104 protein-coding genes and 1 pseudogene (1 of these 105 cut by a window edge) are annotated in these 113887 nt (G+C 66.8%); 57 read left to right on the forward strand and 48 right to left on the reverse strand.

Going from position 1 to position 113887, the window contains the following annotated elements; genetic code table 11:
• From ABZ552_RS12960 to ABZ552_RS12975, 4 genes and pseudogenes are all read left to right on the forward strand, one after another.
• Positions 1 to 679: the end of an MMPL family transporter gene (locus ABZ552_RS12960; RefSeq protein WP_357437136.1), read on the forward strand. 1475 nt of this gene lie to the left of the window's left edge; the window shows 679 of its 2154 coding nt (coding positions 1476-2154); the start codon falls outside the window, past its left edge; its stop codon occupies positions 677 to 679.
• 87 nt (positions 680 to 766) lie between these two features.
• A complete protein-coding gene (locus ABZ552_RS12965) occupies positions 767 to 1036 on the forward strand; it encodes a metal-sensitive transcriptional regulator (RefSeq protein WP_280260556.1) in 270 nt (89 codons plus the stop codon).
• Between the two features lie 32 nt (positions 1037 to 1068).
• Positions 1069 to 1362 (forward strand): DUF2892 domain-containing protein, encoded by a 294-nt coding sequence (locus tag ABZ552_RS12970; protein WP_281919594.1) that lies wholly within the window; start codon positions 1069 to 1071, stop codon positions 1360 to 1362.
• Positions 1359 to 1504: pseudogene (locus ABZ552_RS12975) on the forward strand (ABC transporter); the annotation flags it as partial. The gene ABZ552_RS12970 and the pseudogene ABZ552_RS12975, both read left to right, overlap by 4 nt.
• Positions 1505 to 1577: 73 nt before the next feature.
• On the opposite strand, the gene ABZ552_RS12980 reads toward ABZ552_RS12975, so the two are convergent.
• From ABZ552_RS12980 to ABZ552_RS13000, 5 genes are all read right to left on the reverse strand, one after another.
• Entirely contained in the window at positions 1578 to 2666 is a 1089-nt protein-coding gene (locus tag ABZ552_RS12980) for an ABC transporter ATP-binding protein (RefSeq protein ID WP_281918557.1), read from the reverse strand.
• Between the two features lie 13 nt (positions 2667 to 2679).
• Entirely contained in the window at positions 2680 to 3549 is an 870-nt protein-coding gene (locus ABZ552_RS12985; protein ID WP_281918556.1) for a carbohydrate ABC transporter permease, read from the reverse strand.
• A gap of 67 nt (positions 3550 to 3616) precedes the next feature.
• Entirely contained in the window at positions 3617 to 4462 is an 846-nt protein-coding gene (locus ABZ552_RS12990; RefSeq protein ID WP_281918555.1) for a sugar ABC transporter permease, read from the reverse strand.
• A 2-nt stretch (positions 4463 to 4464) separates the two neighbouring features.
• The gene (locus tag ABZ552_RS12995; protein ID WP_281918554.1) at positions 4465 to 5775 is read right to left on the reverse strand and encodes an ABC transporter substrate-binding protein; all 1311 of its coding nucleotides are present in this window, start codon (positions 5773 to 5775) and stop codon (positions 4465 to 4467) included.
• Positions 5776 to 6272: 497 nt separating this feature from the next.
• Positions 6273 to 6935 (reverse strand): fasciclin domain-containing protein, encoded by a 663-nt coding sequence (locus ABZ552_RS13000; RefSeq protein WP_281918553.1) that lies wholly within the window; start codon positions 6933 to 6935, stop codon positions 6273 to 6275.
• 533 nt (positions 6936 to 7468) lie between these two features.
• Here ABZ552_RS13000 and ABZ552_RS13005 point away from each other — a divergent pair.
• Complete coding sequence (locus ABZ552_RS13005) at positions 7469 to 7600, forward strand: hypothetical protein (RefSeq protein ID WP_281918552.1); 132 nt, start codon at positions 7469 to 7471, stop codon at positions 7598 to 7600.
• Between the two features lie 280 nt (positions 7601 to 7880).
• Here the strand turns inward: ABZ552_RS13005 and ABZ552_RS13010 are convergent, their stop codons facing one another.
• The gene (locus ABZ552_RS13010) at positions 7881 to 10247 is read right to left on the reverse strand and encodes a heavy metal translocating P-type ATPase (protein WP_281919593.1); all 2367 of its coding nucleotides are present in this window, start codon (positions 10245 to 10247) and stop codon (positions 7881 to 7883) included.
• Between the two features lie 440 nt (positions 10248 to 10687).
• Between ABZ552_RS13010 and ABZ552_RS13015 the strand changes: the two genes are divergently transcribed.
• From ABZ552_RS13015 to ABZ552_RS13025, 3 genes are all read left to right on the forward strand, one after another.
• Entirely contained in the window at positions 10688 to 11017 is a 330-nt protein-coding gene (locus ABZ552_RS13015) for a metalloregulator ArsR/SmtB family transcription factor (protein WP_063051353.1), read from the forward strand.
• Positions 11018 to 11104: 87 nt separating this feature from the next.
• The gene (locus ABZ552_RS13020) at positions 11105 to 12937 is read left to right on the forward strand and encodes a phosphoenolpyruvate carboxykinase (GTP) (protein WP_281918551.1); all 1833 of its coding nucleotides are present in this window, start codon (positions 11105 to 11107) and stop codon (positions 12935 to 12937) included.
• Entirely contained in the window at positions 12934 to 14592 is a 1659-nt protein-coding gene (locus tag ABZ552_RS13025; RefSeq protein WP_357437144.1) for a SulP family inorganic anion transporter, read from the forward strand. The genes ABZ552_RS13020 and ABZ552_RS13025 overlap by 4 nt, the downstream gene beginning before the upstream one ends.
• Positions 14593 to 15086: 494 nt before the next feature.
• Here ABZ552_RS13025 and ABZ552_RS13030 read toward each other — a convergent pair whose 3' ends face one another.
• Positions 15087 to 16052: an acyl-ACP desaturase gene (locus ABZ552_RS13030; RefSeq protein WP_281918549.1), complete on the reverse strand. Its 966-nt coding sequence runs from the start codon at positions 16050 to 16052 to the stop codon at positions 15087 to 15089.
• Positions 16053 to 16522: 470 nt separating this feature from the next.
• On the opposite strand from ABZ552_RS13030, the gene ABZ552_RS13035 reads away from it, so the two are divergent.
• The 6 genes from ABZ552_RS13035 (at position 16523) to ABZ552_RS13060 (ending at position 24121) form a co-directional block, all read left to right on the forward strand.
• A complete protein-coding gene (locus ABZ552_RS13035; protein WP_281918548.1) occupies positions 16523 to 17443 on the forward strand; it encodes a universal stress protein in 921 nt (306 codons plus the stop codon).
• Between the two features lie 714 nt (positions 17444 to 18157).
• Positions 18158 to 18961, forward strand: a complete 804-nt coding sequence (locus ABZ552_RS13040; protein WP_281918547.1) for a hypothetical protein — start codon at positions 18158 to 18160, stop codon at positions 18959 to 18961.
• A gap of 611 nt (positions 18962 to 19572) precedes the next feature.
• A complete protein-coding gene (locus ABZ552_RS13045) occupies positions 19573 to 20220 on the forward strand; it encodes a response regulator transcription factor (RefSeq protein WP_281918546.1) in 648 nt (215 codons plus the stop codon).
• 69 nt (positions 20221 to 20289) lie between these two features.
• Positions 20290 to 22038, forward strand: a complete 1749-nt coding sequence (locus tag ABZ552_RS13050; protein ID WP_281919592.1) for a GAF domain-containing protein — start codon at positions 20290 to 20292, stop codon at positions 22036 to 22038.
• Between the two features lie 433 nt (positions 22039 to 22471).
• On the forward strand, positions 22472 to 23386 hold the full coding sequence (locus tag ABZ552_RS13055) for a universal stress protein (RefSeq protein ID WP_281918545.1): 915 nt from the start codon (positions 22472 to 22474) through the stop codon (positions 23384 to 23386).
• A 288-nt stretch (positions 23387 to 23674) separates the two neighbouring features.
• On the forward strand, positions 23675 to 24121 hold the full coding sequence (locus ABZ552_RS13060) for a CBS domain-containing protein (RefSeq protein WP_281918544.1): 447 nt from the start codon (positions 23675 to 23677) through the stop codon (positions 24119 to 24121).
• A gap of 328 nt (positions 24122 to 24449) precedes the next feature.
• Here ABZ552_RS13060 and ABZ552_RS13065 read toward each other — a convergent pair whose 3' ends face one another.
• The gene (locus ABZ552_RS13065; RefSeq protein ID WP_281918543.1) at positions 24450 to 25370 is read right to left on the reverse strand and encodes a universal stress protein; all 921 of its coding nucleotides are present in this window, start codon (positions 25368 to 25370) and stop codon (positions 24450 to 24452) included.
• A gap of 275 nt (positions 25371 to 25645) precedes the next feature.
• On the opposite strand from ABZ552_RS13065, the gene ABZ552_RS13070 reads away from it, so the two are divergent.
• The 6 genes from ABZ552_RS13070 to ABZ552_RS13095 are packed head-to-tail and all read left to right on the forward strand — an operon-like array spanning position 25646 to position 30645.
• Positions 25646 to 26773, forward strand: coding sequence for a 4Fe-4S dicluster domain-containing protein (locus tag ABZ552_RS13070; RefSeq protein ID WP_281918542.1), 1128 nt, complete (start codon positions 25646 to 25648; stop codon positions 26771 to 26773).
• Positions 26760 to 27269: a cyclic nucleotide-binding domain-containing protein gene (locus tag ABZ552_RS13075; protein ID WP_281918541.1), complete on the forward strand. Its 510-nt coding sequence runs from the start codon at positions 26760 to 26762 to the stop codon at positions 27267 to 27269. The genes ABZ552_RS13070 and ABZ552_RS13075 overlap by 14 nt, the downstream gene beginning before the upstream one ends.
• A complete protein-coding gene (locus ABZ552_RS13080) occupies positions 27266 to 28120 on the forward strand; it encodes an FAD/NAD(P)-binding protein (protein ID WP_281918540.1) in 855 nt (284 codons plus the stop codon). The genes ABZ552_RS13075 and ABZ552_RS13080 overlap by 4 nt, the downstream gene beginning before the upstream one ends.
• A complete protein-coding gene (locus tag ABZ552_RS13085) occupies positions 28117 to 28890 on the forward strand; it encodes an oxidoreductase (RefSeq protein ID WP_281918539.1) in 774 nt (257 codons plus the stop codon). The genes ABZ552_RS13080 and ABZ552_RS13085 overlap by 4 nt, the downstream gene beginning before the upstream one ends.
• Positions 28877 to 30166 carry a nickel-dependent hydrogenase large subunit gene (locus tag ABZ552_RS13090; protein WP_281918538.1) on the forward strand — a complete coding sequence of 430 codons (1290 nt, stop codon included), beginning with the start codon at positions 28877 to 28879 and terminating at the stop codon, positions 30164 to 30166. Before ABZ552_RS13085 ends, ABZ552_RS13090 begins: the two co-directional genes overlap by 14 nt.
• On the forward strand, positions 30163 to 30645 hold the full coding sequence (locus tag ABZ552_RS13095) for a hydrogenase maturation protease (RefSeq protein ID WP_281918537.1): 483 nt from the start codon (positions 30163 to 30165) through the stop codon (positions 30643 to 30645). The genes ABZ552_RS13090 and ABZ552_RS13095 overlap by 4 nt, the downstream gene beginning before the upstream one ends.
• A 62-nt stretch (positions 30646 to 30707) precedes the next feature.
• On the opposite strand, the gene ABZ552_RS13100 is transcribed toward ABZ552_RS13095, so the two are convergent.
• The 4 genes from ABZ552_RS13100 to sulP form a co-directional block, all read right to left on the reverse strand.
• The gene (locus tag ABZ552_RS13100) at positions 30708 to 31610 is read right to left on the reverse strand and encodes a universal stress protein (protein WP_281918536.1); all 903 of its coding nucleotides are present in this window, start codon (positions 31608 to 31610) and stop codon (positions 30708 to 30710) included.
• Positions 31611 to 31637: 27 nt separating this feature from the next.
• A complete protein-coding gene (locus ABZ552_RS13105; RefSeq protein ID WP_357437155.1) occupies positions 31638 to 31889 on the reverse strand; it encodes a hypothetical protein in 252 nt (83 codons plus the stop codon).
• 32 nt (positions 31890 to 31921) lie between these two features.
• Positions 31922 to 32524, reverse strand: a complete 603-nt coding sequence (locus ABZ552_RS13110; RefSeq protein ID WP_281918534.1) for a hypothetical protein — start codon at positions 32522 to 32524, stop codon at positions 31922 to 31924.
• A gap of 80 nt (positions 32525 to 32604) precedes the next feature.
• Positions 32605 to 34317, reverse strand: a complete 1713-nt coding sequence (gene sulP, locus ABZ552_RS13115; protein ID WP_281918533.1) for a sulfate permease — start codon at positions 34315 to 34317, stop codon at positions 32605 to 32607.
• 180 nt (positions 34318 to 34497) lie between these two features.
• On the opposite strand from sulP, the gene ABZ552_RS13120 reads away from it, so the two are divergent.
• The 3 genes from ABZ552_RS13120 to ABZ552_RS13130 all read left to right on the forward strand — a co-directional run bounded on the left by ABZ552_RS13120 (position 34498) and on the right by ABZ552_RS13130 (position 37099).
• A complete protein-coding gene (locus tag ABZ552_RS13120) occupies positions 34498 to 35025 on the forward strand; it encodes a flavodoxin domain-containing protein (protein ID WP_357437159.1) in 528 nt (175 codons plus the stop codon).
• A gap of 278 nt (positions 35026 to 35303) precedes the next feature.
• A complete protein-coding gene (locus ABZ552_RS13125) occupies positions 35304 to 36218 on the forward strand; it encodes a universal stress protein (protein WP_281918531.1) in 915 nt (304 codons plus the stop codon).
• A 17-nt stretch (positions 36219 to 36235) separates the two neighbouring features.
• Entirely contained in the window at positions 36236 to 37099 is an 864-nt protein-coding gene (locus ABZ552_RS13130; RefSeq protein ID WP_281918530.1) for a universal stress protein, read from the forward strand.
• Positions 37100 to 37195: 96 nt separating this feature from the next.
• On the opposite strand, the gene ABZ552_RS13135 is transcribed toward ABZ552_RS13130, so the two are convergent.
• Positions 37196 to 37708, reverse strand: coding sequence for a nitroreductase/quinone reductase family protein (locus tag ABZ552_RS13135; protein ID WP_281918529.1), 513 nt, complete (start codon positions 37706 to 37708; stop codon positions 37196 to 37198).
• 144 nt (positions 37709 to 37852) lie between these two features.
• Complete coding sequence (gene otsB, locus ABZ552_RS13140) at positions 37853 to 41827, reverse strand: trehalose-phosphatase (RefSeq protein WP_357437163.1); 3975 nt, start codon at positions 41825 to 41827, stop codon at positions 37853 to 37855.
• A 130-nt stretch (positions 41828 to 41957) separates the two neighbouring features.
• Between otsB and ABZ552_RS13145 the strand changes: the two genes are divergently transcribed.
• From ABZ552_RS13145 to ABZ552_RS13155, 3 genes are all read left to right on the forward strand, one after another.
• Positions 41958 to 42953: an NAD(P)H nitroreductase gene (locus ABZ552_RS13145; RefSeq protein WP_281918528.1), complete on the forward strand. Its 996-nt coding sequence runs from the start codon at positions 41958 to 41960 to the stop codon at positions 42951 to 42953.
• Between the two features lie 102 nt (positions 42954 to 43055).
• Entirely contained in the window at positions 43056 to 43760 is a 705-nt protein-coding gene (locus ABZ552_RS13150; protein WP_281918527.1) for an SRPBCC family protein, read from the forward strand.
• Positions 43757 to 44758 (forward strand): hypothetical protein, encoded by a 1002-nt coding sequence (locus tag ABZ552_RS13155; RefSeq protein ID WP_281918526.1) that lies wholly within the window; start codon positions 43757 to 43759, stop codon positions 44756 to 44758. The genes ABZ552_RS13150 and ABZ552_RS13155 overlap by 4 nt, the downstream gene beginning before the upstream one ends.
• Before the next feature lie 31 nt (positions 44759 to 44789).
• On the opposite strand, the gene ABZ552_RS13160 is transcribed toward ABZ552_RS13155, so the two are convergent.
• Together ABZ552_RS13160 and ABZ552_RS13165 are read right to left on the reverse strand one after the other, a co-directional pair.
• The gene (locus tag ABZ552_RS13160) at positions 44790 to 45203 is read right to left on the reverse strand and encodes a DUF302 domain-containing protein (protein ID WP_281918525.1); all 414 of its coding nucleotides are present in this window, start codon (positions 45201 to 45203) and stop codon (positions 44790 to 44792) included.
• 32 nt (positions 45204 to 45235) lie between these two features.
• Entirely contained in the window at positions 45236 to 45505 is a 270-nt protein-coding gene (locus ABZ552_RS13165) for a metal-sensitive transcriptional regulator (RefSeq protein WP_067806486.1), read from the reverse strand.
• 152 nt (positions 45506 to 45657) lie between these two features.
• Here ABZ552_RS13165 and ABZ552_RS13170 point away from each other — a divergent pair, with 152 nt between their 5' ends.
• On the forward strand, positions 45658 to 46269 hold the full coding sequence (locus ABZ552_RS13170; protein WP_281918524.1) for a disulfide bond formation protein DsbA: 612 nt from the start codon (positions 45658 to 45660) through the stop codon (positions 46267 to 46269).
• Positions 46270 to 46631: 362 nt separating this feature from the next.
• Here ABZ552_RS13170 and ABZ552_RS13175 read toward each other — a convergent pair whose 3' ends face one another.
• The 4 genes from ABZ552_RS13175 to ABZ552_RS13190 all read right to left on the reverse strand — a co-directional run bounded on the left by ABZ552_RS13175 (position 46632) and on the right by ABZ552_RS13190 (position 51798).
• Positions 46632 to 48251, reverse strand: coding sequence for an ABC transporter permease (locus tag ABZ552_RS13175; protein WP_357437169.1), 1620 nt, complete (start codon positions 48249 to 48251; stop codon positions 46632 to 46634).
• Positions 48248 to 49162, reverse strand: a complete 915-nt coding sequence (locus ABZ552_RS13180; protein ID WP_281918522.1) for an ABC transporter ATP-binding protein — start codon at positions 49160 to 49162, stop codon at positions 48248 to 48250. The genes ABZ552_RS13175 and ABZ552_RS13180 overlap by 4 nt, the downstream gene beginning before the upstream one ends.
• Positions 49159 to 50616 (reverse strand): serine hydrolase domain-containing protein, encoded by a 1458-nt coding sequence (locus ABZ552_RS13185; protein WP_357437172.1) that lies wholly within the window; start codon positions 50614 to 50616, stop codon positions 49159 to 49161. Before ABZ552_RS13185 ends, ABZ552_RS13180 begins: the two co-directional genes overlap by 4 nt.
• Positions 50617 to 50811: 195 nt before the next feature.
• A complete protein-coding gene (locus tag ABZ552_RS13190; protein ID WP_281918520.1) occupies positions 50812 to 51798 on the reverse strand; it encodes a 1-phosphofructokinase family hexose kinase in 987 nt (328 codons plus the stop codon).
• Positions 51799 to 52614: 816 nt separating this feature from the next.
• Between ABZ552_RS13190 and ABZ552_RS13195 the strand changes: the two genes are divergently transcribed.
• Together ABZ552_RS13195 and ABZ552_RS13200 are read left to right on the forward strand one after the other, a co-directional pair.
• The gene (locus ABZ552_RS13195) at positions 52615 to 54132 is read left to right on the forward strand and encodes an AAA family ATPase (protein ID WP_281918519.1); all 1518 of its coding nucleotides are present in this window, start codon (positions 52615 to 52617) and stop codon (positions 54130 to 54132) included.
• A 478-nt stretch (positions 54133 to 54610) separates the two neighbouring features.
• Positions 54611 to 56026 (forward strand): wax ester/triacylglycerol synthase domain-containing protein, encoded by a 1416-nt coding sequence (locus ABZ552_RS13200; protein WP_281919590.1) that lies wholly within the window; start codon positions 54611 to 54613, stop codon positions 56024 to 56026.
• A 61-nt stretch (positions 56027 to 56087) separates the two neighbouring features.
• Here the strand turns inward: ABZ552_RS13200 and ABZ552_RS13205 are convergent, their stop codons facing one another.
• From ABZ552_RS13205 to ABZ552_RS13225, 5 genes are all read right to left on the reverse strand, one after another.
• The gene (locus ABZ552_RS13205) at positions 56088 to 56492 is read right to left on the reverse strand and encodes a pyridoxamine 5'-phosphate oxidase family protein (protein ID WP_281919589.1); all 405 of its coding nucleotides are present in this window, start codon (positions 56490 to 56492) and stop codon (positions 56088 to 56090) included.
• Positions 56493 to 56536: 44 nt separating this feature from the next.
• Positions 56537 to 57319, reverse strand: coding sequence for a hypothetical protein (locus tag ABZ552_RS13210; protein ID WP_357437177.1), 783 nt, complete (start codon positions 57317 to 57319; stop codon positions 56537 to 56539).
• Between the two features lie 495 nt (positions 57320 to 57814).
• A complete protein-coding gene (locus ABZ552_RS13215) occupies positions 57815 to 58027 on the reverse strand; it encodes a phosphopantetheine-binding protein (RefSeq protein ID WP_281918517.1) in 213 nt (70 codons plus the stop codon).
• Positions 58027 to 58254, reverse strand: coding sequence for a hypothetical protein (locus tag ABZ552_RS13220; protein ID WP_281918516.1), 228 nt, complete (start codon positions 58252 to 58254; stop codon positions 58027 to 58029). The genes ABZ552_RS13215 and ABZ552_RS13220 overlap by 1 nt, the downstream gene beginning before the upstream one ends.
• Positions 58251 to 58424, reverse strand: coding sequence for a hypothetical protein (locus tag ABZ552_RS13225; protein WP_281918515.1), 174 nt, complete (start codon positions 58422 to 58424; stop codon positions 58251 to 58253). The genes ABZ552_RS13220 and ABZ552_RS13225 overlap by 4 nt, the downstream gene beginning before the upstream one ends.
• 169 nt (positions 58425 to 58593) lie before the next feature.
• On the opposite strand from ABZ552_RS13225, the gene ABZ552_RS13230 reads away from it, so the two are divergent.
• The 4 genes from ABZ552_RS13230 to ppsA all read left to right on the forward strand — a co-directional run bounded on the left by ABZ552_RS13230 (position 58594) and on the right by ppsA (position 65543).
• Entirely contained in the window at positions 58594 to 59502 is a 909-nt protein-coding gene (locus ABZ552_RS13230; RefSeq protein ID WP_281918514.1) for a DUF302 domain-containing protein, read from the forward strand.
• Entirely contained in the window at positions 59499 to 62237 is a 2739-nt protein-coding gene (locus ABZ552_RS13235) for a cation-transporting P-type ATPase (RefSeq protein WP_281918513.1), read from the forward strand. Before ABZ552_RS13230 ends, ABZ552_RS13235 begins: the two co-directional genes overlap by 4 nt.
• Positions 62238 to 62376: 139 nt before the next feature.
• Positions 62377 to 62931, forward strand: coding sequence for a flavodoxin domain-containing protein (locus ABZ552_RS13240; RefSeq protein ID WP_281918512.1), 555 nt, complete (start codon positions 62377 to 62379; stop codon positions 62929 to 62931).
• A gap of 305 nt (positions 62932 to 63236) precedes the next feature.
• Positions 63237 to 65543 carry a phosphoenolpyruvate synthase gene (gene ppsA, locus ABZ552_RS13245; protein ID WP_281918511.1) on the forward strand — a complete coding sequence of 769 codons (2307 nt, stop codon included), beginning with the start codon at positions 63237 to 63239 and terminating at the stop codon, positions 65541 to 65543.
• Between the two features lie 59 nt (positions 65544 to 65602).
• On the opposite strand, the gene ABZ552_RS13250 is transcribed toward ppsA, so the two are convergent.
• The 3 genes from ABZ552_RS13250 to ABZ552_RS13260 all read right to left on the reverse strand — a co-directional run bounded on the left by ABZ552_RS13250 (position 65603) and on the right by ABZ552_RS13260 (position 68491).
• Entirely contained in the window at positions 65603 to 66499 is an 897-nt protein-coding gene (locus ABZ552_RS13250) for a universal stress protein (protein ID WP_281918510.1), read from the reverse strand.
• 239 nt (positions 66500 to 66738) lie between these two features.
• The gene (locus tag ABZ552_RS13255) at positions 66739 to 67728 is read right to left on the reverse strand and encodes a nitroreductase family protein (RefSeq protein ID WP_281918509.1); all 990 of its coding nucleotides are present in this window, start codon (positions 67726 to 67728) and stop codon (positions 66739 to 66741) included.
• 10 nt (positions 67729 to 67738) lie between these two features.
• Entirely contained in the window at positions 67739 to 68491 is a 753-nt protein-coding gene (locus ABZ552_RS13260; protein WP_281918508.1) for an SDR family oxidoreductase, read from the reverse strand.
• Positions 68492 to 68833: 342 nt separating this feature from the next.
• Between ABZ552_RS13260 and ABZ552_RS13265 the strand changes: the two genes are divergently transcribed.
• Together ABZ552_RS13265 and ABZ552_RS13270 are read left to right on the forward strand one after the other, a co-directional pair.
• Positions 68834 to 69487 (forward strand): response regulator transcription factor, encoded by a 654-nt coding sequence (locus tag ABZ552_RS13265; RefSeq protein ID WP_281918507.1) that lies wholly within the window; start codon positions 68834 to 68836, stop codon positions 69485 to 69487.
• A gap of 200 nt (positions 69488 to 69687) precedes the next feature.
• Positions 69688 to 71415: a GAF domain-containing protein gene (locus tag ABZ552_RS13270; RefSeq protein WP_281918506.1), complete on the forward strand. Its 1728-nt coding sequence runs from the start codon at positions 69688 to 69690 to the stop codon at positions 71413 to 71415.
• 277 nt (positions 71416 to 71692) lie between these two features.
• On the opposite strand, the gene ABZ552_RS13275 is transcribed toward ABZ552_RS13270, so the two are convergent.
• Positions 71693 to 73036: a phosphoribosyltransferase family protein gene (locus tag ABZ552_RS13275; RefSeq protein WP_281918505.1), complete on the reverse strand. Its 1344-nt coding sequence runs from the start codon at positions 73034 to 73036 to the stop codon at positions 71693 to 71695.
• A 323-nt stretch (positions 73037 to 73359) separates the two neighbouring features.
• Between ABZ552_RS13275 and ABZ552_RS13280 the strand changes: the two genes are divergently transcribed.
• Positions 73360 to 75153: a long-chain fatty acid--CoA ligase gene (locus tag ABZ552_RS13280; protein WP_281918504.1), complete on the forward strand. Its 1794-nt coding sequence runs from the start codon at positions 73360 to 73362 to the stop codon at positions 75151 to 75153.
• 94 nt (positions 75154 to 75247) lie between these two features.
• Here the strand turns inward: ABZ552_RS13280 and ABZ552_RS13285 are convergent, their stop codons facing one another.
• From ABZ552_RS13285 to ABZ552_RS13295, 3 genes are all read right to left on the reverse strand, one after another.
• Positions 75248 to 76138, reverse strand: a complete 891-nt coding sequence (locus tag ABZ552_RS13285; RefSeq protein ID WP_281918503.1) for a universal stress protein — start codon at positions 76136 to 76138, stop codon at positions 75248 to 75250.
• A 174-nt stretch (positions 76139 to 76312) separates the two neighbouring features.
• Positions 76313 to 76594: a DUF1918 domain-containing protein gene (locus tag ABZ552_RS13290; RefSeq protein ID WP_357437185.1), complete on the reverse strand. Its 282-nt coding sequence runs from the start codon at positions 76592 to 76594 to the stop codon at positions 76313 to 76315.
• Between the two features lie 305 nt (positions 76595 to 76899).
• Positions 76900 to 77142 carry a hypothetical protein gene (locus tag ABZ552_RS13295; protein WP_281918502.1) on the reverse strand — a complete coding sequence of 81 codons (243 nt, stop codon included), beginning with the start codon at positions 77140 to 77142 and terminating at the stop codon, positions 76900 to 76902.
• 140 nt (positions 77143 to 77282) lie between these two features.
• On the opposite strand from ABZ552_RS13295, the gene ABZ552_RS13300 reads away from it, so the two are divergent.
• Positions 77283 to 77630 carry a hypothetical protein gene (locus ABZ552_RS13300; RefSeq protein ID WP_281918501.1) on the forward strand — a complete coding sequence of 116 codons (348 nt, stop codon included), beginning with the start codon at positions 77283 to 77285 and terminating at the stop codon, positions 77628 to 77630.
• A gap of 153 nt (positions 77631 to 77783) precedes the next feature.
• Positions 77784 to 78647 carry a universal stress protein gene (locus ABZ552_RS13305; protein ID WP_281918500.1) on the forward strand — a complete coding sequence of 288 codons (864 nt, stop codon included), beginning with the start codon at positions 77784 to 77786 and terminating at the stop codon, positions 78645 to 78647.
• Here the strand turns inward: ABZ552_RS13305 and ABZ552_RS13310 are convergent.
• The gene (locus tag ABZ552_RS13310) at positions 78590 to 78829 is read right to left on the reverse strand and encodes a hypothetical protein (protein ID WP_281918499.1); all 240 of its coding nucleotides are present in this window, start codon (positions 78827 to 78829) and stop codon (positions 78590 to 78592) included. The two genes, ABZ552_RS13305 and ABZ552_RS13310, sit on opposite strands and share 58 nt — an antisense overlap.
• Before the next feature lie 146 nt (positions 78830 to 78975).
• Here ABZ552_RS13310 and ABZ552_RS13315 point away from each other — a divergent pair, with 146 nt between their 5' ends.
• Positions 78976 to 80376, forward strand: a complete 1401-nt coding sequence (locus tag ABZ552_RS13315; protein WP_281918498.1) for a wax ester/triacylglycerol synthase family O-acyltransferase — start codon at positions 78976 to 78978, stop codon at positions 80374 to 80376.
• A gap of 158 nt (positions 80377 to 80534) precedes the next feature.
• On the opposite strand, the gene ABZ552_RS13320 is transcribed toward ABZ552_RS13315, so the two are convergent.
• Entirely contained in the window at positions 80535 to 80987 is a 453-nt protein-coding gene (locus ABZ552_RS13320) for an Hsp20/alpha crystallin family protein (RefSeq protein ID WP_281918497.1), read from the reverse strand.
• A 169-nt stretch (positions 80988 to 81156) separates the two neighbouring features.
• Between ABZ552_RS13320 and ABZ552_RS13325 the strand changes: the two genes are divergently transcribed.
• Together ABZ552_RS13325 and ABZ552_RS13330 are read left to right on the forward strand one after the other, a co-directional pair.
• Entirely contained in the window at positions 81157 to 81489 is a 333-nt protein-coding gene (locus ABZ552_RS13325; RefSeq protein WP_281918496.1) for a spore germination protein GerW family protein, read from the forward strand.
• 143 nt (positions 81490 to 81632) lie between these two features.
• Positions 81633 to 82313, forward strand: coding sequence for a hypothetical protein (locus ABZ552_RS13330; protein ID WP_281918495.1), 681 nt, complete (start codon positions 81633 to 81635; stop codon positions 82311 to 82313).
• A 252-nt stretch (positions 82314 to 82565) separates the two neighbouring features.
• Here the strand turns inward: ABZ552_RS13330 and ABZ552_RS13335 are convergent, their stop codons facing one another.
• On the reverse strand, positions 82566 to 85301 hold the full coding sequence (locus tag ABZ552_RS13335) for a cation-transporting P-type ATPase (RefSeq protein WP_281918494.1): 2736 nt from the start codon (positions 85299 to 85301) through the stop codon (positions 82566 to 82568).
• A gap of 385 nt (positions 85302 to 85686) precedes the next feature.
• On the opposite strand from ABZ552_RS13335, the gene ABZ552_RS13340 reads away from it, so the two are divergent.
• Positions 85687 to 86550, forward strand: coding sequence for a universal stress protein (locus tag ABZ552_RS13340; protein WP_357437191.1), 864 nt, complete (start codon positions 85687 to 85689; stop codon positions 86548 to 86550).
• 248 nt (positions 86551 to 86798) lie between these two features.
• Entirely contained in the window at positions 86799 to 87932 is a 1134-nt protein-coding gene (locus ABZ552_RS13345; RefSeq protein ID WP_281918493.1) for an IS701 family transposase, read from the forward strand.
• 348 nt (positions 87933 to 88280) lie between these two features.
• Here the strand turns inward: ABZ552_RS13345 and ABZ552_RS13350 are convergent, their stop codons facing one another.
• The 5 genes from ABZ552_RS13350 to ABZ552_RS13370 form a co-directional block, all read right to left on the reverse strand.
• Positions 88281 to 90314, reverse strand: a complete 2034-nt coding sequence (locus ABZ552_RS13350) for a recombinase family protein (protein ID WP_281918492.1) — start codon at positions 90312 to 90314, stop codon at positions 88281 to 88283.
• Positions 90315 to 91233: 919 nt separating this feature from the next.
• Positions 91234 to 91653 carry an arsenate reductase ArsC gene (locus tag ABZ552_RS13355; protein WP_281918491.1) on the reverse strand — a complete coding sequence of 140 codons (420 nt, stop codon included), beginning with the start codon at positions 91651 to 91653 and terminating at the stop codon, positions 91234 to 91236.
• A 16-nt stretch (positions 91654 to 91669) separates the two neighbouring features.
• Positions 91670 to 92416, reverse strand: coding sequence for an MIP/aquaporin family protein (locus ABZ552_RS13360; protein ID WP_281918490.1), 747 nt, complete (start codon positions 92414 to 92416; stop codon positions 91670 to 91672).
• Complete coding sequence (locus tag ABZ552_RS13365; protein ID WP_281918489.1) at positions 92413 to 92790, reverse strand: metalloregulator ArsR/SmtB family transcription factor; 378 nt, start codon at positions 92788 to 92790, stop codon at positions 92413 to 92415. Before ABZ552_RS13365 ends, ABZ552_RS13360 begins: the two co-directional genes overlap by 4 nt.
• Positions 92791 to 92866: 76 nt before the next feature.
• The gene (locus tag ABZ552_RS13370) at positions 92867 to 93379 is read right to left on the reverse strand and encodes an ArsI/CadI family heavy metal resistance metalloenzyme (RefSeq protein ID WP_281918488.1); all 513 of its coding nucleotides are present in this window, start codon (positions 93377 to 93379) and stop codon (positions 92867 to 92869) included.
• Between the two features lie 98 nt (positions 93380 to 93477).
• On the opposite strand from ABZ552_RS13370, the gene ABZ552_RS13375 reads away from it, so the two are divergent.
• A complete protein-coding gene (locus ABZ552_RS13375) occupies positions 93478 to 93837 on the forward strand; it encodes an Rv2640c family ArsR-like transcriptional regulator (RefSeq protein WP_281918487.1) in 360 nt (119 codons plus the stop codon).
• Between the two features lie 61 nt (positions 93838 to 93898).
• On the opposite strand, the gene ABZ552_RS13380 is transcribed toward ABZ552_RS13375, so the two are convergent.
• Genes ABZ552_RS13380 through ABZ552_RS13395 form a run of 4 tightly spaced genes read right to left on the reverse strand, consistent with a single transcriptional unit; the run spans position 93899 to position 97391 of the window.
• Positions 93899 to 94378 (reverse strand): SRPBCC family protein, encoded by a 480-nt coding sequence (locus tag ABZ552_RS13380; RefSeq protein ID WP_281918486.1) that lies wholly within the window; start codon positions 94376 to 94378, stop codon positions 93899 to 93901.
• Positions 94375 to 94704 carry a metalloregulator ArsR/SmtB family transcription factor gene (locus tag ABZ552_RS13385; RefSeq protein WP_281918485.1) on the reverse strand — a complete coding sequence of 110 codons (330 nt, stop codon included), beginning with the start codon at positions 94702 to 94704 and terminating at the stop codon, positions 94375 to 94377. Before ABZ552_RS13385 ends, ABZ552_RS13380 begins: the two co-directional genes overlap by 4 nt.
• Before the next feature lie 54 nt (positions 94705 to 94758).
• Positions 94759 to 96015 carry an MFS transporter gene (locus ABZ552_RS13390; RefSeq protein WP_281918484.1) on the reverse strand — a complete coding sequence of 419 codons (1257 nt, stop codon included), beginning with the start codon at positions 96013 to 96015 and terminating at the stop codon, positions 94759 to 94761.
• Positions 96012 to 97391, reverse strand: coding sequence for an MBL fold metallo-hydrolase (locus ABZ552_RS13395; protein WP_281918483.1), 1380 nt, complete (start codon positions 97389 to 97391; stop codon positions 96012 to 96014). Before ABZ552_RS13395 ends, ABZ552_RS13390 begins: the two co-directional genes overlap by 4 nt.
• A gap of 81 nt (positions 97392 to 97472) precedes the next feature.
• Here ABZ552_RS13395 and ABZ552_RS13400 point away from each other — a divergent pair, with 81 nt between their 5' ends.
• The 8 genes from ABZ552_RS13400 to ABZ552_RS13435 all read left to right on the forward strand — a co-directional run bounded on the left by ABZ552_RS13400 (position 97473) and on the right by ABZ552_RS13435 (position 101465).
• Positions 97473 to 98150, forward strand: a complete 678-nt coding sequence (locus ABZ552_RS13400; protein WP_281918482.1) for a metalloregulator ArsR/SmtB family transcription factor — start codon at positions 97473 to 97475, stop codon at positions 98148 to 98150.
• A 136-nt stretch (positions 98151 to 98286) separates the two neighbouring features.
• Positions 98287 to 98637 (forward strand): hypothetical protein, encoded by a 351-nt coding sequence (locus ABZ552_RS13405; protein WP_281918481.1) that lies wholly within the window; start codon positions 98287 to 98289, stop codon positions 98635 to 98637.
• Positions 98634 to 99086, forward strand: coding sequence for a MerR family transcriptional regulator (locus tag ABZ552_RS13410; protein WP_281918480.1), 453 nt, complete (start codon positions 98634 to 98636; stop codon positions 99084 to 99086). The genes ABZ552_RS13405 and ABZ552_RS13410 overlap by 4 nt, the downstream gene beginning before the upstream one ends.
• 121 nt (positions 99087 to 99207) lie before the next feature.
• Entirely contained in the window at positions 99208 to 99369 is a 162-nt protein-coding gene (locus ABZ552_RS13415) for a hypothetical protein (RefSeq protein WP_281918479.1), read from the forward strand.
• A gap of 25 nt (positions 99370 to 99394) precedes the next feature.
• Positions 99395 to 99730, forward strand: coding sequence for a YnfA family protein (locus ABZ552_RS13420; RefSeq protein WP_281918478.1), 336 nt, complete (start codon positions 99395 to 99397; stop codon positions 99728 to 99730).
• A gap of 309 nt (positions 99731 to 100039) precedes the next feature.
• On the forward strand, positions 100040 to 100375 hold the full coding sequence (locus ABZ552_RS13425; protein WP_281918477.1) for a metalloregulator ArsR/SmtB family transcription factor: 336 nt from the start codon (positions 100040 to 100042) through the stop codon (positions 100373 to 100375).
• A complete protein-coding gene (locus tag ABZ552_RS13430; RefSeq protein ID WP_281918476.1) occupies positions 100375 to 101085 on the forward strand; it encodes a cation transporter in 711 nt (236 codons plus the stop codon). The genes ABZ552_RS13425 and ABZ552_RS13430 overlap by 1 nt, the downstream gene beginning before the upstream one ends.
• 29 nt (positions 101086 to 101114) lie before the next feature.
• A complete protein-coding gene (locus tag ABZ552_RS13435) occupies positions 101115 to 101465 on the forward strand; it encodes a DUF3703 domain-containing protein (protein ID WP_281918475.1) in 351 nt (116 codons plus the stop codon).
• Positions 101466 to 101571: 106 nt separating this feature from the next.
• Here the strand turns inward: ABZ552_RS13435 and ABZ552_RS13440 are convergent, their stop codons facing one another.
• Both ABZ552_RS13440 and ABZ552_RS13445 read right to left on the reverse strand, forming a co-directional pair.
• Entirely contained in the window at positions 101572 to 101724 is a 153-nt protein-coding gene (locus ABZ552_RS13440) for a transposase (protein WP_357437203.1), read from the reverse strand.
• Positions 101725 to 102243: 519 nt separating this feature from the next.
• On the reverse strand, positions 102244 to 102618 hold the full coding sequence (locus ABZ552_RS13445; RefSeq protein WP_357437206.1) for a methyltransferase domain-containing protein: 375 nt from the start codon (positions 102616 to 102618) through the stop codon (positions 102244 to 102246).
• Between the two features lie 289 nt (positions 102619 to 102907).
• On the opposite strand from ABZ552_RS13445, the gene mobF reads away from it, so the two are divergent.
• Positions 102908 to 107641 carry a MobF family relaxase gene (gene mobF, locus ABZ552_RS13450; protein ID WP_281918474.1) on the forward strand — a complete coding sequence of 1578 codons (4734 nt, stop codon included), beginning with the start codon at positions 102908 to 102910 and terminating at the stop codon, positions 107639 to 107641.
• Positions 107642 to 107973: 332 nt separating this feature from the next.
• Here mobF and ABZ552_RS13455 read toward each other — a convergent pair whose 3' ends face one another.
• Both ABZ552_RS13455 and ABZ552_RS13460 read right to left on the reverse strand, forming a co-directional pair.
• Entirely contained in the window at positions 107974 to 108870 is an 897-nt protein-coding gene (locus tag ABZ552_RS13455) for an aminoglycoside phosphotransferase family protein (RefSeq protein ID WP_357437209.1), read from the reverse strand.
• Positions 108867 to 110327: a helix-turn-helix domain-containing protein gene (locus tag ABZ552_RS13460; RefSeq protein WP_281918472.1), complete on the reverse strand. Its 1461-nt coding sequence runs from the start codon at positions 110325 to 110327 to the stop codon at positions 108867 to 108869. Before ABZ552_RS13460 ends, ABZ552_RS13455 begins: the two co-directional genes overlap by 4 nt.
• A gap of 640 nt (positions 110328 to 110967) precedes the next feature.
• On the opposite strand from ABZ552_RS13460, the gene ABZ552_RS13465 reads away from it, so the two are divergent.
• The 4 genes from ABZ552_RS13465 to ABZ552_RS13480 all read left to right on the forward strand — a co-directional run.
• Positions 110968 to 111366 carry a hypothetical protein gene (locus ABZ552_RS13465; protein ID WP_281918471.1) on the forward strand — a complete coding sequence of 133 codons (399 nt, stop codon included), beginning with the start codon at positions 110968 to 110970 and terminating at the stop codon, positions 111364 to 111366.
• Between the two features lie 17 nt (positions 111367 to 111383).
• Positions 111384 to 112712 (forward strand): phosphomethylpyrimidine synthase ThiC, encoded by a 1329-nt coding sequence (locus tag ABZ552_RS13470; protein ID WP_281918470.1) that lies wholly within the window; start codon positions 111384 to 111386, stop codon positions 112710 to 112712.
• Position 112713: 1 nt separating this feature from the next.
• On the forward strand, positions 112714 to 113739 hold the full coding sequence (locus ABZ552_RS13475; RefSeq protein WP_281918469.1) for a hypothetical protein: 1026 nt from the start codon (positions 112714 to 112716) through the stop codon (positions 113737 to 113739).
• A partial coding sequence (locus ABZ552_RS13480) for an NAD-dependent epimerase/dehydratase family protein (RefSeq protein ID WP_357437214.1) occupies positions 113736 to 113887 on the forward strand: 152 nt, incomplete at its 3' end. The genes ABZ552_RS13475 and ABZ552_RS13480, both read left to right, overlap by 4 nt.

Here is a 113887-nt window from a genome sequence, read left to right on the forward strand (position 1 = left end):
TGAGATCCTTGATCATCTGCGCGACGACTTGCCCTCAGACGCCGTGGTCGGCGGGGCGCCCGCGGAAAACCTCGACCTGCAGCAAGCCCTCGACGACTACTTCCCGATTATCGTGGCGATCATCCTGGTTCTCGGATTCGCACTGCTGCTGATCGCACTGCAAGCGCCGCTGATCGCCGCGCTCGGCACCGTAGTCAGCCTGCTGTCGACCGCCGCCGCCTTCGGCGTCGCAAAACTGATCTTCCAGGACGGACACGGCGCCGGTCTGCTCGGCTTCACCCCCCAAGGCTTCCTGGACGGGTGGGGACCAGTGTTCTTCTTCGCGATGATCTTCGCGATCGCGATGGACTACACGGTGTTCCTGCTGGCCACCGCCAAGGAACACTACGAACGCTCCGGCGACCCGGAAACCGCCCAAATCGATGGACTCGCCCACTCCGGACGGGTGATCTTCGCCGCCGCCGCGGTCATGGTGGCTGTGTTCTTCACTTTCGCCCTCGCCGAACCGCTGCCCCCGAAAGAGATGGGAATCATCCTCGGCGTCGCGGTTCTGCTCGACGCGGCCGCTGTTCGGCTGGTGCTGTTGCCGGTCCTGCTGCGCCTTACCGGGCACAACGCCTGGTGGTCACCCCGCTGGCTTCGCAAGCTACTGCCCGCGATCAGCTTCGCCCATCACTGACCGGTATCCCCGGGCACTGACCGATCGGAGCCCGGGGATACCCCCACGGGTATATTGGCTGAGGAACCAGATGAAAGGGAACACGCCATGGTCGGCAACGAGGAAACGATCGCCCTGGTACTCAACCGACTGCGCCGTGCACACGGCCAACTCGCCGGAGTGATCTCCATGATCGAGCAAGGCCGCGACTGCAAAGACGTCGTCACCCAACTCGCGGCCGTCTCACGCGCCCTCGACAGGGCCGGATTCAAGATCGTCGCCACCGGACTGCGCGAATGCCTCAGCGGAGACGCCCCGGATGGTTCCGACCCGATGACCGAAGCCGAACTGGAGAAGCTGTTCCTCGCTCTCGCCTGAACAGCACCCCGACGGATTTGAAGGATATGCACATGCGGCAACTATCTCGACATCACGGCTGGTCCGTCGCACGCGTCGTGCCGCTGCTGGCAGGTACGTTCGTGCTGATCAGTGCGCTACTGGCCGCAATGGTTTCGTCATGGTGGCTGATCTTCACCGGGTTGGTCGGCGCGAACCTTCTCCTCTACAGCGCCGTCGGATGGTGTCCGGCGACATTGCTGCTGCGACGGCTGGGTGTTCCCGCCGAGCCGGCCGACTGCCTGACACTCCGAACGTGGCCTCTCGTGACCGCGCCCGAACAGAGGAGAACGCGGACCACGCCATGAACCTCGCCCTCGCCACGACCTTCCACGCGACCAGTTTCGAGAGGCCGTCGATCTGGCCCGAAACGCCTTGTCCGACCGAGGATTCGGCGTGCTCATCGACATCGACATGAAAGCGGAACTCGACGAGGACATGGAGGACTACCCCCATCCACGGTTCACGTCGAGGTAGGCCAGCCCGATCGAGATGAACATATCGCGGTCACCCGCGGTGGTAATCATGCGACCTGCAAGAGCATTCCGGTCTCCGGGTCGTACCAGCGGCATGCCTCGGGCGGCATGTACAGATTCGAGGGGCCGCCCTCGTCGGCGCGGAAGCCGGGCGGCGCTTGGACCTTCACCGTCTGCCCGCTGACGCGGGTGGTGAGCAGAGTCGAGGAGCCGAGGGGCTCGAGCACTTCGAGTTCGCCCCGCACCGTCGCGGTTGCCGGTCCGTCGGTGACCACGATGGCCTCGGGGCGGATACCGAGCCGCAGCGTCTCGCCTTCGAACGAGGACAGCGCGGCGGGAACGGCGAGCGATTGCCCACCCAGGTCGATGCGCAGCCCCGCCTCCGCCGCGCGGACCGTGCCGGTGAGGAAGTTCATCGGCGGGCTGCCGAGGAAGCCGCCGACGAATTCCGTCGCCGGGTCGTCGTAGACCTCGGTGGGCGGGCCGCACTGGACGATTACCCCGGCACGCATCACTGCGACACGATTGCCCAGCGACAACGCCTCGACCTGATCGTGGGTGACGTAGATCGTGGTGGTGCCGAGTTCGGCGACGAGTCTTTTCAGCTCGGCCCGGAACGACAGTCGCAGCAGCGCGTCCAGGTTGGACAGCGGCTCGTCCATGAGCAGCACGTCGGCATCCATCACGATCGCCCGCGCCACCGCGACGCGCTGGCGCTGCCCACCCGACAGCCGCGCCGGGTACCGGTCCAGGTACGGGGTCAGCTGCAACAGCTCCGCGGCCCAGGCGACTTTGCGACGGATCTCGTCATGTGGCACGCCGTGCACGCGAAGGCCGAAGCCGATGTTTTCGGCGACTTTCTTGTTCGGAAACACGGCGTAGGACTGGAACACCATCGAAAGATTGCGCCGCCGCGGCTCGAGATAGGTGACGTCCTTGCCGCCGATCACGATCTGTCCCGAGTCCGGCAGTTCCAAACCGGCGATCATGCGCAGCAAGGTGGTCTTGCCGCAGCCGGACGGCCCGAGCAGCACCATGAACTCACCGTCGGAAATCTCCAGCGAGACCTCGTCGGTGGCACGCGCCGTGCCGCCGGGGTAGGTCTTCACCAGATCACGGACAACCACTTCAGCCATCAGCGAACCCCTGTCATCGCAGCGTCGTCCCCCACATGTTCACCAGGTAGCGCCGCATGACGAAGATGAACACCAGCGCCGGGATGATCAACGCGAAACCACCCGCGAAGCGGTACGCGATCGACGCCTCGTCCAATGCCGTGAGCACCTGAGCGGGCAGCGTGCGGTGCCCGAGTGTCACGATCGTCGCGCCGAGGATCTCGTTCCACGACAGGACGAACGTGAAGATCGACGACGCGGCCAGCCCGGGCAATGCGAGCGGCACCACGATCCGGCGTGCGGCCTGCCAGCGGTTGCATCCGAAGACCTGGGCCGCCTCCTCCAGATCGGGAGGCACCGCGACGAAGATGCTCGCCGTGATGAGCACGGTGGTCGGCAACGCGAGCGTGGTGTGCACCAGCGTCACGGCCAGCACCGTGTCGTACACCTCGATGCGCAGGAACACGGTGGCCAGCGGCACCGAGAGCACCACGATCGGCAACGCGCGCACGAAGAGGATGAAGACCTGGTATGTGTCTTTGCCGCGAAACGCGTGGCGCGCGAGCGCATATCCCGCAGGTGCGCCGATCACCAAGGACCAGAACACCGTGTAGAGGCCGACCAGCACCGAATTGCCCAGTGCCTCGACCGTTCCTGTGGCACGGAAGAACGACATCAGAGTCTCGGTGGAGAAATCTCTCGGGATCAGCGGCTTCGGGAACTCGTTGAGCGCCTCACGGGAGGACACCGCGGCCAGGCCGATCAGAACGATCGGCAACACCATGAACAGGCTGACGGCCGAGCAGGCTACCTGCACCCACACCGCGCGTCTGCGGCGCCTGCGCACGGGTGCGCGATCGATGGGTGGCAGCGCGCGCCGCGGCGGCGCCTCGGTCCGGTTCATCGCGTTCCTCGGCTTCCGCGGGCGTACCCGCACCCCGTCGCCTCGATCAACGGCCGGCCACGGTGTCTCATGGCGCCTGCTCGGGCTGCCGGACCGCCCGCAGATAGAACACCGCGGTGGCGAGCGAGATCGCCAGCACGATCAGCGAAACCGCGCTGGCCACCGCGGGATTCTGCAGAGTCGCGTACCACTCGTAGGTCTCACCCACCAGTAGGGGAAAGTCCCGCCCGGTCAGCGCCTGCGCCACAGCGAAAGCCTGCAGCGCGAGGATGGTCCGCAGGATCAGCGCCACCTGAAGGCTCGGCCCGAGCAGCGGCAACGTCACGTGCCGCGTCCGCTGCCAGAGATTCGCGCCGAACACCTGCGCGGCCTCGTCGTAGTCCCGCGGGATCATCTGCACGCCCGCCACCACGATCACGAACACCAGTGACGTCGCGCGCCAGATCTCGGCGACCACCACGGCGAGCAGCATGGTGCCCGCGTTCTGGTAGCTGAGCCACTGCACTCCGTCGTCCGAGACCCCGATGCCGACCAGCAGCGAATTCAAGTAGCCGCGATTGTCGAAAACCGACAGCCATACCAGGCCCGCGGCCAGCTCGGAGACCGCGAGCGGCAGGCACCACAGGTAGAAGTGGCCGCCGGCGAAGCGCGGCCGCGCCTGCATGAGCAGCGCCATCCCGACGGCGAGCGCGAGCTGGACCGGCACCACGATGACGATCAGCAGGAGGGTGTTGCGCAGTGCGGTGCGGACATAGAGATCATCGATCAGTCGCCCCCAATTGGCGAGGGTGAAGCCGTGGTCGCCGCGGAACGCCTCCAGCACGCCCTGCACGAGCGGCCAGCCGAACAGCGCCGTCATCAGGGCGATCGAGGGCATCAGCAGCATCCACGGCGAGCGCAGTCGTGACATCATGGCTAGCCCACCCGGCACAGGTCGGCGGCGGGGTCGGGAGCCCAGCACGGCGCTTTCACATCGTCGAGGATGTTTTGCAGGACCCGTGCCTGCTGGTCCAGCGTGGAGCGAATATCGGCCCCGTCGAGCACGATCGAGCGGAAGCTGTCCTTGAAAACCTTGCTCACCTCGCCTTCACGCTGGCCCAGCCCGGCCGGAGGTAACGACAGAATGGCACCCGGCGCCTGCTGCTGCCTGCGCACCGCGTCGGCCTCGAGCTGGATGGCCGGTGGCAGGTCGCTCGGGATCGCCGTGTCGACCGCCGGAAAGAAGCCGTTGGAACGGAGCAACCGCAGCTGTGTTTCGGGGCGGGTGAGCGTGTCGATCGTCCGCTGCGCCAGTTCGGGGTCCGAGCTGCCCGCGGGAATCGCGAGTCCGGCGATCACCGCCATGTAGCCGAGTCCGTGCGCAGCCCGGGGCGCGGGAAGCATCCGCCAATTGCGCGGATCGCGCTCCGGGGCGCGCGCGAGGCGCACGACGTGGTCCCACGCCAGACGAACCTCGCCGCTGTCGAGCGGCTCCTGCATGAAGTCGAAGTTCGTGCTCGCCGGGACGCAATTCGCCCACAGCTCACGCAGATACCGCCACGCCGTCACCGCCTCGTTCGAGCGGAAGGTGGTGATCTGGCCGCCGGTGAAGGAAGGCAGCAGGAAACCTTGGACGAATCGGTGCAGCAGACCCTTGGGGCCCGCCGGCAGGCCCAGCACAGGGCGATTGCCATTGCCGCGGCGCGCGGCGATGGCCCAGTCGAGAAACTGGTCATAGGACAGCGACACGGCATCCGCGCCGGACGGCAGGTGCTCGAGCGCATCCGCGTGTGCGGCAAGGACATAACTCGCTGTCGCCCAAGGGATGTACCACGTACGATCGGTGCCCACCCTGGCCAGTTCCAGGTAGTCGGCGGGCCAGCCTCGGTCGCCGAGATCGGCGAGCAGATCGGTGAGGTCTTCCAGATAGCCGTCGGCGAGCGGTGCGATGTCGCCGTGCAGGCCGCCCAGCAGGCCGATCTGCGTCGCGCCCGCACGGGCCTGACTACGCACCTGGCTCGCGAACGGGCTCTCTTCGATGGTCACGTAGCCGACACCGGGTGCGGCATCGGCGAGCAGACCACGGAAGCGCTCCGCCTCGTCGGCGGGCCGGAACTGTGTGGAAAGGAAGATCATTCCGCCGTCGCCGCTGGTGGCGAATCCGGTGCAGGCCGTGGCGGATAGGGCCACCGCGCCGGAACCCGCCGCGCGCAAAAAGGATCTGCGCGTCAAACGGGGTACCGGCATGCATGGCTCCTCTTCGCGCACACCCTGTTTCAGGCAAATGTCAGGTTGGTCAACGTAAGTGCGCTGAGGGATATTGTCAATGTGCCTGCGCCACTTCGCCGCAGTCGAGCCGCACCTCACCCGGCCATGTGCCCGGCCTGCTGCGTACGACAGGCCCGCTGACGCGCCTTGAGTTGCGGGAACGCACGGGGCTGTCGAGGGTGACGCTGGTAGAACGACTGGAAGCGCTGCGCATCTCGGACTCGTTCGCCAAGCGGGGCACAAGGAATCAAGCGGTGGACGGCGTGCCGAAGTGCTCGAGGTGAATGACGCCGGCCGCTCCGCGCTCGTCGCCGATCTCGGGCAAAGCCACGCCACGTCGGCCGTGGTCATCTCCGAGGGCGGTGTTCGCCCGAGAGGACATGCCAACAGGTCGTTCGCCGGGCCCGTGACGAGGCTGCGGACCCGGGCGGAGTGAGCGGCTGATCACCGCCCCGATCCGCCCGAGGTGGGCCGCGTCATGCCGCAGGGGGCGTCAACACCGTGTCGATCAAGTACACGGTGGCGTTCGAGGTTTGGAGTCCGCCGCAGATCACTCCGGCATCAGCCACTTTGAGATTGTCACCGCTGCCGGTCACAGTGACCGTGGAACCTTCGACGGTCTTGTGGTCCCCCGCGATCTCGCCCGGCCCCACCCGTCCTGGCACCACGTGATACGAGAGGAGCTTGGTGAGCGCGGCCGAATCGGTCTTCAGCGTTTCGATCGTCGCGGGATCGACCTTGGCGAAGGCCGCGTCGACCGGTGCGAACACGGTGGATTGTCCGCCGTCGAGGGTACCGACCAGGTTCACTTGCGGATTGAGCTGACCGGACACCGCGGCGACGAGCGTGGTGAGCAGCGGGTTGTTCGACGCGGCGACCGACACTGGTTCGGTCGCCATGCCGGTCACCGAACCCGGCCCGGTCGGCACCTGCTCGGCGTACGCGGCGCAGCCTGGGCCGACGGGAGCCGACGCGGGTGTTCCCGTCGACGGGGATGTCGTCGCCGTCGTCGTCGTGACGGCCGGGCTGGTTGTCGAGGTCGCGGAGGATGTGTCGTTGTCATCCGTGCAGGCCGACGCCCCCAGGACGGTGGCGGTGAGGGCCGTAGCCAGCAGAAGTGATCGTTTCGCGTTTCGCATCTTGGGTTGCTTCCTTCAGGTTGACCGCAGCGGTCGTGGTTGTCATTACGCGCGAGTACCTAACCGCTGCGGCAGGCCGGAGCAGCCACCGCCGGGTTCACGCGCCCCGTGCAGGAGAGCCGCACGAGCGGATGTTCACTCCAGGAAGTCTTGCACCGATCGCGCTCGGATGCATCGTTTCTGCGTCGATTGATGCTGAATATTCGCTGTGAGTTTGCCTGACCGGACTCCGGCGACCTTCGAGCCCTGCTGCTCGGGCGGTTCGTCGCGGACTCCATCCCACGACCTGATCCAGCAGCGTGTTTGGCGTGGCGGTCGCCGGGCAGGAAGGCGGTGCAGTTCTCGAAATCGGTGAGCACCAAAAAGTGTCCTGGTGGGTTGCTCGAGCGCACAGTGGACGGCCGACCCGGCCTGGTGGCGCGCCCACCGCCCTCGCTACGGCGATCACACGCGGTCGCCGTGCCCGATGCGTGGAAGCTTGCATCGCGTGACCCTGCTGCTCGCGAAGGGCTTCGAGCGACGACGGCGAAGTTGTGGACATCGCCTGGGCCGCCCGCGTAGGCGTGCTGTTCGATGGCGGCGAGGCCGCCACCAATGCGCTGACTGATCAAGGCTGGACGGTCTGCCCGCCGGAGGCGGCAACGCTGATGCGCGAATCGTCCTGACTACCTTTACCAAGGCCCTCGCGAGAGGAACCTCGCAACCGATCTCGAGGCCCTTGAGCCCGGCATCTACGTGGAAGGGATCGACAAGCTCGTCAACGATGTCGTGCGCCAAGCCGACAACATCGGGCCCGCGACCGAGGCCGTTCTGGGTGCGCGAGCGGGTGCAGGTCGGAACTTCTCGAGATAACGGTTGACATCGCCGGCTGATCTCGCGCCTACCGCCACCGAGTCGCTGCCCATCGGGTGCGAGGCCGTCTCTGTGGCCCAGCGGGCAGCGGCGTCATCGCCGCAGGGGTTCGTGTGGGTGAGGCTGCTGAGAGGCCGGAATGTTCTCGGGTTGGTCGTCGTCGGTGAGGGTGAAGTAGTTCTCCTCCTCCTGCAGGAAGTGCAGCTGCAGCAAGGTGTGCAGGCCGTACAGGCAGGCGAGCAGGTCGTCGATCTGGTCGCCGGTGATGGCGCCCGCGGCGTGGGCGCGTTCGAGGTGGGCGCCGATGCGGGTGGTGAGCCGCTGGATCTCGGCGTGGGCGCGGCTCATCGTCGCGGTGGCCTCGGTGCTGCCCAGCGGACCGGCCAGCGCCGGGTACAGCAGGGTTTCCTCGGCGCGTTCGTGGGGCAGCAGATCGGTCACCAGGAAGTGGTTGGCGTCCTCGACAGCGGCCAGGGCCGCAGGATCATTGGCGGTGGCGAGCCGGTCAGCGGCAGTACGCAACAGCGTGAGCATCTCGCGCAAAGTCTCGTGTTCACCCGCGAAGCGGTGCAGCAGTTCCTCTGTCGCCGCGGCCACTTCGGTGCGAGCGGCTGGACTGCCCCGTAGCGCTCGCAGCGCGTTGAGGATCACCGCCACATCGATGACCTCTTGCAGCAGTGCACCAGCGGCGGGCGGGAGTAGCCCGGCGGCGGCCCCGATCATCGCCAGCAGCGACAGGCTCATCCCGACCACGGCGCTTTGCACGGCGATACGGCGCGACCAGCGGGCGGTGTCCATGGCGTCGGCGAGCCGGTCGAGCCGGTCGGTGGTGAGCACGATGTCGGCGGCCTCCGAAGAAGCGGTGGACCCGCGTGCGCCCATCGCCACACCGACGGTGGCGGCCGCCAAGGCGGGAGCATCGTTGACACCGTCACCGACCATGACCGTCACCGCGTGCTCGCGTTCGCCGCGCACCGCGGCGACCTTGTCGGCGGGACTCTGCCCCGCGTACACCTCGTCGAGGCCGAGTACGGCGGCGACCTCGCGGGCCGGTTCGAGACGATCACCGGTGAGCATCACCAGTCGGTTCAACCCCGCCTCGCGCAGTCTGCGGATCGTTCGCGGCGCGTGCCGCCGCAACGGATCGCGCAGCAGAACCGCCCCGAGAAGCTCCTCGTCGACGACGATCCACGCGATCGCCGCGGAGTCCAAGCGCGCTCGGCTGTCGACCGCACGCGCCCACTCGGATCCCGTCGCCGAATCAGGCAGTTTGCCCACCTCGATGCGGTGGCCGTCGACGGTGCCGGAGATGCCGCGGCCAGGCTGTTCGACGACAGCGGTGGGCAGCGACAGCGCCGCGTCGCGGGCGAGCGCCTCGGTAACGATCGCCTCGGCCAGCACATGAGGCGACAGTTGGTCCACCGACGCGGCCAGCCGCAATGCCTCGGCCGCGTCCCGGCCAGGGGCGGCGATCACCTCGACTACCGCGGGCCGGCCCGCGGTGAGCGTTCCGGTCTTGTCCATGACAAGAGTGGTCGCGTGGCCGAGGTTCTCCAGCGCACCGCCGCTGCGGATCACGACCCCCTGGCGGGAGGCCCGCGACAGCCCCGATACGATAGCCACCGGCGCGGCCAACAGCAGCGGACACGGGGTGGCCACGACGAGGACCGCGACCGCGCGCACCGCCGACCCGCTCAACAGCCACGCCGCCCCGGCCACGAGCAGCGTCAAGGGCAGAAACCAGGCCGCGTACCTGTCGGCCAACCGGACCACGGGTGCGTTCTCGGCGCCGGCTTCTCGGGCCAGCCGCACGATTCCGGCGTAGGTGCTGTCCGCCGCGGTCGCGGTCGCTCGGATCTCGAAGGAGGCGCCGGCATTGACGACACCGCTGCGTGCGGGTTCCCCGATCCTGCGCTCGACCTGCAACGGCTCGCCGGTGAGCACCGATTCGTCCAGTACGGCCACTGTGTCGAGCACCCGCCCGTCGACCGGCACCACCTCGCCGGGCGCCACCACCAGCACATCATCGACGGCGACCTCGTCCAACGCGATCGCGCTCACCTCGGCGCCGATACGGCGGCGAGCCGAACGCGGTGCATGCTCGAGCAGAGACCTCAGGTCGTGCGACGCGCGTCGCTCGGCCGCCGCGTCCAGTGCGCGACCGGTCGCCAACATCACCGCGATCAGCGCACCAGCGAGATACTCGTGCACCAGCAAGGTGCCCACCAGCGACAACACCGCGATCAAATCCACCCCGACCCGACCCCGCAGCAGCGTGGTGACCATCCACCACACCGCAGGCACGACCGCGACCACCGTCGCCGTGATCCAGCAGCCCTCAGCGACCTCGCGCAGCCCGAATAGCCAGAACACCAGTCCTGACATCAGGGCGGCCACAGTCGCCGACACCAGCACCGGCCCCACCCACACAGCGGCCCGTCCGGACCACTGCTCGATCATCGAATTCGGTCCGGACACGCCCGCTCCTTCCTGAACAGCGCCCAACGTCGAGCGGATTCGTCTCAGGAAACCCGACCCGGGCACCTCCTGAACAGGGCCGCAATTCCCGAACGCGGAGGCCATTCGCCCCGGCGAAACGCGCCGCCGCGAATCCCCGCAGCCATGACTCGGCCTGCATGGCCGGGGGCCCGCGACGACTGGCTCATCGCGGAAGCCACGACGCACCGCTCGTAGTCACCGGATCACATGGTGGGCGAATTCTCTCGACTGAGGTGCGGCCCGCTCGATCGTGGTGCTGACCGCGACGAGACCGCGTGCAGCGAGGAGGCCCTGGTGCGAGGACGGTCCAGGCGACTTGCCAAAAGCATTGTTTGCTAAACTCTGCAAATAAGGCGGTGGATACCGATACCGCCTAGCCGGAACCGAAGGGAGTGGTGGCGATGCCAGGACTGCAGCGGCCGCTCTATCAGATGAAGGCCGACTTCTTCAAAACACTCGGGCATCCGGTGCGGGTGCGCGTGCTCGAACTGCTCAGTCAGCGTGAGCACGCAGTTTCGGAGATGTTGACCGAGATCGGGATAGAGGCGGCCAACTTGTCTCAGCAGTTGTCGATCCTCCGGCGCGCCGGCTTGGTGACCGCTCGCCGCGAAGGGCTGTCGGTGACCTATGAATTGACCACTCCCGAGGTCGCCGAGCTGCTGGCGGTCGCACGGGCCATTCTCACCGGCGTAGTCGCCGGTCAGGTTGAAGCCCTCGAAGAACCCGCCTGACCTCGTCACCCATAAGAATGCCGCTCGCTCACTGATTGCAGTTTTTCTAAACTAAAGACCTAGCAGCTTTCGAAGGAGAGATTCATCGTGACCAACCAACTGGACGTTGCCGCGAGCGTGCAGGCGCCGACCGAGCATGAGGGCATCCTGGCGTGGGTCGCCGAAGTCGCGGAGTTGACCGCACCCTCTCGCATCGTTTTCTGCGACGGTTCTCGGGCAGAGTGGGACCGACTCACGGGGCTGCTGGTCGAGAAGGGCACCTTCGTGCCGCTTGCGGCGAAGCCGAACTCCTTCTGGTGTGTGTCTGATCCCGACGATGTGGCGCGGGTGGAAGACCGCACCTTCATCTGCTCGGAAGATCGCGAGGCCGCCGGCCCGACCAATAACTGGGTCGATCCGCTGGACATGCGCACGGTGATGACCGAGCACTATCGCGGGGCCATGGCGGGACGGACGATGTATGTGATCGCGTTCTGCATGGGGCCGTTGGATGCCGAAGATCCGAAATACGGTGTGCAGGTCACCGATTCGGAGTACGTGGCGGTTGCGATGCAGATCATGACCCGCTCCGGCGCGCCCGTGTGGGACAAACTCACCGACGGGACGGGCTTCGTGAAGTGCCTGCACTCGGTGGGCGCTCCACTGGGAGAAGGCCAGCTGGATGTGCCGTGGCCGTGTGATTCGACCAAGTACATCTCACATTTCCCGGAGCGCCGGGAGATCTGGAGTTACGGCTCCGGCTACGGCGGTAACGCGCTGCTGGGCAAGAAGTGCTTCGCGCTGCGGATCGCCTCGGTGCTCGGCCGTGACGAGGGGTGGCTGGCCGAGCACATGCTGATCCTCAAACTCACCACGCCGCAGGGAAAGATCCACTACATCGCGGCCGCGTTCCCGTCCTCGTGCGGCAAGACCAACCTGGCCATGCTCGAACCCGCCCTGCCCGGCTGGACCGCGGAGACGATCGGCGACGACATCGCCTGGATGCGTTTCGGCGCCGACGGCCGGTTGTACGCGGTGAACCCGGAGGCCGGGTTCTTCGGCGTCGCCCCGGGAACCGGCGCGCAGACCAACCCGAACGCGATCGCCACGATCGATGCCGGAAATTCGATCTTCACCAACACCGCACGCACGGACGCCGGTGACGTGTGGTGGGAAGGCTTGACCGACACTCCGCCCGGGCACCTCATCGACTGGCACGGCCAGGACTGGACCCCTGAGTCGGGAACCCCTGCCGCGCATCCGAACTCCCGCTACTGCACCCCGATCGAGCAGTGCCCGTCGGTGGCGGCGGAGTGGAACGACCCGGCCGGGGTGCCGATCTCGGCCATCTTCTTCGGCGGACGCCGCAAGACGACAGTGCCGCTGGTGACCGAGACCTTCGACTGGGAACACGGGGTGTTCACCGCGTCGGTGCTGTCGTCGGAGACCACCGCGGCGGCGGCTGGAGCGGTGGGTGTGGTGCGACGGGACCCGATGGCGATGCTGCCGTTCCTCGGCTACCACGTCGGCGACTACTTCGCGCACTGGCTGAAACTCGGCGCCGCCGCCGATCCCGCGAAGCTGCCGAGGATATTCCAGGTCAACTGGTTCCGCCGCAGCGCCGACGGCAGCTTCCTGTGGCCCGGCTTCGGCGACAACGTGCGTGTACTCCAGTGGGCCCTCGAGCGCTTGGACGGTGCAGCCGATGCCGTGGAGACACCGATCGGGTTCGTGCCCACTGCCGACGCCCTGGACCTGACCGGCCTGTCGGAGCGAGCCCGGAGACTGGCCACCGCGGCGCTGGCCGTCGACATCGACGAGTGGGTGGCCGAGACCACGTCGATCGACGAGTGGTACGCCACCATCGGCGGCAATCGGCTGCCCGACCGGCTGCGTGCGCAGTTGGCCGCGCTGAAGATGCGTCTGGCCAGGGCCCTGTGAACGCGCTCGCACTACTGCCGCGCTGGTCGGACTGGCAACCCGCACTGCGCGCGCCCGGCGCGGACCTGCTGTCGGGTCTGATCGTGGCACTGGTGGCGTTACCGCTCGCGCTCGGCTTCGGAATCTCCTCCGGGTTGGGCGCGGCCGCTGGACTGGCGACCGCCGTTGTCGCGGGCGCGACCGCGGCGGTGTTCGGCGGCTCCCGCTTCCAAGTGTCAGGGCCCACGGGCGCGATGACGGTGGTCTTGGTGCCGATCGTCGGCCAGCACGGCGCCGGCGGAGTGCTCGCCGTGGGGCTGCTCGCCGGTCTCGTACTCGTGGTGCTCGCAATTGCCGGGGTCGGGCGGGCCGTGCGCTACATGCCGGCCCCGGTGATCGAAGGCTTCACCGCCGGCATCGCGGTGGTCATCGCGTTGCAGCAGGTCCCGTCCGCGCTGCGGATCGAGCACGCCGAAGGCGAGAAGGTGTGGCAGTCGGCATTCGACGCGGCATGCCAATACATTTCGCACCCGCACCACCTGACACTGGCGACCGCACTGGTGGTGGCCGCGGTAGTCCTGGCCGGTGGCCGGTACCTGCCGAAGCTGCCGTTCGCGCTGATCACTGTGGCCGCAGCCACCGTCGCGGTGCGGGTGTTCGATCTCGACTTGACCCCCATCGGGCAGATCCCAACCGGATTGCCGGCTCCCTCCATAGGATTCGTGCACCTCGACCAGCTCGGGTCATTGATCGCGCCTGCACTGGCAGTGGCGGCGCTCGCCGCACTGGAATCACTGCTGTCGGCGACCGCCGCCGACGCGATGGCCGTGGGCACCCGCCACGACCCCGATCGCGAACTGTTCGGCCAAGGTGTGGCCAACATCGCCGCCCCGATGTTCGGCGGTGTGCCCGCCACCGGCGCGATCGCCCGCACCGCGGTCAACGTCCGCTCCGGCGCGCGCACCCGGCTCGCGGCGCTGACCCACGCCGCCGTGCTGGCCGCGATCATCTACCTGGCCGCACCCATGGTGGCGGAGATCCCACTGGCAGCCCTGGCGGGAGTCCTGCTGGCGACGACCGTCCGGATGGTGGAGACCGCGTCGCTGACCGCGATCGCCCGTGCCTCGCGCGGCGACGCGATCATCATGGCGATCACCTTCGGCGTCACCGTCGCCCTCGACCTGGTGACCGCGGTCGCCGTCGGCGTCGGCATCGCCATCGTGCTCGCCCTTCGGTCGGTCGCGAAAGAAGCCCGGCTACAGCAGGTCCCACTCGAGATGCCGGCCGACGGCACCGACCACCTGGCCGAGGAACACGACCTGCTGCACGACCATATCGTCGCCTACCGCATCGACGGACCCTTGTTCTTCGCCGCCGCTCACCGGTTCCTGCTGGAACTGGCCGAAGTGTCCGATGTGCACGCGGTCATCCTGCGCATGTCCGGAATCACCGCCTTGGACACCACCGGCGCCCTCGTGCTGAAAGACGCGATCGGCAAACTCGAACACCGCGACATCACCGTCCTGATGTCCGGTCTGCGCGAGGATCATCGTCGCCGCCTCGCCACGATCGGCGCCCTGCCCACCGGCGGCGACGCGCAAATCTTCGACCACACCCCCGAAGCCATCGCCCACGCCCGCAGATGCGCGCCGAACCCTGCCGGACAAACCACATGAGCTCCCCGAGCCGCTCCAGCACACCGGCACCGTTCGTCTTCCCGGAGCCGGAGGATCCAAGGACGCGTTACCCGTCGGGAAGCGGACGTGGGGACAGCGAATTGGATCGTGGAGTGCTTTTCGTGCCTCGCGGCAGCCGGACGCACCTGCTCATCGACAACGGGTAATCGCTCGATCGCGCGGTCGGCGGACGCGAGGTCCAACAGGTCGGCGACAGCGGCTCCCACTGGCGGATTCGGCGTGGTCGAAGACCTCTTTCGCGCCCCACTGTGTGCTTCGCCATGCGGCATCGTGTCGTGGACGAAATGGTTTCGTCGAACGTAGTACCGCTCAGGTGCAGAGACCGGCGGCAACCGATCCGGCGCACCGGATCGGCAGCGGGTGCTGCGTGGGACACCTCCGCCGCAGCACCGTCCGCTCAGTGCCGATCATCAGCCCCGTCGTCACTGACGAGCACCACTTCGACCGCATGCTGGTGATGATCTCCTCGGGGGTTACCGCGCTGCGCGGGCGCGTTCGCGTTCCAAGGCGCGGGCGCGCTGTTGTTCGAAGCGTGGGATCCGCACCTGTTGCAGGTCATCGAGGAATGCGGCGAGTCGCTCGCGCGCTTGCTCGCCACGCGCTTCGAAGTCGTTGCGGTCCATGATGTTCCATTGTCTGACTACCGGAAGCAGTACTTCCTCCAAGTGTTGGCGCAGGTCGTAGACGCCGTGCTTGGCCATCAGCACGCCGTTGCGGCGGAAGTCGGGCATGCCAGCGCCCGGCATCCGGAAGTTCTCCACGATGGTGTCTATTGCCTCCATCGCCTGATCGGGGACCAAGTCCAGGGCGGCGCCGCAGATGGTGCGGTAGAAGATCATGTGCAGGTTCTCGTCGGCGGCGATGCGCTGCAACATTCGGTCGGCGATCGGGTCGTCGCACACTCGGCCGGTGTTGCGGTGGGTAACCCGCGTGGCCAGTTCCTGGAAGCTGACGTAGGCGACCGAGTGCAGGAATCCGGCGCCACTCGCGACATCGGTTTCGTTTGCACCGGAGGAGAATCCGTTGGTCATGTGGGCCATCCGGGCCGCTTCGAGAGCAACCGGGTCCACGCCGCGGGTGACCACCAGATAGTCGCGGATCACGGTGCTGTGCCGCATCTCCTCGGCTGTCCAGCGGCCGACCCAGGTACCCCATGCGCCATCGCGGGAGAAGTTCTCGGAGATCTCGCGATGGTAGGAAGGCAGATTGTCCTCGGTGAGCAGATTGGTGATCATCGCGGCTTTCGCCACCTCGGTGAGCGTGGACTGATCGGGAGACCAGTCCGCACCACCGAGCATGGCGAAGTTTCGCCCCTCCTCCCAGGGCACGTAGTCGTGGGGGTGCCAGTCCTTGGCCATCGACAGGTGCCGGTGCACGCAGTCCTCGGCGATCGGCTCCAGTTCGGCCAGAATCTCTCGCTGCGTCAGATCACGCGCCAATGCTGTTGCCTGCCTCTCTTTTTCGCAATGCTTCGAATCGGTCGGCATACACACCATCACCGCCCTCGGTTGGCGCACAGGGTCGAAGGCCCCGGGGAGGCGGGACCGAATACCCATTCATTCGATGACCGCGGCAGCGACAACACTTTGCGACCGTCGTCGCGGCGATGCATCGACCCGCATGCTCTTGGCCGGATCGGTTTGCGAAGAGGACGATAAGCCGTAGATTCAACGGTCTCTACCTCTCAGCTACCCAGGATTCGGCCGTCCCACGTCACTCCTCCCGGTTCCACTGGCGGACAGGTGCGAAGGTCCGGATGGCAGATACCTGGTGTCGTCCGGGCGATCCGGCGCGGCGACATTGCGGCCCTTCGGCCTGCGGGACCAGGACCAAGGGCAGCAGCCGATCGACCTGCGAATTCTTACGCTACGAAGGACAGCTGATTTCCGAGGTCCGGAGGGCGATATACATGGACCGGCAGTACCGCGAGAACCCGCATCTGCTGGCGTCCGCGCCGGTGGTGGTCGGCGCCGACGGTTCCGAGGGCAGCGAGCTGGCCGTCCGCTGGGCCGCCGAGACAGCGGCGCGGCGTGGCCGCACTTTGCTCATCGCGCATGGGCTCGACATTGCCGGGCTGGGCTCCATGACGGGCAGCCACCCGGCCACTCCCCCATCGATCATCGAAGCCTTACGAACGCGCGGCATGGGAATCGCCGCCGGCGCACACAGCCTCGCCGGCGAGGTGGCGCCGAACCTGGAGATCAGCACCGAAATCTCCGAGGCGAGCCCGTCCAGGCTGCTGATCCACCTCTCGAAATCCGCGCACCTCATCGCGCTCGGCGCCACCGGCAACGTCGGCGTCTTCGCCCATCTCGGCTCCACGCTGCTCGCGGTCACCAGCCACGGCCGCGGCTCCATCGTCGTGGTACGCGACAGCGGCGCGGAACCGCATATCAAAAGGCAGGGTCCGGTGGTGGTCGGCGTCGACGGTAGCCCGGTCAGCGAGGTCGCCATTGCCGCCGCCTTCGCCGAAGCTTCAGAGCGCGGCGCCGAGCTGGTGGCTGTCCATTCGTGGAGCGACTTGCGCTTCGAGGAGTTCGCGGGCGCGGCGGACACCGGTTTCATGGGCTCCGGGTTGGAGACGGCGGAGGACGCCATTCTTGCCGAACGTCTAGCCGGGTGGCAGGAGAAATATCCCGATGTCCGCGTGACCCGCAAGGTGTACTTGACCGGGGCGACTCAACGCCTCGAATATTGGTCGAAGACCGCGCAGTTGATCGTGGTCGGCAGCCGCGGCCGCGGCGGCTTCACCGGCCTGCTGCTCGGCTCGACCAGCAATTTTCTCGTCCAGCACGCGCATTGCCCGGTCCTGGTCGCACATGCGGCGTGAACCCGACCCCAGCCCGTGCGCGTAGGACACCGACAACTCCCAATTTCCAGGGCACGCACCGCACGCGCCCAAGAATGGCAGCGCCGCGCTCAGCCGGACGCGACGACGCCGAGGCCATGGCTTGGCTATGCCGCGGGTTCAATCATGCAAGCGCGGCAGTTCGCCGACCTGCGCCGCCGCATCCGCGCCGACGAACTCGCTGGTTATTGGGTCGTCTTCGACTTCACCATCACAAGTCCGCCCGCTGCCGATAGGCCACCTGCCCCCTCGAGCAGGAACCAGGGCCGAACGGCACGCGATGACATGGCCGTCGCAGCCGTCGAGGCCCTCTCCTCGAGTCGCCGGGCGATGCGTCGGCCGCTGGCGAATCGGCTACCTGGCGTCAGTGCCGATAGACGCCGCTTTCGGAGCAAACGTCGAGTTCTGCTGACGATGCTGATTAACGAAAGCGCGGACGTGGGCTGCAGGCGCCCGATGACGGATCGACCCCGGCGGGCATCGGCAGCTGGCGGGGGTGACACCGTAGTAGTGCGGCGGCCGTCGCATGTGCGGCGAGGGACTTTCGTCCCGACCGCAGGCGAACATCCGGTAGAGATGCTCGAGGGCGAATGCCAGCCGGGTAGCGGAGAGGTTGTGATGGAAGCTGGTATCTCGGCAGTCCCGCCCGCCGCGGTGAACGGCGGCCGCGGTCGTGCGGCGCGTGTGGCGCACAGGATGTCGCTGCTGATCTTCGCGTTGATGGCGGTGTCGTCGCTCGGCGGTTTGTCGATCGATGGGCTGTACCGCGATCCCCCTGAGGTAGTAGCCGTGTTGCGGGGATATGACTTGGTCGCCCTGGTGCTCGTAGCTCCCATGCTGGCGGCCGTGCTGATCCGGGGGCGGCCGCGGTCCGCTTGGGTTCAGCTGGTCTGGTGCGGTGTACTCGCCTATGCCGTGTACACCTACGCGGTGTACGTATTCGGCACCGGTTTCAACCGGATGTTCCTCATCCATACGGCGCTGTTCTCCTTGGCCATTTTCGCCTTCGTGCTCGCGTTGGCAAGCCTGGACGTCGATGCGGTGGCCGCGCGATTTCCCATGACGACGCCGGTGCGCTCGGTGGCAGTGATCCTAGGGCTCCTGTCCGGTTCACTGGCGGTGATGTGGGTCTACTACTCCATCCGGTTCGCTGTCACCGAGGTGGTGACCGAACCATCTCGGCTGATCCTCCCTGCGGCCCTGACGCACCTCGGCTTCGTCCTCGACCTGGCACTGCTCGTTCCGGGCTATATGACGGCCGCAGTTCTGCTATGGCGTCGGCGGGCCTGGGGGTATGTCCTGGCTACGGCCCTGCTGCTCGCCGGATCGCTGCACCAATTCGCTTATATCTCGGCCCTGCTGTTCCAGATGCACGCCGCCATACCAGGCGCGGGATTCGACTCTGCGGAGCCCTTCATCGCAGCGGCTTTCGTTGTTGCGACCGGACTGCTCCTCTACCACTGCGCGCGGGGCCGGGCGCGCCATTCCGCCGAGAGATGATAGGAGCGGCCTCCGAAGTCGGCTTTCGTGAGTCCCAGCGTCCGGCCCTTTTCGGAAGTGGACTGCTGTATGGCGTGGGGTCTTTCACCAATGGCGGCAAGTCTTCCACGGTGGTCGCATATGCGACGCCGCCGCCTGAGCCCCTTCCGCCTCGCGGCGGTAAATCACGTACTTGCGTACAGCAGCGACGACTCCGGCAGCCGAGGCCGACATCACCAGAACGCAGACGGCACCGACGGATAGCTCGATCACTACGAAGACCGCCGGGCCACAGAAGGCGGTGTAGACACCGGAGGGATCTCGTCACGAGGTCACCGCCGGTCGCCGCGGCTTCGATACGCTCGCGAAGTTTCTGGCCATCTCCTTGCGGATCGATCGAGGCAGGGGAAGAGCGCCGCGTAGAGAAATCGCTCGATGAGTTCTTGCCGGTGATTTCACTGGACACCTCACGGAATGCAGTCGGTCGTGCGACACCTTCCTTACGTCGGCAGTCGGACGCCGGTACGGACACGACCTGTCAAGGGACTTCGGTCACCGATCCGAGGTCGAACTCCGAGGCGAGCCGACCTGGCACTCCGTAGTCTGGGATAACTGCGCGAAAGGGGTTATCCATGGTCAAGGTGTTCCTGGTCGACGACCACGAGATCGTCCGCCGCGGCGTCGCCGACCTCGTCGACCTGGAGCCGGACCTGGTCGTCGTCGGCGAAGCGGGCAGCTACTCCCAAGCTCTGGCCCGCATTCCAGCGCTCCGCCCAGATGTTGCCGTGCTCGACATGAGACTACCCGACGGCAACGGCATCGAGCTGTGCCGCGAACTCCTCTCGGCCGATCCGAACCTGCGCTGCCTGATCCTCACCTCCTTCACCGACGAGCAGGCCATGCTCGACGCCATCCTCGCCGGGGCCAGCGGTTACGTGGTCAAAGATGTCAAGAGTCTCGCCCTCGTCGACGCCATCCGCGCCGTCGGATCCGGTAGCTCGCTGCTGGACAACCGAGCAGCCGCCGCGCTCATGGCCAAACTCCGATCGGAAGCGGAGGCCAAGACCGGCCCGCTCGCCAGTCTCACCGACCAGGAACGCACCCTGCTCGCCCTACTCGGCGAAGGCTTGACCAACCGGCAGATCGCCGGCCGGATGTTCCTCGCGGAGAAGACCGTCAAGAACTACGTGTCGCGTCTGCTCACCAAGCTGGGCGTCGAACGTCGCACCCAGGCCGCAGTAATCGCCACCAAGCTGACACAGCCGGAGAAGCAGTCCTGATGTGACCGCCCGGTCTCGGCGATCGTCCGCAATGAGAACCAGCGGCTCGATCGTGGGAGAATGCGGTCCATGGAGGGCCAGCCGTACATGCCCGGTTCGAACGGCCGGACCTCGGTGACGGAGACTTTGTCGCAGCTGCGGCTACGTGAGCTGCTCATCGAGGTCCAGGACCGGATCGCCCAGATCGTCGATGTCCGCGACCGCATGGACCGGCTCATCGAAGCCATGCTCGTGATCACCGCCGGACTCGACCTCGACAACACACTGCGGACCATCGTGCACACCGCTATCGAACTCGTCGACGCCGGATACGGCGCACTCGGTGTCCGCGAAACCGACGCAACCAGCAATCAACTCGCCGAATTCGTCTACGAAGGCATCGATGACCGCACCCACGTCATGATCGGCCACCTTCCACGCGGGCACGGCGTACTCGGACTACTCATCGAAGAACCCAAACCGCTGCGACTGACCAGAATCGCCGACCACCCCGCCTCGGTCGGTTTCCCCGCCCACCACCCGCCCATGGACACCTTCCTCGGCGTCCCGGTCAAAGTGCGTGACGAAGTATTCGGCAACCTTTACCTGACCGAAAAGGCAGGCGGACAAGAGTTCACCGAAGACGACGAGGTCGTGGTCCAGGCATTGGCCGCCGCGGCGGGTATCGCCATCGAGAACGCCCGGCTCTACGAGCAGTCCAGAGTCCGGCAACAGTGGCTCGAAGCCATTCGCGACGTTGCAACCGAACTACTGGCCGGTGGTGAACCCGAGGCAGTCCTGCAATTCGTCGCCGAACGCGCACTGACACTCACCGACTCCGCGATCACATTCCTCGCTCTGCCCGAGGACCCCGACATCCCCCACGACGAAGTGACCGAACTTCTGGTCGTCGCCGCCGCCGGACCGAATTCGGAGGCGATGAACGGTCTGCCTGTGCCCGTTGCCGGTTCGCATGTGGGCGAGGCATTCCAGACAGGACGATCATCCGCCACTGTCGATGAACGGCTAGCCGATACGTTCGCCGAGACAGCGCCCGAGACGGGCCCCGCTTTGATTCTCCCGCTGCGGGCGCGGGGCTCGGTGATCGGCGTGCTCGCTTCCCTTCGGGCGGTCGGAGCGACACCTCTGGACACCGCCACCCAGGGCATGATGGCGGCCTTCGCCGACCAGGCGGCCCTTGCCCTGCAATTGGCCGACAATCAGCGCCGGATGCGTGAACTCGACGTCCTCTCCGACCGCGACCGCATCGCCCGCGGTCTGCACGACCACGTGATCCAGCGGCTGTTCGCGGTGGGTCTCTCCCTGCAGGGCACAGTGCAGCGGGCCCGGGTACCGGAGATCAAATCCCGCCTGACGGACACCATCGATGACGTGCAAGGCATCGTTCAGGACATCCGCCACTCGATTTTCGACCTGCAGAGCAACACGACGGCGGATTCGTCCAAGTATCGAAAACACCTGCACGGCATCGTTGTCGACATGACCGCCGACACCGGCCTGCGGACCACCGTCCGGCTGGCCGGACCGGTCACCGTACTGGCCCCACCTCTGTCCGACGACGTCGAGGCAGTTCTACGGGAAGCGGTGAGCAACGTGGTGCGACATGCGGCCGCGAGCACCGTGGCGGTCGAGTTGCAGGTCAAGGACGACGTCACCATCGAGGTGACCGACGATGGCGCGGGCGTTCCGGCGGACATCTCGCGCCACAGCGGACTGGCGAACCTGGCCGCGCGGGCCGAGAACGCCGGTGGCAGTTTCAGCGTCACCAACCGACCCGAAGGCGGCACCGTGCTGCGCTGGGCAGCTCCGCTGCCGTAATAGAGTTCGACGGCTGGACAACGTCCATCACGGCGCGACAGGTACCCGGAACGGATTCGTTCTCGCACTGTCGAAGCCGGTATGCGAACGCCACAGCACCACGACGTTTCAGCGCTCCGCCGTCGAGCGTCCTCTGCGCGCAGTAACTTTGGGTCGATCGAGCGGCACCGAGTCACGTTCGCCGGCTCGTCTGCGCCGGAGTTGCGTGCGATGCGGTAGCTGTAAGCTCGCCGCCTTCGCGGCGAAACGAACTCGCTCACGGTGACGTGCGAGCACCTGACGTAGCCACGGATGCGCACTGGCACCGAACAGACGAATAGGCGCGGCCCTCAACTGCCTATCGACCCTCCGGTCGAGGACCAACGCCAGCAGTCGCCGTAGGTGCCGATCCCTACCGTACACATGACGGATCCGCACACCGAAGGGCAGCGACATGGTTGATCAGCACGAGGACAATCCGCACGAACTCGCGTCCGCTGCGGTAGTGGTCGGCACCGACGGCACCGAGCACGCCTCGGCGGCTGTCCGCTGGGCGGCCCGGACGGCAGCGGATCGCGGGCGCCGCCTGCTGATCGTGCACGGAATGAACCTTCCCGCGGCTCGCGCCACGCTCGGCGTTTACGACGTGATGGTGCCACCGGTCAGCGAGACGATGCGCGCACGCGGTTCGAAAATCCTTACCGAAGCCCGCGCGCTGGCGCATGGTGTCGCCCCCGATCTCGCTGTGGCCACGAAGCTCGGCGAAGAGAACGCCGCAGCGCTGCTCACCGCACTGTCGGCGCACGCGCATCTCGTGGTTCTCGGTGCCACACCGGGCATGGGCACGATCGCTCATCTCGGATCCACCTTGCTCGCGGTGACCGCCCACGCGGACGGCGCCGTCGTGGTGGTGCGAGGCGACCGGCAGTTGACCGGCGACCGCGCACCGGTTGTGGTAGGCGCCGACGGCAGCGAGGTCGGAGAAGCGGCGATAGCCGCCGCTTTCGCCGAAGCGGCAGCACGCGGTGTCGACCTCGTGACCATCCACGCGTGGAGCGACCTCTCCGCCGGTGAATTCGCGGGAGCGCAGTACCTCGAGATCCCGCTGGAGAACCTGGAGATCGGTGAGCGAGCGCTGCTGGCCGAGCGACTCGCGGGCTGGCAGGAGAAGTACCCGGATGTCACCGTGATCCGCAAGGTCTATCTGTCCGGGCCTCGTGAACATCTGGGCGATTGGTCGCAGAACGCGCAACTCGTCGTCGTCGGCAGTCGCGGCCGGGGCGGATTCCGGGGCCTCCTACTCGGTTCCACCAGTAATTGGCTCGTACAGCACGCCGAGTGCCCCGTCATGGTCGTCCATCCGAAGTGAGCGTGTCCGCTGTCGGAGGCAGTCGCGGCGACGACCGACCCACGAGCCGAGTGGACCACGCGGGTGCGCTCGATGGCGTCGACCGGCGCATATTTCGGCTCCGCATCAGCGACCCGACGCGTACCAGCGGCTGTGGACACGTCACCTCCTCGGTGTCCTCGGCACACCGGTGACCGCCGCCGCGGTGGCACCGGCGCCAGATGACCTTCTGCCCTGTCGATACTTCCGTCGCCGTCGAATGATGATCGAAGTAGCGAGCACGCCGCCCGGAGTAGAAGGAGATGCCTGATGACAACCGTGCAGACCATCATGCGGCCCGACGTTCAACACATCAGTGTTCGAGAGACCATGGAAGCAGCCGCCCAGCGGATGCGCCAACTCGATATCGGCGCGCTGCCGATCTGCGACGGCGAAGGTCATCCCGGCGGCATTGTCACCGATCGCGATATCGTCGTGAAGGTCGTCGGTGTCGGCGCGAATCCGAAGACCACCACCGCCGGCGAATTGGCACAGGGCGCCGAACGGCTGCACACCGTCGAGATCGACACCGAGGTGGACGACGCGCTGACGCTCATGCGGCAGCACCGGATCCGGCGGCTTCCGGTCACCGACAACGGCGTGCTGGTCGGCATCATCACCGAAGCCGATCTGGCCCGCCATTTGACCGAGAACACCGTCGGTGAATTCGTAGAAGCGGTCTGCGCCGCCAATCTGCCCACCACCGAGGATGCGTGAGAATCTGTCACCTCGGTGCGCCACAGATCGGCATCCGGCGATGGAAGCTCGAGAGCGGAATCACAGGGATAACGGGACGACGTGGCCGATCGTCCGGATCGCCGCGGCCAGCCGCCGATCGAAGCCGGATCGGTAACCTCGGCGCGGGCGCCAGCGAACGGCGGCGTGACCGTTCACGGGTCGCCCCCGATCACGCCACCGAACGGTCGCTACCGAAACTCGTGCCGGGCCGGCGTTGCCACCGCGGTGTTCGATTTCGTCGACGCGGGCGGTGGTGACCACCCGCCACCGCGCGTATCAGTGACGCTGTCCGCCGGCTCGGTCTGGGTCATCGTGCGGGGTGGACCACCATGACCGGGCAGGAAGCGTGCTGCACCAGTGTGTTGGCGGTGGAGCCGAGCAGCATGCCCGCGAATCCGCCGCGCCCGCGACTGCCTACGACCAACAACTGCGCGATCTTCGACCAGTCCAGCAGGTGGGGAGCCGGCGCGGACACCTCGACCTTGCGGGCGACGCGAACATCCGGGAATTTCTCCTGCCAGCCCGCGATGCGCTCGGCGAGCATCGCCCGCTCGACATTGTCTAGTTCGGCCTCGACCAAGTTGCTGCGACCGGCGAACCGGCCGGAGTTCCAATCGCTCCAGACATGAACGGCGACGAGTTCGACACCGCGTTCGGCCGCTTCGGTGAAGGCGGCCGCGATCGCCGCGTCACCGACCGGGCTGCCGTCCACGCCGACCACCACCGGGCCCGACGTGCGAACCGCGCCGCCTGTGTCGGGATCGGTGCGCACGATGACCACCGTGCCCTGCGCGTGGGCGGTCACGGCCAGCAGCGTCGAGCCGAGGTGCGCGAACGTCCCGGCGTCACCGGTCGCGCCGATCACGACCGCGTACGCCTCGGCGCTGTGCTCGATCAACAGTTGCTTGCCGGTGTCGGTGGTCACGCGAACCGAGATAGGCAACTCGGGCGCGACTGAACGGGCCACACGTTCGGCCCGGGCGACTACGTCTTGTCCTTGTTCGCGGATGGCATCGACGACCGATGGAACCACGACCTCGTAGTCGCCCAGCACCCAGCCGGCCCCCACCAGATCCATGCCGTGCAGGATCTCGAGTTCACGTCCGCGTTCGGCCGCGAACCGCGCTGCCCACCGTAGGGCGGTCCACGACCCGTCCGAACCGTCCACGCCGACGATCACCTTCGCAGCCGCGAGGTGATGAGGGTCGCCGAATCGCTGCTCTGTCATGAGGGGCCTCCCGAGCCTGTGATCGCTTGGCGCTCAGCCGAGCGCCGACTCAACGGTATGAGCCGTGCCGCGGCTTGAATGCGGCTGATCGTCCCCGAGGGCAGGGCCGAAAGACCGCATCGGCCGAGCATCGGCCGTGCCTGGATACCGAGGTCCCTGCCAGGCACGATGCCGTCGGCCATCGCGATTCGGGACCTTGGTCCCTCGCGGCCGATCTCGTCGTTCACCAGACTCGGAAGTGGACGGCTGGATCCGACCGAACAGAGGCCTCGACAATGCCTGACGACACCGTGGTAATCGATCGCGCTGGGCTGGATCGTCTAGTGGATGTGCTGCGTGAGCGCGGATACCGCGTCATCGGTCCGCAGGTGCGCGATGGCGCGATCGTCCTGGACGAACTGGACGGTGGTAGGCGGCTGCCTGCCGGATGGGGCGTGGAGACCGCGCCCGGCCGGTATCGGCTGCATCGCCGCGACGACGAGGCGGTATTCGCGCATTCGGCCGGTCCAGGATCCTGGAAGCAGTTCCTGCATCCACCACGTCGCAAGATAGCCCAGCTCGGACCGGATCTCGAGATGGAAGCCGTGGAGGACACGCCGGTCCGCTCCGCGTTTCTCGGCGTCCGCGGTTGCGACCTCACCTCGATCGCGATCCTAGGGCAAGTGCTCGGCGGTGGCGCCCACCCTGACGCTTCGTTCACCGCCCGGCGGAAAGATCTCTTCGTCGTCGCCGCGAACTGCACAGAACCGGGCGGCGTGTGTTTCTGCGCGTCGATGGGCACCGGCCCCGGCGTCTCGGCCGGATACGACCTCGCGCTCACCGAGCGCATCGATGCCCAAGGACACCGATTCCTGGTTGACGTGGGCAGCGAAGACGGCGCGGAGATCCTGGCCGAACTCACCGCACGTCCGGCGGACGCGGAGGAGGTCACGAACGCCCGGGCGGCGGTGTCGGCGGCAGCCGATCGGATGGGCCGAGAGATGCCCGAGGTGGACATCCGCGCACTGCTGCACGACTCCCGGGAGTCCCCGCACTGGCAGGACGTCGCCGGCCGCTGCTTCACCTGCGGAAATTGCACCATGGTGTGCCCCACTTGTTTCTGCACCAGCACCGAGGACGTCACCGACCTCACCGGCGACCATGCCGAGCGCTGGGAGCACTGGTCGTCGTGCTTCGAACTGGACTTCTCCTACCTGCACGGCGGCAGCGTGCGGCAATCCGGCGAAAGCCGCTACCGGCAATGGATCAGCCACAAACTCAGCACCTGGTACGACCAATTCGGCAGCTCGGGATGCGTCGGCTGCGGACGGTGCATCGCCTGGTGCCCCGCCGAGATCGACCTGACCGCCGAGGTCGCCCGGCTGGCCGAACTGGCCGAGGAAAACGACCGTGCCCACGGGTGACGAATTGTCCGCGTTCGGGCGGCTGGCGGCACTGAGCCGAGAAGAGTTGCACACGCTGGCCGGCGCCGGGCGTGACGTGGCCTTCCCCGCCGGGCATCAGGTGATCGCGGAAGGCGGGCAGGCCGACCGATGCTGGCTGATCCGCCGCGGCCGGATAGTGCTGGACGCGCAGGTGCCGGGGCGCGGTGCCGTCGTCCTTCAGACCCTCAGTGGCGGCGATCTGCTCGGCTGGTCATGGCTGGTACCGCCCTTCCGGTGGCATTTCGGCGCGGTGACAGCCGAACCGGTCGAGGCCATCGAGTTCGATGCCCGAACCCTGGCCGAACTCGCCGACCAGGACCCGCGATTCGGCCGCGCCCTGGCTTTGATGCTGTTCGAAGCGCTATTGGAACGACTCCAGGCCACCCGGGCCCGGCTGCTCGACCTCTACCGCAACCCCGCCGAATCGTGCACCGCCGGTCTACCCCGCATCACGGCCGGGCAAGGTGACCGATGAGCGTAGACACACAGCCCCGCACGGCTCCGCCCGGTGACACGATGCTGCCCTACCGAGTCGTCGGCCGTACTCCGCAGACCCCCGACACCGTGACACTGCGCCTGGAACCGGTACGGGATGCGGCGCAGCGGTTTCGGGCCGGGCAGTTCATGATGCTCTACAGCTTCGGGGTGGGCGAGGCCGCGATCTCGATCAGCGGTGATCCCGCCGCCGGTGACAGCATTCTCGAACACACCATCCGTGTGGTCGGCGCGGTCAGCGCAGCGCTGCACGACACCGATATCGGCGGCCTGATCGGTGTCCGTGGACCGTTCGGCACCGGATGGGATCTCACCTCCGCGGTCGGAGGAGATCTCGTCATCGTAGGCGGAGGTGTCGGACTGGCGCCGCTACGATCGGCTGTGCTCGCCGCGCTGGCGGCCCGCGACCACTACCGGCGTGTCGTGCTGATCAGCGGAGCCCGCACCCCTGCGGACATTCTATTCCGCCACGACCAACAGCTGTGGGCAATGGCCGGTTCGGTCGAGCTCCATCAGACCGTCGACCACCCCGCACCGGACTGGAGCGGACGAGTCGGCTTCGTCACCGAGCCACTGGCCCACCTGACGGTGGAACCCGGTAAGACCACTGCCTTGCTGTGTGGCCCGGAGCCGATGATGCAATTTTGCGCACAGGGCTTGCTGCGCAAGAAAATTCCGGCCACCGATATCCAAGTGTCGTTGGAGCGCAACATGGAGTGCGGTGTTGCACGCTGTGGTCACTGCCAGCTCGGCCCGCTGCTGCTGTGCCGAGACGGACCCGTCGTCGACTACGCGGCGGCCGAACCACTACTGGCGGTGCGAGAACTATGACGAAGACACCGACGCTCGCGGTATGGAAGTTCACGTCTTGCGACGGTTGCCAGCTGACCTTGCTCGACTGCGAGGACGAACTGCTCGCACTCGCGGGCAGGGTCCGCATCACCCACTTCGCGGAAGCTTCCAGCGCCATGGAGCCCGGCCCCTACGATGTTTCCCTGGTCGAGGGCTCGATCACCACGGAAGAAGAGCTGCGCCGGATCGTCGAGATCCGCGAGCAATCCAGGATTCTGGTGGCGATCGGGGCATGCGCCACGCACGGCGGCATCCAGGCGCTGCGCAATTTCGCCGACGTCACCGAATTCACCTCGGTGGTATACGCCAGCCCGGAATATATCGCCACCTTGGGCACCTCCACCCCGATCTCGGCGCACGTACCGGTGGACTTCGAGCTGCGTGGCTGCCCGATCGACCGGCGCCAACTGCTCGACACCCTGTGCGCGTTCCTGGCCGGCCGCGCGCCCGACATCCCGAACACCAGCGTGTGCACCGAGTGCAAACGCCGCGGCACCACCTGCGTGATGGTCGCCGAGGGGATTCCCTGCCTGGGACCGGTCACGCAGGCGGGATGTGGCGCCCTGTGCCCGGCATATCACCGTGGGTGTTTCGGTTGTTTCGGCCCGATGGCGAATCCGAACATCCACGCGCTGCTTCCCATCCTGCGTGTCAACGGCATGGACACCGACGACATCGACCGCGTTTTCGCCACCTACGCCGCAGCCTCGCCGGACTTCGCGGACAGGAGCCGCGATGAGTCACCGTAGGCAGCTGAAAGTCGGCTCGCTGGCTCGCGTCGAAGGCGAGGGCGCGCTGCGCGTGGTCGTCGCGGACGGGCGCGTCGAAAGCGCGGAGTTGAACATCTACGAACCACCGCGATTCTTCGAGGCATTCCTGCGTGGCCGCGCCTACACCGAACCGCCCGATATCACCTCTCGAATCTGCGGGATCTGCCCGGTGGCCTACCAGACCAGCGCATGCAACGCCCTCGAACAACTCTGCGGTGTGGAGTTGGACCGGCCACTGGCCGAACTGCGCAGGCTGTTGTATTGCGGAGAATGGATTTCCAGTCATTCCCTGCATATTCACATGCTGCACATTCCGGACTTCCTCGGCTACCCGGACGCCATCGCGCTCGCCGCCGACCACCGCGAGCTGGTCGAACAAGGGTTGGCGATGAAGAAGGCGGGCAACGCGCTACTCGAACTCCTCGGCGGCCGGGCCATCCATCCGGTCAATATCCGTCTCGGCGGATTCTACTCCGTTCCCGAACCCACCGATTTCGCTCCTGTGATCGAATTGCTCTGCCGCGCAAGGGATTGCGCGGTGAACACCGCACGCTTTGCGGCTGGATTCGAATTTCCCGAGCTGGAACTCGAGTACGAACTTCTCGCCGCGACCGAACCGTACCGATACGCCGTCGACACCGGTGCTGTGCACACCAGCACCGGGTTGCGGTTCTCTGCAGCCGAATTTCCCGATCACGTGCGCGAATACCAGGTACCGCACTCCACGGCCTTGCACGCGATGCTCTACGGCGAACGCTACCTGACCGGGCCGCTGGCCCGGTACACGCTGAACTATCATCAGCTGTCACCGAGCGCCCGACAGGTCGCGGCCGAGATCGGGCTCGGCACCGAATGCCGCAACCCGTTCCGCAGCATCCTGGTCCGCGTGGTCGAAGTCCTCTATGCCATCGAGGAGGCGCTGAGTCTCATCGCCTGCTACGAACGGCCCTTGCGTGCCGCGGTACCCGTAACGCCCCGCGCCGGGACCGGCCACGGTGTGAGCGAAGCGCCCCGTGGACTGCTCTACCACCGCTACGAGGTCGACGATCACGGCATAGTCCGCTCGGCCACGATCATCCCGCCGACTTCCCAGAACCAAGCCGTTATGGAGGACGACCTGCGGCGCGTGGTCTCGGAGAATCTCGAGCTCGACGATGCCGCGCTCGCCGCGCTGTGCGAGCGCGCGATCCGAAACTACGATCCGTGTATCTCCTGCTCGGCGCACTTCTTGGACATCGACGTGGTGCGCCGATGACCGAGCCCTGGGCCGTGGTCATCGGCGTCGGAAACGACTACCGCAGTGACGACGGAGTCGGTTCGGCCGTCGCCCTCCAGATCGAAAAGCTCGGCATTCCGGGAGTTCTGGTATCCCTGTCGGACGGTGAACCCACGAGCGTTGTCGATATCTGGGCCGGTATGGACCTTGCCGTGGTGATCGATGCGGTGCGCTGCGAGCCGTCGGTTCCCGGCCGGGTCCGCCGCAGCGACATCGATCTGCTTCAGCACGCCGGCACCGCGTCGTCCTCGCACACACTGGGGATCCAGGACGCGCTGCCACTGGGCCGCGCACTCGGCCGTGTTCCCGGCCGGCTCGTCGTCATCGCCGTGGACGCGGCAAGCCTGGATCTCGGTGTCGGCTTGTCGGAGCCGGTCGCCGCCGCCGTTCCACACGCGGTCGAAACCGTCATCACGGAATTGCGCCGGGCCGAGCCGACGAATCGGCTCCGGAGGTAAATCAGTCAGTGCTTCTCGAGGCGCCGGATGTGACCTGGGTTCGGCGATGGCCGGTCCCGCCGTCACCGGGAACGGACGACGATCATCGGCACGTCTATCGAGTGCAGCAGCGCATTGCTGGTCGACCCCAGCACCGTGCTCGCGAATCCGCCTCGACCGTGCGTGCCCACTACCACCAGTTGCGTATTCGCCGACTCTTCCAGCAGGGACCGTGCCGGTCGATCCGCGGTGACGATGCGCAGCACGGCGACGTCCGGGTAGAGTTCGCTCCAGCCCGCGAGATTCTCGGCCAGCATCGCCTCCGCCGATTCGCGGGCGCCGTCCCATCCTCGGACCGGCACGTCCAGACCGCTCGTGTCGCTCCATGCGTGCAGCGCCACCAGGTCCACTTTCCGCCGCGACGCCTCCTCGAACGCGAGCTCGACGGCGGGCACGCTGTTGGCGGTGCCGTCGACGCCGACGAGCACCGGTTGACGGGCTGACACGGCGTCGATTGCCGAGATTCCGTGGATCACCGCGACCGGGCAGTGCGCGTGGTGGGTGGTCGCGGTACTCACCGAACCGAGCAGGCCTCGCTGGAACGCGCCGAGCCCGCGGCTACCGACCACAAGCATCCGCGCCTGCGCGGAACGCTCGATGAGTAGCGGGATGACCAGTTCGAAGCTCACTTCGGTGGTGATCGCGGGCTCGTCGCCCGGCGAAGCCGTGCGCGCCACCCGCGCGGCCTCGGTGAGGATGCGTTCGCCGTCCCTGCGCATCCACTCCAGGTCGGCCTCCCCCATCGAGATGCCCGGCCCGAAACCAGTGGGTATAGCCATGGAGGTGATGATGTGCAGTGCGCGACGATGCAGGGCTGCTTCGGCGGCCGCCCAGGCTACCGCTTGATACGAACTTGCCGACCCGTCCACCGCTGCCAGGATCGACGAGTTCGGTGGTGCGAGGCGCGAAGACCTTTCGGTGGACATGTCAACATCCTTTCGAGGCTGCGTTCACTACCGCGTACGCCGGTCGGTGTCTTCGGCCGGAGTCGCGGGGGCGGGATGCAGCACCGCGAGGCGCCGCAGGTATTCGGACTCGTCGAGATCGCCGCTGGCGAACCGTTCGGCGAGCAACGCGTCTGGTGACAAGCGCGCCGGGCCGCTGAATCGGGGCGCCTCCGTGCGCTCGGGCCTGCGCACTGCTACGAGCGCGATCGCCACCGCGATCCACAACGGGACGACGAACAGGATCATCAGAACGAACATCCACCACTGTGGCCCGCTCCCGTACCAGTACATCATTGCCTGTCCTCTCTTGCCGTATGACACATCTGTCGCCACTCGCGGTCCCATCGCGCGCTACGCTGCCGCGTCAGCATCAAGGCGGTCCCGTTCACCAGGCACCATCCACACAGCCAGACGCCCACCAGGACAAAAACACCCACGCCGATCCCGGCCACGACCGCGGTGTCCGGGTGGCGTGGTCGCGCGGTGGGAGTGCCCTCGGCGTCGAGCCACAGCTCGACACGATCGCCGAGCTGAATCTTCTCCCGGACCGGCACGACGGCATCGCCGGTATGGCCGGACTCGTCCCATCGCGCTCGGGCGTCGTAACGATGCGCCGCGGTTCGGACGGGCTGGTCGGTGATCATGGCGTGAACCAGGGATTTCGTCGCGCCTTCGCTGCGGATTTCGGCGGAGGTGTCGGCATACGCGTCCGTAGCGAGGGCGCCCGCGACAGGCACCGCGATCAGCACCGTGATCGTGGCGATCACGCGGACCGCTGCTTCGATGCGGTCGGACGGGCGCATCAGTTGGTTCGCACTGCACGGTTGCAGCGACCAGAGGCGGGTCAGTCGAGTCCACCATCCGTCCAGCGGAATGATCACGCTTTCGGACATCGCCGTTTCACCTCTTCCGACGGCTGGTGCCGTCAGCTTCGAGGATCGCGCCTCGAACGAGGCATCGGCAGAGACAAAGGTCATCCACCTGAGGGGACGTCGGACCCCGTATTCCGGTCCTTGCAGAAGGCTGCCACCGCGGTCGGTAGTGTCGGATACAGGTGCCGCTCGCCGATTCTCGATGTCAGGCCGGAAGCGTCCAGTGCGTCGCGTAGGTCATGTTTGACCCGAGCCATGGCGAAGACGATCCCCTTGCCCGATAGTTCGGCCCTGAGTTGTTCCACGGCGTCCAATGCGGTCAGGTCGACCTCCACGTTGGCCTCGGCGTTGAGCACGAACCAGCGCACCGGCGTTTCCCCGCGTTCGGCGCTCGAGCCCACTGCCGCGAGCGCTCTGCGACGGAAATCCTCCGCGTTGGCGAAACACAATGGCGCGTCGTATCGGTAGATCACCAGCCCTGGAACGGGTTTCGCGGTGGGATAGTCATCGATGTCGTGCATTCCCGCCACCCCGGAGACGAAGCCCAAGATCGCGTCGTGGGCGCGGGCGATCCTGCGCAGCAGATCGAAGATCGACAGCGCGATCGCGACGAGCACGCCGTAGAGCACGCCGAGGCCGAGCACCGCGACGAGGGTCGCCAGCGCGAGCAACAACTCGCTGCGCCGGAATCGTGCGATACGACGGAATTCCGCCAGGTTGATCAGCCGAAGCGCCGCGTAGATGACCAGTGCTCCCAACGCTGCGGACGGAAAGGCTGCGAGGATGCCGCGTGCCCCGAGCAGCACCGCCAGCACACTGCCGAGGGTGATGAGTGAGTACAGCTGGGTGCGAGCGCCCATGGCGTCGGCGATGGTAGTCCTGCTTCCCGAACAGCTCACCGGGAATCCGTGCAGCAGCCCGGCCGTGAGGTTGGTCGCGCCGAGGGCAGCGAGTTCGGTGTTCGCCTCCACCCGGTCGCCGTGGCGGGCCGCGAAAGCCCGGGCAGTCAGAACACAGTCGGAGAATCCGACCACCGCGATGCCGATCGCGGGCAGGATCAGACCAGCCACGTCGTTCATGGCGACCGAACTCAGACCGGGCGCGGGGATACCAGCGGGGATCGCACCGACCAACCGGATACCGAAACGGTCCAACGAGAACACCGTGACCACCGCAGTCGCCAGCGAGACCGCGATCAGGGGCCCCGGGACGCGAGGAGCGCGCCAGGCCAGCACCAGGAGCACAGTCAGAACCGTTGCCGCCAGCCAAAAGGTGGGCCAGTGCCAGTATTCCAGGTTGTCGGTGAACGAACGCAGTTCCGCGAGAATGGATTCCCCTTCCACTGGCACTCCGGTCACCGCTGCGAGCTGACCGATGATCATGATCCCGGCGGTCCCCGCGAGGTACCCGACCAGGACCGGTTTCGACAACAGATCCGCCAGGACCCCCAGCCGAACGGCCGCAGCGGCCAGAGCCAGCACACCGACCAGCAGTGCGAGCACTGCCGCCAGCGCGGCGTACCGATCGGGGTCGCCCATCGCCAGTGGAGCCAGCGCGACGGCGGTCAGCAGCGCAGTGGTCGACTCAGGTCCCACCGACAGCTGCCGCGAAGTCGCCAGCAGGGTGTAGACCGCCAGTGGTCCGATCGCCGCCCACAGGCCGGCCACAGGCGGCAGCCCAGCGATGGTCGCGTAGGCCATGACCTGCGGAACGAGGTAGGCGGCCACGGTGATACCCGCGAGCAGGTCCGATCGCAACCACGCCCGCTGGTATCCCTTGAACTGCCTCAATCCCGGAAGCAAACGTGCCAGCACCGTTCCAGCATCGTCTAACGACCGCCAGGAAGTCGGCCGGAATCGAACTCTCGGACGAGGGGCACCACCAGCACAGGGCGAAGGTCCCATGGCAATGGTCGGTTCGACTCTGTTCCGGCCGCTGTCTGCCGCCCTACCGTCGGAATCCATATCCGGCACAGCGCAGAGGAGAGACTCGTCATGCGCGCGCGAATAATTTACGAATCAATGTTCGGCAACACCGCGGCGATCGCCGAAGCCATCGCACAGGGACTGCGTGAGCATGCCGAAGTGGAAATCGTGAATGTGGTGGCAGCCGCGGAAGTGTGCGGGCCGACGATGAACCTGCTCGTGGTCGGCGGCCCTACCCACGCCTTCGGGCTCAGCCGCTCACAGACGCGCCGCGACGCCGCCAAACTCACCGATGCCCCGATCGCGACCGACCTCGGTGTACGGGAATGGCTCGCCGACGCACTGCCGGTATCGCCGGGCCACCGCGCGTTGGCCTTCGGCACCAAAGTTGCCAAACCACCCTGGCTGCCGGGGTCGGCCGCACGCGGGATCGGGAAACGACTGTGCCGATTGGGCTATTCGCTCGCCGATCAGCCGGTGGACTTTCTTGTCGACGATACGACCGGCCCGCTCATACCGGGCGAGCTGGACCGCGCTCGGGTGTGGGCGGGTCGGATTGCTCACACCGAACTCGACCGAATTACGCACCACACCTGACGGTGCACCGACGCGGATACGTGTTGCGCTCGGCACACCAGTGGCCCCATGTCCGTCCGTCGGATGCTCATAGCCGGTGCGTTCCGGTCGCAGCCGAGAGCGTCGGCCACGAACCGCCCGGGATCCGAAGATGTCGCCGCATCCAGCCATGCCGTCGGCGGGTAAACCGGCATGCTGCCGAAGGACCTCTGCATTCGGGACCAACGCCAGCCGTGTGCGAGCTCACCGGTCCCTACTCTTCGAGTACGCAAGCATCGCCCTTCGAAGGGACACCACGTATGTCCGCCAGTCTCCTCGACAGCCCGCACCACTTGGCATCCGCTGCCGTCGTCGTCGGTATCGACGGTTCCGAAGCCTCCGATCCAGCCGTGCAGTGGGCCGCCGAGACGGCCGCCCAGCGCGGACGCAGGCTTCTGATCGTGCACGGCCTCGACCTGGCTGCTAACCAGGCTGTTTTCGGCCTATACGACCTGGTGGTGCCCGCGGTCGCTCAGAAACTGCGGGAAGAAGGCGCCGCCCGATTGGCTCGCGCCGCGCGGCTGGCCCGCCGCGTCGGCCCCGCACTGCGCGTCGACACCGAATTGTCGCCCGCCCATCCGGCCACCGTGCTCATCGAACAATCAGCCTCCGCGCACCTCGTGGCACTCGGCGCCGGAGAAGGCGGCGAGCTCGCCCACGCCGGCTCCACGCTGCTCGCGGTGACCGCCCACGGACACGGTGAGATCGTGGTCGTCCGCGACACCGGCAGTGAGCAACGCATCCGCACCGACGGACCCGTCGTGGTCGGCGTGGACGGCAGCCCCGCCGCCGAAGCCGCAGTCGGCGCCGCCTTCGCCGAGGCCGACCTTCGTGGCACTTCGCTCGTCGCCGTCCACGGGGCCGACGACTTCACCTTCCGTTCCATGGCCAGCGCCACGGAACTGTTTCCGGCCCGGGAACTCGAGACCGCCGCACAACTCATGCTCGCCGAGCAACTCGCAGGTTGGCAGGAGAAGTTTCCTGAAGTCCAGGTGACACGCGAGGTCTCCATCGTCCGGACACGAAATCTGCTCACCGTATGGTCGAAATCCGCGCAACTGCTGGTGGTCGGCAGCCGGGGACGCGGCGGATTCCGGAGCCTGGTGCTCGGTTCCATCAGCAACTTCCTTGTCCAACATGCCCATTGCCCGGTCATGGTCGCCCACGAGGCTTAGAAGAAAGCGAAAATCACATGTCCAGCAGCATCAATCCGCCGATTCTCGTCGGTTCCGACGGCTCTCCGACCTCACTGGCCGCGGTCCGCTGGGCTGCCGCCGACGCGGCCCGCCGACGCGCACCGCTGAACATCGTCTACGCGATCAGCGCGCCGATCGACTACGGCCCCGCCATCGCCGTTCCCCAAATCGACTACGACAGCTACCGGCAGGAGGGACGGACGGCTCTGGAGATCGCGCGCAAGAACGCCGTGGCGGCGGCCTCCCCGATCGGGGAGCTCGACATCACCGCCGATCTCGTCGAGGCGCCGCCGATCCCGGTGCTGCGCGACCGATCCAAGTCCGCGCGGCTGCTCGTCGTCGGCACCCACGGGCTGGGCGCCTTCAGCCGCAGCATCCTCGGCTCGGTGAGCACGGCGCTGGCCCGGCACGCCGCATGCCCGGTCGCGGTGATCCCCGCCGACTTCGAGCATGCGGGCGGCCCGGTGGTGGTCGGCGTCGACGGCTCGTCGTGCAGTGCCCGTGCCGTCGAGGTCGCCTTCGACGAGGCCGCCCACCGCGACGCCGAACTGGTCGCGGTGCACACCTGGTCGGAGTTCTTCCGGTATATCTCGCGCGCGGAAATGCAGAACGAAGCCGAGGAACTGGTGTCGCAGAGCCTGGCCGGCTACGGCGAGAAGTATCCAGAGGTACGGGTGCGGCGGATCGTGGTCGAAGATCGCTCCGCCAAGCGACTGATCGATGAGGGCGAGAACGCGCAACTGATCGTCGTCGGCAGCCACGGGCGCGGCGGCTTCGCAGGGATGACCCTCGGTTCGGTCAGTCAAGCGGTGCTACACGGTGCGAAGGCGCCGGTGATCATCGCCAGGTCGGCAAACTGACACCCGCTCACCTGAGAACGCGACTCGATGCAGGACGCGACGATTCCGCGGCGCGCCACGTCGTGAGCGGAGCCTTCGCGGGAGCCGAGACATTGGTCAAACCCGCTCGCCTGGCGTGAATCCGTCAACGCGGAAAGTGGGGTACTCGGCCGCGATGCTCTCGAATCGGCTCAATGGCGCGGACCTGTCGATCGGGAAGTGTGGACGCGCGCCCGGCGCGACGTCGAGGTATCGCTCGAGGATCGGACCCACCCTGTCGGGGTCCACCTCCGTGAGTCGCACGTTCCACGACCCGCCATGGCGGATGAGCGCCTCGCCGCCGGCGGCTCGCACGTTCCGAACCCAGTTCGCGTTCGCGCCGAGCATGGAGACCGCGTACCAGACATCGTCGACGTCAGCCAGCACGATCGGAAACCTGATCGGCCGACCGCTCGAACGTCCCACGACCTCGAGTTCGACATCACGCGAGCGCGCGAGCCGGCCTCCCGAGCGATACTGACTCGACCAGTACCTGTTGAGTAGCCTTGCGACGGCATGCGGCCTGTCCCCACGGTAGATCCACCGCTTGATCCAGTGCAGCCCTCGCAGTCGCGGGCGTTGATCGGTCACACGCTCATCATCACACGCGATCACACACCGACTCGAACAACAGTTGCCGGCTCGATGTCGAGCTGGAGCCGCAGCGTGGTTCTGCCCACACCGAGCCGGCCCGACCTCTGGCGAGCCCGCACAGACGCACCGACCATACAAGCATCAGTGTACCGAGTCCACCAGCCGGACCGTCTCCCCCGGCGTCAAGCGTGCGATCCGGTCCCGGCAGCTGATCTCGATCGGCGCCGACGCGCCGGGATCCGAGCTGACCTCGACGCCCTGACCGCTGAGCCGCACGGTCAGCCGATGGCCGCGATAGATCATCGGGAACGACAGCGCGCCAAGAGATTCCGGCCAGTATGGGCAGAACACCAGGCGGTCGTGGCGCAGTTCCATCCCGGTGAAGCACCGTTGCAGCAAGTCGACGCTACCGGCCATCGCGGCGAGGTGGATCCCCTCCGCGGTGGTGCCGCCCTGGATGTCGGCGACGTCGGAGCCGAGCACCAGATCGAAGAACTCCACGGCACGATCGCGGTTGGCCCGCGCCAGCACCCACGAATGCACCAGCGCGCTGAGCGTCGAACCGTGCGAGGAGCGCGACAGGTAGTAGTCGATGGTGCGCGGGATCACCTCGCCGGGCAGCTCGTAACCGAGTTGACCGAGCAAGTCCCGGAGTTCGTCGGCCGACAGCAGATAGAACAGCATGAGAACGTCGGCTTGTTTGGCGGCCCGATAGCGGTTTACGTCGTCGCCCTCGGCCTCGAGTATCCGGTCCAGCCGCTGGATGTTGCCGTAGCGGCGACGGTAGTGGTCCCAATCGAGTTCGGCCAGTCGCTCGTAGCCCTCGAACTGGCTGATGACTCCATCGTGGAACGGAACGTACATCCGCCGCGCCACCTCCTGCCAGTGCTCCGCGTCCGACGGTCGCACCGACAGCGTCTGCATCAATTCCGACCGTTCGCGCGGTGCCAGCAGCGCGAGCGCGTCGATCGCACGCCAAATCACCCAGGCCGCCATCACATTGGTGTACGCGTTGTTGTCGATACCGGCGTCAGGCGCATCCGGATAGCCGGAATGAAACTCGTCGGGGCCGATCACGCCGCGGATGGTGTAGCGGTCGCGCTCGGCGTCGTAGCCGGCCAGGCTCGACCAGAAACGAGCGATCTCCACCAACAATTCCGCGCCGCATTCGACGAGGAACTCGAGGTCGCCGGTGGCTTGGTAGTACTGCCAGACGTTGTAGGCGATCGCGATCCCGATGTGGTGGGCGCGGCGGCTGGGATCGGGATTCCACCTTCCTGACAGCGGATTCAGGTGCAACCGCTGGCTCTCTTCCCGGCCGTCGCTGCCGGACTGCCATGGGAACATCGCTCCGGCCAGTCCCGCTTCCGCAGCAGCGCGCCGGGCCTCGGGCAGACGGCGATAGCGGTATCGCAGCAGCGATCGGGTCAAGGCGGGGAAACGCGGATTCAGCACGGGGAATACGAACAGTTCGTCCCAGAACACGTGACCGCGATATGCCTCACCGTGCAAGCCGCGCGCGGGCACGCCCACATCGAGATCCGTGGTGTTCGGCGACAGGGTCTGCGTCAGATGCAACAGGTGCAGGCGCACGATCCGCGTAGCGTCCTGTGCGCCATCCAGGTCGATCCGCAGCCGCGCCCACAGATGCTCCCACGCTACGGCGTGTCCCGCCAACAGCTCCGTGTAGCCGCCGACTGTGCCGATCACGCGGGCGGCTTCGTCCTCCGGACCCGCAGCCGCGGTATCGCGTCCGGTGAACACGGTGACCATCTTCTCCAAGGTTACCGGCTCTCCGGCTGCGATGTCAACGGTGTATTCGTGGCCGATCAGTCCATCTCGATCGATCACTTCCCCGGGCGGGCCGAACGGTTCCCGGCCGCGTCGCAGGGTGCTGCGCGTCGCCATCGCCACTGGTATGCCGGATCCGTTGGTCCGCACCGCGAGCAGCACCGAATCGTCGGACAGGGCTACCGCGTGCTCGGCGGTCAGATGCGCTCCCGAGAGGGCCCTATAGCGTTCGACCAGCTGATTGCGCGCCCTTCCCTCGATCGCCGAGCGTATGCGCAGAGTGCCCGACCAATCCTCGGCGGTGATCGTCGTTTCCAGTGCGCCCAGGTGCGGGCGGTGCATGGCGACGAAGCGGCGTTGGGATACCGCGGTGATTCGCCCCGAGCTATCGCGAAAGCGGAACTGCCGCAAGAGTTCAGCCCGGCGCAGATCCAATTGCTGTTTATATGAGACCAGTTCGGCGGCATCGAGATCGAACCACTCGCCGCCGTCGATCTGGAAGGTCACCGGAAGCCAGTTCGGCAGATTCACCAGGCTCTCGTTGTCGAGGGCGTGCCCGGCGATCTCGTCGGAGAGCCGGTTGTACACCCCGGCGATATAGGTGCCCGGATAGTGAACCGCTCCGGCCTTGGATTCCGGGGCCGCACCGCGGGTGGCGAAGTAGCCGTTTCCGAGCGTGCACAGCGCCTCGCGAAGCTTCTCTTGGGCCGCGTCGTACCCGTCGAAGGTGAGCGCCCACGACTCCGGCACGACGGCGACCGTCTCGGTGCGCGACAACTCCGCCAGCCGCTCGAGGAAGACGCGAACCTGTCGCGGACCGGCGACCGAGTATCGGGCAGCGGTGCGCCTGTTTCGGGTCTCTTCGTCACGCACGACGATGGCGATGCCGTCGGCTTCGACGGCATCGAAGGCGTCTTCGTCGGTCAGGTCGTCGCCCAGGTAGACCGGCGATACCGGCGCGGTGAGGTGCTGGAGGATCCACCGCAACGCGGTGCCCTTGTCCCAGTCGACGTCCGGTCGTAACTCGGTGACGCGACGGCCGTGCGTGACACGCAAGCCGGCCGCATGTCCGGCCTCGTGTACCGCGGCAACCACCCGTCCGACGTCCTCCGCCGCGACATTGCGGTGATGAACCGCGACCGCGAAGCGCTTGTGCTCGACCAGCACTCCCGTGATGTCGTCCAACCTCTGCCGTAGTTCGCGCGCGGCCTCGGTGAGTGCTCGCTCGGCTCCGGGCATGGCGTCGTGGACATGCCGGGTACCGTCCGGGGCCATCAGTTCGAAGCCGTGGCTACCGGCATACCAGATGCCGTCGACACCGAGGCGGTCCCGTAGATCGGTCAGATCGCGTCCGCTGATGACCGCAACCGGGCATCGGGTGGCAAGCGTTGCCAGCACTGTCGTCACGCCGTCGATGGGTTCGGCAATGGCGGGATCGGCGACGATCTCGGCCACTGTGCCATCGAAATCCAGGAGAACGGCAGGCTTTTCGGTGCCCAAGAGATCCACGATGCGCGCCCAGCACTCCAGGACGTCGGGCAGCTCCGACATCCGCAGGAAGCCGCCACGCAAACGCACCTGCGCGAGGTCGGCAACCACGATGTCCGCCCCGTGCGCCAGCAGACGATCGGCACTGGCGTGCCGGTCGACTCCGATGACCAGTGCGAAACCGCCGCTGCGGCCGGCTGCCACCCCCGCCTCGGCGTCCTCCACGACAACCGTCCGATCCGGTTCGGCACCCAGCCGCCGAGTCGCCTCGAGCAGCATCGACGGATCGGGCTTACCCGGCAGCCCCAGTTTCTCGGCATCGACACCGTCCACCCGCGCCGTGAACAGGTCGGAAACGCCCGCGGCTGTGAGCACTTCCGCGCAGTGGCGGCTGGCGGAGAAGACCCCCGTACGGATGTCCGCGGCGTTGAGTTGCCGGATCAGCGTGACTGTCGATTCGAACACCCGTACACCATCGCGCGCGACTTTGTCCAGGAACAGGTGATCTTTTCGGTTACCCAGCCCGCACACCGTTTCGGCCGTCTCCGGGTCGGAAGAATTCCCCCAAGGCAATGCGATTCCTCGTGCGGCCAGAAAATCCGCGACGCCCCGATATCGAGGCTTGCCGTCCACGAAACGCAGATAGTCGTTTTCGGTGAACGGCGAGCGGTCCTGCCCGGCGCTGGCTGGACGGTTGATCAAGAAGGAATCGAACAACTCCGTCCAGGCCGCGGCGTGCATCGACGCGCTATCGGTGACCACCCCGTCCATATCGAAGATCACCGCGTCGTGCCGGCGCGCGTCGATCGGCGCTACCGCCGTGGCACCTTTTCCCACACATACAGCCTGAACGGACCGACGCCTCCCGTCTAGGGGCCCCACGGCACTCCGCCAGGGGACCACGTGCGGTGGGATTCGGGACCTACGACTCCTCCAGAGAGCAGCCCTCGATCCGTACGGTGACGGTATGAACCAGCTACCGTCCGGAGAAACCATCGAGAAGGCCGTCCTACTCGCCGGCCGGGCGCCGTCACTGCACAACAGCCAACCCTGGCACTGGACATTCGACGGCCACACCCTGCGTCTGTTCGCCGTGCCCGAACGCATGCTGCCGGCGACGGACACATCCGGCAGGCAGATGCTGATCAGCTGCGGTATCGCACTGGACCATCTGCGCGCCGCGATGGCCGCGGAGGGCTGGCGAATCCATGTCGCCCGCTTTCCCGATCCGAACCGCCGCGAACACCTGGCAAACATCACCTTCGAACCGGCTCGGATCGTCACCGAGGCCGACCGCGCTCGTGCCGACGCCATTCGGCGTCGGCACACCGACCGGCTGCCGTTCCAGGCGCCCACCGGATGGCCCGACTTCGAAGAAGTCCTACGAACGACCTTCGACCCCTCCGACGCCGCACTCGATGTGCTGGGTGACGAGAGCCGCCCCAGCCTCGCCCGCGCCTCGGAGATGAGTGCGGCACTGCGCCGCTACGACGCCGGGTACCACGCCGAATTGCAGTGGTGGACCGGGCACACGATCGCCGCCGCGGGAGTGCCCAGCGATGCCCTGATCTCCCAGGAGGAACGCCAGCGAGTGAGCGTGGGCCGCAAGTTCCCCACCAGCACCGGCGACCGGCGCAGTGAGGTCACCGACGACCATTCGGCGATCCTGGTGCTGTCCACCGTCCGCGACACACCCGAGGACTTGGTGCCCTGCGGTGAGGTCCTGTCCACGGTGCTACTGGAATGCACACTCGCTGGGTTCGCGACCTGTCCGTTGACCCACCTGACCGAGGTGCCGCGCAGCCGCGCCGTCGTCCGCGAGCTGACCGGACACTCCGGCCTCCCCCAGGTCCTGATTCGAGTAGGTATCGCGCCCGAATCAGAGCCGAACGCTCCGGCGACTCCACGCCGCCCGCTCAGCGAGATCCTCGACATGCCCGAATCCGCTCGCACGCCGGATTGAGCCCGTCCATACTCCGCGCTCCATCCATCACCGCGGGGACCAGTGCCCTCGCTGGTCACCGCTTCATGCGCACGCCCTGAACTCGAGGACAAGCCGGACGTCATGAACACGATGATGCTTGCCGCAACCGTTCGATCAGCGATCGGACGCCTGACCGGAGAACGGTTGCGCACCAAATGGTTGACCTGGGGAGCCTCGGGGGAAGAGATTGCGCGGGTCATGCCCGGTGACGATGCACTGGTCGACGCCGATATCGTCTCGACTCGGGCCGTCACGATCTACGCAGGCGCCGACGCGATCTGGCCGTGGCTGGTTCAACTGGGTCCCGGCCGCGGCGGCGCGTACACCTACGACTGGGTCGAGAACATGCTGGGCCTCGATATGCACAGTGCCGAACATGTCTTGCCGCAGTTCCAAAACCTTCAGGTCGGAGACGGCTTCCCACTCGGCAAGTCCGGTCCGCGTATGCGGGTCGCGGTGCTGGCACCCGAGCACAACTTGGTCTTCGCTTCCGAGGACGGCCGCTGGGTTTGGGCATTCGGCCTCTATCCGATGGGCGCGGCGACCCGGCTCGTGAGCCGCAATCGCATCGCGCTGACGGGCGCGTCCGCGTTCACGCGCGTATTGACCGTGGTCGTGATGGAACCGGGCAGCCTGGTGATGGAGCGGAAGATGCTGCGGGGCATCAAACAGCGCGCGGAGAGGCTCGGACGGGAGCACCGGCCACCCGAGATGACAAAAGACCCCGCGCCGCGGACGCATGGCCTGTATCCGCGGCATCGCGTACCGAGAACACTCGAAGTATGACCGCGAACGACGATGCACCCGCCATTTCGGTGCCCGATCATCGGACGATCCTGGCCGCGTTGCGGCTGGCCACCCGCGCGCCTTCGGTGCACAACACCCAGCCGTGGCGCTGGGTGTTCGACGGCACATGCCTGCACCTCTACACCGACGCCGACCGGGTACTGCCCTCGACCGACCCGCACGGGCGCCAACTGGTGATCAGCTGCGGGGCTATGCTGCACCACGCGCGGACCGCCTTCGCCGACCACGGCTGGCACACCGACACGATGCGGGTACCCGACCGGCAGCGACCCGACCACCTCGCGGTGATCGAATTCCGGCCGTGGCCGGACCCACCCGAGGGCATCCACACCCGAGCGCTCGCCATCGACCGGCGGCGCACCGACCGGCTGCCGATGACCGAACCGGAGGGCTTCGCCGAGATCCTCCCCCGACTGCGGATGCTCACCTCCCCGCACGAGGTGGAACTCACCGTCGTGGATGACAACGCACGCCCTCGGCTGGCCGCCGCCTCCGAGCAGGCCGGGGCTCTGCGCCGCCACGACTTGCTGTATCAGACCGAATTGGAATGGTGGGCAGGACATTCGGAGTCCCTCGAGGGCGTGCCCGCCTCCGCGCTGGTCTCCGACGCCGAAAACGCTCGGGTCGGAGTCGGACGCGCGTTCCCTCCAGCCCCGCATTCGATGCGACGCACCCGACTCGATGATCACGCGCGACTGGTGGTGCTCAGCACCGAAAGGGACTCGGTGACCCAGTGGCTGCGCACCGGCGAGGCATTGTCGGCCGTCCTGCTGGAATGCACCGCCGCGGGACTGGCGACCTGCGCGCTGACCCACATCACCGAACTGCCGACCACCCGCGGGGTGCTCAACGGACTCGTCCCTCGCCCGGCCGCCCCACAGGTGCTGATTCGCGTCGGCATCGCGCCCGACGACGCGGACATGGTCCCCCCAACCCCCCGCCGACCGGTCACCGACATCTTCACCGTCTCCCGCTGAACCAACACACGAACGGTTACCGCCCAGGGCGTCAGAACACGCGATCCGCGGTGCTCAGGGAATCGATGGCAGCCTGCAGCTTGGCGGCGGCCCGACTGGCTACGGGCTGTAGGGCCGGTTCCTCCGTAACCTGCACCATGAGCTGCGGATTCATTGCTTCGACGATGACCTCGGAATCGGAGCCGGGGTTCTGGCGCACGACGACGTTGCAGGGCAGCAGGAGTCCGATCTGCCGGTCGATCTCGACCGCTTCGTGGGCCAAGGGGGGATTGCAGGCGCCGAGGATGAGGTAGTCCTCCATGTTCTCGTCGAGTTTGGCTTTCAGGGTGGCCCGGACGTCGATCTCGGTGAGGACGCCGAATCCTTGCTCACTCAGCGCGGCCCGCGTCCGGTCGACGGCGTCGCCGAAACTGGTGTGCAGGGTGGTGGACAGTCCCAGGTTCATTGTTCGGTCCTTCCATGAGGGACGATTGCGAGTCAGGCCAGAGCTAGGAACAGTTTCTCCAGCTCGTCGACGGTCATCTGCTTCTGGCCGTCGACGGATCGGCCGGTGAGGCATTCGCGCAGTCCGGTAGCGACGATCTTGAATCCGGCGCGGTCAAGCGCCCGGGAAACCGCGGCGAGTTGGGTGACCACGTCTTTGCAGTCACGGCCCTGCTCGATCATGGCGATGACCCCGGCGAGCTGGCCGTGCGCCCTCCGCAGCCTGTTGAGTGTTTCGGTGATCGCTGTTTCGTCGCCGACCATGGTTGCGCCTTCCTTCTTTCGTTGCCTCTGTTCATGATACCCGCGGGGGTATATCCACGACGCGAATCAGCCTCTCCGGCTTCCATGCCCCAGGGGGTATAGTGGGAATATACCCCGTGGGGTATTCGAGCAGTGACGACAGGAGGATTTCGGTGGCCGATATTGATCTGTATGTGGATCCTGTGTGTCCATTCGCCTGGGTGGCCGCGCAGTGGCTGCTCGACAGCGCGGCCGACGAGCACGCGGTGACCTTGCGACCGATGAGCCTGGCCGTGCTCAACGGCGATCACGATGTCGATGCCGACCACGCCCCGATGATCGTCCGATCACGTCGGATCGGCCGAGTGTTCGCCGCCGCCGTCCAGCAATACGGTCGGACCGCGTTCACGCCGCTCTACCTCGAGTTGGGTCAGCGGTGGCATGCGGGCGGCAACCACGCCGACGATGCGGTGGCCGCCGCGCTGGCCGCCACCGGCTTCGATCACAAGCTGATCGAGGCCCTCGATGACGCCCGCCATGATGCCGCGGTCGCCCACGCCCATCACGCCAGCCAAACAGCGCTCGGCGGGCGGAGTGGCAGCCCCATCATCGGCGTCGACGGTCACGTCTTCAGCGGTCCCGTCTTGACCGAGCCACCCCGGCCGGGACGCGCCCCCGAGCTGCTGGCTGCCATCGTCACCGCGGCCACCACTCCCGGATTCGCCGCGCTTCAGCGCCCATACCAGGGCCCGCCCACCGTCGCGGGCACCGAAGGACAGCGCTGATGTGCTCCCCCATCAAGCGCCGTGTCTGCGGCAAGACCACCTGGGCCGGCTGCGGCAGGCACATCGACGCCGTCCGCGCCGCTACCCCACCGGGCCGGTGGTGCCCCGGTCACGACGACCACGCCTCGAACCGCGCACCCGGTGCGAGGTCTCCGTCGCTTGTGGCACCGCTGATCCGTCGCGCGGAAGCCGCCATCGCACGCCGGGACGCAAGTCTCCGCTGCCCGTGGTAGGCGCACCGACCAGCCGTGTTCCAGCGGAGACCCCGGGTCGTCGACATTCTCGTTCCGCTTTCGATGCCGCCGAGTACTCGCCAGACGAGCGACAACGTGTTCGCCAGCGGATCGGAGTCGGAGTCCTGGTCAATATCCGACGTCGCGGCGGCGAAAACCGGCGGCAGCGAGCAACAGCCCGGCCAGTGCGGTCAGGATGATCACGAGCATCGGCGTGGCGGTGACGGTTTGCAGTGGCGCCTTCGGAATGTGGGTGAACGGCGAGGCGTCGTCGAACCAGTCGGGCAGATCGAATGCGGCCGCGAAGAGCAGCGCCACGGCGCAGTAGGCGAAGGCAGCCCACGCCACCGCTACAGCCGCTCTCGGAGCCCAGCCGAGGCCGAGTACCGCAACCGCGATCACCGACCAGACCGCCGGTAGATACACCAGTGCCACACCGGTCATGCGCAGTGCCTGTCCTGCATCGGAGATCGTCAACCCGTACGTCAGACCGATGCCGAAACCGCCGACGGCCAGAACGAACGCGCCGCCCCCCATAGCGATGGCGAGATGGCTCGCCAGCCACCGATACCGGCTGACCGGAGCCGCCAGCAGCGGCTCGGCCCGTCCGGCGATCTCCTCCCCACGCGCGCGCAGCACGCTGGCGACGCCGAACGCGGCGGTGAGCAGCGCGACGATCGACACCGTCAGGGACAGGTACGAGTTCACCGCGTCGGCCGCGCCGCCGGGAAGGTAGGCGGCGATCTCGGGATTGTCGGCGAGATAATCCGCGATACTGTCGGCGAACGAGCCGTATGCCGCCCCCAACGTGAAAACGCCCACGGCCCACCCGGCCAGCGAACCGCGCTGCAACCGCCAGGCAAGGCCAAGCGGCGAGCCCAGCGCCCAGGACGCGGTCGCGCGCCCCGTGCCGTAGGGGAGCAGTCCGGCGCCGAAGTCGCGTCGATCCAGCAGAGCGAACGCCGAAGCGGTCAGCGCGAGGGTCGCGGCGGCGAACAGCAGCACCGTCCACCAGCGGTCACCGGCGTACGGGTAGCTGCGCTGGGCCCATCCGATGGGCGATGCCCAGGAGGCGGCTCCGCTGCCCACATCGCCGATCGCGCGCGCCACATAGGCGGCCGCCAGAGCAAGCCCGACCGCCCCGTAGACGCTGCGCGGATTCTCGAATATCTGCGCGGCGACTGCGGTGACGGCGGCGAACGTGACGCCCACGCCCCCGGTGACCACTCCCAGCAGCAGTGAGCCACCCGTCGGAAGCCCGGTACCGACCGCGGCGGCGAAAAGCACCAGCACGACGGCGATATCGGCCAGCCCCGCCAGTGTCAGCGCGGCGACGGTGGGTGCCCGGCGCCCTACCCGCGCCGAGCGGAGCAGTTCCGCTCGCCCGGTCTCCTCGTCCGAGCGAGTATGCCTGCCGACCAGAAACATATTCATCAACGCGACCACGACGGCCAGATACGCGAGTATCTCGAAAACGATCTCGCCGCCGATGGTCGTCAGCAACTGCGTCGGCCCGCCCATGGCGACGGCGGCCGCACTGGCACTCATCGTCTCGCGGAGCTGCGCGAGCTTCTGCGGGGTGTCGTAGAAGCGTTGACTACCGACCGACTGGAAGGCAAACAGCGCGGCGGTGCCGAGCAGCCAGCACGGCAGCGAGAACCGCTCGCGCCGCAGCGCGAAGCGCAACAGCGTGCCTGCCCCGGAAAGATCTTCCCGCAGTACCGGCCGCGAAATCAGGGCGGTGCTCACCGGTTCTCCTCCCCTGAAGGGGCCGAGGCGGCGCCGTAGTGGCGGAGGAAGATGTCCTCGAGTGTGGGCGGCGTGCTGGTGAGACTGCGCACGCCGAGATCGGCTAGTACGCGCGTCACGGCGTCGAGGTGGGCGGTGTCGACATCGAACCTGGCCCGAGTGCCGTTGCGGACGAGGTCGTGCACTCCCGCCACCGCGTCCAGGCCCGTGAGCGGCCGGATGGTTTCGACAGTGATCGTGGTGCGGGTCAGATGCCGCAGCTCGGACAGGGTGCCGCTTTCCACGGTGCGCCCGCGCCGGATGATGCTCACCCGATCGCACAGTGCCTCCACCTCGGCCAGAATGTGACTGGACAGCAGGACGGTCCTGCCTTTGTTCTTCGATTCAGCGATGCAGCGTTGGAATTCGGCTTCTTTGAGCGGGTCGAGACCAACGGTGGGTTCGTCGAGCAACAGCAGTTCCGCGTCCGAGGCCAGCGCCGCGACGAGCGCGACCTTCTGCCGGTTGCCCTTCGAGTAAGCGCGCGCCTTCTGGTGCGGATCGAGATCGAATCGCTCCAGCAATTCGGCGCGGCGGCGTCGGTCGATCCCGCCGCGCAGACGGCCCATCAAGTCGATGACCTCGCCGCCGGTGATTCCGGGCCAGAGGAGGACCTCACCGGGCACGTAGGCCAATCGCGCGTGCAGTGCGACCGCGTCCGACCACGGATCGCCGCCGAGCATGCGAACCGTCCCGGAATCCGCACGCAGAAGTCCCAGCAGGATGCGGATCGTCGTCGTCTTACCCGAGCCGTTCGGACCCAGGAACCCATGGATCTCACCGGTGCCTACGGTCAGATCCAGTCCGTCGAGCGCCTTCGCGGGACCGAACGATTTCGTCAGACCGGCAATCGAGATCGCGGGTTCGGTCATCGGTGCATCCTTTCCACCCGCCGGGCCAGTAGGCTCCCCGACTTCCGCAGAGTCAGGGGATGCAGGTCGAAGTGCATCCTCATCGTCCCGGTGCCGGACTCGCGACTGAACAGAATTCTGCCGTTGCCCAGACCCCACCGGTCCATATCGATGCGGAAAGCAAGGGGATCGTCGGGATCGTCGGGGTGCAGGGGCAGCCCGCGCATCAGGGCGGGAATCGGGGTCAGCACCCGCAGTACCGGTCGGCCACTGCTGATCCGCACTTCGGCGCCTGCGCCTACCATCGATCGGGCGCGGACATCGGTGAGCGCTCCGGGCAGGGGGTAGAAGCCACAGATCTCGGACCAGATTTCCGGCCGGTGCGCGACGTCGTCGCGGATCGCTGGTTCCGCGGCACCGAGGATCTCGTGCAGTAGGGCGGAGGATTCGGCGGGAAGCCAGAGCATGGCGCGATGACCGCCGGTGACGAAGGCCAAGACGGCCTGTCCGTCGTCGGGGGCGAGCCAGATCTGAGAGTTGAACCCGGGCAGGATGCCCTGATGCTCGATCACCCGATGGTTTCCGGCCTGACCGCGGAAGAATCCGAGGCCCATGCCCGGCACCCGGGGATCGGGCTGGTACTGCGGTGCGAACATCATTGCCAGCGTCGCGGATTCGACCACGGAACCGTATTCGTTGCTACCGCCGCCGAGCAGTGCGGCGATATAGCGGCCGATATCGCGCGGAGTGGAGTAGGCAGAGGACGCCGCGGCGGTGATCATCTCGCGATGGGTGATCTCTTCCGGCCCGTGCGCGCGCAGCCGGTATCCGACCGCCCGCCGCGGTGCCGCGGCTGCGGGCGGCGTGAGACTCGTGTCGAGCATGCCCAGCGGCAGGAACAGCCGCTCGCGCAGATAGTCGGCGAAGGGGACGCCGGTGACCTCCGCGACGATCTGGCCGAGGGTGGCGAAGCCATGGTTGGTGTAGGTCCATCGGCTGCCCGGTTCGGCGTGGACACGCAGGCCGCGCCGGTAGTACCGGCTCAGCGGCGGTACGGGTTCGCCCGGCGCAACGCTCTCCCCGAAATCGGGGGCGAGCACCCGCCGGGGATGGGCTGTCTCACCGATGCCCGAGGTGTGGGTCAGCAGGTGGCGTACCGTCACCGGCCCGAACCGCGAATCGGCGGGGACCAGAGGATAAGCGCGTAGATACTTGCTCGCCGGGGCATCGAGATCGATCAGTCCGCGCTCCCACAGCTGCATCACCGCGATCGCGGTGAACGTCTTGGTGATAGACGCGATCCGGAAGATCGTGTCCTGGGTGACCGGGCGGTTCGCGGCGATGTCGGCCATCCCGTGCCCAGCGAACTCCATTCGACCGTCACGTACGACGGCGACCGCGGCACCCACCACTGCCCGCCGATTGAATACGCGTCCGATCCGGTCCGCTAGTCGGAGGTCCTCGTTTACCAGCACGGTTTCTCCATTCGCTCGCTGCCGTCGGAGGCACTATCAGCGTGCGGCTTCGCGGAGGGCGTTGGAGGAGGACATCGACTCGAAGGCGGAGGTCGAACGTCCCACACTTTCTCGGAGACCCGTCGGATGGCGGCCGCGCTGACATCTGTCCACCTCTGTCCTGTCCACGTACTGGGCTCGGAGCGCGAGGTGCGGTTACCGCAGCGGCGGGGCCGTCGGCCGCGCGAGGTCATCGGCCTCGCCACCAGAGCCGTCGTCGAGCTGAAATTCTCGGTACAGCTCCTCGATGTGCTCGCAGCGCCCCGGGCCGGTACCCGTGGTGGCCAGCGCTGCCGTCGCGGCGGCGATACCCAGACGCACCGCGTCGGCGAGCTCATATCCCCGTGTCAGCCCCACCGTGGTGCCGCCGACCATCGCATCGCCTGCACCGATACCGCTGCGCACCCGCGCCGGGATCGACGCGAACCACTCGTGCCGGTCACGAGTCACCACGAGCGCTCCGGCGGCGCCGAGGGAGAGCAGGACGATCTCGGTCATCCCGTCGGCGATGAGCCGCCGAGCCTGCGACAACTGTTCCGTGCGGTCTATCAGCGGATGCCCGACGTAGTCGCCGAGTTCCCGCACGCTGGGCTTGATCAGATAGACGCCGCGGCGGACACTGCGCAACGCGATGCCCGAAGTATCCAGCACCACACGCACACCGAGGTCGCCGACGAGATCGGTGAGGGTCTGATAGAAGTCCGAGGACACACCCGGCGGCAGAGTTCCGCTGGCCACGAGGTAGCTCCCGCCGCGCACCGCACGCTCCACCTCGGCCAGGCAGCGATGCTGTTCCGGGTCGGTGAGCCGCGGGCCTGGAAAGACGAATCGGTACTGCTCGCCGCTGACGGATTCGGTGACCGAGAGACTTTCCCGGGTCGATTCGGCCACCTGCACCGGCCGCGGCGGCACTCCGGTATCGCGCACCAACTGCTCGAGCAGGCGACCGCTCGGGCCGCCGCTGGGAAAGACCGCTGTCACCTCGACGCCCAGCTCGGCCGCCGTGCGCGCGACGTTGATCCCGCCACCGCCCGGGTCGAAGCGTGGTGTCGCGCAGCGCATCTTGTCGGTCGGTACGACTCGCTCGACCCGAGTCGCGAGATCGATCGCGGGATTCATCGTCAATGTCACGATCCGGCCCACCGAAGCCTCCTCGCTCCGTCCCTCCGCAACGACCCCGTCGGAGTCAGGCGCGCTCGTCGACGGGGTAGTGTCACTGCAGGCCGATCTCGTAGAGCGTCGCGTTCTCCGGACCCTGGCTCGTCATCTGTGGAGTCGACCGCTATCCCGCCACGCGAAGGCCGTAAACGATCGGACACCTCGGTCTCCGTCTCAGCGCATCGCTGTCCGGCACCAACTACTCTGCCCAGTGGCGCACGGCCGGAGCAGAGTCGGCGGCCCCTCAGGCGCTGGGACTTAGGTCCCTGCACTCGACACCCAGTCTCTGCCTGGCGGCTGCTTGTCGCTACCGGCAGGACCGGTCGGTTGAGCTTTCCGGCAGAGCCGATCCGGACACCGGTTCGATGCTTACTCACTCGTCGCGGCGGTGTCGAGCAAAGGTGCCGATGTGAACAGCGCTTCGTCCTCCTGCGCGAAATGCAGCGTGAGGATGGTGTCCAATCCAGCGTCCGTTTCAGCGAGCAGCAGCGGCGAGGGCCACAGGTCCCGGCGGGCGGGATCTTCTCCCCCAACGGCCTGTCCGACGGCGGACCTGGCGCGGCAACGGCTCAGTCGAGCGTGGCCGGGCGGGACCGCGACATCAGCACTCGGCAGGGAGACGGCCCGCAGGCGACGCTGTAGTTCATCGCGCGCCGATGACATTCGTACCGCGACAGAGGGGAATTCGTCCTCCAGATTATCTCGGGTGCTTCCTGCGAGACTGGTCGTGCCGGGATGTCCTGCCTGGCGCGATGGAACCAATCGTCCGGCAGATCAACTCATCTTCGAGAGGGAGTCGTCATGCTCGATGTCTCGACCTTGCGCACCGCGCCCCACGTACAGGAGCCGTTCGCGCAATTGCGCGAGACGCATACCGGGCTGGTGGTGCTGTGTGGGGACCGCGCGTACAAGGCGAAGAAACCAGTCATCACCGACTTCCTCGATTTCGGCACTCCCGAGAACCGGGAGCGGGCGTGCGCTAGGGAACTCGAGCTGAATCAGCGCCTCGCACCCGACGTCTATCTCGGTCTGGCCCATCTGACAGACCCGGAAGGCGGCGCCGACGAACCGATCATCGTGATGCGCCGCATGCCGGACGCTTCGCGATTGTCCACCACGCTCGCCGACCCGGCTCGCGAAGCTATCGGACTGTCCGCACTCGCGCAGACCCTGGCGCGCTTCCACGCGGGAGCCCGCCGCGGCGCCGACATCGATCGCGCCGGTACACCTGCGCAATTGCGTCGGCGATGGGACAGTTTACTGCGGCCCCTGCGGCAATATCCGCACGTGATGAGCGATCCCGACCTCTTCGTTCGCGCCGAACATCTGGCCATGCGCTACATCGACGGTCGCAACGCCCTGCTGACGGAGCGCATCGCCGACGGCCGCATCGTCGACGGTCACGGCGATCTACTCGCCGAGGATATCTTCGTCCTGCCGGACGGCTTCCGTATCCTGGACTGCCTCGACTTCGACGATGAACTCCGCTATGTCGACGGCCTCGATGACGCCGCCTTTCTGGCGATGGACCTCGAATTCTTGGGGCACCCAGGGGAATCCGACTCGTTTCTGGATGACTACCTGCACGCGGCAGGCGACTCGCCCCCGCCGTCGCTTCGGCACCACTACATCGCGTACCGGGCGATGGTCCGGGCGAAGACCGACCATATCCGCGCCGACCAGGGGGATGCGGAGGCGGCCGGGCGTGCCGAGCGGCATCTCGATCTCGCCATCGAACACCTGGAGCAGGGCGCTGTCCGTCTCGTGCTCGTCGGCGGCCTGCCCGGCACCGGAAAGTCCACGATGGCAACCCGGTTGGCGGCGGCCACAGGCGCAGTCATGATTTCCAGCGATAGTGTCCGCGCTGGGCTGCGCGCCACGGGATCCATCGCCGGCGCCGCGGGCGTCTTCGGGGCTGGCGCCTATCGGCCTGCCGCGAAAGCACTCGTATATACCCAGATGTTGGCACAGGCCCGGCAGCGGCTCGAGCGCGGAATCTCGGTAATTCTCGACGCCAGCTGGACCGACTCCGACCAGCGCGCCCGAGCCGCCGCCCTAGCCGACGAGACTCGCAGCGATCTGGTACCACTGCGGTGCGTCTGTCCCCGGCCCCTCGCCGCCGAGCGGATCGGCGCGAGGCCCCAGGGCGACTCGGACGCCACACCTGCGATCGCGGCCGCTTTGGCGGCCGCGGCAACGCCATGGCCCGAGGCGCTCGTCCTCGACACCGCACAGCCGATCGAGGGCTCGCTCGGCACAGCGTTGGACGCCTGGCGCGGTGCGGTGGTCCCGGCCCCTGCCGCCCTCAGGCGTGGATGAGTAACACATACGGCAGCTGATCGGATGGGTAGACGGTGGCCTCCGCTCGCACATGCGCTGCACGGTCCGCCATGGAAGGACTCGACCTGCCCGAGGCCGGGCATAGGACAAAGGGCCTTCGGATAAGGGTCTTCGTGATCGTTTGCCATCGACCGCAACTGGACAGACTGAACGGTATGGAAACCGCCGAGTCCGCCGGCCTGTGGGCCCGCGCGATCGGGCGCGGACCGTTCGCCGGTGAGATGCCCTACCTGCTGCCCGCCTCGAGATTCGATCTTCCTCACCGCCGGTGCCGAGGTCCGCGATCCGACCCGTGCCGATGGCCCGGCCCTGCACGCAACGATCGTCAGTTCGCAGGCCCTCATTCACTTCGCGCGCCCCGTGGAACAAGGCCGGACACGCGCCTGAGAACACACAGCGGTTCGACGAGGCAGCTGGTAGAGGAAGGCGGCGGGTAATGGACTCCCGCGAATCCCACATGTCGCAGTCGGACCTGTTCTCGTGGAACATGGAGCGTGATCCGGTCCTTCGCTCGACAATCGTGTCGGTCCTTGTCCTCGACACCGAACCGGACTGGTATCGCTTGATGCGAACGATGGATCGCGGCACTCGTCTCGTGCCCAGGTTGCGACATCTGCTCGCCGACTCGTTGCTCGGCCTCGCCCCGCCGAGATGGGCACTCGATCCGGATTTCGACCTCTCTTGGCATGTGCGTCGATCCGCGCTACCGGAACCGGCGAACATGTCCGCAGTGCTCGACTTCGCGCGAACCGAGGCGATGACCGGATTCGATCCGGTCCGCCCGCTGTGGCGTTCGACCTTGCTGAGCGGTTTGGAGGGCGGCGGATGCGCCCTGGTGCTGACTGTGCACCACAGTCTGACCGATGGCATCGGCGGCATTCAGATCGCTACGTCGCTGTTCGATTTCGACCGCGCGGGCACCGACCATGGTCATCCGCCCGAGCCGCTGGACGACCGCACGAGCACACTTCGCGATCTCATGGTGTGGAACTGGTCAGTCGCCTCAGATCTTCTTCGCGGCGGTATCCGTTCTACGCCGCCGACCGTATGGCGGGCGCTGACCAATCCCGCGCAGGCGGTACGCGACAGCGCCGCCCTGGCGAACTCGCTCGTCCACTTGGCGAGGCCCATCACTACGACGATGTCACCCGTGATGACCGGACGAAGTCTCGGTCGCCGGTTGGCGGTGTCGGACGTTCCCCTTGCGAAGCTGCGCGGCGCCGCACGGGCCACGGGCTGCACCCTGAACGACGCCTTCCTGACCGCTGTGGTGATCGGGTTGCGCACGTATCACGACCGGCACGGAGCGACGATCGACCACCTACGGGTGACGATGCCGATCAGTCTCCGCACTGCTGACGACCCGCTCGGCGGCAACCGCATCACTCTCGCTCGCTTCGCGTTGCCGGTCGGCGGCGCCGAGACCGCGGACCTGATGCGAGCTGTCGGCGCCGCGGTCGCGGGTTGGCGTCGCGAGCCGGCGATCCCGCTGTCGGGTGCCATCGCGGCCGCGCTGAATCGGCTGCCTGCCGGGCTGCTGACCGAAATGCTCAAACACGTCGACTTCGTCGCCTCCAACGTCCCGGGCTCCCCCGTGCCTCTTTACATCGCCGGGGCGCGGATCGACCGGATGTACGCCTTCGCCCCCACCATCGGTACGGCCGTCAACGTGACGCTGACCTCGCACGCCGGGACCTGTTACATCGGAATCAACGCGGACACCGCCGCGATCCCGGACCTGGAAACGCTGACCGAGTGCCTCACCGCGGGCTTCGCGACCGTGCTCGGGCTCAGCAGCGGGCTCGAACCGGGAGCCGGTGCCGAATCTTCGGAAGAAGCGTCTCGGTCGACGCCGGTGTCACGATTCCGATGAGGCAAGCCGTACACCGCGCGCCGCCCGGGGCCGTCGAGCACGCCCGCGCGGCGGCCGGCGCCTAGCTCGGGACCTCGATGAGCCGGACACCTTTCACGATTGTGGGTTCGATTCCGATGACGAAAGTCGTGGCCGGATCGCCCCATGGCGCTAACAGCCTTTCGCAGCGCGCAACGAGTTGGGGATCGGTGACCGGGCGCGCGAACCCGGTTACGACCACCGACCAGCCCATACGGCCAACGGGGTCGAGGTCGTCAGCTTGATAAGCCACCACGACACCCGGCGCCGCGCTGGGAGTGCTGGGGAGCGGGGAGATAAGGCGGGTGCGTATGAGGACCATCCCACCGTCGAACAGATGATTTGCCGGGCGTATGGCAGGCAGCGCGTCGCGGGTGAAGACGACCCGCCCGTACCGCGCGCTCGCCAGCAAGCGGAGCGACTCGGTCTGCTCGATCTGGACCATCATGCGGCTGGAAGCATCATCGATCGGGTCGCTGCGGTTGCGTCGATTCACGATTTCGTGCGGGGTGATGTCGCCGGCGAATCCAGCCGTCCGCGCGCCTTCCATCCGCGACGCGTGTTCTCACCCGTTCGAGAGGAAGCCCTCAGATGCCCCGGCTCCAGGATGCGCACCAGGAACGCTCCCGTGGTCGCTGCCATCACGGCGGCCATCACCAGACCGGCGAGAGCCCCGATCACTGCAGTGACCACTGCCGATTGCCCGGGCCGCCACAGCGGGCCGGTGACCACTAGGAAAGCGCTCAGTCCGGTGATCCAGCCCACGGCGTTGGCCCAGATCCACAGAACCGCTCGGTCTGACCAATGCCGCAAGACATACCACTGTGCGAGGCCGAGAGCGAACACCATCACGATCGCACCTGCGGAAACCGTCGGCATTTGTATACCGATCGGCCAGTCACCGATTCGGTCACCGTAGAGGAGGGGTATCAGTGCGACGGTCCATGCGACGACAGCGCCGACGACCGTGGCCGCGACCCAGTCGCGGGCCACAAAGCCCCGCAGCCGGTTGCGCAGTACGCGGGCTTGGAACCAGCCCAGCACACCGCCTTCGACCGCGCCCGCCATCAACAACGCGGCAGCGATCACGCCGGGCGCCGAGTCGGCGGTGAGCGCACCGACACAGGCGAGCACTGCGAAGCCGAGAGTCTCACCGCTGGTGACCGCGACAAACCAGCGACGCCCGAGGTCGCGGCGCGACGGCACGACCTTGCCTGCTCCCACGTCGATCACCGGATAAGGGTCGAGCGTGTCGGTGTTGCCGCGGATGCGCATTGTGAAAAACCGCCTCAACCTCTCCCCCATCGTCCGCGACACCCCGACAGGCAGCCGCGATGCTGGCAACACCGGCGAAGCGCCGAGCCCTGACCTCGCATATCTGGTGATTGTCACAACTGCCTCTCCCGGTCTGTCGAATCGCCTCGTTCCATACCTCGATCTTCTGCTGCGTCTTCGTGCTGCCACAGAAACGAAAGTCACCATCCGATGGCCGTTCGGAACATGCACAGGACCCTGGACACCGCCACGCCCCGAGGACGTTGGTCCCGGAGTGAGAGGGCAGGACGCCTCTCACGTAAGCGCTGGAGCACGATCAAGCTGAACGTATGTCGCCGGACCGGTCGCCTGTCCCGATCATCGAACGTCGAGCGGGGCGCCCGCGAGCCACGTAGCAGCCTGCTCTTGACCCGGCACGACCACACGTCCAGGTTCCGGAGGTGATACCGATGTACGCACGGGATGTCCTCAGCCGACCACCGTCGGGGTGGGGGTTCAGCGAGGGCTGGTGAGGAAGTCGACGCAGGAGCGGATCGTCGAAAGCCGTGGGTAGTCGCTCTCCTCGATCCGGCCGCCGGCGGCGGAGAGCCGTTCCACGAAGCTGAGGAAGTCGATCGAGTCGAGTTCCAGTGTGCTGCGCAAAGTTTCGTCCTGGCCGAGGGCGGAGATGTCGGCCTCACCGGCGAATCCGCGCAGTGCGTCGCGCACTATGCCTTCGGCCTTCTCGCGGGGGTGCGGCTCCGCAAGATGCACACCCGTTCGCCCGGGCCCACACCCAGGCCGTGCTGGACCGCAGCGAATCGATTGCTCAAATCGAACAGGTCGGCATAGGTCAAGGTGGAGCGTTCACCCGTCGCGCGCAGCGAGCGCAGTGCGGTGGCGTTGGCGAGGGTCGTGCCCAGATGACGGTCTACCGTCTCGTAGGCGATGTTCACTCCCCCGCCTGGGAGTCCCGCCAAATCTCATTGCGCCGCCGTCCAGTCGAATACTCGTAGGACATCCGATAATCGGTCAGATTCGCGTCGACCCGTTCGATCGGAGACTTCTCGGTCGGCTTCCAATGCGTCGGCTCGTATTTCGATGCGTCGTGGCTCACAGTCTTCATTTCGGCCTCCGTGATCCAGTCAACGATGGGTGCCGGCTTCTCCGGCAGGGCGTAAAGACCTTCCCTTGTGGTGACCTCCGTCGTTTCCGGCGTTCCGATGGCGGTAGGACCCCCAGAGCAGGACTTTCGCCCCTGTGCGGCGGCAGCCTGGCGGGGGGACGCTCATCGCATGACGCGAACCGAGGAGGCTGCGATGGAATACCGGGTGGCCCTGGTCGAGTCGGCGCCGGAGGTAGTGCTGCGGGTGCCCCGCGAGATCCGACCGAACTCGAATCTGCTCGGTGAGGACATCGCCGAGGGGATGCGGGAGGTGACCCGGATCGTGCAGAGTGCGGGATTGACCGCCAGCGGCGCGCCGACGATCACGTTCCGCCAGGATCTGCCGATCGATGAGGCGATCATGGTGGAATTCGGCGTTCCGGTGGAGCCTGCGCCCAACCTTGGGCCCAGCTCCGGCGCCCAGGTAGTCCTCATGCCCGGCACCCTGGTCGCCCGCACCAGCCATCGCGGTAGCTATCGCGACCTCGGCGCGGCCTACCAGGTGCTACGGCAGTGGTTGCGTGACGCGGGATATCAGTCGATCGGTCCACCCACCGAGGCGTATCTGATCGGCCCGGACGAGGTCTCCGATGCTCGGCGACTGCTGACCGAGATCCGATTGCCGGTCGCTCCTGCCCCGACCATCGAGGCCAACCTCGACGCGCCGTTCGACGTCGCCGTCGAACGCACCAGGGAGGCGCTGCGACACCACGGGCTCATCGTGACCGCCGAAGTGGACCTGCAGGCCACACTGCGCGAGACCATCGGCGAGCACATCGAGAACTACCTGGTTCTGGACGCATGCGATCCTAGGCTGACCTTCCGCGCGCTGACCTCCGACTGGCAGGCCGGCCTGGTGACATCGTGCCGTGTGGTGGTGCGCTCGGTCGACGACGGCACGGTGGTCGCGGCCATCGATCCCGAGGGGCCAGCTCACGTCACGGCCGGATCGGAGCTGCCCCCGCTCGCCGGTGACGTACGGCGGCGGCTCCTCGCCGCCTTGGACAGCCTCCGAGACGCGGCGCAGGCACCCACGTGACCGACCTGGTCGAGCCGGAATCGGATCTGCGGATCGATCCCACCGAGCGGATCGATCTGCTGCTACGCGATCTGCGCGGCAGCCGCTCCGGACTCACCGCTCGCGAGGCCGAACGGCGTCTTGTCCATTACGGACCGAACATGTTGCGGCGGCGAGGCCAACGGAGCTGGCGACGGGATCTGGCTCGCCAGCTCACCCACCCGCTGGCGCTGTTGCTGTGGGCCGCGGCCGGTCTCGCCGCGGTGGTCGGCATCGTCGCGGTCGCGATCGCGATCGTCGTCGTCATCGTGATCAACGCGGCGTTCGCGTTCGCCCAGGAACGGCACGCCGAGCAGGCGGTGGAGGCACTGGCCGCCTATCTGCCGATACGAGCGCAAGTCGTGCGTGACGGCCAGGTCACCGAGGTGGAGGTGACCGGTGTAGTGCCAGGAGATGTCCTTGTCATCGCCGAAGGCGACCGCATCTGCGCGGACGCGCGCCTGCTCACCGGCGGTGTCGAGGTGGATCTGTCGGAACTGACCGGAGAATCGATGCCGGTCTACCGCAGCGCCGACGCTGTCGATGCCGGGGTGCCGCTGGCGCAGGCACGCGAACTGGTCTTCAGCGGCACCTCCTGCACCGAGGGCGAGGCACGCGGCATCGTTTTCGCCACCGGAATGCACACCGAACTCGGCCGCATCGCCGCGCTGTCGGAACGGGTCGAGCGAGACGAGAGTCCTCTCGAACACCAAGTGCGCCGCGTCGCCTGGTTGATCGCGTTGATCTCCGTTCTGCTCGCGGCGGCGTTCATCCCGCTCGCGATGCTCGGGGCCGGGCTGTCCCCGATCAACTCCGTGATCTTCGCGATCGCTCTGCTGGTGAGCAACGTCCCGGAAGGGCTGCTGCCGGTGATCACCCTGGCGCTGGCGATCGGGGTGCGGGAACAGGCGCGCCGCGGCGCCGTGGTCAAACGTCTCAGCGCCGTGGAGACCCTCGGTTCCACCGATGTGATCTGCACCGACAAGACCGGCACCCTCACCGAGAACCGCATGCGGGTTGTCACGATCGACACCACCACTGGAACTCACGACCCTTATGCCGCACCCGGAAAGCGCGATCCCACCCTGGCCGACGTCGCGAATGCGATCGTCGCCTGCAACAATGCTCGTCTCGCCGACGACACCGGGCCCGCCGTCGGCGACCCCACCGAGCTGGCGCTGCTCGACGCGGCCTCAGTTCTCGGGGAGCAGGTCCGGGCCGAGGAGCGGGAGGGATTCCGGCAGCGCCTGTTCCACTTCGACCCGGTACGCAAACGGATGTCGACTCTCGATGCGGACGAGACCGGTCGGCTGCACGTGCACACCAAAGGAGCGCCGGAATCGCTGCTGCCACTGTGCACCGCCGAACTCGGCATCGAGGGAGGCATCCGCCCTCTGCATCCGTCCCGCCGCGAGCAGCTCACCGAACTCGTCGACGCCCGCGCCCGCCGAGGTCTGCGGATGCTGGCTGTCGCCGCGCGCGACCTCGCCGGTTCCGCAGCGCCACAGAACCGGGAGCAAGCGGAAAAGGATCTGGTCCTGCTCGGCTTGGTAGCGATGGAGGACCCGCCACGGCCCGAGGTTGCCGAGGCGGTGCAGCTGTGCCACGGGGCGGGTATCCGCATCATCGTCATCACCGGCGATCACGGTCTGACCGCGGCGGCCGTCGCCGGCCAGATCGGTATAACGCGCGGTACGCCAACCGTGATCACCGGTGCGGAATTGGAGCGGATGAGCGAGGGCGAACTCGACGAACTGCTGGCGGGGCAGGCCGAACTCGTCTTCGCTCGCTCGTCCCCTGAGGCCAAACTGCGCATCGCCGACGCATTACGCGCCGCTGGGCACGTCGTGGCCATGACCGGTGACGGCGTCAACGACGCACCAGCCCTGCGGCGCGCCGACATCGGTGTCGCGATGGGCCGCTCGGGCACCGACGTGGCCCGTGAGGCTGCCACCATGGTGCTCACCGACGACAACTTCGCCACCATCACCGCGGCCATCCAGGCCGGCAGGCGGGTCTACGACAACATCCGGAAGTTCATCTGCTACATCTTCGCTCACACCACTCCTGAGGTGACGCCGCTACTGGTGTTCGCACTCTCCGGCGGAGCGGTTCCACTGCCGCTGACCGTGATGCAGCTACTGGCCTTCGACGTCGGCACCGAGACGCTGCCTGCGTTGGCGCTCGGGCGGGAAGCGGCCGAGCCCGGTCTGATGCAACGGCCGCCCCGCAAACGCAGCGAGTCGGTGATCCGCACGCCCATGCTGCTGCGCGCCTGGCTGTTCCTCGGAGTGATCGCCGCGGTCCTGGCCATGGCAGGGTTCTTCTTCGTGCTGCTGCAGGGTGGCTGGCACCTGGGCGACCCCACCGGTCCGGGCACGCCGCTGCACCATACCTACCAGCAGGCGACCACAATGACCTTCTTCGGTATGGTCGCCGGCCAGATCGGCACCGCGTTCGCCGCACGAACCGACCGTGCCTCACTCCGCTCGATCGGCGTCCTGTCCAATCCCTTGCTGTTGTGGGGTATCGCCTTCGAACTCGCCCTCGCCGCGATCATCATCTACGCCCCGGTGATGCACAACCTGCTCGGGACAGCCCCGCTGACGCCCGCCATGCTCGCGTTCACATTGCCGTACCCGTTCATCGTGTGGGGCGCCGACGAAGCGAGGCGCTGGCTGCTGCGCCGCCGCGCGGCCGTGCCGGATCACGCGTGAGTATTCGTCTGCGCGAGAGGTCCGCATTCCCCCGGCCCGTCTCGGCATGGGACAGCCGCCGCCCGCTGTGACCATGGTCCCCGCGGCCCGGGCACGAGGCCTCTCACCGAGCCGGAAGTACACGAGGAGGCTTTTCGACATGGACCAGGACAAACACCGCATCGCGGTCGTCTACGCGACCGAACAGGGATCGACCCGTGATATCGCCGAATTCATCAGCACCGAACTGTCGGGTCGCGACACGATCGTCGAACTGGCCGATATCGACCACGCGCCCGATCTGTCCCGATTCGACACCCTCGTGCTGGGCAGCGCAGTTCACAACATGAAGCTCCTGCCTTGCGCCGCCGACTACGTGCACGCCCACCACGACGAATTGGCGCAACGGGACGTATGGCTCTTCAGCGTGGGGCTCGCCCCGGCACTGCGCGGCCCGATCGGCCGCCGCCTCGGCCGGATCGTCCCGAGGAAAATAGCCGCTCTGCGCGATTCGATCCGGGCGCACGACTACCGGGCGTTCGCCGGACGGTACGACAGCGACGGCATTTCACTGCGGACTCGAACCCTCTACCGGCTACTGGGCAAAGGACGCTACGGGGACCTGCGCGACTGGGCAGCGATCCGTTCGTGGGTGGACACCATCGCCCAAAGTCTGCGGCTGCCACCAGCCCGCTCCACCACGGTCCAGCCGTGAGAGGCGCACACCATGAGCTATCACCGCGCCCTCGCACCGGCAGCCCACACCGCTCGCGAGTGGCTGCGCGCAATGGCCGATGGACGCGCCACCGAGCACCGGGCCTGACCACTTCGACCGACTTGGTCCTTGCTTGTCACCGCTCCGGCCTCGGCCTTCCGCTCCGAGGCGGCAACCGCTGACCGGTTTTACGGGCAGGGCCCAACGGGACGAACGAGGGGACCTTCGGCCGTGGTGAATGCCCGCGGTACTGAGCGAGGCTGACAACACACGCGACGTTCGAAGTACGACCGATCGGAGCCGTTATGGGCGACTACGTGGCCGACCTCGGTGACCTGCGGCTGGCCGATGCCGACCGTGCCGGAGGCAAGGGGGCGAATCTCGGTGAGCTGGTGGCGGCGCACCTGCCTGTGCCACCCGGGTACGTGATTCTCAAATCATGTTACGAGGAAGTGATCATCCACGGCCCGCACGGCGCCGAACTCGACACACTGCATGCCGAGGCGCTTCAGGCCGCGTCCGCGGACGCTAGCTCGGGCCAACCGCGACTGGACGAGCTGTGCACCCGCATGCGAAAGCTCGTGCACCAGACACCGATGGCGGCAGGAGTGCACGACGCCGTGCTGGCCGCCTACCACTGGCTGGGCGATTCGGTTCCGGTCGCGGTGCGCTCGTCGGCGATCGGCGAGGACAGCGCGACCGCATCCTTCGCGGGCATGAATCTGTCGCGGACCAACATCCGCGGCGATGACCGATTGATGGATGCCATCATCGACTGCTGGGCATCGCTGTTCACGCCCCGGGTACTCACCTATCGCGCCCGCCGCGAAATGCACGAACGCCCCGACATCGCGGTAGTGGTGCAGCGCATGGTCGCCGCCCGCAGGTCGGGCGTGGCATTTACCGCCGATCCGGCTACCGGCCGCAGGGATCGCGTGGTCGTCGAGGCGGCCCGTGGCCAAGGAGAGGTCGTTGTCTCCGGAGCCACCGAACCCGATACCTACATGCTCGACGCCAAGGGGCCCACGCTGATCGCCGCGCGTGCAGGCCATCAAAGCTTCGCCATCGTGTCCGGGCCCGACGGCGACCAGCGAATCCAGTTGAGCGACGACGAGGCGGCCGCTCAGGTACTCAGCGAGGACGAGGCGGTGTCGGTGGCCCGGACGGCTTTGCAGGTCCAGCAACTGCACGGCGGCCGACCGCAAGACGTCGAATGGGCATTCGACGACCACCAGCTATGGCTGGTGCAGGCCCGGCCCATCACCACGCTCGCCGGGCATACCACCGCAAAACCTCCGATACGCGAACCTGCCCAGGCCCAGATACTGCTGCGAGGTCTCGCGGCCGCCCCGGGCCGGGCCAGCGGCACCGTGCGCATCCTGCGTTCACCGGCGGAGGGCTCGGCACTGCGCGCCGGCGAAGTGCTCGTCGCGGCCATGACCAACCCCGACTGGCTGCCCACCATCTCGCGAGCTTCGGCCCTGGTCACCGACAATGGCGGAATGACGTGTCATGCCGCGATCGTCGCGCGCGAACTCGGTGTACCGTGCGTGGTCGGCACCCGCACGGCGACCACCACCCTCACCGAGGGCGCGGTCGTCACCGTCGACGGATCCGCCGGCCAGATCCAGGCCGGGCGATCGGGACCGGCGCAGGCCGAACCTCGTCCGACGGCGCCGATCGCCGCTGTGGAACCGACCGCGACGCGCATCTATGTCAACCTTGCGCTACCGGAGGCCGCCGAACGTGTCGCGGCTACCGAGGTCGACGGAGTCGGATTGCTGCGAGCGGAGACGCTGATCACGCAGGCGCTCGAAGGACGTCATCCCAGGGACCTGATCGCCCACGGCGAGCAGGACGTCTTCATCGAACGGCTGTCCCAGTCCCTGCAGCGAATCGCGACGGCGTTTGCCCCGCGGCCGGTCATCTACCGAGCGACCGACCTGCGGAGCAACGAATTTCGTGATCTCGCAGGCGGGACACGCTACGAACCGGATGAACGCAATCCGATGATCGGTTACCGCGGCTGCTACCGCTACATCCGCGAACCCGAGGTGTTCGCTTTGGAACTCACGGCTCTGGCTCTGGTCCGCGAGCGAACCCAGAATCTGCACCTGATGATTCCGTTCGTGCGCACCCGGTGGGAGCTGGAAACCTGCCTGGACCTGGTCGAGATGAGCCCGCTGGGCAGCCAGCGTGGACTGCATCGCTGGGTGATGGCGGAGGTCCCCTCGGTGGTGCACTGGCTGCCCGAATACGTGGGCCTGGGCATCGACGGCGTCTCCATCGGCAGCAACGATCTCACCCAGCTGATGCTCGGCGTCGACCGTGACTCCACCACGTGCGCTGAACTGTTCGACGAGTCCGATCCGGCAGTGCTGGACGCGATCGGCAAGATCGTGGCGACGGCGCGACGGCTACGGATCACGTCCTCGCTGTGCGGACAGGCGCCCTCGACGCGGCCCGAATTCGCCGAATACCTTGTCCGGATGGGCATCACATCGATCTCGGTGACGCCGGATGCCGTGCCGGCGGCCCGTCGCGCGATCGCCGCCGCCGAGCGGCGAGTGCTACTCGAGCAGGCGCTCTCCTCGGATGACGGTGCTCGTTGAAACTGAAACCCCTCCGGAGACGCCGGTCCTCGGACGACCTGCACCCGGTCTGAACGCGCTCACCGCTCACGCACGACGATGATCGGGCACTCCACCGAATGCAGCAAGGCGGCGCTGGTAGAACCGAGCAGCATGCCGGCGAACCCACCGCGGCCATGGCTGCCCACCACCAGCAGCTGGACGTCTTCGGACTGATCGAGCAGCGAGCGAACCGGCCGGTCCCGCACCAGTACGCGCCGCACCGAGACATCCGGGTAGCGTTCACCGAATCCCGCCAGATTCTCCGCGAGCAGCGCGTCCTCTCGCTCTCGCACAGCATCCCATCCAGGCACGAGGTCGATGCCGCTCGCATCGCTCCACGCGTGCAACGCGACCAGACCGACCTTGCGTCGCGAAGCCTCCTCGAAGGCGACATCGATCGCGGGCACGCTGGTGGCGGTGCCGTCCACCCCGACGAGAACCGGTTTATCGAAGGAGACGACATCGGGCGCCGAACCCGGGCGCAGGACCGCGACCGGGCAACGCGCGTGGCGGGTGACCGCCATGCTCACCGAGCCGAGCAGCTCACGGCGCACCGCTCCGCGCCCGCGGCTGCCGACGACCAGCATTCTGGCGTGCCTGGACCTATCCAGCAGGTCCGGGATGATCGGCTCGAGAGTCAACTCGGTGCTGATGGCCAACGCCTCACCCGCCGCGGCCGCCCTGGCCACCCGAGCGGCCTCGGTGAGCACCCGTTCCCCGTCCTTGCGCAGCCACTCCACATCGGCTTCGGTCAGTATGGCGCCGGGACCGTAGCCGGGCTGAATGGCGACGGAGGTGACTATATGCAGCCGGCACCGATGCAACGCGGCGTCCGCGGCTGCCCACGCCGCCGCGTGATAAGAGGTTGCGGATCCGTCGACGGCGACCACGATCAGATCGGTCTGCCCAGTGCGTGCAGTCGAGTTCTCGGTCATCGCGTTCTCCTCGGTCCCGAATCCGTTTCTTCTATGTCCTTGCCGGGTCGGTCGGCTCCGGCGCCGTTCGGCCATTCAGCGAGCGCTGCGAATCGTTTCGTCGACCGGCTTACCGTCGCGACCTGCGCCGGTTCGCTCGTCGCCGTTATGGCAATTTTCGAGGGGTTCTCCACCCGGATCAGCGGATTACTGCTCCGCGGCCGCGGTCGCCACAGGCGAACCGCAGGCTACGGAAACCATCACGAACCCGACGGATCCAGGGGCTGAACCACCTCATCGAGCGGGCGACGCGGAGTGGCGGGGACCGGATCGGCACTCGGGATCGCGTAACCGATCCGAACGACGATCTGCGGATATCCGGTATCGTCCAGCACGTTCGCGCGGATGCGTTTCCTGGTGCCGGCCAACTCCATCGGCTCGGTCAGCGGACACGTCGCCAAACCCAGGGTCGTGGCGGTCAACAGCACCGCGCTCGCGGCTTCACCAGCTCGCAACCGGGACAATCGGTCGTCACTGCTGGTGCTCAGGAGCAGCATCCGGTCAGCGGCGTCGATATCGCGCACCACCGCCTGCGGCAATCCCGGATTCGAGAACGGACGCACCGTCGGATCGGCGCCGGTCAACACCGCGTTGCGCGCCGGGACCCCCTGCGGTGCCGCGTGCCTGCCACTCCACTGCGCGAGTTCGGCGCCGTAGGCGAGGTCACGAGCATGTTCCCACGCCGCCTGTTCGAATGCCCGCAGCAATTGGGTCCGCGCCGGTTCTGCATCGATGTCGCGCACGAGCACCCCGGTCGCCTCCCCTGCGGCGATGATGGCCTCGATATGCGCGGCCGGCACCTCCCAGGAGCTGTAGCGACGGCGATCGGTGCTGCGGCTGCTGATCGCGCGCGCCAACTCGACATCCTCGTCCGTGAATGCGGCGGGACGGAACTCGACGGACGCGAGATGCTTCGGCGTGGCCGGATCCGGCAGCCGATGGATCGCCGTCTCCCAGCCCTCCGCGCGGGCCGCGACCCGCAGATGATGTAACACCGCACCACAACTCAACAGCAGGTCGCGACCATCCGGGTCGGTGTGCGGCAGCCTTAGACTCTCGTCGGCATACAGATGCACGGTCTCGTGCCCGAGCCGCCAAAGCCATGGCTGAGTGTTGTGCACCGACGGCGCTCGCGCCGCCAGCGCCAACACGGATCGCAGCGTCTCGAGATCGGGATGTGTTTTCGGCATCGCTTGCCTCTCATCGGGATTCGTTCGGCAGGCCCAGGACCTGACCGGCGGTGGCACCACCGTCGAGCACGAACTCCGAGCCAGTCGAATACGTGGCCTCGGTGACCAGGAATCGCACCATCGCCGCGACCTCCTCCGGCTCACCGAAGCGAGCCAGCGGCTGATTCGCGGCCACGGATTCGTCCATGGCCCCGGTCATCGGCGTATGGATGGGACCGGGATGTATCGAACACACACGAACGTTCGCGCGCCCCAATTCCAAAGCGGCGGCCTTGGTCAGACCTCGCAAACCCCACTTGCTGGCGACATAGGCACCGATACCCGCGTACCCGATCAGCCCAGCTGTCGAGGAGATGTTGACGATCACCCCGCCGCCCGCGGCCCGCAACCGCGGCGCCGCCAGATGCATACCCAGCCAGGCACCGTAGAGGTTCACGTCGACGACATGCCGGAACATCACTGGAGATTCGGTCTCGACGCCCCCGAAATCGATGATGCCCGCATTGTTGACCAACACCGCCAGGGGACCGAACTCCGCCTCCGCGTCATCCAGGACCGCGCACCACGCGCCCTCGTCGGTCACATCCAGCCGACGGAAGATCACACCCGAGCCCAGCGACTCCGCCAACGCGCTGCCCTCACGGTCGAGCAGGTCGCCGATGACGACGGAAATGTTCTCCTTGGCCAAGGCGGATACGACGGCGGCGCCGATGCCGCGTGCACCGCCGGTGACGACCGCGCTTCTGCCTTCGAGTCCGGCCATGGCGATCAAGATCCTTTCAGCTGGCTGTGCCCACTTGTTTCCGAATTCAGCATCGCGCGAACCAACAGGCATGCGTGACGGCCGAAGGTCACCGAATACCGGGCACTCTGGCCACGATCGGCCCTGCGTCGACCGCCGGCCCGCGGCACGCCGAAGGTCAGCCGTCCGACGAGCCGGGGATCGACTCGAGAAATGGACAAGACCAGATCGAGGCTGCGCAAGGACCACGGCGACGGTGGTGTGACGAAGGGTCGCCTGCAAGGGGGACCTTGGTCGGTACCGAGCGGCCTGCCCGTTGCGTAGTGTCGACCGCGCAACTGCTCCCCGGGATTGGACACCACCATGATCACGGTGTTTCTGGTCGACGACCATGAAATCGTCCGCCGCGGTCTCGTAGACCTGCTCTCCGACGACCCGGAGCTGTCCGTCGTCGGCGAGGCGGGCGACGTCGCCCACGCTCTCGCCCGGATTCCGGCGCTGCGGCCGGACGTCGCCGTACTGGACGTGCGCCTGCCCGACGGCAACGGCATCGAACTGTGCCGCGATCTGCTGTCGAAACTCGATGATCTGCGCTGCCTCATCCTCACGTCGTTCACCGACGAGCAGGCCATGCTGGACGCCATTCTCGCCGGGGCCAGCGGCTATGTGGTCAAGGACATCAAGGGCATGGAGTTGGCGAAAGCGATCAAGGAGGTGGGCGCCGGGCGTTCCCTGCTCGACAACCGCGCCGCGGCTGCCCTCATGCAGCGGCTGCGCGCGAACACCGAGGACGGCCCGCTGGCCGCGCTCACCGAGCAGGAACGCAGACTTCTCGACCTGCTCGGCGAAGGACTGACCAACCGGCAGATCGCCCAGCGCATGTTCCTGGCCGAGAAGACGGTGAAGAACTACGTCTCCCGGCTGCTGGCCAAGCTCGGCCTCGAGCGGCGCACCCAGGCAGCCGTCTACGCCTCCAAACTCCGATCCCGGCCGTCCGGGTCCAGCGCCAGCTTCTGATCATCGTCAGCCTTACCGGTCTCTGATAGCGGAACTTCGACAACCGCGCTTGCCGAATCCGATCGTCCCGACGCGGCCTCGAGCACCGGCCGCCGTCGAATGCCCATCCGGACGTGCCGGACATTTTTCTCGCGGCCCGTAGCATAGGCTTGCAGCATGGCCGCCTGCCCTGGACAGCTTGGGACTCGGGAGCAGTCGATATGACCGATGACACGTCAGCAGGCGTGTACTCGGTCCGCGATACGCTTTCGCAACTGCGGCTGCGGGAGCTGCTGGGCGAGGTCAAGGATCGCATCGAGCAGATCATCGACGCCCGCGACCGGATGGACGGCCTGATCGAGGCGATGCTGACCGTCACCTCCGGGCTGGACCTGGATCGCACCCTGCGAACGATCGTGCACACCGCCATCTCCCTGGTCGACGCCCGCTACGGCGCGCTCGGCGTCCGCGGCCACGACCAGCAACTCGCCCAGTTCATCTACCAGGGCATCGACGAACCGACCCGCGAACTGATCGGGGATCTCCCGCAGGGCCACGGGGTGCTCGGATTGCTGTTCAGCCAGCCCACACCCATCCGGCTGGACAACCTCGCCGACCATCCCTCCTCGGTCGGATTCCCCGCCCACCACCCGCCGATGCGCACCTTCCTCGGCGTGCCCGTCCGCATCCGCGACGAAGTCTTCGGCAACCTCTACCTCACCGAGAAGGCAGGCGGCCAGCCGTTCACCGAAGACGACGAGGTCATCGTGCGGGCCCTCGCCGCCGCGGCCGGTATCGCCATCGACAACGCCCACCTCTACGAATCCGCCCGCACCCGCCAAGCCTGGATCGAAGCCACCCGCGACATCACCACCGAATTCCTCGCCGCGACCGACTCCGATCAAGTTCTCGCTCACCTGGTGGACCACACCTGTCGGCTCACCGGTTCCGAGCGGACCTTCCTCGCGGTCGTACCGGACCCAGACAGCCGCCACGAGGAGATCACCGAACTGGTGATCACCCACAGCGCAGGCGCCCGCAACGGTCAACGACTGGTCAAGCTGCCCTCCGGGGACAGCACTATCGCGACCGCGATCCGGTTGCACGCCCCCCAACGGCTCGACGACTCACGCCGCGCCGATCTCGGCAAGATCTTCCCCGACGCCGGGCCTGCACTGGTCCTGCCCATGCAGACACCCGACTCCACCGTCGGTGTCCTGATCGCGTTGCGCAGCGTGGAGTCGGCGCCCTATGACGACGAGATCTTGAAACTGACCTCCGCCTTCACCGATCAGGCGGCGCTGGCGATGCAACTGGCCGACGCCCAGCAGCGCGTGCGGGAGCTGGACATCCTCTCCGACCGCGACCGCATCGCCCGCGACCTGCACGACCACGTGATCCAGCGACTGTTCGCCGTCGGCCTGAGCCTGCAGGGAACCGTCCCGCGCACCCGCGTTCCCGAAGTCCGCGAACGGATCACCGAAGCGATCAGCGATCTGCAAGACGTGGTTCAAGAGATCCGGACCTCGATCTTCGACCTGCACGGCGGCGAGGGGCACAGCGGGCGGGTACGGCAACGTATCGAGGAGGCGGTCCGGCAGCAGACCGAGGACAGCGACATCCGAACATCCGTGCGCATCGCCGGTCCGCTCTCGGTGATCGATCCGGAGTTGGCCGATCATGCCGAAGCCGTTGTGCGAGAAGCGGTCAGCAACACCGTCCGGCATTCCGGCGCGAAGTCGGTCTCGGTGGAGATCACCGTGGCCGACGACCTGACCATCGTCATCGAGGACGACGGGTGCGGCATACCCGGCGAGGTCACGCCCAGCGGTCTGACGAATCTGGCCCAGCGTGCCGAACAAGCGGCCGGGAACTTCTCCGTCACAACAGGTAACGGCCCAGAAGGCAAACCCGGCACTCGGCTGTGCTGGAAAGTGCCGCTGCGCTGAACCGATCGCAGGACGGCGGGAGTTCGTCGCCGCGTTCGCCGGACGGTGCTGTGCGGCTCCCGTTGACACCGTCGTCGGGCCCCGGCTGAGCAGCTCGTACAGCGGTCGCAAAGCGTGCAGGTGAGCGATGGCATCCGCTAGCAGCTGAGCGATCGAGCGCTCTTCGATCGGCGTTGGGGGCCGCTGGATCGCCGAGCCGAGTCGTCGGGCGCGACATCGAGCAGGTCGACAGCGGCGGCCAGCGGTTGGCACTGCCCGGCAGGAACGCAAATCGAGGTCATGATCCAGTCTGCGTCCGCCCATCGGCCGCCGACGCGGGCGCCAGCTGAGCGACCAGCCAGTCGCGGGCGAGTTCGGCGACCTTCTCCAATGCGCCCGGCTCGGCGAACAAGTGTGTGGCGCCGGGCACCACAGTCAGCGCGGTTTCACACGACATCTCTTGCGCCGCCAGACGATTGAGCTCCAGCACCAGATGGTCGTGCCCACCCACGATCAGCAGCGTCGGCGCGCGGACCGCCGCGAGTGCCGCCCCGGCGAGATCCGGCCGACCGCCACGCGACACCACCGCGGCGATAGCGACGCTGGGATCGGCCGCGGCCCGTAGCGCAGCGGCGGCGCCCGTACTGGCCCCGAAGTACCCGATCCGCAGGCCGGCGACGTCGGGTCGACCGGTCAGCCATCGCGTGGCATCGAGCAGCCGCCGCGACAGCAGCTCGATATCGAAGACTCGTGACCGGTCGATCTCCTCCTCGGAAGTGAGCAGGTCGAAGACCAAGGTCCCCAGCCCGGCTCGGTTCAGGACCTCGGCTACGAATCGGTTGCGCGGGCTACGACGGCTGCTGCCGCTGCCGTGTGCGAAGATCACCAGCCCGAGCGGGTTCTCCGGGATGGTGAGATGCCCGGACAGTTCCCTCTCACCGAGCGGGACCTGGATGTCCTCATCACACAACGGCGGATCGTCCGCGGGCATCTGGGGGAGCTCGCTGCGGTTTTCCGCAGAACGAAGAAGCAGGTCGACCTCGGCGTCGGCGACTTGGCCGAAACTGCGGTACCAGGCGCCGACGGCGCCGAACCACGTGGGCATCTCGAGACAGACGACCTCGTCGGCCACTTCCTGCAGTATTGCCAGCATGTCACGGGGGGCCACCGGGACGGCCAGCACAACGCGCTGTGCGCCTTGTTCCCACGCCACCTGGCAGGCGGCGCGAGCCGTCGCGCCGGTGGCGATGCCGTCATCGATGACGACCACGGTTCGACCCAACAGCGGGATACGCGGGTGAGCACGCCGCAGCCGCTCGGTCCGCCGTCTCAATTCGGCGCGTTCACGACGCTCTACCTCAGCGATCTCCTCGCGGGTGAGTCTCGTGTAGCCGAGGACCACGTCGTTGATCACTTGGACGCCATCTTCGCCGATCGCGCCGAAAGCGAGTTCCGGCTGGTACGGGACACCGAGTTTACGAACTACGATCACGTCCAGTGGTACGTCCAGCATCCGCGCGACCTCGTAGGCCACGGGAACACCGCCACGCGGCAGGCCCACCACGACAACATCCTCGTCCCGCAGGTACTCCAGCCGTTTCGCCAGGCGACGCCCGGCGTCACGGCGATCATCGAAAAGCATCGCGGACCTCCTCTCGAGTCCAGCGTTGCCTTCCTCACCTCGTGACGGCAGGTCCGATCGTCGCCGGGCCGAGAGCCGTTGGTCCCGCGAAATCCAGGACAGGGACGACGGGCGGCCGCCCACCGCATCACTCACGCCCGGCGCGGGTGATGCCGCGCGGCGCAGTGGTGAAGGGTCCCTGGCGACACAGGACTTTGGTCCTCAGGCAGGAATGCCAACAGCCATCGCAGCATCGGTGCGATCGGGGCCATACTCGGGTGTGCGCAGCTGATCTAGGTCGAGCGCACCGTGTGCCTTCCCGGCAGCGGCGCCGAGGAGCGATCATGCACGAATTCGGATTGCCGGCTTTGTACCACGTCCCTGCCGACGCGAACCTCACCGACTTGATCGAGCGCAACGCCGCACGGCATCCGGACCTGACCGTGATCTCCCGCAAAGTGGGCGGACGTTGGCGTGATGTGACAGCCTCCCAGTTCCGCAACGAAGTGTGGGCGACGGCGAAAGGACTGATCGCCAACGGCATTCAGGCCGGGGATCGGGTGGCTGTCATGTCCCGAACCCGGTACGAGTGGACGCTGCTGGACTTCGCGATCTGGTGTGCGGGTGCGGTCACGGTGCCGGTTTACGAAACCTCCTCCTCCGAACAAGTGCAGTGGATCGTCTCCGACTCCGGCGCGGTCGCCGTCGTCACCGAGACCGACAACCACACGGTCGTGGTCGCAACCGTGCGCGACCAACTGCCGAAGTTGACCCATACTTGGCAAATCGACGCCGGCGCCGTCGCAACTCTGACCACGGAGGGCGCCCGGATCAGCGACACAGCCGTGGCCGAGCGTCGAGCCACTCTGTCGGCCGATGCCCTGGCGACGATCGTGTACACCTCCGGAACCACCGGACGCCCGAAAGGCTGTCAGCTGACCCACGGCAACTTCCTGGCCGAATTGGGCAATATCACCGCTCGGATGCCGACGCTGTTCCGCACCGGAGAGTCCTCGGTGCTGTTGTTCCTGCCACTGGCCCACGTGCTCGGCCGGATCGCCGAGGTGGCGGCCGCGTACGTTCCGGTCGACATCGCCCATGTCAGCGACGTCAAGGATGTCACCGCGGAACTCGGGGCGTTCCGGCCGACGCTGATCCTGGGCGTGCCGCGCGTCTTCGAGAAGGTGTACAACACCGCTCGGGTCCGAGCCCAGCTCGCCGGCCGGGGGCGGATCTTCGACTCTGCGGCCGCGGCGGCCATCGCCTACAGCCGCGGCCAGGACAGCGGACGAATCCCGCTTCCGCTCCGGATCCGCCATGCACTGTTCGACCGCCTGGTCTACCGACGGCTGCGTACCGCGCTGGGCGGGCGCGCTACGCACGCCATATCCGGCGGCGCGCCGCTCGGCGAACGGCTCGGCCACTTCTACCGCGGCGTCGGATTCACCGTGCTCGAAGGTTATGGCCTGACCGAGACGTGTGCGGCCGCCACGTTCAATCCGGATGACCGGCCGAAGATCGGTACGGTCGGCCAGCCGCTCCCCGGTTCCTCCGTCCGCATCGACGACGACGGCGAAATACTGCTGCGAGGACCGAACGTATTCACCGGATACTGGAACAACCCACACGCCACCGCCGACACGTTCCGCGACGGCTGGTTCGCCACGGGCGATCTCGGCACGCTCGACGACGACGGATACCTCACCATCATCGGACGCAAGAAGGAGATCATCGTGACCGCCGCCGGCAAGAACGTTGCCCCAGCGATGATCGAAGACCGCATCCGCGCCCACGCCATCATCGGAGAGGTAATCGTCCTAGGCGACGGCAAGCCGTTCATCAGCTGCCTGGTGACCATCGATACCGAGCACTTCCCCACCTGGAAGCAGCTCAATGGCAAGCCCGCCGATGCCACAATCGCTGACCTCGCCTCCGACGCCGACTTGCTCGCCGCCGTCCAGGCCGCCATCGACGACGGCAACCAAGCCGTCTCCCAGGCCGAGGCCATCCGCAAATTCCGGCTGCTGCACACCGAGCTCACTGAGGCCAACGGTTACATCACCCCGTCGTTGAAGCTCAAACGCAACATCGTGCTCCGCGACTTCGCCATGGAGATACACGCGATGTACAGCGAGTGAGCGGAGACCGGCCAACCTATCCGGCCAACCTATCCCACCGGTCTTCGACGCCGTGGTCGGGCCGGAGAACTCGCCGAGGCACGCCTACACAACCTCAGAGCTGACGCACGACGACGATGGGGCACTGCGCTGTATTCACGAGTGCGGAAGTGGTGGAGCAAGGCAGCAGACCCGTCGCGCCTTTGCGACCACGGCTGCCCACCACCAGTAGCTGCGCGTCCCGCGCTTCGTCGGCTAGACAGCGAACAGGACTGTCGCGCAGCAACACCCGTCGCACCGGCACCTCCGGATATCGCTCGCCGAACCCGGCCAGGTTCTGTGCGAGCAGCGCGGTCTCCAGCTCGCGCACGGCGTCCCAGGTCGGAATGAGATTGGTCCCACGCGTATCGCTCCACGCGTGCAGCGCGATCAACGCGACCTCGCGCCGCGAGGCCTCTTCGAACGCCAGGCGGATCGCCGGTACGCAATTGGGTGTTCCATCCACTCCGACGAGGACCGGCTTGCCCGCGGACGCCGCATCCGTGGCCGGAGCCGAGCGAATGATCGCGACCGGGCAACGCGCGCGCCTGGTAACCGCTGCGCTCACCGATCCGAGCAATCCACGGCCGAACGCCCTGAGACCACGGCTGCCGACAACTACCATTCCCGACGATGGCGAACGATCGATCAAATACGGAACGATCGGAGCGGCGATCAGTGCGGTTTCCACAGGTAGCGTCTCGTCGGGCGCAGCCTTCCGAGCCACCTCGAAAGCCTCGCCGAGCACTCGCTCGCTGTCCCGGCTCCGCGCAGCGTCGGTGTCGGCCGACAGAGCTCTCGCGCCCAAGCCGGTCCGAACCGAGGTGACGATGCACAGTCTGCGCCGATACAACGCCGCATCCGCCGCCGCCCACGCCGCGGCGTGATAGGAGACGGCCGAGCCGTCGACGGCGACGACGGTCGGCCGATCGACCTGCCCGCGTGGTGGCGTCGTGTTGTCTGTCATCGTGTTCACCCGGAAGCCGCGGCTGTCCTATAGATCCTTCGTATCCTTGCCGATTGGTCTGCACATCCGGCCGTCGCTTCGCATCCTTGCGACCGCCCCGGATCAATCGCCTTCCGCGCCGCCGCCGACTCGCTCGGGGGGAGGGACCGCCGATTTGCCATCGGTGCCGGTTACTCAGCGCCCGCGGGCTTCGCGGCCGACCGGCTCCCCCGAGTGCCTCGAGGAAAAGTGTGCCTCTGCGACTTCTTCCTGCGCACGCAGTTCGTCGCGGGTCGCTATATGTGCGTCCGGCCCGGGAAAAGTCAGTGCCCGATGCCCGGTATCGGTCCAATGCACCAGGTAAGGCGGCATACCGTCCTTTCCGTGCACTTCCTCGATGCAGTCCCCCACGTTCGCATGTCGGTTCGGCACGGCTTCACCGTGCCGCCGACACTGCGACCTTCGACTATCAGCCACATATGGCCCAACCTCCTCGGTCCCCGTCCGCCCTCATCGTCGCAACGGGCCGAGAACCGACGGTAGGGTCATTGGTCGCAGGCAAAGGTCCTTCTCGGCGCAGCGTACGTCTATCGGTCATCCGCAGGGCGGACCTGACACCCCGATTTCTCGCGGGGCGTCGGCGCCGGCAGGTTGCCGCTTCCATGCCTCAGCGCGCGATGACGGATCCGGGCCGTGCGTACTACATTTCCGGCGCCGTACCACCGCAAGAACTCGACCGGTCCTCGACCGCTCCCGCCAAGCGGTGTGCGGCAGCTTGGACTTCACTGGTGAGCAGACGCAGTCGCGGTGTTATCGCCGGGATCGGGGCGATCGGAGAAGCGCAGGTCGCGCGCTTCTTCGGGCAGTTCGGCGAGATCGGCTTCGAACCGGGCGACGAGAAACCCACGGTTGGTGGGCAGGTCCCGGACGAACAGGCTGAAGGCAGCGGGTGCGGTCATCTGCCCGCGGAGGTAACTGTCCACCATGGTCAGTTCGTACAAGTCGGTCAGCAGTGCCCCGGACACGTGTAGAGCATGGTGCGCCGACGGCACGGGTTGCAGTTGTCCCCTGACGAGTAGTTCCCCGGCAGCGGGGCCGACAGCACCCGCCACTCAGGGCCATCGGACCCTAGGCGAATCGCGGCTGCCGAGACGACGCTGATGCCATGGTCCCGAAGAGCGATTCACTGACAGCGTTACTGCGCACCGCGCGCGCACGGCTCAACGCCGTCGCCGAGAAGATCGGCACCGGGGTGCTGCCGACACCTCTGCGCACAATGTTGCGCGGCGGGACCGGCAGCGACAGGGTCGCGGCTGACGCCGCCGTCACCGAACGACTGGACGAAATAGAACACCGGGTGCTGCTGCTAGGTGACGCAGTGGCGGTTCTCGCCCGCGGGCTCGAACAATTGCCGAGCAGTGACATCGACGACCAGCGCCGGGCCGACGCGGCCCAACAAGCCCACCGCATTCTCATCGCCGAGCACCTCACCACCGCGTCCACACCGCAGTAGGCGTGTCGATAGCGTCTGTGTACCGGCAGCGGCACGGGAGCAGGCCACGTAACCGTCGTGGTCGCCCGGCTCGGCTGCCCGCACCATCCGGTGCCGTGCGCCGCTCGTCGATCAGCAATGGGTACCTGCGAGGAGCAGGAAGGAGTGCAACAGATGTCCACTATCAGCAATCCCCCTATCGTCGTCGGCGTCGACGGCTCCTCCGTCGCGCTCGCGGCCTTGCGCTGGGCTGCTGCCGACGCCGCTCGCCATCAGGTGCCGCTACACCTCGTCTACGCGATCGGAGTCCTGGGTAACTTCGGATCGGGTATCGAACTCGGACAGTTCGACTTCGACAGTTACTGGCGGGGTGTACGAGATGCCTTGGAAACCGCCCGTGCGGTCGCGGTCTCCGAATCCGCGCCGATCGCCCAACTGGATATCAGCACCGAACTGGTGGACGCGCCCCCGATCCCGGTCCTACGTGATCGTTCCAAGACCGCGCGACTGCTCGTCATCGGCACGCACGGGCTCGGCGCCATCCACCGCAGATTGCTGGGATCGGTCAGCACCGCACTGGCCCGGCACGCCGCATGCCCGGTCGCCGTCATCCCGGAAACCTCCGCCCCATCCGACGGCCCGGTGGCGGTCGGCGTCGACGGCTCACCGAGCAGCGTGCACGCCGTCGAGATCGCCTTCGACGAGTCCGCGTTCCGCGGCGTCGAACTGATCGCGGTGCACACGTGGTCGGACTTCCTGCGCTTCAGTTCACGCGCCGATATGCAGGAGGAAGGCGAGGAACTGCTCTCCCGAAGCCTGGCCGGATACGGCGAGAAGTATCAGGAGGTTCGGGTGCGGCGCATCGTTGTCGAGGACCGCCCCGCCGAGCGGCTACTCCAGGTAGGCGAAAGAGCCCAGCTCATCGTCGTCGGCAGCCACGGACGCGGCGGCTTTGCCGGCATGACGCTCGGCTCGGTCGGTCAGGCCGTCCTGCACGCGGCCGAGGTGCCGGTGATCATCGCCAGGTCGGCGAGCTGACTGCTCATGCCGCAGGGAGCCGGATGGGCTGGTTTGCTCGCCCACGGCAGCAGCAGCGCCAGGAACAGGTCTGCGTAACCGGTTTCCTCGCCGAAGCGCCGACCGGTCACCGGCTCTCGATGTGCGGCGGGTCCCCGGTCGGCTACGGCGGTATCGTCCTTGCCGAAGCGCGAATCGCCCAAGCCGGCAGCATGGGGCCCAACGTCACCTCTGCGGGTGACCTTGGCATCTCACTCGAAATGTTCGGTCGCGCGAGGATTTTCTGCGTAGCAGTGGCAGTTTCCAGCCGATAGGCAGCAGCCGCGACCGCTGCCGGGACAGGTTCGCGATGACGGAATTGGGTCCGCTGGACACGGGCTTCATGGAGATGGAAGACGCCGACCGCCGGGTCAGCCTTGGTATCGGAACAGTGGCGATCATCGAGGGACCGCCCCCGGTGAGGGACGAGCTGCGGGGCTGGCTGGATCGCGGACTGGAGCGGCATGCACGGCTGCGGCAGCGGGTCCGGCGCACTCCATTGGACCTGAAAGCCCCGGTGTGGGAAGACGACCCGAATTTCGATCTGGGTCACCACATCCGGTGGACCGCGTTACCGGGGCCAGGGGGCGAAAGCGAGCTGAAGGAGCTGATCGCCACCGAGTTGACCGAGCGGCTCGATCGTGACCACCCGCTGTGGGAGGTGGTTGTGGTCGACCAGTTGGCCGAGGACCGCTGGGTGATGATCCTCAAGGCTCACCACACCATGGTTGACGGTATCTCTGAGATCACGCTGCTCGAAAGCTTCTGCGACCCCGCCGCAGGGGACGCGGGGGAACATCGGAGTCCGAGCGGAGGACGTGCGCGCACGGGAATTCTGAAACGTTTGAAGGAAGTGGTCCAGGCGCCGGTGACTTTCTCGCGTTCTGCCGTGGGAGCCGTGCGCACCCTCGCGCCGGTCCTATACGCGGTGATCGCCCCGGCCGATGAGTCCTCTCTCAACGGCTCCATCGGTAGACAGCGCCGCTACGCACTGGCGCGGACCATGCTCCCGCAGGTCCGAGAGATAGCGGCGGCATTCGATGTGACGGTCAACGATGTCGCCGTCGCCGCCATCACGGCCGCCTACCGCCGATTGCTGCTCAGCCGCGGCGAACATCCCACCCCTACCGAATTGCGCATCGTGGTACCGGTCTCGACACGCACGACCGACGCGAAACTCGTACTGGACAACCGTGTCTCCGCGGTGATCGCTCATCTGCCGATCGAGGTCGACCATCCCGTCGAACGCCTCATCGCCGTCCACGAGCAGATCCGCAGGCACCGATCCCGAGGCGAAGCCGACGCCGAGAAGTCGCTGCTGTCACTATCGCGGCGACTGCCGTTCGGGATCGTGGCGGAAGTATTCCGACTGGCAGTGTCATTCCCCCAGCGCGGCGTGGTCGCGCTCGCGACCAATATTCCCGGGCCCCGGCACCGCCTGACACTCGGCGGCAGGAAAATAACCGAGTTGTGGCCCTGCATCCCGATCGCCTTGCGGGTACGCACAACGATCGCCATCCTCAGCTACCTGGACCGCCTGACCTTCGGCATCACCGGCGACTACGACACCACCCCCGACATCGATTCGATCTCCGCGAGCATCACCACCGAGATGGCGGTGCTGCTGGCCCACGCGCGCGACCGAGGGGCATCACTACGACTGGGACCGGTCCTCGGCTCCGCCACCACTCGATCACGGCACGCAAAGTAAGTACGGGAGGGTGGTGTTCCACCCGCCCGTACTCAGGCTGATCCTGCCGCAGGTCAGCCGCGATTCTCTTCGATGAAGTGCTGGCGGCGAAGTGAAGGCCATCGCCGATAGGCGCCGCGTGCGTTCCGTGGCTGCGCCGAAGCGGTTCCCCAAGGCAGTCAGTTGTGTCTGTCTCCAGCTGGCTTCTTGATTTCTATGTGCTTTTCCGGAGTTTCCGAGTCGGATACCGGCACGGTCACCGTCAAGATTCCGTCGGAATAAGTGGCCTCGATGGCGTTCTCCGTCGCGCCGACCGGCAGTGGAATGGACCGATAGAAGCTGCCGTAGTGGAATTCAGAACGGGTGCCTTCTTCCTTCCGTTCGGCACGTTCGGCCTTGATCGTCAACTGCCCGTCCCGGACACTGATATCGACGTCTTTGGCCGGGTCTACCCCGGGCAACTCGGCCCGCAGAATGTACTGACCCTTCTCGAGACGCCCCTCGACTCGAATCATATGGCCTTCGAGGGACGTCCAAGCAGGCCTCGACTCCAACCGGGCCATGAAATCGGACCAATCACGCAGGGCGGGCCAGGACGGTAGCAATGCCTGGCGAGAGGGAAGCATGCTCACACAGGCGGATAATGCTCGAATCACTCTCCGGCACGGCGGTTGCCGGTGGATCTGTTGCCGTTCCTCCCACGATTGAGGGCCGATCGACTCTCGTTCGCGTGTGGCTGCCGTTGGACCCTGAACTGGCCGACGGGAGCAACCCGTACAAGCGTGCGAGAGAGGAGACGCAATGAAGGTCGAAGACATTCTCGACTCTGCGAAGGAGGCCATGACGGTCCAACGGGTGTACGCCGAGCCCGTCGAGCGGGACGGCACCACCCTGATCGCCGTCGCCGCCGTATCCGGCGGTGCGGGCGGCGGCACGGGCGCCGACAAGGGCGGACAGGAGGGTTCCGGCGTCGGATTCGGCCTGGGCGCCAAGCCCGTCGGGGTCTATGTGCTGCGTAACGGCCGACTGAGCTGGCGACCGGCTATCGACGTCAATCGACTCATCACCGTGGTCGGCGCCGTCGCTGTCACGGCGCTGCTTGTCGGTGCACGCATCGCTCGGATCGGCCGGTGAACATGCCGCGAGCACGGCACGCGTGCCGTGTGATCGGCTGCTGGCCGAAAGGCTATCGGCCGGGTCGTCAGGACCATCGGCCCTGCCGGGACCCTGGCTGCTGAGCTGAACATACGAACAGACCCCCGACGGGAGGCACGAATATGCGATGGCTCGTTCTTCCGCTGGCCGCGGTGGCGGCGTTGGCGCTGCGGCACCGGATGTTGCGCTGGGGCGCCACCCCTGCCGAGGTGGCAGCCGAGTACCCCGGTGACACACTGGTTCCGGCCCCGACTGGCTGCTCGACCATGGCCACAACCCTCGAGGCGCCCCGGGAAACCGTCTGGTGCTGGCTGGTTCAGATGGGCGCCGACCGTGCTGGTTGGTACAGCTGGGACCGGTTGGACAATGGCGGGCGGCCCAGCGCGACAAGGATTGTGCCGAAATGGCAGGACTTGTGCGTGGGCGACCGTGTGAGTGCGACAGTCGACGGACGCATGTATTTCACGGTGGCGATCATCGATCGTCCGACGACGTTGGTGCTGCGCAGTGATCTCACGTTGCCCAGCGGCCGTCCTTTCGATCCTCGTGGCCCGCTCCCCCGGATGTTCACGCAAGGTGTGTGGGGCTTCCATCTCATCGAGCTACCCGGCGGACGCACTCGCCTGGTGGTGCGCACCATCGGGCGGGATGCGCCCCGCCCTTTGATGGCGGTCACCGACTTCCTCGTTGGTCAGCCCGCTCACCTGATCATGCAGGCGCGGCAGTTCGCCAACCTGCGCCGCCGCCTCGGCGCTGCGGAGAACACACAGGCGAGCGCGGGTGTCGTCTCCGATCACAGGTGAGCCCGCGACAGCCATCCGGCTGCTTCCGGACGCCCCATGCAGGGACAAACGAGTCACGCTCCGCACTCGCGCGTCGGGGCGAAATGCCAGCGATGCCAGGCATGTTCATGTCATGGTGGCAGATCCTCCCGCACCTGGCATCCATTCCGACCGAGAGATGCTGCACGGAGTTACCGGCGTCTCGAACAGCGGGGCATATGGTCGAGGCGGCGGGCCGCCACACAACCCACGTGTTCCAGCGCCGGTGTGCCCTCAGCGCCGGAGACGTTTATCTACCGCGACCACGACGCTTGCGGCCGTCGCGATGGCGAGGATGCGCAGCCAGGTGGCGGTGTCGAGGGGCGCAGTGTCGAACACGGTGTTCATGGCGGGCAGGTAGGTGAAAGCGAGCTGGCCGATCGCTTGTGCGGTGAGTCCGGCGATGACCCACGGGTTGGACAACAGGCCGATTCTCCATGCCGACCGCGTCAGGGAACGGCAGCTGAACAGGTAGAAGGCTTCGACCACGACGAACAGGTTCACCGCCGCGGTGCGGGCTTCGGCCAGGTCGGCTCCGCGGGCGAGCTCCCATTCGAACACCGACCATGAGCCGGCAACCAGCAGGGTGGAGACCAGCAGGATCCGCACGATCAGCGCGCGGGTGAGCAGCGGCTGTGCCGGATCGCGCGGCGGGCGGGTCATGATCCCGTCTTCTTCGGGTTCGAAGGCGAGCATCAAGCCCAGCAGTACGGCAGTGGTCATGTTGATCCACAGGATTTGGGTCGGCAGGATCGGCAGCGTGGCACCGGCGACGATCGCGGCAAGAATGACCATTCCCTCGCCGATGTTGGTCGGCAGGGTCCAAGTGATGAACTTGGTGAGGTTGTCGAACACGCCACGGCCTTGTTCGACAGCGGCTTCGATGGTGGCGAAATCGTCGTCGGTGAGCACCATGTCGGCGGCATCCTTGGCGACTTCCGTGCCGCTGCGCCCCATCGCCACCCCGATACTGGCCTGGCGAAGGGCGGGAGCATCGTTGACGCCGTCGCCGGTCATAGCGACCACGTGTCCGCGGGACTGCAATGCCTTTACCAGCCGTAGCTTCTGTTCGGGTGAGACACGGGCGAAGACGGCGGTGCGGTCCACCACCTCCGGCAGTTGCTCGGCGGGCAATGCGGCCAGCTCGGCACCGGTCAGCACCCGGCTCCGGTCGGCGTGATCGAGCAACCCGAGGTCACCGGCGATCGCGGTGGCGGTTGCCGCGTGGTCACCGGTGATCATCCGCACCGAGATGCCTGCGCTGCGGCAGGCCGCCACCGCCTCCTTCGCGGCGGCGCGCGGGGGGTCGAACATCGCCTGCAACCCCGTCAGGACCAGGTGACCGGGCAGCTCTGCGGCATCGAACCCGACCGAATCGCGCGAAGCCAGCATCCCGGTCGCCAGCACCCGAAGACCCTGCCCGGCCAGGTCATCGGCCGCTTGCAGGACCGCGGCGCGGTCCAAGAACTGCACGGCGCCGGAGGCGTCCATCTGCCCGTCGCACAGGTCGAGCAGCCGTTCGACGGCGCCCTTGGCCAGGACCACGTGAGCCGACGGGTCAGCGGCGGTGGTGTCGCGGTGCAAAGTGGCCATGTAGCCACGTTCGGAGCTGAACGGGATCGTCGCCTGCCGGAGCAACATCTTGTGCACCCGCGAGGGGTCCAGTCCCGCCTTGGCGGCCACCACCAGCATCGCACCCTCGGTGGGGTCGCCGACGACGTCCCAGCGGCCGTCGCGCTCGGTGAGGGCGGCATCGTTACAGGCCGCACCCGCCAGCAACGACCACCGCAGCGCCCGGTCGATGTCCGCTGGCACCGGCGCGCCGGCTATATCCCGCAGCACACCCACCGGGATGTAGCCGGACCCACTCACCTCGAACCGGCCGTCCCGGGTCCACACGGTCCGCACCGTCATCTGGTTCTCGGTGAGGGTGCCGGTCTTGTCCGAGCAGATAACCGTGGTGCTGCCGAGTGTCTCCACCGCCGGCAGGCGCCGGATCACGGCCCGTCGTCGCGCCATCCGCGACACCCCGATGGCCAGAGTGATCGTCACTGCTGCCGGAAGCCCCTCGGGTATTGCCCCAACCGCCAGCGCGATCGCCGCGGTGAACGTCTCTACCGCATCCTGTCCGCGCAGCAGGCCGACGGCGAAGGTCGCTGCGGCAAGGCCGAGGATGCCGACGGTCAGGATCTTGCTGAAGCTGGCCAGCTTTCGGGTCAGCGGGGTGGCGAGCGTCTCCGCGGCGCCGACGAGCCGATGGATCTCACCCAGCTCCGTCACCGCACCGGTGGCGACCACGATCCCGGCTCCGCTGCCCGAGGTGACCAGTGTGCCCGAGTAGACCATGTTCCGCCGGTCGGCCACCTCGAGTGTCTCCGGGAGCACGCCGCTGTCCTTGACGACGGGCACGGATTCGCCGGTCAGGGCGGACTCGTCCAGCCGCAACTCCTCCGCGGTGATGAGCCGGATGTCGGACGGCACCCGGTCACCCGCCTCCACGAGAACGAGATCACCCGGCACCAGCTCGGCCGAAGGCACAGTCCGCTCCTGCCCGCTGCGGATCACCCGGGCGTTGGTAGTGGTCATCGACCGCAGACCTTCCAGCGCGGCCTCGGCCCTCGACTCCTGAACCATTCCCATGACCGCGTTGATCACCACTACACCGAAGATCACCGCCGAGTCGACGTACTCCTCGAGCGCGGCCGTGATCAGACCAGCCGCGAGCAGCACGTAGATCAGGGGGTGGTGGAACTGGCGCAGACCGCGGACCAGCATTCCGGCGCCCGCAGGTTCAGGCAGCACGTTCGGCCCGAAACGTGCCCGGCGCTCGGCGACCTGCTGCTCACCGAGTCCTCGGTGCTGGTCGCTCTCCAGCAGCAGTACCACCTCGTGAGCGGTGAGCCCGTGATACGCGGCCACCACCGGGGCGATGGAAGTGCCCGTGACCGACACACCTCGCGAATTCGCCATGCCCTCAGCGTCTGCGCGCCACAAGCCCGGTGACCAGGGGCGGACGTCACCCCTGTGCGGGACCTACGGCTGAACGCCCCGGCGCGGAAACCGGGCTCGGCGCTGGAGTGTCCCGCGTCAGCAGATGTATCGATCGTCCGAAATCCGAGAACAAGTGAACAGCAGGCCGGGCGGCATACGAATAGGTGAGTGGCGTTCGAGCAGCACAGTGTCGAAACAGGCGATCCCACACGATCAACAGAGGCGCCCTGTCCTACAGTGGAACGATCGGCGCAGCGATTTCGACGGGCGACTATATTGATATATATCAAAATAGTGGCGAGCCGGACACCTGGAGAGCACCCGCCCTGCCTACCGCACATCCTGATCCGAAAGGCCGCAGTTTGTGATCGCGCGTCGCCCAATCATTGTCGGAGTCGACGGCTCGCCGGCGTCGCTCGCTGCCATTCGCTGGGCCGCGGCGGTGGCTGCCCGCCGTAAGGCACCGCTGCATCTTGTGCACGCCATCGGCGTCCCGGTCCATGCCCTGCCTTTGATCGGCTCTTTGCTGTTCGACATCGGCGCATACCGGAAAATAGGTGAGGCCGCACTCGGCAACGGACGAAGCATCGTCAGTGAGTCGGATGGCTTCCCCGTGGACGTCGAGGTTCAGACCTTCCTCGATCTGCCCTCACCGGTCGCGGCTTTGGCCGCTCGGTCAGCGGCGGCCCAGTTGATCGTCATCGGCGCTCGGGGTCTGGATCCGTTGGAGCGCGTGCTGTTCGGATCGGTCGGCGTCGGGCTGATGAAGCACGCCGATTGCCCAGTGGCCGTCATTCCGGCTGTTGTCGAAACGGTGCCGCCTTCGTCTCATGTTCCGGTCCTGGTAGGGGTAGACGGGTCGCGTTGTAGCGCACGCGCGGTAGAGATTGGTTTCGATGAAGCGGCGAGTCGGAAAGTAGGGCTTGTGGCCGTGACGACATGGTCCGGTCGAAACGGTGCACCCGACGCAGTGCAGGAGCGAGCCCAGGCATTGCTCGACCAAAGCCTGGCAGCCATCACCGACAAGTACCCGGACGTTCGCGTAGATCAAGTCGTCGTAGAGGGCCGCCCAGCGCAGCGGCTGCTGGAGGCCTCCCGGTACGCGCAGTTGGTCGTACTAGGCAGTCGTGGCCGCGGCGGAGTCGCGGGCGCCGCGCTCGGCTCCGTCAGTCAAGCAGTGCTGCAAGCCAGCAGCATCCCGGTCCTCATCGCTCCATGTCGACAATGATCGCCCTCACCCACGCAGCAACCAGAGACACGTTGTGGATGCACCTGCCTCAATCGTGCGCAATCAACGACGTTCCGATGTCCCGTTCGACGAGGGAGGTGCGGGCGGTGTGCTGCAACAGCCATGCCAGTCACTCTGCAACAGCTAGCGGTCGGCAATGGTGGCAGAGCATCGTGGAACGTGCGCTGCTCAGTTGCACCGCCGAGTCCTAGTACTGCAACGGCACTCGGTTCGAGTATCGTGCCTGCGTGGTCGTGGATGTTGTTGCAGCGGAGTTGGATTCGCTGTGTGCTCGGATCGGGGGCCGGTTCACCCGGTCGGAGCCGCGGGGGCGGGTGCGGGAGTATGTGACCGGACTGGTGGCCGGGCTGGAGCGTAAGAACGGGTGGACATTGGCCGAGCGGGCCGGTGAGGTGAGTCCGGACGGGATGCAGCGGTTGTTGCGGTGGGCGGATTGGGATATCGACGGTGTCCGTGACGATGTTCGCGCCTATGTGGCCGAACGACTCGGTGGCCAGGACGCGGTACTGATCGCCGATGACACCGGGTTCCTGAAGAAGGGCGTGAAATCGGCTGGGGTGCAACGCCAGTACTCTGGCACGGCTGGGCGCACGGAGAACTGCCAGATCGGAGTATTTCTGGCGTATGCGTCTGCGCGCGGGCACGCGCTGGTGGATCGGGAGTTGTATCTGCCCGAATCATGGACCGAAGACCGTTCTCGTTGTCGGGCCGCCGGGATCCCCGATGCGGTGGAGTTCGCGACCAAGCCGCGGCTGGTGATCGCGATGCTCGCCCGGGCCTTGGCCGCGAAGGTGCCGTTTGGTTGGTTCACCGCTGATGAAGCCTATGGTGCGGTGAAGTATCTGCGGTTCTGGCTCGAACAGCACGATATCGCCCACGTGCTGGCCACCCGCCGAAACGACACCCTGGTCACGACCGGGTGGACCCAGGCACGCGCAGACGAACTCGTCGCCGCGCTCCCGGCCACGGCGTGGCAGCGGATCTCTGCCGGTGCCGGGGCACATGGGCCACGCGACTACGACTGGGCCCGTGTCCCTATCCGTGTTCTCTGGGAACCCGGGCGCGGACACTGGCTACTGGCACGACGCAGCATCTCCAACCCTGCCGAAATCGCGTACTACGTCTGCTACGGACCACGCCGGTCCACGATCGCCGATCTGGCGTGGATCGCCGGGGCTCGATGGCGCATCGAGGAGTGTTTCCAGCAGGCCAAGAACGAAGCCGGCCTCGACCACTACCAGGTCCGCAGCTGGCGGGCCTGGTATGCCCACATCACCTTGTCCATGCTCGCTCTGGCCTGGCTCACAGGATCCAAAGCCGTTGCCATAAAAGGGGAATCAGCGACCGCGATCAAGACATGATCGCCCTCACGCTACCGGAGATCCGGCGCCTGACGATCGCCCTGGCCCTACCGGCCCTACGCTGCGCCAGTACGGTCTGGGCGTGGTCGAACTGGCGACGCCGACGACAACACCAGGCCCGCCTATCCCACTACCGCCAACGGGGACACCCACTCACCTGAGTGCCGTTGCAGTACTAGCTCCGCCCGAGTGGCACCGCTGCAGCTCCGTGATCTCCCCAGAGGCGGAATACCGTCATCCCTCAGCCATCGAATCACTGAACATTCGTGAACTAGTCAAAGTCAATATTAGCTGGATGACCTTGAACCATTGACAAAAGTACCGGCATGTAGCAATGCTGAAACTGTGTCAGGGCAGCATGATCCGACTCCACGTAGCTGTAGGGACAACTACAGCAATGGCATTCGGCCGTGTATATGTGCTTCGGATCATATCCTCGGCTCCTGCGGTGTTCGCACCAACGCAGCAGCGCTTACCCACTCGATCCAACAGCGTTGCAGCACAAAGCGCTTCGCTTATCCGCATAGCTGGGCACTCCTGCCACGGAATGGTATCCAACGACCGCCTGGACACGGAGAACGTGTATGGTGAAGCCATGTACACGAAAAGTGTGCATATTTGCCGCAGTTTCGGTGTCCTTTTCCCCCTCCGGACACCAGTGCTAACCCCACAGGGGGTAGCACCAACGATCGCGCGCTGCTGTTGGTGCTGGTAGCGCACTTCTAAAGCCAAGGCTCGGTACAACCGGGCCTTATCGGCCGGATCTCCCGCAGCGAGCACCGCGCGGATATCGCCAAGGGATTCGATCAACTTCCGGATCTCGGTTTCTGTGAGCAGGTTGATCTTGGGCAGGCTCTTCAACTCGGCTTGAGCTGCCGCTTTGCCCGCCTGTGCCGCGTTCATGGCCGTGACGAGGGCTTGCGGATCGACTCCGGCCTCGATGGCGGCGAGGTGACGAGCGAGTCTGGCCTCGGCATCAGTGACGCGTTTCCGAAGGGTGCGCCGCTGAAGGTCGGTGTCATCGGTGTCTTGCGCGGCCGCGAGAGCCGCGATGGTCTTTTCGCTGTGCTCGCGATCGAACAAGCTCGCCAGCCAGCTGTCGATCGGCCCGACGACGACATCTTCGCGCAGGTTCACTGTCCGGGGATGGTCCTGCAAGACCGGACTCCCGGGGGCGATGGTCTTGGCGCGGCATCGGTAGTACACGGCGTCACGAACCAACTCCGCCTGCATCTTTCGACCACAGCCCGCGCAGCGCACGAGGCCACTCAGTAGATACGGGCGCAGACCGCTGGATGCTCTGTTGCGTTCGAGCTTGGCGCGAGTGCGGTTGCCGCCGCCTGCACGCTGGCGCCGCAGCAGTTGAGCTTCGGTGAAGGTTTCTACCGAAATGACGGGTGGATGCGCGGGGCCTTTCGAGCGAACGATGCGGTGTGTCGGTGAGCGCCGGAACCGGGTGACGTTACCGGCAGCAGCGTCGTCGGGATCGAGTAGTTCTTCGTGCTTGGTCCATCGCCCGAACACCGCGTAGCCGGTGTATCGGGGATTCTGCAGGATCGCGGCTACCGTTCCGGCCTGCCAACCGTCCTTGGCGCGATGCCGGTTCTGGTCCGGCCTGTGCGCTGACGGACACGGCACACCCTCCCGGTTCAGAGCGATGGCGATCGCCTTATCGCCGCAGCCGGCAAGATAGTCACGAAAGATCCGCTGCACCACCGGGGCTGTGCTCACATCGAGGGAAAGGATCCGCAGCTTCAACCCATCGGAGGCCCGGTTGGGGTTCGGATGCGGCGGACCGTCGACCACCACATACCCGTAGGGCGGACGACCTCCTTGGTGTCGACCTTCGTTGAGAACTTGAGCGTCCATACTCGCGCGGGTGCGCTGCTGAACATGCTGGCGCTCGGACTCGCTCAGCCCGCCGAGCATGCTCATCATCATCGAATGCGTGACATTCCGTGGGTCGAAACGCCCGCCGAGTTCCGGCACCCACACCTCCACCCCATGCGCTTGCAGTCGCGGCGCAACCAAACTGAACTGGTTACCGAACCAGCACCGAGTCCCCTCACCGACAACGATGGCCGTCCACCCTCGACCCGGATTCTTCAAGTCGGCCAGCAGCCGCGCGGCTTCCCGGCGGCGATGCCAGGGCACCGACCTCGACTGGCCGATGTCGAAGTAATCGGCAACGATCGACGCTTCGGACACGAACTTCTCCGCGTTGCCCCGCTGCCACCGATACGAGGTCTCCGGATCCTGATTGTCCTCGGTCGAGCAGCGCCCATAGAACGCGAACCGTTGATCACCGGCGCTTTCGACGGTTTCGGGGACCAGTCCCAGCAGTTCGTCGAGGACGGCCCATTCGTTGGGTTCGGTCGGCATCGTCGTCCCTCTCGCCGGAGTGTTCGCGGGAATGTCGAAGCAGAAGCGCAAGCAGTGCCCTGGCCGCGTCGTCGGTCAGCGCGGGTGGGCTGTCGGGGCAAACCACTCCGATGATGCCAGGCTCATCGCCTTCTCTGTTAACCCCCCGATTGCTCGTCTCAGCAGACATGCTGTGCCCCCGCGCTTTCAACGTTCAGTACTGGACTGAAGCTGGCGGAATGCGCGGGGTCGGCTCGGAAGCCTCCACGCATGTCCGCAAAAAGGATGTGCGGACCAGCCCCAGCAGCGCACAAGCGTGCACCGGAAACCGATGCCAGCCGATCGAGCGCGAAAAACTCTGTTCTGCAGGTTATTACGGAAGGAAGCCGACGTTGCGACCGAACTTCGTCTCCATGGCTGCGATGCGCGCCCGGATAGTTTGAACGAGCATCGATATCACCACCGGCCGGTGGCGAGCCTACGAACTCGCTGCACACTCCGCTGAAGGTGATGCCAGCTACACCTGAAAGCGTGTCGAGTTCCGCGCCAGCCCTTGCGATTCGGTAGACCGCAACCCGCGACTGCATGGTCGTACTCAGAACTCGCTTGGTCGGCAAGAAACAAGGCCAGCTTGGTAGCACGTGCGCGGAAAGCGATGAACCAGGCATGGACATGCCAGTCTCCTGACCACCTGTCCGCCGATTCTCCCGCACCCAGGTTACCGGAACGACGCTTCGCCGGGCGCCCATCGCGCCAACCGACCCGGGCGGGATCCCATGCTATTCGGGTTGGGCAGGTCCCCATGGTGCCCATTGGCGTAAGGTGATTTCTCTGGGGACCGGGCGGCTGGCAGCTGATTGGTTGAGTTGTTTGTGCAGCTCAGCGGCTTTGGGTGGGACGTTAGCAAACAGCGACAGGTGTCGTGCAGGGATTCGGCGGGTCAGGCCGGTGGGCGGGGCTGCGGGAGGAGTTGGGTGAGGAGTTCCTCTACGCGGGTGCGGATTTCGTCGCGGATGGCGCGGACGGTGTGGAGGTCTTTGCCCGCGGGGTCGTCGAGTTTCCAGTCGCGGTAGTCGACGCCGGGGAAGTAGGGGCAGGCGTCGCCGCAGCCCATGGTGATGACCACGGTGGAGGACTCGACGGTGTCGGGGGTGAGGATCGTCGGGGCCTGGGTGGTGATGTCGATGCCGATTTCTCGCATGGCTTCGATCGCGGTGGGGTTGAGTTGCTCGGCGGGTGCGGAGCCGGCGGAGCGGACTTCCACGGCGTCGCCGGCGAGGTGAGTGAGGAAGGCTTGGGCCATTTGTGAGCGTCCGGCGTTGTGGACGCAGACGAACAGCACGCTGGGTGTGGGCGGCATTGCTGGAGAGGGCCTTTCAGTCGGTGACGGTCGGCGTGGTGATGGTGTCGTGGGGGACGACAGCGTTGTCGGCACCGGCCGCGGTCGCGGTGGTCGGATAGAGGGCGGCGATCAGCGCCAGGCCCAGGAGCGCGCCGAGGATTTGGGCGGTGATGAATCCCGGCGCGGAGGTGGGGGCGATTCCGGCGAAGGTGTCGGTGAACACGCGTCCGATGGTGACGGCGGGGTTGGCGAAGGAGGTGGAGCTGGTGAACCAGTAGGCCGCCCCGATGTAGGCGGCGACTGCCGCGGCCGAGAGCGCGGCGCGGCCGGATCGGGCGAGGGCGAAGACGACCGCGATGAGTCCGGCGGTGGCGACGACTTCGCCGAGCAGGTGGCCGCTGGTGAGGCGGTGGTGGGTGGAGATCTGTAGCGCGGGTTGGTCGAACATGGCGTGGGCGAGGGCCGCGCCGAGAACGGCGCCGATGGTTTGGGCGGTGAGGTAGCCGCCGAGGTCCCGGCCGGTCAGTCCGGTGCGGTGGCGGCGGCCCAGCAGCCAGTCGGCGGCTGAGACGGCGGGGTTGAAGTGCGCGCCGGAGACGGGTCCGAAGACCAGGATCAGCACCGCGAGCCCGAACACGGTCGCGGTGGAGTTCTCCAGCAGCTGCAATCCGGCATCCCCCGGCGAAAGCTGTTGGGCGGCGATGCCGGAACCGACTACGACGGTGACCAGCAGCGCGGTGCCGACGAACTCCGCCAGCAGCCGCCGCGCCCGGTCGGTCATCGGGTGACCGCCGCGGGGGCGGTGCTGTCGAGCAGCTCGGCCAGCTGACGTAGAGCGGCGGGTTCGATGCGGTAGTAGACCCACGACCCGCGCCGCTCACTGCTGAGCAACCCGGCTTCACGCAGGACTTTCAGGTGGTGGGAAATGGTGGGTTGGCCGACGTCGAAGCCTGCGGAGATGTCGCAGACGCAAGCTTCCTGTCCGGCGTGGCCGGCGATCACCGACAGCAGCCGCAACCGCACCGGGTCCGACAATGCCTTGAAGACGCCGGCCAGCTCGGCGGCGGCCTCGGCGGTCAACGGTTGGCGGACCAGGGGCGTGACCTCACACGACGGTGAGGGCACGCCGATCAACGATAACTCCCGTTTCGACATCTATCGATATTGATGGGTGTCGAAACAGGAGGCAAGCGAACACCTGGTGAACTCGTCGGCGACAGCCGCGCCCTAGTCAGCTGCAGCAGGTGGCGCCGGAGGCGATCGCTTCCTTCTTTGTCGCGGGGGTGCAGCACGCGCCCTCGGCCGCGGCTTCGGCGGCGGTGCCGCAGCATGCCTGGACCGCGTCGGAGGAGGTCGGTTCGGGTGCGGTGCCGAAGGTTTCGCTGTCGGCCAGGACGGTGTAGACCTCCCAGCGCTCGTCATCCGGTGCGGTGACCCAGACCTTGTCCTGGGTGGCGAAGCAGCAGGTTGTGGCGATCTGTTCTTCGGTGAACAATCCGGCTGCCGACAGGCGGGCGATCTCGGCGTGCACGTTCTCGGAGGTTTCGACTTCGACGCCGAGGTGGTTGACGCTGCCGCCGTGGCCGGGATTCTCGATCAGGACCAGTTTCAGGGGCGGTTCGGTGACGGCGAAGTTGGCGTAACCGGGCTTGCGTTTGGCGGGCTCGGTGGCGAACAGGGTCGAGTAGAACCACACGGCTCGGTCGATGTCGTCGACGTTGAGGGCGAGTTGGATGCGGGACATGACTACCTCCACTTGTGTGACATATATCGAAGAACCGGTTCGGTGCCGAGTCTGCCACCTTTTCGACATATGTCAATACAGTCGGTAGAGTCGATCGCATGCCCAAGACGCTGCCCGTGATCGATATGTCCGCCCCGGTGTGCTGCGCGCCGGTCGCGGCGGGGCCGGTCGACGACGCCGCCGCGCTCGAAGTGGCGCTGCGGTTGAAGGCGATCGCCGACCCGGTGCGGGTGAAGTTGCTGTCCCTGCTGCTGACCAGCGTCGCCGGCGAGGAGAACGGCGGCGACCTCGCCACGGCGGTCGGACTGTCGGAGTCGACGGTCAGCCATCACCTCGGCCAGTTGCGCAAGGCCGGTCTCGTGGAGTCCGAACGGCGCGGCATGAACACCTTCCACCGCGCTCGCCGGGACGCGTTGGCGGCGTTGTGTGTCGTCCTCGACCCCAACTGCTGCCGCTGAACGACAAGTGCGGCCCGCCACGGTGAGCGAGGCGTCGGGGCGAGTCGCACCGTTGATCGGGTCAGCCTTGCGCTTCGGCGGTTTTGGCGAACAACTCCAGCAGGGTGCCCCACCCGCCGCCTTGTTCGGCGATGGTGTCGCGGATGGCTTTGCCCTCCACGAGGCGGTCGAGGTAGCGGTGTTCGAGTTCGACGTTGGTGTGGTTGGGTCCTTCGGCGGTGAAGCGGATTTCGATTTCGCTGGCGTGGTCGGGGTCGGGGTCGTACTGCCAGTGGCCGTTGATCTGCCAGGTCACCACGAGACGCTGGGGTGGTTCCCAGGCGAGTACGCGGCCCCAGTCGCATTCGGTGCCGTCGACGCCGCGCTCGTACCAGCGGCCGCCGACGCCGGGCTCGAGGATCGCGTCGGCCATTTCGGTTTGTCCGATGTGGTAGGCGGCCGGCCACCAGCTGCCGAAGGATTCGGTGAAGAAGGCGAATGCTTTCTCGATTGGCATCGCGACACTGGCTTTGCCTTGCAGGGTGGGAAGGGTCGTGGTCATGAGCTCTCCTGTTCGGGGTCGGCCGCGGCGTCCGCGGCCTTCTGAAAACTGGTCAGCGCGTCGTCCCAGATCCGCTGGAAGTACGCTTGGATCGCGGCGAGTCCGTCCGGATTGATCCGGTAGATGCGCCGCGTGCCCTGCGGTGTGGCCACCACCAGTCCCCCGTCTTTGAGCACCCGTAGGTGTTGGGAAACGGCCTGGCGGGTGATCGGCAACGATTCCGCCAGTTCACCGACCGACGACGGCCGCCGGGCGAGTCGTTCGAAGATCGCCTGCCGCATGGGGTCGCCGAGGATCGCCAGATCCGTGTCTCTGAAAGCAGCCACGTACGTAAGCGTGCGCTTTCAAATACTGTTCCGCAAGGGTTGCGAGGCGGATTTTTACGGGGTTTCCCGGTCGGTGATCCAGCGCGCGGCCAGGAGCCCGGAGGCGGCGGTGAGGACAGCGGCCGCGACGACGGTGGCTTCGAGGCCGAGCCAGTCGGCGAGGATGCCGGCGATGAGGGCGCCTGCGGCGTAGCCGATATCGCGCCAGAACCGGTAGGTGCCCAGGGCGTTGGCGCGCCAGCTGGGGTGGGCGTGGTCGGAGACCGCGGCGATGAGAGCGGGGTAGACCATGGCGGTGCCGACGCCGAGGGCGATGGCCGACACGACCCCCGCCAGCAAGGGCCGCCCGAGGAGTGCGAGGGCGGCGAGGAAGCCGGCGGCTTGGACGAGCATGCCGGTGACGATGAGGGGTTTGCGGCCGATGCGGTCGGCGAGGTGGCCGGTGGGAATTTGGCCGATGCCCCACAGCAGGGGGTAGAGGCCTTTGATGAGTCCGATCGCGGCGATCCCGAGGCCGTGGTTGGTGAACATCAGGGGGAACACGCCCCAGGTGAGGCCGTCGTTGAGGTTGTTGACCAGCCCGGCTTGGCTGGCGCCACGCAGCGACGGCTCACGCCAGCTGGTGCGGGCGAAGACCACCCGCAGTGTCGAATCCCGCGCCGTGGGTGGGGGTTTGGGGTGGTTGGCCAATTCCAGGGCGACGTGTTCGGCGGTGTCGCCGACCACGATCGACAGGGCCAGCCCGGCGGCGACGAACACGACGCCGATCAGTTCCGGTACGGGGCGCAGCCCGTAGCTGGTGGCGAGGTAGCCGGTGAGCAGGGCGGTGGCGCCGACGGCGACGTAGCCGGCGGCTTCGTTGAGGCCGGTGGCCAGGCCGCGGCGGGTGGGGCCGACGAGGTCGATTTTCATGTTGACCGTCATCGACCAGGTCAGTCCCTGGTTGAGGCCCAGCAGCACGTTGGCGGCCACGATCCAGCCCCACGACGGCGCCCAGGCCAGCACGAACGGCACGGGGATCCCGATCAGCCATCCCGCGATCAGCAGTTGCTTGCGGCGAAAGCGCACGGTCAACGCTCCGGCGGCGAGGTTGGTCAGTGCCTTGGTGACGCCGAAGGCGATGATGAAGGAGAACACCGCCAGATCGCTGGTCAGCCCGAAGGTTTCGGCGCCGATGAGTGGCACGGTGGTGCGTTCGAGCCCGACCAGCCCACCGACGCACATGTTCACGATCACCAGCAGCGTGAACGGCAGCCAGTTCTCCCGCAAGCCCAGCCGCACCGGCCGGGTTCGCGTGACGACGGCGTTCATCGCCGGATACCCGCGGCCGAGTCGGTGAGCCGCTCACCGGCCGCGGCGGCGTATTCGGCGGGGCCGCCGTCGAGGACGACGAGATCGGTGCGTCCGGCGCGTTCGAGCAAGCTGGCCGCGGTCATCGCCCGCTCCCCGTGTCCGCAGGCGACCACCGCACCGGCCGGGGCGTCGGCGGCGCGAGCGGGAAGGTCGGCCAGTTCGATGTGCACCGCGCCGGGCACGTGCCCGGCGGCGAACTCGCCAGCCTGCCGGATATCCAGGAACGGGCGGCCCACCGCCCGGCCCGGGGGCAGGAACGCGACGCTGCGCTGCTGCCCGCCCTCAGCGGCCCACGCGGCCATACCGCCGGTGAGGCGCCCGGCGAGGCGTTCGTAACCGATCTTGTAGGCTTGCCACACGATTTCGCTCAGATCCTGGCCTTCGTCGGTGATGAACACCAGCGGCACATCCTCGGGCAGCAGCCAGCCCAGCCAGGACGCGAACTGGCCACGCAACGGGATCGAGATCGCGCCGGGAATGTGCCCCGCCGCGTACTGCGCGGGCGGGCGCGCATCCACGACCACCGCACCCTCGGCCAGCAACGACCGCACCCGCGCCGCCGTCAACCCCGCCAGGATCGGTTCGGCGGAGATGACCGCGGGCCCGGCGCGGTTGACCGCGCCCAGCCGATCGAAGTAGGCGGGATACGAGCCGAGACTGTCGATCAGGTGGCGCACAAAACTGTCCTCATCGGGTGCCGCCAGCAGCGGGTTCGCGCGTTTCTGCGCGCCGATGGTGGAGACGCGCTCGGTCCCGGGCGGGGCCGAGCAGAACGATCCCGCGCCGTGGGTAGGCCACACCGCCACCTCGTCGGGCAGGCTGATCAGCCGGTGCAGCGACCGGTATTGGGCGCGGGCCAGCTCCTCGGTGCGGTGCGCGCCGAGCAGATCGGTGCGGGCGGCGGAATTCACGATCAGCGACCCACCGGTGAACACACCCACCTCGCGGTCGCCGTCCAGCAGCAGGAACGACAGATGCTCATCGGTGTGCCCCGGGGTCGACACCGCCCGCAACCGCAACCCGCCGAGATCGACCTCGTCACCGTCACCGAGTCCGTTGTGGGCGAAGCGGCGCATCCCCGCGGCCGAGGCCAGCACCGTGGCGCCGTCGTCGTGTCCGAGTTGTACTGCGCCGGAGACGAAATCGGCGTGCAGGTGGGTTTCGGCGGCGAACGCCACCCGCAGACCGCGCCGATCCGCCGCCGCCCGCAGTGCGCGCAGGTCACGGGCGGCGTCCACCGCCAGAGCGCGGCCTTGGCCAAGATCGACGAGGTAGGCACTGTTTCCCAGGCCCGCGTCCACGAGCGGGATCAACTGGTCATCGGCGAAGCTCACGGGTTTCCTCCACGATCCGGGCAAGGGTGACCGAGCTCCCTGCCATCAGCTACAATATTCCATAGATTATTGGAGGATGGAATGGTGGAGCACAACCCGACCGAGAAGAAGACCCGCCTATATGAGGCGTTCGCTGCCAGCGGCAAAGCCCTGGCCAGCGGCAAACGCCTCGAGTTGCTGGATCTGCTGGCCCAGGGCGAGCGCACCGTGGATGCGCTGGCCACCGCGGCGGGACTGAACCTGACGACCGCTTCCGCCCATCTGCAGACGCTCAAGCAGTCCGGGTTCGTCACCACCCGCCGCGACGGCGTGCGCATCCACTACCGGCTGGCCGGAGACGACGTCGCGCAGCTGTTCGCACTCCTGCGCAAAGTCGCCGAAAACCACCAACCCGCCGCCTCCTCCGCCATCGAGGACTACCTCGGCCCCGGCGACACCCCCGAACTCGGCCGCGACGAACTCCAGGCCCGCACCGCAGCAGGTGAGCTGGTCGTGCTCGACGTGCGGCCACTGCCGGAATACCTCGCCGGCCACATCCCCGGCGCCGTCAGCATCCCGGTCGAAGAACTCCCCGACCGCATCACCGAACTGCCCGAAAACACCGAGATCGTCGTCTACTGCCGCGGCGAATACTGCGTGCTCGCCTACCAAGCCGTCCGACTGCTCACCGCCCACGGCCGCCGCGCCATCCGCCTCAACGACGGCATGCTCGAATGGCGCCTGGCCGAACTGCCCATCGAAGCCGCGATTCCGGCATGACCCCCCGCATCCGACCGGCCCACACCGCCCCAGCGCATCGACCGTCGGAGGGTCGATCGGTTCTTCGATCCTTCCTCCTCGATATTCCGCTCTTCGGGTTGCATCCTGTACCTGGGTACAGGTTTACCGTGGCGTCATGACGATGATTACGCCTTCTTCCGGGGACTGGGTGCCGGACTCATGCACGCTGCCCACCGCCGAACAGCCGGTGCGGGTGGCGGAGTTCGACCGGTTCTTCGCCGAGTCGGTGCGGCGCACCGATCGCCCGGCGCGCACGCGACTGGAGCTGCTGCTGAATGCCGACGCCGCGGCCGCCGGCCGGGAGCTGGCCGCCCATGAGTCCGGGTGCTGCTCGTTGTTCGCCTTCACCTTCGAGGCCGCCGACACTGGTCCGGTGATGCGCATCGAGGTCCCCGGCAGCCAGGTCGAAGTCCTCGACGCGCTGGCGGCGCGGGTGGACGCCGCGATCGGCGGGGATCGACGTTGACTGGGTTTCCCACGAGCCAGCTGGCCGCGGCTGCCGGAGTGAACACCCAGACGCTGCGCTACTACGAACGCCGCGGGCTGCTCGCAGAACCGGACCGCTCGCTGGGCGGGCATCGGCTGTATCCGGAGCAGGCGTTGACAGTGCTGCGGGTGATCAAGGCCGCCCAGCGGCTCGGGTTCACCCTCGACGAGGTCGCCGACCTGCTCGCGCTCACCCGCTTCGGGCGCAGCCGTCGCGCTGATGCCGGGCTGCAGGCCCGCGGGGCGGCGAAGCTGGCGCAGGTCGACGCGAAGCTCGCCGAGCTGACCGCGGTGCGCGACACCCTGCGCGCGGCGCTTGCGTCCGGATGCGACGATCTGCTCGCCTGCAGTGAAAGCCCATGCTGCCCGGTGCCATTCACCGACGAGCACCGCAGCGGCACAGCCGTGGGAGGCGACTGTGGCTGCTGATGACCCCACCACTTCCAGGCGCTGGTGGGGGTCGATCGGGTTAGGCGCATTGGTCTGTCTCGGATGCTGTCTAGCGCCGGTCCTGCTCGCGGCCGGCGTTCTCGGCGGTGGGATCACCTCGGTGAGCTTGTCGTGGCTGCAACCGCTCGGTTTCGTCCTGCTGGCCATCGGAGCCGCCGGGCTGATCTGGTCGGGCTCCCGCGGCAAGAAGTGCACCGGCGGCACCGACCCAGCCTCGGCCTGCGTGGGTTCCGGCTGCGGCTGCGCCGCCGCCACGTCGTGAACCCGGGTTCGCAGGCTCGGTGGTCATGACCGTGTTGCGTTCGATCCTGCTGTTCGTCCTGGCCGCCTTCGCCGAGATCGGGGGCGCGTGGCTGGTGTGGCAAGGGGTGCGCGAGCACCGTGGGTGGGCATGGATCGGCGCCGGCGTCATCGCACTGGGCCTGTACGGGTTCGTCGCCACCTTCCAACCCGATGCCCACTTCGGGCGCATCCTCGCCGCCTACGGCGGGGTGTTCGTCGCGGGCTCGCTGGCCTGGGGCATGGCTTTGGACGGATTCCGGCCCGATCGGTGGGATGTGAGCGGGGCGGCGATCTGCCTGCTCGGCGTCGCGGTCATCATGTACGCCCCTCGCAGCGCCTGAGCTGAGCCGCCAGCCCGAAGCAGGCGGAAGGTGGGCCGGGACCGACTGGACAGCACGCAAGGCGAATCGCCGGTGTCTGCCCAGTCGCTGTGTGCGGATCACATCATCGGCATATTCGGGAAAATCATGTTCCACACGCCGCGCGCCATGTCCATGATCTGCATCCACATCGGTGACATCATCACCGCCCTCACCTCCTCACACTCATCGCCGGACAGACACTGCCCACTTAGAAATCACGACGATCCCCGGCTACTCGTTCAATGGTTCACTAATTTCTGAATACAGATTACTGTGTACTATTTAGGTATGGAGACGACCGCGGTACTGCACATCGACGCGCTGGCCCGGTTCGGGCACGCGCTGTCGGACCCGACCCGCACCCAGATCCTGTTGCACCTGCGCCGGGCACCGGGGTATCCCTCGCAGCTGGCCGAGCAGATCGGGGTCTCGCGCCAGATCCTGTCCAACCATCTCGCATGCCTGCGCGGTTGCGGGCTGGTGGTCGCGGTGTCCGAAGGCCGCCGCGCCCGCTACGAGCTGGCCGACGCGCGCATCGCGGCCGCGCTGGATGACCTGCTGGGGCTGGTGCTGGCGGTGGATCCGGCCTGCTGCCCGGCGGCCGAGATCGAGGGCTGCTGCTGATGGCCTCGCTCGGTATGCCCTCGCTGCCGTCGGCGGTCGCGCTCGGCCCGAGCCCCGACCGCAAAGCGGTGCTGGCTCGGCGGATCCGCTGGCTGGTCACGGGCACGATCTCCTACAACGTGATCGAGGCCGCCGTCGCCCTGACCGAGGGCGCTCGGGTGTCCTCGACGGCGCTGATCGGGTTCGGGCTGGATTCGGTGATCGAGGTGTCCTCTGCGGCCGCGGTGGCCTGGCAGTTCGCCGGACGCGATCCCGAGGCACGGGAGAAGATCGCGCTGCGAGTCATCGCATTCTCGTTCTTCGCTCTCGCCACCTACGTCACCGTCGAGTCGGTTCGCGGCCTGCTCGGCATCGGCGAGGCCGAGCACTCGATGATCGGCATCGCGTTGGCCGCGGTCAGTTTGGTTGTGATGCCGGTGCTCTCGGCCGCGCAACGCCGGGCCGGGCGTGAACTCGGCTCGGCCTCCGCGGTGGCCGATTCCAAACAGACCCTGCTGTGCACCTACCTGTCGGCGGTCCTGCTGATCGGGCTGTTGCTCAACAGCATGTTCGGCTGGTCGTGGGCCGACCCCATCGCCGCGCTGGTCATCGCCGCCATCGCGGTGCGTGAAGGCCTCAACGCCTGGAAAGGCGCCACCTGCTGCCCCGCGCCGACCGCACGCGTCACCACCGACCGCAGCACCGGGCACGACGGCGACTGCTGCGACTGACCATCCCGAATCCGGCGAAAGGGCCTGCCATGCCACGAATCCCGCACGCAGCCCGTCTCCGCTATCAGCAGGAGATGGCGGCCGCGAAGTCCGCCCCCGCCGATGATCAGCGGTGGGCTCATCTCGAGCGGGCGCACATCCTGTCCCAGCCCGACCCGTGGCTGCACACCCGCAACCACCTCGCGATGCTCGCGCTGGCCGTGCGGCAGCGCGACCGCCGCGAAGCCCTCGGCCAGGTCATTCGCATCATCGCCGCCGCCCCCGCCTCACTGGCCGGGCGCTACCCCGAAGGCAACGCCGGCCGCGCCAACGTCAGCCTGCGTCAACCCATGCCCACCCCACCCGACCTCGCCGCGCTGCTGCATCCGGCCACGACCTGACCAGTCCACAGGCCTCAGCGTTATACGGGGCCTGCGGTGGTGGTGTCGGGTTTGCTTGCCAGCACACGGAACACGACACCCACCACGGCCGGTGCGGCGGAAGCGCTCAACTGCCGTCCGTGGCATCGCGCCGATGTCGCTTCCATGCCGTCTGCCACGGCCCGAACTCCTGCGGCAGGCTCCGCCGCGGCGAACTCGTGCGCAACCGGTACAGCATCCCCTCCATTACCAGCCGGTTGTTGGCGAAGTTACGACCCACTCACACTTCGGATTTGGCAACAGCAACTCCCAACTACTTGTCCGTCAACTCCCGATACCGATCAACCACCAGCCTCGACAGAGCGGACATGATGCACCACCGAGTATTCCGAACACCCTGTTCGGTCGATGGGGAGACATAACCTAGTTTGCGGAATCGCCGCCTGGTTCGGAGGGAGCGTCGTAGACCAGGGTGTATCGCCAGAACAGGCGACGCCGGATCCGGACGCCGGGCAGCTCCAGCGCCGCAGCGGCCCGGATGTCGGCCAGGGTCTCCCTCGGATCCGCGGTGGGGCCGTCATGTGCGGGGGCAGCGTATCGGCGCGGGCGGGTGCTTGATCATTCCCATCACGGGGTTCGCGACCATCGCAGGTAAATCGGCGAGCATGTCGACGAGTCCCGCCCCGCGGTAGCAGCCCACGACCACGAGTCGCCCACCCGGGACCAGACAGTCGCGCAACTCGCGCAAGGTCGGCACCAAAGGCAGGTGATGCAGGACGGCGACGAGGATAACGGCGTCTCAACGCCGCTGGTGATCGCGTCCGGCGAAGTCAGCTTCGACGATGGTCACCGCAGGGTCGTCGGCGAAGCGCTGCGCCGCCACGCGAACAGTTGCGGGTTCGGGTTCGAGCGCGCTGACAGTAGTGGCGCTGTCGCGAAGCCGGGCGACGAGGTTGCCTGTGCCGCATCCGACGTCGAGCACATCACGCGCTCCTGACGCTGCCACCTGGGCCCCGACCCACCGGCTGTAGTGGTCGTTGTGGCTCCACGGATGGCGCTGATTGAACCGGTCGAGTCGAGACAGCAGCACCCCCGCATTCTCCCGACCGCCGAAGATGCCCGGAAAACCACCACCGCCTGTCCCCGCGGCCGGAGCCACGCCGATCTGCACCACACTCAGCTCGACATGAACACGGAAATCTGCCCGCCACAAACCGAAGACCCGAGAACTACATCCGAACTCCGCAATGACCCACGAACACCAGCCTCGACCACCGCACTCCACCTCCCAACAGACACCTCGACTAGCACACCCACCACCGCTCGCTCTGCCCGCCATCTCAAGCACACCTCTTTCATCTAGGATAACGATTTGATAACGACCATGTATTTCATCGAATTCCACGCAAAATCAGACACGGAAACCCTTGGCAAGGATCGCGAAATGTGTGCTTGATAGATGTATGACCGCGACGATTCATAAAGTTGTGGAAGGCAATGGCTATCAGTACTATCTGCGAAATGTGGCTGCGCACGATGCCAGCTCGCGTGGCCGTTCCAGCCTGGCTGACTATTACTCCGCGCATGGCGAGGCACCTGGAGTCTGGCATGGCACCGGCTTGATCGCTCTCGACATCACCCCAGGCGATGAAGTGACCGAGGAACAGATGAGATCCCTGTTCGGTTTGGGTCGTCACCCGAACGCCGACCTGATCGAAACCGAGGTCTACGACGAGCAGATCCGGCTGGGTGCCAAGCACAAGGATGCCGCGCGAGCGGCGGACAAAGCCTCACGGTTGGGCAATCCGTATCGCGTTTATCGCGAGGTTTCCGAGTTCCGAAAACGATGCGCGGACGTATTCGAGACACACAATATCTCACGCGGATCAGATCCGCATGACGCTATTCCTGATGTCGAACGGGCACGCATGCGCACTGCGGTGGCGACAAAAATGTTCACCGAAGAATACGGTCGCGCACCGATAGATGCGCGCGAGTTGTCCGGCTGGGTGGCGAAGAACTCACGCCCGAACACCGCCGCGGTGGCAGGTTTCGACATCACATTCTCACCGGTGAAGTCGGTGTCGGTGCTGTGGGCGCTCGCGCCTCGCAGCGTTGCGGAGAAGATCGAGGCCGCCCACAACGCCGCGATCGACGACGCCCTGGCGTGGATGGAACAGCACGCGGTCGTCACCCGTCTGGGTCGTAACGGTGTTCGGCAGGTAGATGTCGAGGGCATCGTGGCCGCCCGGTTCACCCACCGCGATTCCCGTGCCGGCGACCCGGACCTGCACACCCACGTGCTGGTCGCCAACCGGGTCGCCACGTTGGATGGACGTTGGCGCACCCTCTATGGCGCCGCGATCTATCAGTCCGTGGTGACCGTCTCGGAGATCTACAACACTCGTTTGGAGCACCACCTCGAGGATCTCGTCGGTGTGCGGTTCATTGAACGCACGGTGAGCGACCAGGCTAAGCGTCCGATTCGGGAAATTGACGGCGTCTCAGCATCGTTGATCGAGGCGTGGTCGCGGCGGGAAGCCGACATCAAACTGCGGTCGGGCAAACTCGCGGCGGACTTCCAGCAGCGGTTCGGGCGCGAACCCACCCCCGGTGAAATGTACGACCTGGCGCAGCAGGCCACGCTCGAAACACGCCCCGCCAAGCACGCCTTGCGGTCTCTGGCCGAACAACGCGCCAGCTGGCGGGCCGAGGCGCTGTCGCTGCTCGGTGGCCGGGACACCGTGTCGCGGATGATCACAGCGGCACTGAATCCTGGACAGACGCTGCGGGTTACACCATCACCGCAGTGGATCGCCCGTGCGGCCGAGCAGGTGTTGGAGGTGGTTTCGGAGCATCGCTCGACGTGGCGGGCCACCAACGTGCGCGCCGAAACCGAACGACAGTTGCGCGGCAAGGTCACGGGCAGAGAATGGGAACGGGTCACCACAGCCGTCGTTGCCGAGGCGTTGTCGCCTGCGCGGTCGATCGCGCGCGGGGACCCCGACCAGGCCGACGAGCCCGAATTGTCCACGGTTCCGCAGGTGCTGCGCCGCCGCGACGACACCAGCGTCTACGCGAATCCGGCAGCACAGCTCTACACTTCGGCGCGCGTGTTGTCGGTGGAGCGGCGGCTGATCGAGCTGTCGGTCCAGCCCGGCGGACGGCAACTGCCACCAGAAGCAGTCCACGCCGCCGTCCACAGCTTCAACACCACCCACCCGGACCGGCCGTTGAATACCGGGCAGGTCGGTGTCATCGGAGGCTTCGCCACCTTCGGCTTGCGCGTGCATACTGCCAACGCCCCGGCCGGATCAGGCAAGACCACTGCAATGTGCGTGCTCACCGACGCGTGGCACACCAGCGGCGGGAACGTCCTCGGCCTCGCTCCCACCGCATCGGCTGCGGCAGTGCTGGGGAGGTCGATCGGCGCCCGCGTGGAGACCGTCGACAAGCTCCTCTACGTCTTGAACCAGCACACTCCGGGCGCGGACAGCCCCGAGTTCGAACCACCCCCGCTGCCGGATTGGGTGCGTGAGATCGGCTCGGAAACGTTAGTGATCATCGATGAGCACGTCAGGATCAGCAACATCAAACGCCTACGACTGCTCGAGTTCTTAACCGAGCGCGGGGCGACGATCCGCTGCATCGGCGACGACCAGCAGCTGCCCGCGATCGAAACCGGCGGCGCCGACACCGACATGCGAGTCGCCGCAGCCGACCACACGATGACCCTCACGAACGTCGTGCGGTTCGCCTCGCCGGCCGAAGGGACCGCCAGCTTGCAGCTGCGCGACGGCGACCCGGCCGCGTTGGGTTGGTATCTGGACAACGGCCGTGTGCATGCCGGTCACCACGGTGCCACCCACGAGGACGCCTACACCGCGTGGATGAGCGACCATCTCTCCGGCCGTGACGGCGTCATGCTGGCGGCCACGCACGAGGTGGTGAGCGCGTTGAACATTCGCGCACGAGACGACCGGATCGCACGGGCCGGGGGCGTAGTCGGCGGCGAGTGTGTGCTCGCCGACGGCCTGACCGCCTCTGTCGGCGACACGATCCGCAGTCGCCGAAACAATCCACGACTGCGTCTCGGCGACCACGATTGGGTGCGCAACGGCTACGTCTGGACCATCACCGCCATCCACAACGACGGCAGCATCATCGCCACACACCGCCACTCCCGCGACGAAGATTCCGGCGGGAGTGTGCGCTTTCCTTCGGATTATGTGCGCGCGCATGTGCGTCTCGGGTATGCCGCGACGATCGATTCCGCGCAAGGAATCACCGCCGACACCTGCCATGTCGCGCTCACAGGAGGCGAATCGCGCCAGCAGTTGTATGTCGCGATGACTCGTGGTGTCCATGGCAACCACCTCTACATCCCGACCGCATCGGACGGCAGCGAAGCCTCCTTTTGGAGCGAACCCGCCGTCGTTCCACGCACCGCAGTCGAGGTTCTGGTGTCCATCCTCGAGCGCGATAGTGCACAGAAGTCCGCGCACGTGCAGCTGCGTGATGCGCTCGATCCGCACACCCGGATCGGGCGTGCCCTCGATATCTACCTCGACGCGATCGGGGTCGCAGCCGAAGAAGCGCTCGGTCCGGCCGGACTGGACCGCATCGACACTGCGGCCGAAAACCTGCGCCCGCATCTCACCGACAGCCCCGCCTACCCTCTCCTGCGCCAACACCTCGCGTTCGTCGCGATGACCGGACGCGACCCCATCACCGCCCTACACACCGCGGCCGCCGCGCGCGAACTCGACACCGCCCACGACCCCGCAGCCGTCCTCGACTGGCGCCTCGACCCGTCCGGCACACACTCCACCGGCACCGGTCCCTTGCCCTGGACCCGCGGACTACCCCACACGCTCGACGACCATCCCCTCACCAAAGAACTGCGAGCCCGCCACCGCATCGTCGCCGACCTCGCCGAACAGATCCGCGACGACACCGGCAACTGGACACCCGCCACCGCACCCCACTGGGCGCGCGCACTGTTGGATGTCGACCCGCAGCTGGTGGCCGACCTAGCCGTGTGGCGAGCCGGTCTCCACATCCCCGACCACGACCTACGACCCACCGGTCCACACCGCTACGCCACCATAGAACACGAGCATCAGCAGAGGCTTGACCGCCGTGTCACAAGCGCTTTGGGGGGCCGTAATCTGCCGGTCAAAAAGTGGGCGCCCGTCGTCCAACACCTCAACCCACGCATCACCACCGACCCCTACTGGCCCACCCTCGCCGCCAAACTCGAGACCGCACACGAAAGCGGAATCGACGTCATGGGCCTGCTCACCGACGCCGCGAACCAACATTCCCTCCCCGACGAGATGCCCGCCGCCGCGCTGTGGTCACGCGTGCAACTCCAAACACCCACCTCCGACAACGGCGTCATCCACCATCAGCCATCGGACGACGACGCCAAGAACTCACTGTCCTCAGAGCTGACAGGGCAGGCGGAGAGCAACCCCCTGATGCTGCTGACCGACGAGGAACTCGATCAGCACATCAGCGAACTCCACCAGCAACTTGCGCTCGTCGACACGGATGCGTTCATCTTCAGCCCTGCCACGTACCGGCACGAAGAGCCCGATCCCGAAGACACCGCCCGCCGCCACCGCGCCGCGCAGGAGGCGATCCGCAACGCCCAACACGCCGACCACCAGCTCGAGGCGGCGGTCGAAGCCGCTGGCACCGCAGCGACCGAATTACACAATGCCCGAGACGAACTCGCCGCGACTCCCCGCTACCGCCGCGGCCACCGCCGCCAGCTACAAGCCCGCATCGACACACTGATCGTCGAACGCAACATTCGCGACCGGCATCACAACTCCGCCCGCACCAACGCCCGCAACGCTCACCGTGAGGCAGTCCTCTTCGCCGGGCCAGAAGACGACTGGCACCACCAACTCACCAGGCACCCACAACCACCGCCGAATGAGCAACTTCCCGAAAGCCAGGCCGAAGCCACCGTCGATGAAGAAGCCAGCGAGCGCACCACCTACTTCCGCCGGCAACTCGCCGAATACCACGCCGAACAGCACCGCCGCAGCACACTGAGCCCGGAACACCGGGTACTGGAAGACCAACTTCGGCAAGCTCCCGCCATGGCGGGCGAGAACGACTTCGACGTCGACCAATCGGTGAGCGTTCCTGATCAGCAGATCGGTACGGATTTCGGACTATGACGTCATCGGCACCTGGACGGCCGAACCATACGGACGCCGATCAGGAGACCGCATGCCAAACCACGGCTCTGTCGACCGGTGCCTAGCGATCGGACGCGATGGCGCAGTTCATCGCACGCCATAGGCTCGCTCGGGTCTATCTCGCTAACGGTGGTTGCGGCGATCTCCATCAGTAGATTTGAGCGTTTGGCCAGCGATCACCTTCAAAGGCCGGATCACCCCGACCGGAAACTAACCAGTACCGGGATCGGATCCGCCGCTAATCGGACACTCTTGAGCTGGTAGTCGCTCGGACTGATTACCTCGATGGTCGCGGAGAACGACGCACGAGATCACGACACCGCTTGCCAGACTGCGGCTTGGTCGCCGGTTCGCAATGACACGAGGCGATGCCGCAGTTCTTCGTCTGCTGCGGGCTTGCTCGGTGCGAGCCGGATGTAGGTGCCGAGCGAGTGCAGTTCGGTGATGTCGCGCAGCAAAGTCCATCCGGGCCAGTCGAGCAGGTCGTATCCGTAGGCGGCTGCGAAGCGTGCCCGCTCGTGTTGTGGTTGGTGGAAGTGATCGGGCAACCCGTTCACCAGGTCGAGTTCGCGTGGCCCGATGCTGCATTGATCCCAGTCGATCAGCACCCACTGCCCATGATCGCAGACGGCGTTCTCGCTGTGGACGTCGACATGCACAAGACCTTCCCCGAGCGGGAATTCGGTCTGCGTGAACTGGCCGACCAGTGCCTCGGCGCGGGCGTGCAGCCACGCCCGCTCCGAGTCGGTGAGTGCAGGTGTCGTCCGCTCGTCATCGAGGGTTAGGGCTTCGAACAGCCGCCGCAGCGGCTGGTATCGCGGCACGGGGAACGGCGGCCGCGCCACCGAGTGCAGCCGCCGTACAAGTGCCCCGAGGTCGGCCGGGCCCGGCGGCTCAGGTGTGGGGCGGTAGGGCCAGAACGTGGCGATTGCGCCGATGGCGATAACTGGCTGGGTTCCGGATGCTGGAGTGAGCGCGATGGATTGGGTTTCAGCTGCCAGCCACCGTGTGACGGCGACGGCGGTGTGAGCGCGCTCGCGCCGGTAGGCGGTGTCGGGCGCCAGGCGCACGATCAGATCAGCGTGCGGCAGCAACCACACTGCGTTCGACCGATGATGCAGCAGTTGCGCGTCGCGGTCGTCGACGCCGAACTCCTGACAGGCAACACTCACGGCTGCGCGACCGGGAAGCTGGCTTTCGGTGGTCATGAGCCCGCAGTAGCGAGGACCGCCCTCAGATCGCCGCGCAATTCAGCAACGATCGGGTCGCCGTCGTACTGGGTGGCGATGGTGTCCAGGTCGCGGAGGCGGACGTAGCAGCGGGGTGAAGACAGCTCGGTGATCGCCGTGATCGCCTCACGCCCGTACCGGTTGGCCGAGTCGAAATCACCCGCCTGCAAACAGGCGCCGGCAAGGGTGGGTAAGGCGACGGCGCGGCTGCGCGCATGTTCGCTGGCGTGGCCAGGGATCGCGGTGGACAGACGCTCGACCGCCGATAGCGCGAACTTGGGATCGGAGAGCGACAGCAAATAGATCGCATGGCCGTGTTGAGCGGCGATTTCCGCGGGCGTGACGAACCATGCCCAGGAGGGAGTGGTGTCGGGTTCGGCTGCTGCGTAGCGGTCTTCGGATAGCCCGAGGGCGCGCTGGGTGGCTGCGGAGTCGTTCAGGGATGCCCAGCACCAGCCCATTACCGTTGCGATGTATCCGGCGGTGATGGTGCTGATCGGATGGCGCCTGCTGGCGGCGGTCGATGAGGCGAGCTGCACGAATTTTAGTGCTTCATCAGGTCGTTTCAGGTGCAGGGACTGGTGGGCCATGTCGAGCAGAATGCTGACCGTCAGGTCGGTGCTGCGCGGATGGTCTTGGCCGCGGTGGGCGGTTTGCAGGGCGTATGTCCACAGTTTGCGGGCCGAGTCGTGTTCTTCAATGTCGTAGGCCAGCCAGCCGGCCATGCTTGCCAGGTCGGCGGTGGCGATCCACAGACGTGTTCGAACGTCCGTGGTGCATGCGGCGCCTTCCAGGGCGCGGACTTGGTGCAGTTGGGTGAGTGCCGCGGTCCGGCAGAGTCCGCCGCCGTGCGCGAGGTCCCATCGCCGGAATCCGTCGGTGATGGCTTCGATCGCATCGATGTCGGCGGATCCGATGTGTGGTCGGGTGACTGGCTCGAGCCGGTCAGGAAGGATGCTGCCCAGCCGGTCCAGTTGCGGGTGAAGATGGGAACCGAGTGCGGCTGCGGTTGCCAGGGTGATGAAGTCTCTACGTTCCACCCACGTCACCTCCTCGCGGGCCAGATTACTCGCAGTTCCGGAGCCGAACCCGAGCAGCGAGGCGGGGATCGCGAAGGTTTCGGCGATTCTGGCGACCAGTTTGGCGCTGGTGAGACGGCGTTCTCCGCGTTCGACGGCTGAGATTCTGGACTGTGTGAGGTCGAGCAACGCGGCCAGTTGAAGTTGTGAGAGGCCGGTTGCTTCGCGAATCACGGTGAACACGACGCTGAAGTCGTGGTCTGCCAGCGCCGCGCGGATCGTGGGATCGTCGAAGAAGTCGGCGGTGAGCGCGTGCTTGAACCCGGCAGCGCAGGCGCAGTCGGCACAGAGGTTTCCAGCGTGTTTGTTGGGCAGCGTCGTGCGGCATGTGCGGCAGATACGTCCCCCAGTATTCATATCTCACCTCAGTCGGTTGACCGCAGTTTGTCTCACAGTATGCGGTGGATGGCTTCTACGTGCACAAATGATCCTTTCGCCTGAACCCAGCCAGTTATTGACGATGCGCAAGCCCCAGTGGGGCTAGTCCCGTCGGGCGTTGGGACGGCAAGCCGCGGCCGCGAATCTGGGACCAGCACCCGATGCCGGGGCATGCGGTCGACTTCCTTCCGCCCTTGCAAGTAATCAGCAACGGGCGGAGCCGGATTCGGGCGCGCGCGACTGGGCCCGGCATCGGCGTGCCCACCCACCGACTGTCAGGGAGCTGTCGTGAGAATTTCGCAGAACACACGGGATCTGTGGGCCGTGCAGTATCGCGACTGCGCGGTTGAACCTATCGATTTGGATCTGGACCGCGCCCGCTTCATTCTCCACGCTCATGCTGCCCACGGGGGCGGATGTCTTCCCTACCTCGCGGCGATGGCCTACTCGTTCGGAATCGAGGTGTAGCCCGAGCATGCCCCCCGAACGCCCCACATCCATACTCACTCGTTCATCGCAGATGACAACGGCTGTGCGACAGGATGCCTCGCTCTTCGGGCCGGATTCTCGGCTTCCTCGGATTCCGGACTGGCACCAGCTATGCGCGGCGTTCCGCGGCGTGACGGGCCACAACCCGGGCGACCATCTGATCACGCGGTGGGCGCAGGCGCTGGCGCATCTGCACCGCACCCGCCGCGTCATCCCCGACCGCGCGGCCGAAGTCGACCGACGCCGAGACGATGTCGTCACGCTGATCGACAACTGGGTCAGCATCTACATTCAGCCACGACGCGGCACCAAACGCATAGGACCGGCAGTGGATGCCCTGGCCGCCGCGTACGTCGATGCCGAACTGACGCTGGCGGCCGCCGAGCACGCCTCCGAACCCGCCGTGCATGAGGCATGGATCCACGTCAGTGCCCTGGCGGTCGACTGGGCTGACCTGATCACCGAAGTCGTCGACGGCCAACCGCCCCCACCGCGGCCTACCGGGCCCACCACTCCGATACGTCCCTGATCGAAAGGACACGCCAAATGTTCACCCTCGCAACAGATCCTCAGTTCATCGCTACCTCTCAGGCCGAAGACATCGACCCTGACACCGCCGCCCGCCGGGTCGAAAGCGGCACCCTGGTGTTCCTGCGGTCGCACGCGAGCCGGCACATGACGGCCTTCAAACCGCTGCTCGTCGGTGAGGACACCCGCCGCAAAGTCGCCGCTCTCGTCGGACTGGGGCCGCGTGACCGCGACCGGCAGACCATCGTGGAAAGCATGGCGGTCATCCTCGCCGCTGGACCCGACGCTGTCATGGACCTGACCACCAACCCCGAAGGGGTGGCGCTGCGCGCGGATCTGAAGGAAGTCATGGGCGTACCGCTCGGCGCATGCCTGACATACGACCTGTTCGCTGACCCGCGGAAGAAACTGAGCCGCAACGAATTCCTGGACCGATTCGAGCTCGGGTTGGCCGCTGGCGTCGACTTCGTCCTCATCCACGCAGGCATCAACCCCGCCCTCGCGCAGATGAGCGAGAAATCCGACCGAATCATGCCCACAACCTCACGAGGCGGCGGGTTGCTGGCCCGCTACATGCGCGTCCACCACTGCGACAACCCTCTCATCGAGTACTTCGACGGAATCCTCGACATCTGCCGCCGCCACGAAGTCGTCCTCGACCTCGGCGACATCTTCCGCCCCGGCGCCACCGCCGATGCGGGCGATGACCTCAAATGGCGCGAAATCCACCTGCTGGCCGAACTCCGCAAAGACGCGTTGAGCGCCGGAGTGCAGGTGTTGTGCGAAAGCGGCGGACACATGCCGCTGCACCGCATTCCCGAACTGATCCCCGCCTACAAAGAAGCGCTCGGCGGCGCGCCGCTGTGGCTGGCCGGACCGATGGTCATCGACAACGGCGTCACCCTCGACGACACCGTCAACGCCCTCGGTGTCGCGGCGGCCGGACAGTGCGGCGGCGACATGTTCGCCTCCATCACCCACAACGAGCACTACGCCATGCCCACCGCGCCCGACACCGCCACCTCGATCCGCATGGTCCGTGTCGCGATCACAGCGCTCGACCTCGTACGCGGCTGGAAACCCGAAATCGCACGACAGCGCGCGATCAGCGTCGCCCGCCGCGCCAACGACTGGGACATCCAGCAAGGCCACGCCCTCTACCCCGGCCTGGCAGGCAACGCGTTCATCACCCACGGCCTGCGCAAAGGCGCGCCCTGCACCATCTGCGGCTCGCTGTGCCCGCACATCACCGCGAAAAAGGTCCACGAGGAAACACCTGTCCCCGCCCACCAGCCCGGACCCGTTCTGCTGCCCATGCCCACGCCTTCCATCGAACCGGAGGCATGAAGTGGACACCGCCTTGGCCGAACGCATCACCGCCCGACTCCCCCACGCCACCGCCGTCGCCCGCGAAGCCCTCGATATCGCCGAAGACCTCCGCACGCTCGGGCACTGCGTACCCGCCGACGACTGGCTGATCGTCGGCGGCTCCCTCGCCCGCGGCGAACCCACCTTCATCCGCCACGACGGTAAGCCGCTGCTGATCAGCGACGTCGACCTCCTATACGTCCACTACGGAGACCACCCCTCAACCCAGATCCACGAACTCGTGTCCCTCGCCGAGAAACACTTCACCACAGTGGATTTGATGACCTTGCCGCTCAGCGACTACCGCGCCATCCAAACCTCCCTCGGGCACGACTTCAAAAATCTCGGCCTGCCCGTCACCGACCGCGGCCTACCCGAACACCACCCCGTCACACTCGACATCCGCGACGCTTACGAAATCCTGCTCTACTACACACAGGCCTACTTCTGGCTCGGCCTCCACGACCAATGGTCCGCCGGAACGGCCTCCACACACTTCCACCTGCTCATCAGCCGACTGTGCGTGAAGATCCTGCGAGCCACCGCCATGCTCGACGGCGCCTACGCCCACCACGACTTCGGTCACATGGCGCCGCACCTCGCCGAACAGATGCGCGCCGAGCTGCGCTGGCGAGCCGACCCCACCCAGCCGCCGATGGATCCGGGACGATTCTGGACCTACCTCCACCACGCCTTCACCCGGTTCGACGCCGAGTTCGGACAACCACGCTCCGACGCGGTCAACTACACGCGCTACGCCGTGACCAGCAGCGGCCGAATCGTCGCCCGCCACCACCAAACCGTCCACGCCCTCGCACGCGCCATGGCCGACGCATGGCACAGCACACCCGACCCGACCGCATTGACTACGGTGAAGCAGCGCGCCTGGGAACGCATCACCGGCTGGACCGGAAGCGCACACCGAGAAAGCCCCGAAGACCACTTCCGCGCGCACAAACAGGCCATCCACGACCACCTACTCGCCATGAAAGTGCAGGTCAGATGAAAATCCTGGTCACCGGGGGTGCAGGATTCGTCGGAGCCACCGTCACACGGCTCCTCCTCGACGCCGGACACAACGTCACCGTCATCGACGACCTCTCCCGCAACGACGACCGCCAAATCCCCCACGACGCCGAATTCATCAAACTCCG

This window comes from Nocardia sp. NPDC019219 (assembly GCF_040632645.1).
GTDB lineage: Bacteria > Actinomycetota > Actinomycetes > Mycobacteriales > Mycobacteriaceae > Nocardia > Nocardia sputorum.

What these genes read in the sequence shown, in the direction of transcription:
- ABZ552_RS12965 (WP_280260556.1), top strand. Translation starts at nt 767, where the DNA reads ATGGTCGGCAACGAGGAAACGATCGCCCTGGTACTCAACCGACTGCGC.
- ABZ552_RS12970 (WP_281919594.1), top strand. Translation starts at nt 1,069, where the DNA reads ATGCGGCAACTATCTCGACATCACGGCTGGTCCGTCGCACGCGTCGTG.
- ABZ552_RS12980 (WP_281918557.1), bottom strand. Translation starts at nt 2,666, where the DNA reads ATGGCTGAAGTGGTTGTCCGTGATCTGGTGAAGACCTACCCCGGCGGC.
- ABZ552_RS12985 (WP_281918556.1), bottom strand. Translation starts at nt 3,549, where the DNA reads ATGAACCGGACCGAGGCGCCGCCGCGGCGCGCGCTGCCACCCATCGAT.
- ABZ552_RS12990 (WP_281918555.1), bottom strand. Translation starts at nt 4,462, where the DNA reads ATGATGTCACGACTGCGCTCGCCGTGGATGCTGCTGATGCCCTCGATC.
- ABZ552_RS12995 (WP_281918554.1), bottom strand. Translation starts at nt 5,775, where the DNA reads ATGCCGGTACCCCGTTTGACGCGCAGATCCTTTTTGCGCGCGGCGGGT.
- ABZ552_RS13000 (WP_281918553.1), bottom strand. Translation starts at nt 6,935, where the DNA reads ATGCGAAACGCGAAACGATCACTTCTGCTGGCTACGGCCCTCACCGCC.
- ABZ552_RS13010 (WP_281919593.1), bottom strand. Translation starts at nt 10,247, where the DNA reads ATGATCGAGCAGTGGTCCGGACGGGCCGCTGTGTGGGTGGGGCCGGTG.
- ABZ552_RS13015 (WP_063051353.1), top strand. Translation starts at nt 10,688, where the DNA reads ATGCCAGGACTGCAGCGGCCGCTCTATCAGATGAAGGCCGACTTCTTC.
- ABZ552_RS13035 (WP_281918548.1), top strand. Translation starts at nt 16,523, where the DNA reads ATGGACCGGCAGTACCGCGAGAACCCGCATCTGCTGGCGTCCGCGCCG.
- ABZ552_RS13040 (WP_281918547.1), top strand. Translation starts at nt 18,158, where the DNA reads ATGTCGCTGCTGATCTTCGCGTTGATGGCGGTGTCGTCGCTCGGCGGT.
- ABZ552_RS13045 (WP_281918546.1), top strand. Translation starts at nt 19,573, where the DNA reads ATGGTCAAGGTGTTCCTGGTCGACGACCACGAGATCGTCCGCCGCGGC.
- ABZ552_RS13050 (WP_281919592.1), top strand. Translation starts at nt 20,290, where the DNA reads ATGGAGGGCCAGCCGTACATGCCCGGTTCGAACGGCCGGACCTCGGTG.
- ABZ552_RS13055 (WP_281918545.1), top strand. Translation starts at nt 22,472, where the DNA reads ATGGTTGATCAGCACGAGGACAATCCGCACGAACTCGCGTCCGCTGCG.
- ABZ552_RS13060 (WP_281918544.1), top strand. Translation starts at nt 23,675, where the DNA reads ATGACAACCGTGCAGACCATCATGCGGCCCGACGTTCAACACATCAGT.
- ABZ552_RS13065 (WP_281918543.1), bottom strand. Translation starts at nt 25,370, where the DNA reads ATGACAGAGCAGCGATTCGGCGACCCTCATCACCTCGCGGCTGCGAAG.
- ABZ552_RS13070 (WP_281918542.1), top strand. Translation starts at nt 25,646, where the DNA reads ATGCCTGACGACACCGTGGTAATCGATCGCGCTGGGCTGGATCGTCTA.
- ABZ552_RS13080 (WP_281918540.1), top strand. Translation starts at nt 27,266, where the DNA reads ATGAGCGTAGACACACAGCCCCGCACGGCTCCGCCCGGTGACACGATG.
- ABZ552_RS13085 (WP_281918539.1), top strand. Translation starts at nt 28,117, where the DNA reads ATGACGAAGACACCGACGCTCGCGGTATGGAAGTTCACGTCTTGCGAC.
- ABZ552_RS13090 (WP_281918538.1), top strand. Translation starts at nt 28,877, where the DNA reads ATGAGTCACCGTAGGCAGCTGAAAGTCGGCTCGCTGGCTCGCGTCGAA.
- ABZ552_RS13095 (WP_281918537.1), top strand. Translation starts at nt 30,163, where the DNA reads ATGACCGAGCCCTGGGCCGTGGTCATCGGCGTCGGAAACGACTACCGC.
- ABZ552_RS13100 (WP_281918536.1), bottom strand. Translation starts at nt 31,610, where the DNA reads ATGTCCACCGAAAGGTCTTCGCGCCTCGCACCACCGAACTCGTCGATC.
- ABZ552_RS13105 (WP_357437155.1), bottom strand. Translation starts at nt 31,889, where the DNA reads ATGTTCGTTCTGATGATCCTGTTCGTCGTCCCGTTGTGGATCGCGGTG.
- ABZ552_RS13110 (WP_281918534.1), bottom strand. Translation starts at nt 32,524, where the DNA reads ATGTCCGAAAGCGTGATCATTCCGCTGGACGGATGGTGGACTCGACTG.
- ABZ552_RS13120 (WP_357437159.1), top strand. Translation starts at nt 34,498, where the DNA reads ATGCGCGCGCGAATAATTTACGAATCAATGTTCGGCAACACCGCGGCG.
- ABZ552_RS13125 (WP_281918531.1), top strand. Translation starts at nt 35,304, where the DNA reads ATGTCCGCCAGTCTCCTCGACAGCCCGCACCACTTGGCATCCGCTGCC.
- ABZ552_RS13130 (WP_281918530.1), top strand. Translation starts at nt 36,236, where the DNA reads ATGTCCAGCAGCATCAATCCGCCGATTCTCGTCGGTTCCGACGGCTCT.
- ABZ552_RS13145 (WP_281918528.1), top strand. Translation starts at nt 41,958, where the DNA reads ATGAACCAGCTACCGTCCGGAGAAACCATCGAGAAGGCCGTCCTACTC.
- ABZ552_RS13150 (WP_281918527.1), top strand. Translation starts at nt 43,056, where the DNA reads ATGAACACGATGATGCTTGCCGCAACCGTTCGATCAGCGATCGGACGC.
- ABZ552_RS13155 (WP_281918526.1), top strand. Translation starts at nt 43,757, where the DNA reads ATGACCGCGAACGACGATGCACCCGCCATTTCGGTGCCCGATCATCGG.
- ABZ552_RS13160 (WP_281918525.1), bottom strand. Translation starts at nt 45,203, where the DNA reads ATGAACCTGGGACTGTCCACCACCCTGCACACCAGTTTCGGCGACGCC.
- ABZ552_RS13165 (WP_067806486.1), bottom strand. Translation starts at nt 45,505, where the DNA reads ATGGTCGGCGACGAAACAGCGATCACCGAAACACTCAACAGGCTGCGG.
- ABZ552_RS13180 (WP_281918522.1), bottom strand. Translation starts at nt 49,162, where the DNA reads ATGACCGAACCCGCGATCTCGATTGCCGGTCTGACGAAATCGTTCGGT.
- ABZ552_RS13195 (WP_281918519.1), top strand. Translation starts at nt 52,615, where the DNA reads ATGCTCGATGTCTCGACCTTGCGCACCGCGCCCCACGTACAGGAGCCG.
- ABZ552_RS13200 (WP_281919590.1), top strand. Translation starts at nt 54,611, where the DNA reads ATGTCGCAGTCGGACCTGTTCTCGTGGAACATGGAGCGTGATCCGGTC.
- ABZ552_RS13205 (WP_281919589.1), bottom strand. Translation starts at nt 56,492, where the DNA reads ATGATGGTCCAGATCGAGCAGACCGAGTCGCTCCGCTTGCTGGCGAGC.
- ABZ552_RS13210 (WP_357437177.1), bottom strand. Translation starts at nt 57,319, where the DNA reads ATGCGCATCCGCGGCAACACCGACACGCTCGACCCTTATCCGGTGATC.
- ABZ552_RS13225 (WP_281918515.1), bottom strand. Translation starts at nt 58,424, where the DNA reads ATGAAGACTGTGAGCCACGACGCATCGAAATACGAGCCGACGCATTGG.
- ABZ552_RS13230 (WP_281918514.1), top strand. Translation starts at nt 58,594, where the DNA reads ATGACGCGAACCGAGGAGGCTGCGATGGAATACCGGGTGGCCCTGGTC.
- ABZ552_RS13240 (WP_281918512.1), top strand. Translation starts at nt 62,377, where the DNA reads ATGGACCAGGACAAACACCGCATCGCGGTCGTCTACGCGACCGAACAG.
- ppsA (WP_281918511.1), top strand. Translation starts at nt 63,237, where the DNA reads ATGGGCGACTACGTGGCCGACCTCGGTGACCTGCGGCTGGCCGATGCC.
- ABZ552_RS13250 (WP_281918510.1), bottom strand. Translation starts at nt 66,499, where the DNA reads ATGACCGAGAACTCGACTGCACGCACTGGGCAGACCGATCTGATCGTG.
- ABZ552_RS13255 (WP_281918509.1), bottom strand. Translation starts at nt 67,728, where the DNA reads ATGCCGAAAACACATCCCGATCTCGAGACGCTGCGATCCGTGTTGGCG.
- ABZ552_RS13260 (WP_281918508.1), bottom strand. Translation starts at nt 68,491, where the DNA reads ATGGCCGGACTCGAAGGCAGAAGCGCGGTCGTCACCGGCGGTGCACGC.
- ABZ552_RS13265 (WP_281918507.1), top strand. Translation starts at nt 68,834, where the DNA reads ATGATCACGGTGTTTCTGGTCGACGACCATGAAATCGTCCGCCGCGGT.
- ABZ552_RS13270 (WP_281918506.1), top strand. Translation starts at nt 69,688, where the DNA reads ATGACCGATGACACGTCAGCAGGCGTGTACTCGGTCCGCGATACGCTT.
- ABZ552_RS13275 (WP_281918505.1), bottom strand. Translation starts at nt 73,036, where the DNA reads ATGCTTTTCGATGATCGCCGTGACGCCGGGCGTCGCCTGGCGAAACGG.
- ABZ552_RS13280 (WP_281918504.1), top strand. Translation starts at nt 73,360, where the DNA reads ATGCACGAATTCGGATTGCCGGCTTTGTACCACGTCCCTGCCGACGCG.
- ABZ552_RS13285 (WP_281918503.1), bottom strand. Translation starts at nt 76,138, where the DNA reads ATGACAGACAACACGACGCCACCACGCGGGCAGGTCGATCGGCCGACC.
- ABZ552_RS13300 (WP_281918501.1), top strand. Translation starts at nt 77,283, where the DNA reads ATGGTCCCGAAGAGCGATTCACTGACAGCGTTACTGCGCACCGCGCGC.
- ABZ552_RS13305 (WP_281918500.1), top strand. Translation starts at nt 77,784, where the DNA reads ATGTCCACTATCAGCAATCCCCCTATCGTCGTCGGCGTCGACGGCTCC.
- ABZ552_RS13315 (WP_281918498.1), top strand. Translation starts at nt 78,976, where the DNA reads ATGACGGAATTGGGTCCGCTGGACACGGGCTTCATGGAGATGGAAGAC.
- ABZ552_RS13325 (WP_281918496.1), top strand. Translation starts at nt 81,157, where the DNA reads ATGAAGGTCGAAGACATTCTCGACTCTGCGAAGGAGGCCATGACGGTC.
- ABZ552_RS13330 (WP_281918495.1), top strand. Translation starts at nt 81,633, where the DNA reads ATGCGATGGCTCGTTCTTCCGCTGGCCGCGGTGGCGGCGTTGGCGCTG.
- ABZ552_RS13335 (WP_281918494.1), bottom strand. Translation starts at nt 85,301, where the DNA reads ATGGCGAATTCGCGAGGTGTGTCGGTCACGGGCACTTCCATCGCCCCG.
- ABZ552_RS13350 (WP_281918492.1), bottom strand. Translation starts at nt 90,314, where the DNA reads ATGCCGACCGAACCCAACGAATGGGCCGTCCTCGACGAACTGCTGGGA.
- ABZ552_RS13355 (WP_281918491.1), bottom strand. Translation starts at nt 91,653, where the DNA reads ATGCCGCCCACACCCAGCGTGCTGTTCGTCTGCGTCCACAACGCCGGA.
- ABZ552_RS13360 (WP_281918490.1), bottom strand. Translation starts at nt 92,416, where the DNA reads ATGACCGACCGGGCGCGGCGGCTGCTGGCGGAGTTCGTCGGCACCGCG.
- ABZ552_RS13365 (WP_281918489.1), bottom strand. Translation starts at nt 92,790, where the DNA reads ATGTCGAAACGGGAGTTATCGTTGATCGGCGTGCCCTCACCGTCGTGT.
- ABZ552_RS13370 (WP_281918488.1), bottom strand. Translation starts at nt 93,379, where the DNA reads ATGTCCCGCATCCAACTCGCCCTCAACGTCGACGACATCGACCGAGCC.
- ABZ552_RS13375 (WP_281918487.1), top strand. Translation starts at nt 93,478, where the DNA reads ATGCCCAAGACGCTGCCCGTGATCGATATGTCCGCCCCGGTGTGCTGC.
- ABZ552_RS13380 (WP_281918486.1), bottom strand. Translation starts at nt 94,378, where the DNA reads ATGACCACGACCCTTCCCACCCTGCAAGGCAAAGCCAGTGTCGCGATG.
- ABZ552_RS13390 (WP_281918484.1), bottom strand. Translation starts at nt 96,015, where the DNA reads ATGAACGCCGTCGTCACGCGAACCCGGCCGGTGCGGCTGGGCTTGCGG.
- ABZ552_RS13400 (WP_281918482.1), top strand. Translation starts at nt 97,473, where the DNA reads ATGGTGGAGCACAACCCGACCGAGAAGAAGACCCGCCTATATGAGGCG.
- ABZ552_RS13405 (WP_281918481.1), top strand. Translation starts at nt 98,287, where the DNA reads ATGACGATGATTACGCCTTCTTCCGGGGACTGGGTGCCGGACTCATGC.
- ABZ552_RS13420 (WP_281918478.1), top strand. Translation starts at nt 99,395, where the DNA reads ATGACCGTGTTGCGTTCGATCCTGCTGTTCGTCCTGGCCGCCTTCGCC.
- ABZ552_RS13425 (WP_281918477.1), top strand. Translation starts at nt 100,040, where the DNA reads ATGGAGACGACCGCGGTACTGCACATCGACGCGCTGGCCCGGTTCGGG.
- ABZ552_RS13430 (WP_281918476.1), top strand. Translation starts at nt 100,375, where the DNA reads ATGGCCTCGCTCGGTATGCCCTCGCTGCCGTCGGCGGTCGCGCTCGGC.
- ABZ552_RS13435 (WP_281918475.1), top strand. Translation starts at nt 101,115, where the DNA reads ATGCCACGAATCCCGCACGCAGCCCGTCTCCGCTATCAGCAGGAGATG.
- mobF (WP_281918474.1), top strand. Translation starts at nt 102,908, where the DNA reads ATGACCGCGACGATTCATAAAGTTGTGGAAGGCAATGGCTATCAGTAC.
- ABZ552_RS13455 (WP_357437209.1), bottom strand. Translation starts at nt 108,870, where the DNA reads ATGACCACCGAAAGCCAGCTTCCCGGTCGCGCAGCCGTGAGTGTTGCC.
- ABZ552_RS13460 (WP_281918472.1), bottom strand. Translation starts at nt 110,327, where the DNA reads ATGAATACTGGGGGACGTATCTGCCGCACATGCCGCACGACGCTGCCC.
- ABZ552_RS13470 (WP_281918470.1), top strand. Translation starts at nt 111,384, where the DNA reads ATGTTCACCCTCGCAACAGATCCTCAGTTCATCGCTACCTCTCAGGCC.